This window comes from Plantactinospora sonchi, assembly GCF_036422035.1.
Taxonomy (GTDB): domain Bacteria; phylum Actinomycetota; class Actinomycetes; order Mycobacteriales; family Micromonosporaceae; genus Plantactinospora; species Plantactinospora sonchi.
Window position 1 is genome coordinate 172,583 of sequence record NZ_JAZGQK010000021.1, and the last position, 115,343, is coordinate 287,925.

The window sequence follows — 115,343 nt, forward strand, 5'->3', positions numbered from 1 at the left end:
CAGAATCGACACCGATCCGTGCCGCGCGAGGTGTGGTCGCGGTGCGCATCCGTGCCATCCGGCCTGTTTTCTGGCGTGTCGGGGTCATCGGGCCGCAGTATTTTCCGTGCCGGCCGCGCCAATATTCGCAACGGTGGGCGGCGTATCCGAAAGGTTCGAGGAGGACAGCAGATGGCGCCGAAGGATCGGGCGATGTTCATCGCCGCGTACAGCAGGCTGGTCGCCGAGGTCTGGGCCGACCCGGCGACCGAGCGGCAGCTCGCCGAGGACCCCCGGGGCCTGCTCGCCCAGCATGGCCTGCAGGTGCCGGAGGAGGTCGAGATCAGCGTCGTACGGGAGACGGCGGACGCGGAACCCAACATCGACGTCCAGGTACGGGCCTGGGAGGCGGCCGTGGACAGTGGTGTCTTCACCCTGTTCATCCCCCGCATCGAGCCGATCGCGCCGGGGGAACTCGACGAGGACGAACTGGACCGGGTGGTCGGCGGAATTGACGCGAGTTGCGCCTGCTGTTGCCCGTGCTGCAGCACGACGTGACGATTTCACCGATCAATGACAGCAAGAACACCCGTCGGCTCGGAACGATGTAAACCGCACCCAGCTCCTTGAAACAGCGAATCCGTCGCTTGTACGTTTTCGACAGCAGCCGGGACTGCAGTCGTCAATTCCCCCGGAAAGGAAGCGCCGTGAGTGCCGAACAGGAAGAGTTCCTGAGCAAGTACACCACCATCATGGGCAAGGTGTGGCAGGACGAGGCCGAGGAGCGCAAGCTGCTCGCCAACCCGAAGAAGTACGCGATCGAGGCCGGTCTGCCGGTGTCACCGGACGCCGAGGTCGTGCTCGACCGCAGCCAGGCCGACGGGCTGTTCGCCTCGGCGCAGCTGGTCGACGACTGGAACAGCACCCCCGGTCGGCACGTCCTGCACGTGCCGGCGGCTCCGCTCGTCGACGTCAGCGAGCTGGACGAGAAGGAGCTGGAGACCGTCGCGGGCGGCGGCGCCGCCGCCGAGGCACCGGTCGTGATCATCGCCTGCTACGTCAGCACCTGATCGACCACCGCGTCACCGGACGGCTCGACACCGTGCGGCCCGGACGGCTCACCACCGCCCGGGTCGCACGGTTTCCGCCACCGGTGACCGTCGGCGTGCCGGTCGGTGTCGGGTGTGGGGAGGAGTCGAGATGCCGTACGAGGGTCCGGCGGTGGCGGTGGCGTCAGCCGGTACGGGGCCAGTGACCAGTCCGTTCCGCAGCGCGAGCCCGGAACGGACCCGGGAGCGGGTCCGGCCGATGCTGTCCCGGTTCGGTATCACCCGGGTCGCGGACGTGACCGGTCTGGACGAGATCGGACTGCCGACCTGTGTGGCGTACCGGCCCTGCGGGCGGACGCTGTCGGTGAGCCTGGGCACCGGACTCGACCCGGTGCAGGCGTGGGTCAGCGCCGCGATGGAGAGCATCGAGACCTGGCACGCCGAGAACGACCGGCTGCCGATCGTCGCCCGGGGTGCCGCCCGCGACCTCGGCGTCGGGTACGACGTACGCGCGTTGAAGCTGGCCCAGCGCTCCCCGCTGACCGACGCGACGGTGCTGGACTGGGTCGTCGGCCGGGGCCTGCTGACCGGTGCCAGATGTCTGGCGCCGGTCGACCTGATCCGGCTCGACTTCACCGGCGTCATGCCCTGGCACGACGTGCTCTTCCATCCCAGCAGCAACGGGCTCGCCACCGGCAACACCGCCGCCGAGGCGACCCTGCACGCCCTGCTGGAGATCATCGAACGGGACTCGATCACCCCGTACTGCACCACCCCGCTGGCCGACCGCCGGTACGTCGACCCGGGCACCGCCCGGCACCCGGTCGCCGAGGCGGTGCTCGCCGCGCTGCGCGGTGCCGGCTGCTGGGTGGAGCTGGTCGAGGCGACCGGTCGGCTGGGCGTACCCACCTACGCCTGCTCGATCTGGTCACCGGACCTGCCGATCGTCTGTGGTGGTTTCGGCTGCCACCTCGACGCCGGGCTCGCCGCGGCCCGGGCGATGGCCGAGGCCGCCCAGTCCCGGCTCGCCGTCGTCTCCGGAGCCCGGGACGACATCGACGCGGCACACTACGTCACCGCGGACCCGCTGGCCAACCCGAACGTGCACCAGCGGACCCTCGGCCCGGTCACCGGCTCCGTGGCGGTCGACGGGCACGACGTCGAGGCCACGGTACGACACTGCGCGCGGCGGATCATGGACGTCACCGGGATGGAGCCGTTCGTGGTGGACATGACCCGGGCCGACGTCGGCATCCCGGCCAGCAAGGTGATCGCGCCGGGGCTCGACTTCTACACCCTGCACGAGATGTCCCGACGGCCGGGAGAGCACTGATGCCCCACGACTACGTCTTCGTCGGTCCGACCCTGCCCACGGCCGAGGTCACCGCGCTGCTGCCCGGCGCCACGCCGCTGCCGCCGATCCGGCACGGCGACCTGCTCCGGCTCGCCCCCCGCCCGGGCGACCGGGTACTGATCATCGACGGGTTGTTCCTGCTCACCGCCCCGATCCGACACAAGGAACTGCTCGACGCGTTGGACCGTGGAGTCGTCGTGGCCGGCAGCAGCAGCATGGGCGCCCTGCGCGCCGCCGAGCTGTGGCCGTACGGGATGCGTGGGGTCGGCCGGATCTTCGAGTTCTACCGGGACGGGGTGGTCACCGACGACGACGAGGTGACCATCGTGCACGGGCCGGCCGAGGAGGGCCACCGTCCGCTCAGTGAGCCGCTGGTCAACCTGCGGGTCTCGCTCGCCGCCGCGGTCGCCGCCGGGGTGCTCGACCGGGCCGGGGCCGACGCCCTGCTCGAATGTGCCCGGCAGGTGCCGTTCCGGGCCCGGGGTCCCCGGATGTTGCGGCGTCGGGCGTACGCGGCGGGGCTGCGGGACAGCCACGACCGGTACGCGGCCTGGGCCGCGACGCACCCGATCGACGCCAAGGCCGACGACGCCCGGGAGCTGCTGCGGCTGGCGGCGGCCGGCGACCGGCGACTGCGCCCACGGGACGACGCCGACGCCGTGATCGAGTCGGTCGGCACGGTCTTCTTCGAGGCGTGGCGGACCCGGCACCACGGCGGGACGGCGGGGGAGCGCTGGGTGAACGACGCCAAGGTGATCAACGCCCTGATGATCCTGCATCCGGAGTTCCCGGCCCTGCACCGCCGACACGTGTTGCGACTGCTGGTCGGCGCCGACCCGGGGACCCCGCCGTCGGAGGTCGAACGCCGGGCCCTCGACCTGGCCCGGCAGCGGGGGCTGACCGACGAGGGGGTCACCGGCTCGGGCTGGCTGACCGCCGACGAGCGGAAGCTGCCCGCGGCCGAGGCGACGCTGCGGGTGCTGGTGCGCGCCTTCGGCACGGTCAACAACAAGGTCCTGCCGTACCGGTGCCTGCCGCCGGAGCTCGCCCGGCCGGAGGTGCTGGAGTTGACCCGCCGGATGGTCGGCTCGGCACTGCGGCTCACCGACCGGCTGCCGCATCCCGACCCGCACCGGCCGCTGCTGCGGCTGCGCTACCGGCCGACGGTGGTCGACGAACTGCTCTGCCGGTTGTGGGGTTGCCGCCCGGAGGCGCTGGAGGCAGCCGGCTGGGACCGGGGCTTCGGCGACCTGGCGTGGCTGCGCGGCAACGCCGAGCCGCTGGTCTCCTGGCTGAAGGTGGCCACCGCCCGACCCGAACCCTGGTACCCGCCGACCCGCCCCGTCGAATCCAGCCTGGCCAAGGCCGGGTGACCGCCCGGTCCGGTGGAACCCAACTGGTCTTGTTCCGGTGACCGCCCGGTCCGGCGGAATCCAGCCTCGTCCTGGTGTGGTGACCGTCCGGGTCGGTCCGGGAATCGTTGAACTGTCCGGGTTCTCCGGGCACCCGTGATACACCTCGGGGAGGCGACCGGGGGCGGGTGGAGCGTCGGTGACTGGATCTCCTTCGTCCGGGATGCGCGGGCGGACGGTGTGGCGGCACGAGGTGTCCGCTCCGCTGCGCCGGTTCCTGCGTACCGAGTCGGGCAGCGCCGGCATCCTCGTGGCGACCATCGTCGCGGCCCTGGCCTGGGCGAACGTCGACAGCCACTCGTACGAGACGCTGTGGGGGACCGAACTGTCGATCCGGCTCGGCCACCTCGGCGTCACGCAGGATCTGCGTGACTGGGTCAACGAAGGACTGATGACGTTCTTCTTCCTCGTCGTCGGGCTGGAGGCCCGCCGCGAGTTCGACCTCGGCGACCTGCGGGACCGGCGACGGTTCGCGCTGCCGCTCGCCGCCGGCCTGGCGGGCATGCTGATCCCGGTGCTGATCTACCTGCTGTTCAACCAGGGCGGCGTCGGGGCGCACGGCTGGGGAGTGGCGATGTCCACCGACACCGCGCTCGCCCTCGGCCTGCTCTCCCTGCTCGGCCGCGGCGTCCCCCAGCAGGTACGGATCTTCCTGCTCACCGTCTTCGTGGTGGACGATCTGGTCGCGCTGGTCGTGATCGGGGTCGTGTACAGCGAGAACGTCAAGGTCACCCCGCTGGTGGTCGCGGTGGTGATGTTCGCCGTGCTGCTCGGGCTGCGGCTGCTCGGCGTCCGGCGCGGACTCGTCTACCTGCCGTTCGGCATCGCCCTCTGGGCGGCACTGCTGGCCGGCGGGGTGGAACCGGTGGTCGCCGGCCTCGCCATCGGGCTGACCGCCACCGCCTACACCCCCAACCGGAGCGCGCTGGAACGGGCCACCGAACGGTTCCGGCTGTTCCGCGAACAACCGACCCCCGAGCTGGCCCGCTCGGCCGCCTGGGGGCTGGCCCGGTCACTGTCACCCAACGACCGGCTCCAGCGGATGTACCACCCGTGGGCGAGCTACGTGATCGTTCCGGTCTTCGGCCTGGCCAACGCCGGCATCACGCTGGACGGTCGGTTCCTCGCCCGCGCCTTCACCTCGCCGATCACCCTCGGCATCCTCCTCGGGTACGTGCTCGGCAAGCCGATCGCCGTCGTCGGGATCTCCTGGCTGCTGAGCCGTTTCACCCGGGGCCGGATCCGCCCGGCCGTGGGCTGGGCGGCGGTGCTCGGCAGCGGCACCATCGCCGGTCTCGGATTCACGGTCTCGCTGCTGATCGCCACCCTCGCCTTCGACGGTCCACAGCTGGCCGAGGCGAAGGTCGGGGTGTTGAGCACCGTGCTCGTCGCGTCCCTGCTCACCTGGGCGGTGTTCCGGATCACCGCCGCGCAGCCGACGCCCCGGCGGGCCCGCGCCCTGCTCGGCGACGTCGACCAGCTCATCGACCTGATGCCGCCGGTCGACCCGGACCGGGACCACGTCCGGGGACCGGACAGCGCCTCGGTCACCCTCGTCGAGTACGGCGACTTCCAGTGCCCGTACTGCGGGCAGGCCGAGCCGGTGGTCCGGGAGCTGCTCACCGACTCCGACCTGCGCTACGTCTGGCGTCACCTGCCGCTCTCCGACGTCCACCCGCAGGCCCGACTCGCGGCGGCGGCGGCCGAGGCGGCGGCGGCCCAGGACGCGTTCTGGCCGATGCACGCCCTGCTGCTGACCCGCCAGAACGCCCTGACCAGCGACGACCTGATCAGGTACGCCGACGAACTCGGCCTCGACCGGGACCGGTTCTCCCACGACCTGCTCACCGACGCCCACGACGACCGGATCTCCGACGACATCGACTCGGCCGACCTGAGCGGCGTCTCCGGTACGCCGACGTTCTTCATCAACGGCCGCCGTCACTACGGCGCGTACGACATCGGGACCCTGACCAGGGCGATCAAGACGGCCCGGGCCCGGGCCCGGATCCAGGCCGCCCGGAGCCGGAACGCCGGATAGCAGGACCGGCGGGGCGTTTTGCCGGGTCTGACCGGAGCGATTGCCCGGGTCCGACCGGCGGGCGGAGCGTCGCCGGGTCCGCCGACTGTGACGACCGGCGGGACCGACATATGCTCGTCACATGGGGGCGATCAGGATGGTTGGCGACATGTCGCCAGCTCCATGCTCCCGTCACCTCTGCTGGTCCTACGACGATCCGGCGGCGTTCGACGCGCGGGCCCGGGACTTCCTGGCCGAGGGGCTCGCCGCCGGGGAGCGGGTCTGGTATGTCGGCCCGGAGGAGCCGGACCGGCTCGTCGAGCGACTGCGCGACGTCGCCGGCCTCCCGGACGCGCTGCGCCGGGGAGCCGCCCGGCTCGTCTCGACGACCACCGCCTACGCCGACCGGGTGGTCGACCCGCCGGCGCAGGTCGCCGCCTACGCGGCCGCCACCGACGAGGCCCTGGCGAGCGGCTACACCGGCTTCCGGGTCGTCGCCGAGGCGACCGCGCTGGTACGGACCCCGACGCAACTCGCGGCCTTCACCCGGTACGAGCACCTCATCGACCGCTACATGCGGATCCGACCGATGTCGGCGATCTGCGCCTACCACCGTCCGGAACTCGGCGATCGGGCGATCGCCGAGCTGGCCTGCCTGCATCCGGAGACCAACGCCGAGGACGTCCTCTTCCGGCTGCACGCCTGTGCGCCGGGCGACGGCGTCGCCGCGATCTCCGGTGAACTGGACAAACTGCACCAGGAGTTGTTCATGACCGCGCTGGAGCGCGCCGACCTGACGCCGGTCGATGGTGAGCTGGTGGTGCAGGCCGCTGCCCTGCGGTTCGTCGACCACCGCTGTCTCCTGCACCTGCGGGAGTACGGCCGCAGTCGCGGCGCCGAGGTGGTGCTGCGTACCGGCCGGAACTCCGCCGGCCGCCTCATCGACCTGCTCGGCCTCACCGGGATCCGGGTGGAGGCCGCCCGATGAGAACCGGCGCCGCCATGGGCCACGACGGCTACTACCACGAGGCCGTCCCGTACGCCTCGGACGAGGAACTGCTCGCCGTCGCGGTGCCGTTCCTGCTCGGCGGGGTCGAGGCGGGCGAGCCGACCGTGGTGGCGTTCGGTGAGCGGAACGCGGCGCTGCTCCGGACGGCGCTCCCCGCCGACTCGGGGGTGTCGTTCCTCGCCGGCGGGGACGTGTACGCCCGACCGGCCGGGGCGATCAGGTCGTACCGGGAACTGCTCGCCTCGTACGTCGCCGGGGGCGCCGGCCAGATCCGGATCATCGGCGAGCTGTCCCCGGTGGTGTTCGGCCCGACCTGGGACTGGTGGGCCCGCTACGAGTCGGCGATCAACCACGCGTACGACGACTTCCCGCTCTGGAGCATGTGCGCCTACGACACCCGGATCACCCCTGCCCCGGTGCTCGAGGACGTGCTGCGTACGCATCCCCGGGTCGCCACGGCGGACGGCCGGCACCTGCCGAGCGTCAGCTACGTCGAGCCGAAGGCGTACCTCACCGAGCGGCGGTCCGTGCCGCCGGATCCGCTGCAGCGGACGACACCGCTGGTCGAGCTGACCGACCCGACCCCCGCCCTGGCCCGTCGTGCCGTCTACGACGCCGACCGGGGCCAGTTGCCGGCCGACGAGGTCGAGGACCTGGTCGTCGCGGTCAGCGAGACGGTGACGAACGCGTTCCGGCACGGCGAACCGCCGGCCCGGCTGCGGATCTGGAGCGGGGACGACCGGATCGTGGTGGAGGTCAGTGACACCGGTGACGGACCGACGGACCCGTTCGTCGGTCTGCTGCCGTCCCGCAACGGTGGCGCGGGTGGGCTCGGCCTCTGGATCACCTACCAGTCCTGCAACCACGTGGCGCTGAGCCGGGAGCGGGGCGCCTTCACCCTGCGGCTGACCGCCGGCAACCCGTACGCGACCGGGCCGGCACCGGGCTGAGCCGTCCCGGTCGGCGGCCGCGCACCGGCAACCGCCGCCGTGACGGTTGTGATCATTCGTCGGGTTGGCGACAGCTGTCCACCCGCACCGGGGAGGCCGCGTCGGGCTGCCTAGGCTTGGCGTCGTGCTGATCCTGTTGCCGCCCTCGGAGGGAAAGACCGCGCCGGCCACCGGCGGCCGGGTCGAACTGGCCGGGCTGGTCCGGCCGGACCTGACCCCCGCCCGGGAACGGGTCCTGAACGCGTTGGTCGACCTCTGCTCGGTCGGCGACCGCGAGCGGACCCGGGAAATACTCGGGCTCAGCCCGGGGCAGGACGCGGAACTGGACCGCAACGCCGTACTGCGGACCGCCCCCGCCCAGCCGGCGGGGCGGATCTACACGGGGGTGCTCTACGACGCCCTCGACCTGACCGGTTTCAGCCAGTCGGCCCGCACCCGGGCCCGGCGCAGTCTGCTGATCTTCTCCGGGCTGTGGGGTGTTCTCCGGGTGTCGGACCGGATTCCGGCGTACCGGCTGTCGGGCGGGGTCACCCTGCCAGGGGTCGGCGGGCTGGCGACGTACTGGCGGAGGGTCCTCGACCCGGTGCTGCCCGAGCTGGCCGGCGGCGGCCCGGTTCTGGACCTGCGGTCCAGCGGGTACGCGGCGATGTGGCGGCCCACCGGCCCGGTCGCCGAGCGGACGGTGACCGTACGGGTGCTGCACGAGCAGCTCGTGGGTGGGGTGGCCCGGCGTTCCGTGGTCAGCCACTTCAACAAGGCGACCAAGGGGCGACTGGTCCGCGACCTGCTCGCCGCCGGTCCGGTGCCACGCACGCCGACAAAACTGGTCGAGGCGCTGCGGGACCTGAAGTACACCGTCGAGGAGCAGCCTGTCGGGGCCGGAAGGCCGCGCCAGCTCGACGTGGTGGTCAGCGAGCTGTAGCCCGGACCGGCACCGTCGCCGGGGGTGTCGTCGCCCCGGGCCTGGCCGGGCCTGGGCTAACCTGGCCGGCATGCCGCACGATCCCGAGGACCACCCCGTGGTGCCCGGCCCGGGCGGGGTCGGCACGCCTGCCCGCCGCCCGCCGCTGCGGACGATGCTCGCGGAGGCGCACAGTGGCATGCTGCTCTTCGCGGTCACGCCGCCCCGGCGCAGCGCCTCCGCCGAGCAGATCGAGGAGGTGGCCCGGGTCACCGTCGGCCGACTGGCGCCGTTGGACCTGGACGGGCTGGTCCTCTACGACATCGACGACGAGAGCGACCGGAACCCGGCCGACCGCCCGTTCCCGTACCTGCCGACCATCGACCCGGCCGTCTTCCACGCCGACCATCTCCGCGACTGGCGGCGTCCGGTGGTCGTCTACCGCTGTGTCGGCAAGTATCCGGAAGCTGAGCTGGGAGAGTGGCTCGGCGCGGCGGACGTCGACCGGGTCGCCGGCGTCTTCGTCGGCGCCTCGTCCGGGCAGAAGACCGTGCACACCCGCCTGCGCCGGGCACACGAACTGCGTCGGCGACTCCGGCCGGACCTGCCGCTCGGCGCGGTCGCCATCACCGAGCGGTACACCCGGAACGGGGACGAGCACCTGCGGATGCTGGCCAAGCAGGAGGCCGGCTGCGGGTACTTCATCACCCAGGTGGTCTACGACGTCTCCGCGACCAAGAGCCTGCTCTCCGACTACCTCTACGCCTGCCGGGAACGCGGCCTGACGCCCCGCCCGGTGATCCTCACCCTCTCGGTCTGCGGATCGCTGAAGACCCTGGCCTTCCTCCAGTGGCTCGGCGTCGAGGTGCCCCGGTGGTTGGAGAACGCGCTGCGGCACGCCGACGATCCGCTCACCGAGTCCTACGAGCAGTGTCTGGCCAACGCCGCCGAACTGATCACCTTCTGCCGGCGGCTGGGCCTGCCGTTCGGCTTCAACGTGGAGAGCGTGTCGATCCGCAAGGTCGAGATCGACGCGTCGGTCGAATTGGCCGCCCAGGTGCGCCGGATGCTCGACGCCGCCAGGTAGGGGTTGGCTGTCCAGGGTCTGTTGATCCCTGGATCGACGTCGCATACCCGGCTGTCGGTGGCGCTGTTCGGCGACGAGCGCCGGCACACCGGGCTGGCCCGTAGCCTGCACTACCGCTGGTTCACCGACCCGGCGACCCGGCTGCGTCACCCGGCGGAGGACCGGGCGGCGCACAGCCGCCTGATCGCGGCGAACCTGCACGCCGTGTACACCCGGGACGGCGCGGGCTCGCGGGTCGGGGAGATCGTCACCGCGTTGTTGGCGGCCAGCCCGGAGTTCGCCGAGCTGTGGCGTGAGCATCTGGTCCCGGGCCCGTACTGCGCGCCGAAGCGGATCCGGCATCCGGAGGTCGGGCTCCTCGAACTGCACTGCCAGACCCTGGTCGACCCCGACCAGTCGCAGCTGCTGCTGGTCTTCACCGCCGCCCCGGGCAGCGAGAGCCATGAGCGGCTCCGGTTGCTCTCGGTCGTCGGCGACCTGGGCCTCGGTGTGTGACGGGTCGGCGGACGCCGACCGGAGTGACGGGGGGGCGTCCCGCCGATGGCGGAACGCCCCCTTCCAAGCGGTCGGATGTGGGGGATCAGTCGACCCAGGGGACCTGCGGCGACCGGTAGAAGTTCACCTCCTGGGCCGTCCAGCGCGGAGCCTGCTGGGCCAGCCGCTGCCGGAACGACTCCCAGTCGTGGGTCTGCGGCGTCGACCAGCCGAGTTCGGCGATGGCCGGCAGCCGGGGGAAGGCCATGAACTCGATGTCGTCGATGCTGCGCAGGGTCTCCGACCAGAGCGGCGCCTCGACGCCGAGGATCGACTCCTCGCCGACGCCCGGGAGCCGGGTGGCCGGGTCCCAGTCGTACGCGTCCCGGACCTCGATGAGGCCGGCCCAGCTCAGCCCGAGCGGCGTGGAGCGGTCGTACTTCATGTCCAGGTAGGTGCGGTTGGCCGGGGACATCAGCACCTTGTTGCCCCGGGCCGCGGCGGCGGCCACCGAGGCGTCGGTGGCGCCGGTGCCCCAGTACTGCGGGACGACCGAGGTGGGCGGCGACACCTTGGCGATCTCGTGCCAGCCGAAGGCCCGCTTGCCGTACCGGGCGACCATCGGGATGACCCGGTCCATGAAGGTCCGGTACTGCTCGTCGGTGGTGGCGTGTGCCTCGTCGCCGCCGATGTGCAGGTACGGGCCGGGGGTCATCGCGGCGAGTTCCCGGATCACGTCCTCGACGAACGTGTACGTGAGTTCGTCCTCCACGCAGAGCGAGCTGTAGCCGACCGCGATGTCGGTACGCGGCGGCACCGCCACCCCGTCGCAGTTGAGTTCCGCGTACGTCGACTGCGCGGCGTTGGTGTGCCCGGGCATGTCGATCTCGGGCACGATCGTCACGTACCGGGCGGCGGCGTACGCGTTGAGCGCCCGGTACTCGGCCTTGGTCAGGTAGCCGGGGCCGACCCCGTCCACACCGGTGCCGGGACCGCCGCCGACCGTGGTCAGCCGGGGCCAGCTGTCGATCTGGATCCGCCAGCCCTGGTCGTCACTGAGGTGCAGGTGCAGGTGGTTGACCTTGTACTGGCTGATCAGGTCGATGTAGGTGCGGATCTCCGTCGGGGTGTGGAAGTGCCGGGCGAGGTCCAGCATCGCGCCCCGGTAGCCGAACCTCGGCTGGTCGACGATCCGGCCACCCGGCACCGTCCAGGTCCGCCGACTCCGCTCGGACGACTCGACCGCGGCGGGCAGCAACTGCCGCAGCGTCTGGGCGCCGTTGAAGAGTCCCTCGCCGGAGGTGGCCCGGATGGTGACCCCGGACCGGGTGACGTCGAGCTGGTAGCCGCCCCGGCCGACCCGGGCGTCGGCTCCACCGAGCAGCAGGGTGATCCCGAACGGTCGGGAGGAGGCCGCCGGCACCACCGGCAGCGGGTAGCCGGTGGCCGGGCGCAGCACTCCGGCGAGGTGCTCGCCGACCCGGCGCGCCTCGGCCGAACCGAACTGGGTACGGATCAGGGTGGCCGGGCCGAGCCGGAAGTTCGCCCGGGTGTCGGCGGTGGTCTGCATCGGTGCGGGGATGACACTGTCGAGTTGGCGGACGTCTCCGGGCGCGGTGGGCCCACCGGTCGCGGTGGGTGGTCCGGCGGTCGCGGGACCGGCCAGCGCCGGTCCGGCCAACAGGGCCAGGAACAGGGCGGACGCCCTGCGTAGGACGGTCGAGGGGGAACGCATCAGCACCTCCGGCGGGCAGGCGGTGGCGCCAGATCGCCGCTCGACCTGCCCGGGCGCCGCCGCGTCGGCTCAGGCTACATGCGGGTCGGTCGATTCGTAAGCCTTGTTAATTATTTTTGGGCCACGGGCCGGTGGCCGGCGGCACCACCCGGTCCGGAGTGGGCCTCGGCACACCCGCCGCCGGACCACCTGGTGAGCTGCCGGGCACTGCGGTTAGCTGGGCACATGCTGCCGTGGAACGTGGAACTCGCGGGCCGGCTCGACCGTGCCGTCATCAGCTCCGACCTGCTGCGGGACAACCCGCTGGGCGACCCGTACGAGAGACCGGTCTGGGTCTACCTCCCCCCGGGGTACGACGACGACACCGACACCCGCTACCCCACCGTGTACGTCATCCAGGGCCTCACCGGTCACCTCGGCATGTGGGCCAACCGGTCCCCGTTCCAGCAGCCGTTCATCGAGACCGCCGACGCCGTCTTCGCCTCCGGCCGGGCACCCGGCTGCGTGGTCGTCTACGTGGACGCCTGGACCGCGTACGGCGGCTCGCAGTTCGTCGACTCGCCGGGCACCGGCGCGTACCACTCGTACCTCTGCGACGAGGTGGTGCCCTGGGTGGACGCCCGGTACCGGACCATCAACCACCGCGACTCGCGGGCGATCAGCGGCAAGTCGTCCGGCGGCTTCGGCGCCATGATCACGCCGATGCTCCGCCCCGACCTGTTCGGCGCCCTCGCCACCCACGCCGGCGACACCCTCTACGAGTACTGCTACCTGTCGGAGTTCCCCAAGGCGGCCCGCGCGCTGCGCGACCACGACCACGACATCCTCCGCTGGTGGGAGGACTTCCGGTCGCGTACCCCGTTCAGCCGGCCCGGCGACCAGTCGCTGCTGGTCGCGCTGGTCTCCAGCGCGTGCTTCTCCGCCGACCCGGACGGCACCCCGCGACTGCCCTTCGACCCGCGTACCGGGGTGCTCCGGCCGGAGATCTGGCAACGCTGGCTGGACTGGGACCCGGTCCGGATGGTCGACCGGTACGCCGACGCGGTCCGCTCGCTGCGGGCGGTCTGGATCGACGCCGGCACCCGGGACGAGTGGTACCTCGACCTGGGCGCCGAGGCGTTCCGTGCCGAACTCGGCCGGGTCGGCGTGCCGGACGAGCGGATCCACCTCGAACTCTTCGACGGCGGACACGGCGGCATCGACCACCGCTATCCGCTGGCGCTGGCCTGGCTCGCCCAGCGTCTCGCCAGGTAGCCCCGGCGCCCGCACCGGCCGACCGCGCTGGCGGTGGGCCGGTGCGGCGGGGGCTCAACGGCCGAAGGTGGTCAGGAAACGGTCCCGGAAGTCGTTCATCCGCCACACCGGGGCCTGCGCGCCCGGCCGCAGACCGTCCTGCCACTTCCAACCGGAGATCCGGTCCAGTACCGCGCGGTCCCGGGCGACGATCGAGATCGGCACGTCCCGGCTCGCCCCCTCCCCGGTCACCACCGGAGCCGGCTGGTGGTCGCCGAGGAAGATCAGCACCAGGTCGTCGTCGCCGTACGTCTCCACGTAGGAGATGAGGGTGCTGACCGAGTACTCGATGGAGAGCCGGTACTGGGTGCGGACCCGGGCCGGGTCCCGGTACACCTCGTCCTTCGACGGTCCCGCCTTCGCCATCGGCCGGAACACCGAACCGTCGCCGAGTTCGTTCCAGCCGAGCAGGCGGGGCAGCGGGGTCCAGGGCGAGTGGCTCGAGATCAACGGGATCTCCGCCATCACCGGGGCGTGCTCCGGATCCGACCGTTCCCGCTGCTGGAACGCGGCCAGGGTGTACTGGTCGGGCATCGGCGCGAAACTGAACCTCGGGCCCCGGTAGCCGAGGTCCTTGGCACCGTAGAGCCGGTCGTTGTCGAAGAAGTCCGCCTCTGGCCAGGGATCGGTGAGTCCCGGCATCACGGTGACGGTCCGCCAGCCGGCGCGCCGGAACGCGCCGTTGAGGGTCAGCCGGTCGGTGGCGAGCAGGCTCTGGTACCGCTGCTGGTTGTCGGCCCACGCCCCGGAGAGCAGGGTGGCGTGGGCGAGCCAACTGCCGCCACCGGCGGTCGGCGAGGTGAGGAAGGCGCTCCGGGTGCCGTACCCGGCTGCGGCCAGCCGCCGGGTGCCGTCGTCCAGCACCGCGCCGACCTGGGCGAACTCTGGCTCCTCGACCGCGTCGCGCCCGTAGCTCTCGACAAAGGCGATGATGACGTCCTTGCCCCGCAGCGCGGTCAGCAGTTCACTGCCCGGGGTGTCCTGGAACGCGTCGACGGCGGTCTCGGCGGCGAACTTCTCCCGGTCCAGGATGCCTTCGTGGACCTGCAGCACCCGGTGGTACGCGAGCCCGCCCGCGCTCTTCGAGGCGACCGGCAGGTCCGGCACGACCTGCGCGCCGAGCACCGCACAGACCACCCAGGCGGCACCGACCGCCAGGCCGGCCCGGCTCGTCAGCCTGCGGTGCCGGACGACCGTCCGGGCCAGCCGCAGCATCGCGAGCGTCATCAGCACCGGTAGCCCGACGGCGAGCAGCACCGCTCCGGCCACCGCGCCGATCGCCCCGGCCCGACCGACCGCGTCGGTGAGGAAGTTCACCCCGTCGTCGAGCAGCATCCAGTCGATCAGCGGGTCGAACTGACGGTCGAACGCCGTGTAGAAGCCCATGTCCAGGAACTTCAGGATGGTCAACAGGCCCAGGCCGGCGCCGGTCAGCACCGCCGCGACCCGCCGGGCCCGTCCCGGCAGGACGAGGAACAGGGCGAGCGCGAGGACGGCCTCGACCGGGATCCGGGCGAACTGTCCGGGGGTGAACCGGCTGGGCTGGTTCGGTACGACCAGGGCGAGGAAGACCAGCAGGCCGGCCAGGGCGGTGAGCGTCCAGGTCGCGACCCGCCGGGCACTCCGACGCCACCCGGCCGCCGGCGCCGGCGGATCGTCGGCCGGTGCCGGGTCGCCGCTCGTCGTGCGGTCCGGCGTCGTGTCCTCGGCGGTGACCGGGTCGGCCGGCCCGGCGGTCGGCGCCGGCTGGGTGGACAGTGCGTCCTTCGGGGAGGTCGCCGGGGCGGGCGGGGGCGTGCCGTCCGTCGAGGCGGGTGGCGTCGGGTTCGTCACCGGGTCGGCCGGCGTCGGGGCCTTCACCGGGCGAATCCGGCGGCCGGGGTGCGGGGCTGCTCCACTCGGGCCCGGGGCGCCTGGCTCGGCGTACCGCCGTCGCGGTGCCGCCAACGCCAGCGGACGTCCCGACCGAACGACTCGACGAGCAGGACGACGGCGGCTGCCAGCACCGCGACCGTCAGCGGCCGGGGGAGCACGTCGGCGGTCCCGACGACCAGGACGACGCCCTGGGTCGCCGCCACGACCTTCCGCCAGTGCCGGGGCGGCAACGCTCCACGCAGCCAGGGCAGCACCCACATCGCCGCGACGAAGACGTACCGCATGCCGCCGATGGCGAGCACCCAGCCACCGACGGTCGGCGCGACGTAGACGCTGAGCACCATCAGCAGGACCGCGTCGACCTCCATGTCGAACCGGGCGCCGAGCGGGCTGGCGGTGCCGGTACGTCGGGCCACCTGACCGTCGACCCCGTCCAGGGCCAGCGCCACCGCGGCGAGCACGACCAGCAGGGTGACCGGTGTCGGCCGGTGGAACGAGTCGACCGTCAGGGCCGCCACGCCGCCGACGAGTGTGCTCCGGGCCGACGTCACCCAGTCGGCCGGCCCGAGTCGGGCCGCACCCGAGAGGTGCAGGCCCCGGACGAGGGCGGCGCAGACGGCCACCCCGTACGCCGCGCCGACCAGCCAGCCCACGACGCTCAGGCCGACGGTCCCGGCGAGGCCCGCCAGCACCAGGATCTGGCCGATGAGCCCGGCCAGCGGGCCACTTTGAACCTTTGCCACCGTTCCTCCGTGTCTATCGTTGCGCCCCTGATCATGGGTACGGAAAATCCGGCCGAACAGTTCGACAGGATTTCGGATGGGTCGAGGTGAGTTCGGATGATGGGTACCGGAACCGAGTTGACGTGGATCGGATGAGGAGGAACCGGTGAGCCGGCACGCCCGCGCCTTCTGGCTCAACGCGCCCGGCGAGGGCGAGATTCGGTCGACGACCCTGCCCGAACCCGGCCCGGACGAGGTCCTCGTCCGCAGCCGCTGGTCCGGGATCAGCCGGGGCACCGAGACCCTGGTCTTCGCCGGTCGGGTGCCGGAGAGCCAGTACGCGGTGATGCGCGCCCCGTTCCAGGAGGGCGACTTTCCCGCCCCGGTGAAGTACGGCTACCTCAGCGTCGGGGTGGTCGAGGCGGGTCCGGCGGAGCTGCGCGGGCGTACCGTCTTCTGTCTCCACCCGCACCAGACCGTGTACGTCGTCCCGGCCGCCGCCGTGGTGCCGGTGCCGGACGGGGTGCCGCCGGCCCGGGCGGTGCTGGCCGGCACGGTGGAGACCGCGGTGAACGCGCTCTGGGACGCCCCGCCGCTGGTCGGCGACCGGATCACCGTGCTCGGCGCCGGCATGGTCGGCGCCTGCGTCGCGGCCCTGCTCGCCCGCTTTCCCGGGGTCCGGGTCGAACTGGTCGACACCGATCCCGGGCGGGCCGCGATCGCCGCCGCCCTCGGTGTCGACTTCGCCGCACCGGCCGACGCCGCCACCGGCCGTGATCTCGTGGTGCACGCCAGCGCCAGCGCCGCCGGGCTGCAACGCTCGCTGGAGCTGCTCGCCCCCGAGGGCACCGTCCTCGAACTGAGCTGGTACGGCGACCGCGAGGTCAACCTGTCGCTGGGCGGCGTGTTCCACTCCGGTCGGTTGACCATCCGGGGCAGCCAGGTCGGCACCGTCGCGCCGGCCCGTCGGCCCAGTCGCGGCTACGCCGACCGACTGGCCCTCGCCCTGGAACTGCTCCGGGATCCCGCGTTCGACACGCTGCTCACCGGGCGCTCCCGGTTCGAGGACCTGCCGGACGTCCTGCACCGACTCAGCACGGGCGACCTGCCCGCGCTCTGCCACCTCATCGAGTACGACGGAGAGTGATTCGTGTTCAGCGTGACCGTCCGGGACCACATCATGGTCGCCCACAGCTTCCGGGGTGACGTCTTCGGACCCGCCCAGCGTCTGCACGGGGCGACCTTTGTCGTCGACGCGACGTTCCGCCGGGCCGAGCTCGACGCCGACGGCATCGTGGTCGACATCGGACGGGCCGCGACCGAGCTGAAGGACGTACTCGGGGAGCTGAACTACCGCAACCTCGACGACGAGCCGGCGTTCGCCGGAACCAACACCACCACGGAGATCCTGGCCCGGACGATCGCCGACCGGCTCGCCGACCGGGTGCACGCCGGGCAGCTCGGCGCCGGCGCCGACGGACTGGCCGGGATCACCGTCACCCTGCACGAGTCGCACATCGCCTGGGCCAGCTACGAGCGGCCGCTGTGAACACCCCGGCCCGGCCGGGTCCGCGTACCTCGTGGACCCGGCCGGACACCGGCCCCGACCCGGGGTCAGGCGACGGCCAGCCGGGTGCCAGCCCTGATTCGGGCCCGGCCGGCAGTCAGCCGGATGACGGTCCTCGCCCGAGTCCGGGCGGAGCCCGGCCGGCCGGGCGCGCCGGGACCGTCCACGTCGTGCTGCCGAACGACATCGACGACCCGGCCACGCCCAGTGGGGGCAACGTCTACGACCGCCGGCTCTGTCAGGGCCTGACCGCGGCCGGCTGGTCGGTCCGGGAACATCCGGTGACCGGCGGCTGGCCCCGGCCCGACGCCGCCGAACGGGCCGGCCTCGCCGCGCTGCTCGACACCCTGCCGGACGATGCGGTGGTGCTGCTCGACGGGCTGGTCGCCTCCACCGTGCCGGAGGTGCTGGTCCCACGGGCGCGGCGGCTGCGTCTGGTGGTCCTGCTGCACATGCCGCTGGACGCGGAGGAGGCGGCGCTGGGCCGGGCGGAGCGGACCACCCTGGCGAGCGCCGCCGCCGTCGTCACGACCAGCGAGTGGACCCGCCGGCACCTGCTCGACCGGTACGCGCTCTCCGCCGACCGGGTGTACGCGGCGGCGCCCGGGGTGGACCCGGCACCGCTGACCGTCGGCACACAGACCGGCAGGGAACTGCTCTGCGTCGCGGCGGTCACCCCGCAGAAGGGGCACGACGTACTGGTCACGGCCCTGGCGGCGGTCGCCGGGCTGGACTGGCACTGCCGTTGTGTCGGCTCGACGGCACGGGACCCGGACTTCGTCGCGCGGCTGCGCCGGCAGATCGACGGCCACCACCTCGCCGACCGGGTACACCTGACCGGACCGCTCACCGGTGCGGAACTCGCGGCCGCGTATGACGGCACCGACCTGCTGGTACTCGCGTCCCGTGGCGAGACGTACGGCATGGTGGTCACCGAGGCGCTGGCGCGCGGGATCCCGGTGCTGGCCACGGCGGCGAACGGACTGCCCGAGGCGGTGGGACGGGCCCCGGACGGCGGCCGGCCGGGCCTGCTGGTGGCACCGGACGACCCGGACGCGCTGGCCGGCGCGCTGCGCCGCTGGCTCGGTGACGACGACCTGCGCCGGGATCTGCGGCGCGCCGCCGAGCGGCGCCGGGACACCCTCACCGACTGGACCGTCACCGCCGCCCGGGTCGCCGACGTGCTGACCCGGGTACGTCCGGTGTGAACGGTCGCCGGACCGACCCCCTGCCCGCACCGGCCGGTTCTCCCGGCCCCGCCTTCCCCCCGGCTCCCCGGCCGGCGACGACACCCGCAGCGAGGAGAGAGATGAGCACCGAAACCCTGGGATTCGCCGCCTGGCTGGCACTGCGCGAGCCCGCCGACGCGGCGGCCCGGTCGACGGACCTCGTCGAGCAGGTCCGTCGACACCTCGCCGAGACCAGCCCGATCGTCGTCCACGACCTCGGCACCGGTACGGGCTCGATGGGGCGGTGGCTGGCCCCCCGACTGCCCGGCCCCCAGCACTGGGTCATGTACGACCGCGACCCCGACCTGCTGGCCCGGGCCCGGGCCGGGATGGCCGGCAGGGCCGCCGACGGCGGTCCGGTCAGTGTCCAGACCAGAGAGTGTGACATCACCCGGCTCACCGCCGACGACCTCGGCGACGCCACGCTGATCACCGCGTCGGCGCTGCTCGACATGCTGACCGCCGACGAACTCGACCGGATGGTGGGGGCCTGCGCGGACGCGGGCTGTCCGACCCTGTTCACCATCTCGGTGCTCGGCCGGGTGGAGTTCACCCCGGCCGACCCGCTGGACGTCGAGATCGCCGAGGCGTTCAACGCCCACCAGCGCCGGACCGTCGACGGCCGGAGTCTGCTCGGCCCGGACGCCGTCGACGCCTGCGTGGAGGCGTTCCGCCGACGTGGCGTGCCGACCGTCGTCCGGTCCAGCCCGTGGCGGCTCGGGCCGGACCAGGCCGCGCTGATCTCCGAGTGGTTCACCGGTTGGCTGGACGCGGCCGTCGCGCAGCGGCCCGAGTTGGCCGAGCGGGTCGGCGCGTACGCGGACCGGCGGCGGGCCGAGGCGGCGGCCGGCGATCTTGAGGTGGTCCTCCACCACCGGGACATCCTCGCCGGAGGCGAATGAACCTTTGGCGACCCGGGCGCGTATAGCAGGTCGATGTTCACCACGGAGAGCGCGCTCGCACTGCGTCCCGGCACCGTGTCCCCGGTGCCGGCGCCGCCCGACCGCCGGCCCGCGCCGGCCGCGCCGGGAACGTCCGACCGTCGGCCCGGCCCCGCCGCGCCGGCACCACCCGACCGCCGGCCCGGGCGGGTACCGCGACCGGCCGGCCGTCGGCCCGGCCGCCAACCCGCCCCGGCACCGGCCCGCTCGCCGGCCGGGAGTCCGGTCGCCCGGCCGGGCCAGGCCGCCCGGACCGGACGCGGTGCCGGCTGGGCCTGGCTACGACTGCTCGCTGGCGTGGGGATCCTCGGCTTCCTGTTCTGGCGACTCGGCGCCGGTCCGTTCCTTGATGGACTGCGCCTCATCGACGCCGGCGCACTCGCGGCCGCGCTCGGCATCGGCGTACTGACCACGGTCTGCTGCGCCTGGCGGTGGAGCCTGGTCGCCGGTGGACTCGGCGTACGGCTGCCGCTGGGCAGTGCCGTCGCGCACTGCTACCGCGCGGTTTTCCTGAATGCCACTCTTCCCGGTGGGGTACTGGGAGACGTGGACCGCGCGGTGCGACATGGACGGGACGCCGGCGACATCGCGCGCGGCATCCGGGCGGTGGTCTGGGAACGGATCGCCGGCCAGGTGGTGCTGGTCGTGATCGCGTTGGGGCTGCTGTTCGCGTTCCCGTCGCCGGTGCGGGCGTACCTGCCGGTCGCGACCGTGGTGGTGGCGACTGTCGGGATCGGAGTGTTCGTACTGCTCCGCACGCTGCCCCGGGACGGCGCGGCGCGGTGGACCCGTCCGCTGCGTACCGCCGTGGCCGACGTCCGCGACGGGGTGCTCGCCCGTCGTACCTGGCTGGGGGTCCTGCTGGCCTCCACTGTGGTGGTGCTGGGCCACCTGGCGACCTTCCTGGTCGCGGCCCGTACCGCGGGTGCCACCGCCCCGCTGTCCCAACTGGTGCCGCTGACCCTGCTGGCCCTGCTGGCCATGGCGGTACCGGCGAACGTCGGCGGCTTCGGGCCACGGGAGGGGGTGGCGGCCTGGGCGTTCGGCGCCGCCGGCCTGACCGCCGCCCAGGGGGTCGCCACGGCGATGGTGTACGGGGTACTGGTGCTGGTGGCCAGTCTCCCCGGTGCCGTCGTCCTGCTGGTCCGACGACGCCGACGCGGTCCGGCGTCGTCCTAACAAAGGAGAACAATGCACGCACCACTGCCTACCGCCACCGTTCGTACGCAGGTCACGGTCCCGCTCCGCTTCCCCGACGGGTACTCCACGACCGCCCGGGTCTTCTCCTTCGACGGGCTGGTGGACGCCCGGGAGCATCTCGCGTTCGGGCTCGGTGACTGGGCGGCGGCGCGGGACCGGAACGATGTCGACGCGGTGACGCCGCTGGTCCGCCCGCACAGCGAGTGCCTCACCGGCGACGTTTTCGGCAGCCAGCGGTGCGACTGTGGACCACAGCTGCGGGAGGCGGTGCAACGGATCGCCGAGGCCGGCGGCTTCCTGCTCTACCTCCGGCAGGAGGGCCGCGGCATCGGTCTCTACCCGAAGCTCGACGCGTACGCGTTGCAGGACGCCGGCCTGGACACCTACCAGGCGAACGTGGCGCTCGGGCACGGTGAGGACGAACGCGACTACACGGCGGCCGCGCAGATGCTGAACGCCCTGGGGGTGTCACGGCTCGCCCTGCTCAGCAACAACCCGGAGAAGGCCGAACAGCTCGGCCGGCTGGGTGTGACGGTGACCGAGTCCGTGCCGACCGGCCTGTACATGTCCCCGGCCAACGCCAACTACCTGGCGGCGAAGGCGAGCCGGGCGGCCCGTACCGTCGACCGACCGTTCGTCTCCTGAACCGGTCTGTGCCATGAGCGAGCGAAGAACCCAGCCGAGCGAGCGACCGTACGTGCTGCTCAGTTGCGCGACCTCGATCGACGGCTACCTCGACGACGCCACCGACCAGCGGCTGCTGCTCTCCAACGACGAGGACTTCGACCGGGTCGACGGGGTCCGGGCCAGTTGCGACGCGATCCTGGTCGGCGCGAACACGGTCCGGCTGGACAACCCACGACTGTTGGTGCGTTCCCGCCAGCGCCGGGAGCGGCGGCTCGCCAGCGGCCTGCCGGCCTCGCCGACGAAGGTCACCGTGTTGGGCTGCGGGGCGCTCGACCCGGACGCCCGCTTCTTCACCACCGGCGACGTCGACAAGATCGTCTACTGTCCGAGCACCGCCGTGGAGAAGGCGCGGGAACGCCTGGGTGACCTGGCCACGGTGGTGGACGGCGGCGAGCCGGTGAAGCCCGGGTGGCTGTTGGCCGACCTCGCCACCCGGGGAGTGGGCCGACTGTTGGTGGAGGGTGGGGCGACGATGCACACCCAGTTCCTCACCGCCGGCCTCGCCGACGAACTGCACCTGGTGATCGCCCCGTTTTTTGTCGGCGACTGCCGCGCGCCACGGTTCGTCAGCGACGGCCGGTTCCCGTGGCATCCCGGCCGGCGGGCCAGCCTGGTGGAGACCCGGCAGATCGACGACGTCGTCCTGCTGCGCTACGCGCTCTCCGACCGCTTCGAGATGTAAGGAGGGGGCCCTTCCTATCGCTTTCTGTATAGGAAGGGCCCCTTCTTAACACCGTTGGCGGGGTCGGTCGCCATCGCGCGGGGTGGCCGGTGGCGGGGTCGGTCGTTATTCCGCGAGGTATCCGGTGGCGGGGTCGATCTGGGCGAGGAAGTCGCGGATCGCCTCTTCCATCGCCGGCCGGCTCAGCGGGGGCTCGGCGGGGCCGCTGACCCCGAAGCCGTACCGGTGCGGTCCGGTCAGCCAGTCGAAGTCGTACGTGCCGGGCTCGTCGGCCCGCCTCCGCACCCGGAAGTCCTGCCCGTCGACGGTGATCGTGACCGGGTCGCCCTGGTAGCGGGTCCGCAGACGCTCGGGTACGACGCCCGGCTCCGGGTCGGTCGACATGCCTACTCCAGGGGCGATCGGCGGGACGGCGTCGACGGGTACGCGTCGACGACCGCGAAGTAGTGGTCGAGGAAGGCGTCCGGTCGTACGTCGACCGCGACCTCGTGCGGGCTCCGGACGGCGCCGTCCGCGCCCGGTCGCCACGTGGTGACACCCGACGCGGGACCGGGGTCCCGGACGACCGTCACCGCACCGGCGGCGTACGTGCACAGCGACGGTTCGAAGATGGTGGCGGCGGCCAGCGGGTCGTGGAAGGTGACGTCCGGCCGCTCGGCGATCCAGGACGCGGCCATGTCGGCCACCGGCTTGAGCAGCGGATTGCCGCACCGGGCCAGGAAGGCGTCGGCGTTCATCCGTACCCGGGTGGTGACGTCGAGACCGATGGACCGGTGCACCGGGACGGGGGTGGCGTACACCCGCGCGGCGGCGTCGGGGTCGCAGTGGATGTTCCACTCCGGGCCGGGCACGGTGCTGAAGGCGCCACCCATCATGACCAGACCGCGCAGCAGCGACGGAATCTCCGGGTCGACCGCGAACAGCAGCGCCACGTTTGTCAGTGGCCCGATGGCCAGCAGTGTCACCTCGCCGGGATGTGCCCGGATCGTCCGGCGCAGGAACTCCACCGCCGCCCCGGCCGGGAAGGAGGTCTCGTGGTCCCAGCGGGCGAGCGTGGCGGCCTGTGGAGGCGGTCCCTGGACCGGCGGACCGACCAGCGGATCGGCGGCGCCGGGCAGGACCGGTACGTCGCGTCCGGCCGCCCGGCAGAGCACGCTGGCCAGCGCGGCCCGGACCGCCGGCTCGGCACTGACCGTGGTGATGCCGAGCAGGTCGCAGCGCGGCTGCGCCAGCAGGTAGGCGAGGCAGACCGCGTCGTCGATGTCGTTGCCGATGTCGGTGTCCAGCAGGACGAGGCTCTGGTTCTGCACGGCTTCTCCACCGTCGGGTCGCGTCGGAACGGTCGGGTGCGGTCCGGGCGTCGCGCCGGTCAGGGCCGCTTGGGCGTCACCTGAGCGTCGGTCACGGCCGGGCGGGCGTCATCGGGGCGTCGAGCCGGTCACGGTCGGGTTCCGGGCACCGAGGAAGAAGATGCCGGGGAAACCCCGGGTCTCGAAGCCGTCGCTGGGATTGCGGCGCAGGCTCGACCCGTCGATCTTCATCGTACCGGTCCGGTCGTTGCTGACGAAGAAGATCGCACCGCCGCCCTCGTTGGCACGGTTGTCCTCGATGACGCTGCCGGCGATCGTCACGGTGAACCGGTTGCCGTCGGTGTAGATCGCGCCACCGCTGCCGCCGCCCGGGGTGCCGCCCCGGGCCGGGTTGGCGCCCCGGCCGACCGCCCGGTTGTGACTCAGCACGCTGTTGAGCACCACCCAGGAGACACCGATGCTGCTCAACGCACCGCCGTTGGCGCACGTGCCGCCCTGCCCGGAGGCGCCGCCGAAGGTGCTGTTGACGACGTACACCGGTAGGCCCTTGAACTGGCTCAGCACCCGGATCGCGGCGCCGCCGAGGTCGGGGCCGGTCTGGTCGCAGCGGTTGCGGACGAACCGCGAGTTGACCACCTTGAACCGCCCGCCCCGGACGAAGATCGCGCCGCCGCCACCGCCCTCGACCCGGTCCCCGGTGGAGTTGCCGTCGGCGAAGACCAGGTTCTGCACGGTGAGCTGCGGGTGGTCCTGGTCCTGGCAGTGCGACGTGGTCCAGCCCTGTGCCTGGTCACAGGTGTTCATGTAGAGGATCCGACGCATGCCGCCGCCGCTGAGCGTGACCTTGCCGCCGCCGTCGAGCACGATCCGGGGACCGGTCGAGTTCCGGATCTTCGCGGTGGCCTTCATCGTGATGGTCACCGGGGCCGGACCGCAGGAGAAGGTGATCACCCCACCCCTGGCGACCGCCGCGACGACCGCCTCCGAGGTGCAGCTGCGCGGCGTACCGTTCCCGATCACCCGGTCCGGCTTCCTGGTGTCCGCCGCGCGGGCCTCGGCCGGCACCTGGGCCCGACCCCTCGGGTTGCCGGGCCGGGGCAGCGTGGGAACCGACCGGCTCGGCGACGGGCTCGCGGTGGGGGAGGGCGGTGCCGCCGCCGACGCGGTCGGCGTCGGAGCGGCGGTCACGGCGGGGTCCCAGGCCGGTCCCGCCGTCCGGTCCTGCGCCGACGAACCACAACCCACCAGTACGGCGGTGGTCAGCAGCCCGGTGAGGGCCCTCGCGGCCACGATCCTGATGCGCACCGGCAGATGGTACGGCCGGGCGGTGGCCCGGTCGTCGCGCCGGTCACCTGGTCCGGTGTGCGGTGCCGGCCTGTCCTGACCGGAGCATCCCCGCCGGCCCGGGTGGGGTTGCCTCCGTGGCTCGTGCGGCTGGCTGCCGGGCGGGCTGACGGTCTGTTTCGTGACGACTGGAGCCAACTTTCGCTAGTTCATTCAGAACTTTCGCTGGATCGATGGAAAGTGTTAGTGTCAGCAATCGATCTTGTTTGTTCCGAGGTCGTAGCAACCGGTCCATGGGTGCACACTGGACGGTGCCTCCCTGGCCGGGATCCGCGCTCACCAGGAGGAACCGTGACCGCACCGAACCGACGGCGCCCGCGCCGTCGAGCCGCGCTCGCGGCTGGGGGTGCCGCTCTGGCGACACTGCTCGCCGGAGTCGCCGTCGCCCCCGCCACGGCCGCGCCCGCTGCCGCCGACGTCCCGCCACAGGAACCTGGTGTCACCCTGCGCTCGTACGACATGGGCGCCCCGCTGTCGACGCTGTGCACCCTCAAACCCGCACAGACGCCGAACGTCGACAAGCTCATGCCGCAGATCAACTGGGCCAGTACGGACGAGTTCGGCCTCTCCGACCGGTTCATCAGCCACGTCACCGCCAACCTCACCGTGCCGGTGGACGGGACGTACACGTTCCGGCTCACCAGTGACGACGGATCCCGGCTGACCATCGGCGACCAGCGGGTCGTCGACCACGACGGCCTGCACGGCGAAACCTCCCTGGAAGGCTCGGTGGTGCTGACCGCCGGGCTGCACCCGCTCTTCGTCGAGTTCTTCGACAACGGCGGCGGCCAGCTGCTGCGGCTCGAGTGGCGGACACCCGACGCCGACGACTTCGCGCTCGTACCGACGTCGGCGCTGAGCACCGACGCCGGCGTCGTCCGCGTCACGGCGCCCGGCTGGAAGTACTGCGAGGGTGCCGCAGACTCGGCCGGCGACGGCCTGCCACTGGACCGGGTGCACCCGGGCTACACCCTCACCGACCTTCGCCGCGACGGGTTCGAGCCGCAGGTCACCGGTATGGCCTTCCAGCCCGACGGCGACCTGGTGCTGTCCACCTGGGGCGGCACCGACAACGCCACCGGCGAGATCTACGTGGTCGAGGGCGCCACCGGCCGGACCGGCCCGGAACGGGTGACCTACCGGAGGTTCGCCGACGGGCTGCGGGAGCCCCAGGGCGTGGCGGTGGTCGACGGCACCGTGTACGTCAGCCAGAAACACGAGCTGACGGCCCTGCGCGACACCGACCGGGACGGCGTCGCCGACACCCGCCGGACAGTCGCGACCTGGCCGTGGGGCGGCAACTTCCACGAGTTCGCGTTCGGGCTGCTCTACCGGGACGGGTACTTCCACCTCAACCTCTCCGTCGCGATCAACTACGGTGGCGCCACCACGGTGCCCCAGCCGGCGCCGAACCGGGGCACCTCGATCAAGGTGAACGCCCGGACCGGGAAGATCACGTACGTGGCGGGTGGGCTGCGTACCCCCAACGGGATCGGGTGGGGTCCGAAGGGCGAGGTCTTGGTCACCGACAACCAGGGCGGCTGGCTCCCCGCCTCCAAACTGGTCGAGATCAGGCCGGGCGCGTTCTACAACCACTACACGACCCCGGCGGGCCCGTTCGACGACAACCCGGTGGGCCGACCCGTCGCCTGGCTTCCGCAGAACGAGATCGCGAACTCCCCGTCCACCCCGGTGCTGCTGAGGAAGGGCCCGTACCAGGGGCAGCTCGTCGTCGGCGACGTGACGTACGGCGGCCTCCAGCGGGTGTTCCTCGACAAGGTCGAGGGCCAGTACCAGGGCGCGGTGTTCCGGCACACCCAGGGCCTGGAGGCCGGGGTCAACGAGGTGACCCTCGGCCCGGACGGCGCGATCTACACCGGGGGCCTGGGCGCCGGCGGCAACTGGGGCCAGGAGGGCAAACTCACCCACGGCCTGCAGAAGCTGACGCCGAACGGCACCTCGGTCTTCGAGGTCAAGCGGATGCGCGCCTCCCGTGTCGGGTTCGAGCTGGAGTACACCGAACCGCTGTCGGCCGACACCGCGCGGGAGCTCGTGGACGCGTACCAGGTGACGCAGTGGCGCTACGGTGCGACCAGCCAGTACGGCGGGCCCAAGCTCGACCTGGAGACGCTCGCCGTGAGCCGGGCCGAACTGTCCCGCGACCGCCGGACCGTCAAGCTCACCATCCCCGGGTTGCGGGAGAACCGGGTGGTGCACCTGCGGTCACCTCGCCCGTTCACCGCCGCCGACGGGGAGGAGCTGTGGAACACTGAGGCCTGGTACACGCTCAATCAGATCCCGGGTCGGGTGATGCAGCCGCAGACGTTCTACGAGGCCGAGGAGGGCCGGACGGTCGGTGTCGGCATGGCGACCGACCACGCCGCCTACTCCGGCTCCGGGTTCGCCGCCGGGTTCGCCGAGGACGGCTCGTCGACCAGGATCGCCGTCGAGGTCCGCAGGAGCGGGACGTACGACCTGGCGATGCGGTACAGCAACGGTCCGAACCCCTACGCCGGCGAGAAGCAGCTGAGCCTCCACGTCAACGGCGAACGGGTCGGGCAGACGGTCTTTCCCTCCACGGTGACCTGGAAGGAGTGGGCCACCGTCACCACGTCGGTGCGGCTGGCCAAGGGCCGTAACCTGATCGAGTACCGCAAGGAGGCCGCGGACTCCGGGCACGTCAACCTCGACGTGCTCGCCGTACGGCCGCACGGCGAACGCATCACCCTCTTCGACGGCGGCGGGCTGTCCGAGTGGCAGCACACCGACGGACGCGCACCCGAGTGGACCGTCGCCGACGGTGCCATGACGGTACGCAACGGGGACCTGCGTACCGTGCAGGCGTTCGGTGACTTCCGGCTGCACGTCGAGTTCAACCTGCCGCTGTACCCGCCGGACGTGACCGGTCAGGCGCGCGCCAACAGTGGCGTGTACCTCCAGGACCGCTACGAGATCCAGGTGCTGGACTCGTACGGCATCGATCCGCCGCAGACCAACGATGCCGCCGCCATCTACACCCAGAAGGCCCCGGACGTGAACGCGGCCCGGCCGCCGCAGACCTGGCAGACGTACGACATCGTCTACCGGCAGGCCCGGTACGACGCGGCCGGCAACAAGGTCGAGAACCCGCGGGTGACCGTGGTGTGGAACGGCGTCACCGTGCACGACGACGTCGAGATCCTCGGCCCCACCGGCGGCAGCCGACCGGAGGGCCCGGCCTCGGGTGCCATCCGGCTGCAGGACCACGGCAACCCGGTGCAGTACCGCAACATCTGGATCGAGCCGCTCGACAGGTAGCCCGCCGACGGCCCCGACACGGGCGGCCGGGACCGGTTCGCCGGCCTCGCCGCCCGTGTCGTCACAGGTCCGGTTCGGATCGGGCGAGGGACGGACCAACGGCGGCCCACTCTCAGGGGCCGCTGTCCGGGTAGACCTCCACGTCGTAGAGCAACTGCACGTGGCGTCGACCGTTCGTGACGCCCACGAACACCGGGTCACCCGCTGGGGTGCGACCCTGCCGCCACACCTCCTCGCGGGCGGCTTCGCGGGACTCGCCGTGGATCCTGCCTGCCCGGTGCAGTTGCAGGACGCGTCGGGCGGTGACCCGGTCGATGTCGACGTGGACTCGTATCAGGGGCATCCGGCTCCTCCGCCTGTCCGGCGTGCTGGTGCGGTCCGCGACAGTTAGCTTACCATCGTTAAGTTAGCTGAACGCCGTGCTAGATTTCCCGGGTGGTCGTCGCAGAGCCGGACCGTTCGAAGAGCGCCGCGGACGAGCGGGCGGGGCCCGGCAGTACGACGTCGGTGTGGCTCCGGCCTGACCGAGCGCGGGCCCGACGGACTCCACAGTTGACTCTCGACCGCATCGTCGACGCGGCGGTGGGCCTGCTCGACGAACACGGCACCGAGGGGCTGACGATGCGCCGCCTCGCACAGGTACTCGATGTCACCGCGACCGCGGTGTACTGGCACGTCAAGACGAAGGACGACCTCCTCGACCTCGCGCTGGACGAGGTGTTCGGCGCCGTACCCGTACCGGAACCGGGCGAGGACTGGCGCGAGGACCTCCGGGCCCTCGTCCGGGCGTGGCGGGCGGCCATGCTGCGGCACCCGTGGGCGCCGGAACTGATCGGACGCCCGATGCTCGGACCCAACGTCCTGGCACGCACCGAGTTCCTGCAGTCGGCGCTCGTCCGGGGCGGCTACTCGGGGCTCCCGCTCGCGGTGGTGACCCGTACCCTGGCCAACTACGTGATCGGCGCCGCGCTGACCGAAGCCACCTGGCGCCGCAGCGCGAATCCCCGGTTGCGGGCCGCGGCCCGCGACCATGTCGCCGCGAGCGCCGACGCCTATCCGACCCTCAACGCCTCCGGTCACCTGGATGCGGACCGTTGGAGCGACGACCTCCTGTTCGAGGAGGGCCTGAACAGCATCCTCGCGGCTCGGAGACCCCGCGACGACGCACGGAGAGAGGGTGGCGAGGCGCGCTGAGGCGCGGCTCAGGATGGCTGGCGCGCGCCGTGAGCCTGGATGAGTCCCTCGACCCCGCGGAGGAAGGTCTCGCAGATCAGGGCCCGGTCGACAAGGCAGCCGGCCGCCATGGCGCCGTCGCGGAGCATGACGAAGTGCTGCGCGGCGGGCTCGGCCCCGGTTCGCCGGATGCTCGCCATCAAGGTGTTGATCGTGTCGAGGAACCACTGCCGGTGCGCGAGCACGGCCTGGTGCACGGGGTGGTCGGGATCGGGGTACTCGGCCACGGCGTTCAGGAAGGCGCAGCCGCGGAAGCCGGTGGACCGGATGCCCTGGGCGATCGACTCCGCGACGGCCCGTAGGGCGTCGGGTGCCGGTAGGCCGGCGGTGACCGCCTTGTCCACCTGGCCGCGGATGGCCTGGTCGGCCGCCCGCAGGTAAGCGAGGACAAGATCCTCCTTGCCGGGGAAGTGCCGGTAGAAAGTGGCCCGGGTCACCTGCGCCTCGGTGATGATCCGATCGACGCCGACCGAGTGGATCCCCTCCCGGTAGAAGATCCCGGTCGCGGTGTTGAGGAGCCGTTGCCGCGCCTCGGACGGCCGGATCTCCGTCTCGCTACGTGCCATGGGCCCAGTGTAGGGATAGAACGTTCGGTCTTGCGACTTCTCCCTGCCGTCGGGGTGCCGGCCGCTCCTCGCGGCTCGATCCGCCGCGCTCGGGGCCTACCCGATCATGGCTGGGAGGTAGAACGTTCTGTCTTGACGAATGGGCGGGGAGTCGGCATGCTTGGCGAGACAGAACGTTCGTTCTACCCATGGTGTTCCCGGCCGTGTTCGCCGGTCGCGGTCCCCCTGGTAACCACCGAAAGGATCACCATGACCACCGTTGCCGCACCCGGCATCACGACGACGGCGTCCACCCTGCGGCGGCTGTACTTCGTGCGCTTCGCGTTCGCCATCCTCTGGGCCCTGGTGATGTTCACGACCGCCGAGCACCTCGGTCCGCTCGCCATGACGCTGCTCGTGCTCTACCCGCTGTTCGACGTGGCCGCCGCCGTCACCGACGCCCGTGCGTCGCGCGCCACCGGATCCCCCGTCCTGCTGTACCTGAACGTCGTGGTCAGCCTGATCGCCGCGGTCGGCCTGGCCTTCGCCGGCGTCTCCGGCATACCGGCGGTCCTGCGGGTGTGGGGTGCCTGGGCGGTCCTGGCCGGGCTGATCCAGCTGATCGTGGGTGTCACCCGCCGCAGGATGGGCGGCCAGTGGCCGATGATCATCAGTGGTGGTCTCTCCGTGCTCGCCGGTGGGTCGTTCATCGCGACCGCGTCCGCGGACAACCCCACGCTGACCAACGCGATCGGCTACGCCATCCCCGGCGCCATCTTCTTCCTCATCTCGGCCATCCGTCTCGGTCGGGCGGCGAAGGAGAACTGACCTGGGGGCGCCGCCCTCACCCAGGCGGTCACCACGACTCGTCCAGGGCAGCGTGCCGTCCGTGCACGCTGCCCTCCGTACGGGGACATTTGTCCAAGACCTGGTGACGGCGGGCGCTGCATCATCGCCTGCATGACCGCGTACGACGTCGCGCACCCACACGGCCTGCACGTGGCCCACGACGGCCCACGGCAGGCACCGCCCCTGCTGCTCGTCCACGGATCCGGGTTCTCGGGCAGTTCCTGGAGCCCGATGGTCCCGGCACTCGCCAGCCACCGTCACGTCATCCGGGTCGACCTCCCAGGCTGTGGCAAGTCCCCGCCCGCGCCGTCGTACGCGGTGTCCGCGCAGGCGGGGCGGGTGGCGGCGGTCCTCGACGACCTCGGCCTCCGGCAGGTCCCCGTGGCCGGACACTCCAGCGGCGGCTACGTCGCGACCGCGCTGGCCGAAGAACGTCCCGAGCTGGTGGGATCACTCGCGTTGATCAGTACCGGGCCGAGTGGCGAAGCGCTGCTCCCGCAGCCGGCCCTCCTCCGGGTCCTGCTGGCCCCGCCCTTCGGACCACTGCTCTGGGCGAGGCGTACGGACGCCATGATCCGCAGGGGGATAAGCCTGACCTGCGTTCGGCCGGTGGAGATCCCGGACGACCTGGTCGCCGACGTACGCCGCATCACGTACCGGGCGATGCGGGGAGTGCTGCGGGCCAACACCGGGTACCTCGCCGAGCGGAGTGTGCCGGAGCGCCTCGCCGCCCTCGACGTTCCGGTACTGGTGATCTTCGGCGCCGCCGACCCGCGCTGGGATCCGGCGTCGGCACGCCGGTACGACGCGGTGCCGCACGCCCGGGTCGAGATGCTGCCCGGCGTCGGACACATCCCCATGCTGGAGGCGGCCGGGGCGACCAGCGAACTCCTGCTGGGCTTCCTGGCACCGGCTGCGGACACCCCGCCGGTCAGCCGACACGCCTAAACTCGTCACGTGGTGTCGACCGGGGCATCGCCCGACTGGGCGTCGGTGGAGATCGCGGTCCCGCGCTCGGCGGTCCCGCTGCCGGGGATCAGCATGGCCGGGTTCCACCAGCGCGTCCCCGCGCTCGTGGAGATCGCCATGGTCGCGCACCCGGCCGTCACCCTGCTCGTCGACCTGAGCGGAGGCGAATCCCTCGCCTACCGGGCCGGTGGCCGGCGCGAGCGCGGCAGCGTTGTCATCGGACTCGCCCCCGGCGACCTTTGGACGAGCGGCTCCGGGGTCGGCGAGTGCCTCCAGATCCGGCTGGAACCGGTCGCGGCGGCGGCGGTGTTCGGCGCGTCGACCGAACTCGGCGGGACGGTGGTAGCCCTGGACAACCTCTGGGGCCGGGACGCGGGGCAGGTCGAGGAGAGGCTGCGCGCCGCCGCGTCATGGGACGAGCGCTTCAGGCTCGCGGTGGAGTTCCTCGGCCGGCGGCTGGACCTGAACGCCCGCCGCCCCGTCGACCCGGAGGTGGTCCAGGTCTGGCGACGGACGCTCGCCAGCCGGGGCCGGGTACGCGTCGAGGGTCTGGCGGACGAGGTCGGCTGGAGCCGTAAGCGGCTGTGGTCCCGGTTCCGGTCCCAGCTCGGCATCACCCCCAAACACGCCGCCCGACTGGTGCGGTTCGACCACGCCGCGCACCTGCTCGTCGCGGGGCACGCCGCCGCCAGCGTCGCCGCCGAGAGCGGGTACGTCGACCAGTCCCACCTGCACCGCGACGTCAGGGCGTACGCCGGGAGCACGCCCTCGGCCCTGGCCGTGGCGCCGTGGCTCGCGATCGACGACGTCGCCTGGCCCGCGTCGTCACCGGTCCGGTCTCCGTAGGTCGTCGGCCGCCCACCTGGCGAGAGGACTCGGTGGTGGTGGAGGCATTCGAGGCCGCCCCTGCTCACCTCCCGGGCAGGTCGGTCAGCCAGCGCTCCAGATCTGCCGGGTGCCGGAACAGCAGCACCGGCGGCCCGGACGGGTCGGCCTGCCACGCCCGCATCCGCCGCCGCATCCGACCGAACCCGGTCAGGTGCCACACCAGGATCGACTCCGCTGACAGCACGCTGTGCCACGACTCACGGTTGCCGTTGCAGATCTCCTCGCCGCTGACCACCCGACGGACGGTGCGGCGCAGCAGCCAGCCGAAGGAGAGCCACCGCGGATAGTCCAGGCCGACGACCAGGTCGGCGCGGGCCAGCGGCACATCCCGCCACCCGTGGTACGCGCCGTCCAGGATCCAGTGGTCCCGCCGACAGATCTGCGCGATCCGGTTGCGCTGCTCGGCGACCGGCACCTCGACCCAGCCGGGCTCCCAGAGCAGGTCGTCGACCGGATACCAGGGCAGGCCGAGGCGGGTGGCCAGCCGCGCCGCCAGGGTGGATTTGCCGGAGCCGTGGACTCCGTAGATCAGGACGCGGGACGGAACCGTCATCGCGGAAAGCGTACGTACGGTACGGGCCCCTGTCGCCGGTGGTCGGGCGCCGGACCGCCGGGCGGGCGCCCCGCGCGCCCCCGTCGCCGGGTGGATCGCGTGGGTTGCCACGCTCGTCACAGCCGGCAACCGCTCACCCGCCGCTTCTCCTCTGCTTAGATCGTTACGACGATCAGAGAAGGAGCGGTACGCCGTGACGCCAGAGCTTCAGGAGCAGGAAGAACGCCTCCAGTTCGACCGCTTCGACCATGACGACGCCTGGGAACTGGGCAGTCTCCTGGTCGGGCTGGCCAGGAGGCGCGGGTTGGCGGTCACCGTCGACATCCGCCTCGGCGACCACCAACTCTTCCACTGCGCGCTCGCCGGCACCACGGCCGACAACGACGACTGGATCGAACGCAAGATCCGTGTCGTCCGCCGGTTCGGACACAGCTCCTACCTCGTCGGCCAGCGTCCCCGTGACCGTGGCACCACCTTCGAGGAGGAGAATCCGCACCTCGAACCGGCCCGGTACGCCGCGCACGGCGGCTGCTTCCCGATCATCCTCAGGGGCACCGGCCCGGTCGGCACCGTCACCGTCTCGGGCCTGCCCCAGGTCGACGACCACCGCCTCGTCGTCGAGGCCCTCGGCCTGTTCCTGGAGTCCAGGGACCCCGGGAAGCGGGCTGGCGGATAAGCCCCGCTCGGCGACTGTGACGGGGAGGATGACGGGCGACCGGGGAACCCTCGCGGCGCGGCGGACCTAGCGGGCCGTGGCGCGGTAGAACACGTAGCCGCCGAACCAGGCCCTCCCACGACCGTTCTCCGCGACGCCGGTCAGGCCGGCATCGGTCAGCGCGGCCAGCACCTGGTCGGGGCGGCTGTCCGAGACACCCGGACTGTGGTGGCCCCGACCCGCTTTCCGTCCGGACGGCGTGCTGTCGACGTCAACCACGTGCAGCTCGCCGCCGGGACGCAGCACCCGGCCGACCTCACGCAGGGCGCGTGTCCGCTCCTCCTCGGCGAGGTGGTGCAGCATGAACGCGGACAGGACCCGGTCGAAGCTGTCGTCGGGCACCGGCAGTTCACCGGCGAACGCGCGCTCGTACCGGATCGGTTGTCTGATCCGGGCCGCCTTGCGGCGGGCGCGGCGCAACGCGGCCGGGTCCGGGTCGATGCCGAGTGCGTCGACGTCCAGGTGGCGACGTCCGAGCGACCGCAGCAGGTTGCCGGTGCCACAGCCGATCTCCAGAAGTTGCTGGCCACCGCGAAGATCCGCGCGGTCCAGAAGCTGTTCGTGAATGCGTCCGACGCCCGCGAGCCGGGTGAACGGATCGTAGAGGGGCAGCAGCCAGTGTCTGCCCATGGCAGGCAGGTAGTGCTGCTCGCTACTGGGATTGGCCTGTCCGGTCATGTCACGCTCCGGTATCCGATGAAGTTCGGTCGTACTCTCAGCCTCATGCGGCACGTCGAGACGGACAATGGCGGAACTGTGGGCAGGATGCGACGAAGTTCGGTTCCGGCACCTCGCTCCGTCGGGGTGACCGGGCAGGGTGTGCCGGTCATCGGCTTCGGCCACGTACCCGGGATCGCCCCGGTCGCGGTGGCCCGTGTCCCCGCGGGCGTGCCGGGCGTCGGCCCGGCCGGCGGTGACGCGCACGCGCACGACTTCCTGGTGCTCTTCTACGCGCACCTGGCCGACGGGACGGTGCTGATCGACGGCCGGACGTGGACGGTGGCCGACGGGGACCTGTTCGTCATCGCACCCGGGCAGGTCGTCTCCTTCGACGACCCACACGAGGAGGTGGCCGCCGACGGCTGGGTGGTGTGGTTCCCGACCGACGTGGTCCGACCCGGGATGGCCGGGGCCTACTCGTCATGGCGGACACACCCGTTGCTCCTCCCGTTCGCGCGCGGCACCGACCGGGCGCAGCGGCTGCGCATCCCGCAGGCCGACCGGGCGGGCTGGTTCGAACGCTTCGCCGCGCTCGACGCCGAGCTACGGGCCCGGCGCGACGGCCACCAGGAAGCCGCCCTCGCCCACCTGACCCTGCTACTGGTGGCTGCGGCCCGGCTGTCGACCAACGTCGCCGACCAGTTGCGGTCCTCGGACGAGCCGCTCCTCGCGGCCGTCTTCGACACCATCGAGCAGCGCTACCACGAGCCCATCTCGCTCGCCGACGTCGCCGCCGAACTCGCGCTCACCGCCGGTCACCTCACCACCGTGGTACGTCGCAAGACCGGCCGGACCGTGCAGCAGTGGATCGCGCAGCGCCGCATGCAGCAGGCCCGACTGCTGCTTGCCGAAACCGATCTGACCGTCGCGGCGGTCAGCCGCCGGGTCGGCTACCCCGACGTCAGTTACTTCATCAAACGTTTCCGCGCCGAACACCGGGTGACCCCGACGCAGTGGCGTGACGCCGCCCAGCGGGGGAGCCGCGGTCCTCGTCGCGGTGCGCTCAGCCGTCGGTAACTGGCTGGCTGGTGGACGGTGGTGTTTGCGCCGTGGCCAGTATCCGGAAGCACGGGCGAAGCAGCTCGATGATCTGGTCAGGCGAGGCGTCGGCGAGTCGGCCGAGTCGAAGCAGGTAGCGCTCAATGATCACGCCGTGGACGATTGCGCTGAGCAGGCTGGCGCGCAGTTCGGCGTCGGCGGTGGGGATTGCTGCGGTGATCTGGCTGAGCTGGGGCTCGGCTGCGGCCCGGTACCGGTCGGCGGCGTCGGTGTTGGTGAGCATGGAGCGCAGGACGGCCAGCGAGGCCACCGGCTCGCCGTCCAGGCGCTTGGCCAACGAGGCGAGCAACGCCTCGGTCACCTGTTCGGTGGTGCCGCCGGGCAGCTCGTCGGCGGGTAGCGTCGCGGCCCGCGAGAAGAGTTCGTCCTTTGTGCCGAAGTAGTGCATGACCAGGCCGGCGTCGACGCCAGCCACCTTGGCCACAGCACGGATGGTGGTGCGGTCGTAGCCGAGTTCGGCGAACATCTGGCGGGCTGCGGCGAGGATGTTCTCCTCGGTCTGGCGGCGTTGCTGCGCCCGGGTCGGTCTGGCGCTCGGATCGGTCACCTGCTCATTCTACGGCTGTTGACAGAGGTGATCCTTGGTTCTACGGTCGTTCAATCAACGTGTGTTCAGTGAAGTGGGGAGCGATGGCCGTCACCGTCACGTCACGCGAGATCGTCAGGCAGATGCTTCGAGCGGGCCGCGAAACGGATATCGAGACGTTTGTGGGTCTGATGGCACCCGACGGCTACCTCGAGTGGCCGTACCGGCCGCCGGGCGTGCCCGCGCGGTTGCGGGGCCGCGCGGAGATTCGCAGGCATCTGACCGAGGTGGCCAACGGGTTCGTCAGATTCGACGAGTACTGCGACGTGGTGATGCACGAGACCACCGATCCGGAGGTGGTCATTGTGGAGTACGAAGCGCACGGAACCGTTGTCCCGACTGGCGCGCCGATCCAGCAGACGGTCATTGCCGTATTCCGGGTCCGGGACGGTCAGGTCCTGTCCTACCGCGACTACATCAACCCGATCCCTCTGGTAGAGGCGCTCGCCAGCATCACCGGCACGTAACAACACGGACGGACACCAGTGGATGCCGCCGCACGGCCGGCACATGTCGGGCCCTGTGTCCACCTTGGCGCCCGGTCACGCGGCATGAGCGGCTGGCGGAAACGGGTTGCCGGCAGGTAAGGCCGATGTCATCCTCCGCCGTGATGACGACACAAGACGAACTTCTGCTCCTGCACGACCAGCAGGTACGGGGGACCATCGCCGCGCGGCTTCCCAAGACCTGGAAACCGTCGTGGGACGGACCCGTCCTGCAGGTCGTCACCCCCGCGCGCGGGTTCGCCTTCGCCCAGGACCTCGATGGTCTCAGCGTCGAAGAACTTGACGCGCTCATCGGTCGGGTACGGGATCGTAGCGCGGCGTGCGGCCAAGCCGTCGAGTGGAAGACGTACGGCCACGACCGGCAGGATCTCACCGAGCGGCTGCGGCTGGCCGGGTTCGCCCCGGAGGCCGAAGAGACGGTCGTCGTCGGTCTGGCGACCAACCTGACCGCCGCAGGCGAAGTCCCCGACGGGATCACTGTCCGCCCGACGACGGATTCGGCCGACCTACGCCGGATCGCGGCCATGGAGTCCGAGGTGTGGGGCGTCGACTGGTCCTGGCTGGCCGATGACCTACGCGACCGGATCTCCTCGGCCCCGGAGAACATCGTCGTACTCGTCGCGGAGGCTGCGGGCGAAGTCGTGTCGGCCGCCTGGCTGGTCATCCTTCCCGGCACGGACTTCGCCGCGCTGTGGGGCGGATCGACGCTCGCACAGTGGCGGCGAAAGGGCATCTACCGTGCGCTGGTCGCCCGCCGCGCGCAGCTCGCCACCGAGCGGGGCGTCACGTACCTCCTGGTCGACGCGTCGAAGGACAGTAGCCCCGTTCTGCAACGCCTCGGTCTACAGGTGGTCACGACCACCACCCCATGGGTATGGAGTCCGACCACCCCTCTGCCCTCCGCGTAACGCACTATCGAGCCCAGGTTTGCCGGGTTCAGGACGCTCGCCATACTGCCCCGAACCGCGCCGTGGCCACTGGCGGGTGGAATCGGCTCAGCGTTTCTCCACCCCGGCCGGTGCCGGCGCGGTGACCTCGGCCCGTGCCGTAGCCGTCGAAGGTGAACTTCACGTCGAACGCAGGAACGAGCCCGGATTCAGTTTCCCTGGCTGCCCGTGGCGCCCCACCGGGGCCAGGGTGTGATCGATTGCCTGCGCGATCAATCTGCCTGCTTGCTCGACGTGCTGTCCGGCCTGCCGCATCTGGGCAATCACTTCACCGAGCATCAGCGACCCTTTGGTAGGGCCCCGGCAACGGAGTGCGCAGGTATTGGCGACCGTAGCCCATATGCCAGGTTTCTTGCTGCCCGCGTAACGGCGTACGCCTCCGCAAGGTCCGGAGGCGTACGCCGCGCGGTGTGAGGTCGGTCAGTGGGGGAGGAAGCCGGTCTTGACGGCGACGACGAAGGTGGTCCAGTCGTCCGGTGCGAAGGTCAGGACGGGCCCGGTCGGGTCCTTGCTGTCGCGGAGCCCGACGATGCCGGGCAGGTTGTCGGCGACTTCGACGCAGTCACCGCCGTTGTCACCGCTGCGGGTGCTCTTGTGCCAGCGTGCGCCGGTCAGGTCAGTCATGTCGGGCCTCACTGATGAGTGCGGTGAGCATGTCCTTCGATTGTGTCTCACCGAGCGCGAGCGTGGTCAGTCCGCTCCACGCGTGTTCGTAGGCGGCCAGTTCCTCCGGCCGGTCGAGGTAGATCGCCCCGGTCAGCGCCTCGCTGTAGACGACCGACGGCTCGGGGACGACGCGCACCTTGCTGCCGGGCGGAAAGTCGAGGATCACGAACGATCCCGCGATCGAGCCGGGGTGTGGGCCGGCGGCCAGCGGCAGCACCCGCAGCGACACGTTCGGCAGTTGGGCCACCTCCAGCAGGTGGCGGAGTTGATCGATCATCACGTCCGGTCCGCCGACGGGCCGGCGCAGCGCCGCCTCGGAGAGCACCGTCTCCAGCCCGGGCGGCTTCGGCAGTCGCCGGGTCAGCAGAGACTGCCGCTGCAACCGGACCTCGACTGCCCGCTCCCGCTCGTCGTCACCGAGCTTTCCGCCGAGGCGATACAGCGCGTGTGCGTACTCCTTGGTCTGGAACAGGCCCGGGATCAGCGTTTCGTCGTAGCGGCGAAGATGTGAGGCGGCGGCTTCCAGCCCGAGGTACATCTCGAACCAGCTCGGGATGGAGTCGCCGTACGCATGCCACCAGCCCTTTGACTTGGTCTCGGTGGCGAGGCCGCACAGCACCTCGACCATCCTCGGTGTGACGCCGTACAGCTCGCACATCGCCCGCACGTCGAGCAGTCGAACCGCGCTGAGTCCATTCTCGATCCGCCAGATCTTCTGGCGGCTGTATTCGAGCGCCTCGGCGGCGGCGTCCATGGTGACGCCCGCCTCGGTGCGGTACTGCCGCAGCAGCCGGCCGAGCTGGCGTCGGGGCACCGTCGAGCCGATCTCCTCTGCCATCTGATCTCCCCAGTTCCGTCGGACAACACTTCGGGGCAGGCCCGCGCAACACTTCGCGGTTGCGGCGAAGAAAGTCGGCACCGGCCCCTGACTTTCTTCGCCGGAACGTTGCGCGCCCCCATCGGACTGCTCCAGGATGACGTCCAATGGTCGTGGATGTCGATACATTTGCCTAGCTGTTGTTTGATGGTGATCGGAGCGGCCCTGCCGTCGCACCGCCGAGGTGCGGGTGCGCTGACAGGTGCCTTGGGGTGGTCCGCCCGTTCGCGGCGGGCGGGTGGGCCGCCCCGTCCAACCCGAACTGAAGAGAGGCAGGCCCGTCGTGCGTGTGGTGTTACCTCGGATCCGTCGGCCCAAGCCGTTTGAGCGGAAGCGGCATGACGGCGGCTACTACCGGTCGGCGGCGTACCTGCCGTTGCGGCCGTGGCAGGTGCGGGACCGGCGGTTCCGGTTCGCCCGGGTCGGGCAGCGCGGCTTCGACCAGGCCGAGGTCCGCGCGTTTCTCGCCCAGGTCGCCGACGACCTGGCCGCCGCGTACGACGCGGTGGCCCACAGCCGGCAGGAGACGGCGCGGATCAAGGACGCGTTGCGGCGTTGGCAGTCCGAGCAGGCCGGCACGGTGGGTGAGCGGGGGCGACCCTGATGCGGTACGTCATCCAGCTCCCCGTCACCGCCGCCAACCTGCACACCGCGATCCGGCTGGCCCGGGTGGTGGCCCGGACGCTGCGTTTCCTGCCGCGCATCGACCCCCGGGCCACCACCGTCGTCGAGGACGGTGATCCCGGCGTACGACATCGGGTCTTCTGCGATCTGACGCTGCCGGGCGGTCGGGGTTGCCTGCTGCGGGCCGGCCACGACGGCGGGTGTTCCCGCCGCCTCCGACGTTCCCGCGTCACCCCTGTCGACCTGTGAAACCGGAGGAGTAGTCCGTGCGCCTGGTGATGACACTGGTAGCGGTCGGGGTGCTCGGCTTCGCCGCCGGTCTGTTCCTGTTCAGGGTCAAGTCGAGGTGGTGCCCGCAGTGCGGCGCCCGACTCGGATGCCCCGACTGCCGTGGTCGTGTCCCGCACCCGTACCTGCGCAACAGCCGCCCCGGTGGCTGGCAGTGAACCCACCGCCGGCGTACCCGATGCTCCTGCCCGCCGTCGTCGTCACCGGCAAGGCACGGCGGCGGGCAGGGCCCCAGATGGCGGCGAGGTGCCGGTCACGGTAGGGGTCGTCGGCATGGACGAGCGGCCGGGCGCGAAACCGTACCCGATCATCGTCCGCGCCACCGCACTGCGTCAGCCGCGGTTCGTACGCCCTGGTTCGCCCCTGGTCGGGTTTGAGAAGATCGGCGCGAGGACTCTCGGAGCGGGCCGTGCGTTAGCGTCGGGAGGCTCGCGATCAGTTTCCCGGAGGGAGAGTCTGTGACGCTGGAACAGGGGTCGATCTTCGCTGGGTACTCCGTGGAGCGGCTCATCGGGGCAGGTGGCACCGGCGAGGTGTACGCCGCGCGGCACCCCCGACTGTCGCGTAGAGACGCCCTCAAGGTCCTGCCCGTGGGTGGCGAGAACGATTCGGGATACCGGGCGCGGTTCGAGCAGACCGTTGACGCGGTCGCCAGATTGCGGCATCCGAACATCGTGGCGGTTCACGATCGGGGCGAATTCGACGGGCGACTGTGGATAGCGATGGATCTCATCGACGGCCGATCGGTGGCGGAGATCATCCGCACTACCCCCACAGGGCTTCCGCCGGCGCAGGTCAGCCACATCGCGGTGGTGATGGCCAGCGCACTGGACTACGCCAACAGCTGCGGTGTGCTTCATCGCGACGTCCGACCCGCCAACATCCTGGTTACCTCCCAGGGACACGTAGCACTGACCAATTTCGGCATCTCGGGGTTGGCACTCGACGAGACGGTCCCGTCCGGCTCCGGGGTGACAGTGGATACGGTGAGTTACTCATCACCCGAACAGCTTCAGGGCGGCCACGTCGACGGACGGTCCGACCAGTATTCCCTGGCATGCACCGTGTTTCGCCTGCTCACCGGTCATGATCCGTACGAGAACGCCAATCCGGTCGCCGTCATCGCGGGACATCTGGGACAGCCGGTGCCGTCCGTGCGACGGTTTCACCCACAGTTGCCTCCGACGGTCGACGCGGTCCTCGCGCGTGCCATGGCCAAGGATCCGGGTCACCGCTACCCGTCCTGCACCGAATTCGCCAACTCGCTCGCGGCGAGCCTCGCCAGCGCTCCGGGCTTGGTCGCGTACCAACAACCAGCCGGCCCGTCGCCGGTCACCCCCCAGCCCATGCCTGCCGACCGGGGCCAGCCGGGTGGCCCGATCCAGTCGGTTCGGCCCGGGCGGCCGACACGTGGCCGGTGGGCGATAGTCGGCGCGGCGCTGGCGGCCTGCCTCGTCCTGGTCACGGCGGTGGTGCTCGTCGTCAGGCTGAGCGGTTCGAGGGACGCCATGGCATGGGACGACACCCTGTACCCGCAGGAGATCCCGTCGATATTCCGCATGCAGTTGCGCGACGAACTCCTTGCGCTGACGTCCCGTCCGCCGAAGCTGTCGTGGACGGCCGAGGTCCGGGGCGGCCAAGCCAACATCGTCGGCGGTGACTCCAGCGTTGTCGTGCTTCAGTCTGGTACGTCCCTGCTGGGCCTCGACATGCGCACCGGCGCGGCGCGCTGGCCCTCCGTCGACCTGCACGACACCGTGGCGTCGTGCGCCGTCCGGGAGAACCGGATCGGATGTGTCGCACCGGCCCGCAACGGGTCGGACTCCACGGTCTTCATCCTGGACACCGGTCGTGGCGAAATCATCGAGACGGTGAAGGTCCCCAATCGGGATCTGCGCTCGATGGTCGTCGCCGGCGATCGGTTCATCGCCCTGACGGACATCCCCGACGACGGGGGGTTCGCCGCCGGCTACACCACCGAGGGCGACCAGCTGTGGACACGCGAGGGACACGACGAGATGTACGTGTCGGCCGGTCGGGGGCTGCTGGTCGACACCGCTCACGACGCCGACGAGGTCGTGTTCGTCAACACCGCGGACGGCCGTGAGGTGCTCAGGTCCACCCGGGTGGTAGATGAACGCGATCTGGCCTGGAACATCTTCCGTGACGGCATCGCAATCCAGAATCAGGACTGGACCGGTACCGACATCTACGATCTGAACGGGCAGAAAAAGTCGTCCGTGGCCGGGTGGGAACCGGCGGCTTACCAGAACCGTTACGCTGCCGCCTCGCCGATTCCGCTGCTCGTCCGACTTGGCGGTAGCGCCCCGCACTATCCGGACAGGAGTACGGTCGCTGCGGCGAATCCGGAGACGGGACATCTGCTGTGGCGGATATCCGGGCCGGAGCTGTCGACGGCGATGGCGACAGTGGCCGACAAACTCGTCATGCAGGTGGCCGCCCCGGGCGCCTCCGGTGACTCCACGGCCTCTGCGGAGCCGACAGGTCAGGAGTTCGTCCGCGTGTACGACTGCATCACCGGCGAACCCCTGTCGTCGCCGATCGACATGACGAGGAGCACCGCCGTGGAACCGTACTGGATCGAGTCGGACGGTGACCAACTCGTCTACACCTACGTCGAGAACCGTCCGGAAACGCCGTACGTCGTGGTCGGATACGACATCACATCAGGCCAGCGGGAGTGGGAGCTGCCACTGAAGAACGGTCCTGAATACACCGGCGGTGCTATCGTCGCCGCCACCGGTCCGGAGGCGGTCAGTCTTTTCAGGTGAGGCCCGGGGCCTCACCGACGAACGCGCCCAGGCCATCCCGATCTTCGAGGAGCGGCTGCCGCTGCGTGAGGTGATCCGCCGCCGCGTCTTTCAGGAGGTCGCGGAGCAGGCGCGTCTAACACTTCGGCGAGGCCTCCGCGACGCTGGACGACACGTCCGGGACGGTCAGTGTCACGGTCACCTGCTGGCGCAGCACTCGCCGTCGTCCTCAGCAAGGCACTCATGCTGGCCAGGGACATCCAGATCACCGACCCTACGATCATCCAACAACTGCGGTGTTGACCCGGTCGTCGTGATCGTCGTTGCGGGGAGGCTGCCCGCAACGGTATTCCGCTGCCAGCCGGTGAGACCGGGTATCAGGAGGCGACCGGTGCGAGCGCGCCCCAGCCGTCCGGCACCGGCAGCCCGGCCGCCCGTCGGGCCAGCACGGCGGCACCGACCTGGGCGGCGGTCGCGCCGAACGCCGACGGCAGCAGTTCGGGCGCGTCCCGCCAGGCGAGCGCCGCGGCCAGCGCCTTGCGTACCGGGCCGAAGAGCTGCTCACCGGCCTGGGCGAGCCCGCCACCGAGGACGATCCTGGCCGGGTCGAGGGTCAGGGTGAGGGTGGCCAGCGCGAGTCCCAGCGCCTCGGTCGCGTCGTCCCAGACCGACCGGGCCAGCGGGTCGGTCTCGTACGCCTCGGCGATCGCCCGACTGTCCAGCCCCGGAGCACCGCCGAGGCGTACGTAGCGGCGGGCCAGGCCACCGGCGGAGGCGTACACCTCCAGGCAGCCGCGTTGCCCGCAGCTGCACGGCTCGCCGCCCGGGTGGACCGGCATGTGCCCGACCTCCCCGGCCGACCAGGTGGTTCCCGGCACCGGCAGGCCGTGCACCACGACGGTGGCGGCGATCCCGGTGCCGAGCGGCAGCAGCAGGAAGTTGTCCAGCCCACGGCCGGCGCCGGCGACCGCCTCGGCGATTCCGGCCGCCCGCGCGTCGTGCCCGACCGCGACCGGCAGCCCGAGGTCGTCGCCGATCAGCGCGCGCAGCGGCACGTCGCGGAACCGGATGTTGGAGGCGTACCGGACCACGCCGGCGGCCTCGTCGATGATGCCCGGGGTCACCACCCCGATCCCGGCCGGAGTGGCGCCGAGCGTGAGCGCGTCGTCGCGGAGCCGTCGGCACAGCACGCGGACCGCCTCCACCGGATCGGCGCCGTCCGCCACCCGCGACGGCACCACCACCGTGTGCCGGAGCCGGCCCGTTCCGTCGACGATCGATCCCTTCATCGTGGTACCGCCGACGTCGACGGCGAGCACGGAACCGTCCGCCTCGGGGCCGGTCACCGGAGTCACCGGGTCACCACGGCCAGGTCGGCGGTGAAGTCGCGGTCCAGCGGGAAGACCGGCCGGAGCACCCGCTCGTACGGCAGCCGGACGAGATCCTGGTCGACGCCGCCCGGGGTGAGCGCCAGCCGCCAGTCACCGGACGCCTCGAACAACTCGGGTTCCAGGTAGCCGATCTTGACCACCACGACGTCGACCTGGTCGACCGCGACCCCCAGCCGGGCGTACGACGACAGCAGCCGGTACTGCATCCGGCGCGAGGTGACGAAGACACTGAGTCCGCCGACCCGGACGCTGACGCACCGTCCACCGTCGGGGTCCTCGGCGACCGCCTCCAGGGTGCCCTTCAGCTCCAGCGGTCCCGGGTCGCGTGGGTCGATCCGGCCGCCGACCCGTACCTCGACCGGGGAACCGATCGGCTGGTCGGCGACGTGGGCCACCGCCTCCGGGTCGACGAGTGAGGCGTACACCGCCCGGATGGCGCCGTCGGAGATCTCCGGGCGGGCCAGCATCCGGTCGAGTGCGAAGGTGACGTCGTCGGCGCCGCCGGCTCCCGGATTGTCTCCGGAGTCGCTGATGAAGAACGGCCGCCGGGTCGGTTCGGAGATGGCGCCGAGTGCGGTGTCCAGGCACTCGTCCATCGAGCCGGTGGGGGCGACGAAGGTGAACTCGTCGCGGGCCGCCCAGAAGCGTTCGCCGAGTTCCCGGGCGGCCTCGGCGGTCGCGGTCGGGTCGGTGCCGGTGGCGACCACGGCGCCCCGGCAGCGCGGCTGGTCGGCCCAGGCGAAGCCGACCCAGATCGCCGCGTCGATGACCCCGTCGCGGGCCTCGACGTCGGGGATCCGGCCGTAGAGGCTCCGGGCCGGCTCGTCCCGGGTGCTGGTCATCTCGCCCGGCAGCAGGATCGGTACGTGCACCAGCGCCTTGTGCGGCCGTTCCTCCCGACGCAGCGCCTCGACCAGGTTAAGGGCCGCCCGCTCCCGGGTCTCCCAGACGTCGACGTGCGGCGCGGTGCGGTAGCAGGTGAGCAGGTCGCAGTTGTCGAAGAGGACGTGCGAGACGTTGCCGTGCAGGTCCATCGCGGCGGAGATGAACGGCTCCGGGCCGATCTGCGCCCGGATCGCGGTGACCAGGTCGCCCTCGGCGTCGTCCCGGCCGACGACGCTCATCGCGCCGTGGATGTCCAGCAGCATCCCGTCCACCGGGCCCGCCTCGGCCAGCTTCTCCACGATCTCGGTGGCCCAGGCGTCGTACGTCGACGGCTCGACCGCGCCGCCGGGCAGCGCCCGGGCGTGCACGAGCGGGATCCACTCGACATCGGCGGCCCAGGCGGCGACGGGGGAGAGCCAGGCGTACCGGGCGAGCAGCGCGTCGCCCCGGGTGACCTCGAAGTCGTGGGCGGTGCTCAGATGCGGCGAGAACGTGCTGGACTCGATGTGGATGCCGCCGATGGCGACGCGGAGGGGACGGGGCACGGGTGATGGCTCCTCAGGAGGGTCGTACGTCGGCCGTGGTGCGTAGCAGGTGTCCGAGGCCGACCAGGGCCGCGTCGGGGCCGGCGACGCTGGCCTCGATCATCAGGGACTGGGTCATGGACGGTAGGCAGCGTTCGTAGAGCATGCCGCGCGCGGCGGCCACGTAGACGTCCAGACTGGACAGTGCGCCGCCGATCACGACGGCGTCGGGGTTGAGGAAGTTGACCAGCCCGGAGAGGGCCACCCCGAGCAGTCCGCCGGCGTGGCGGACCATGGTCACCACGGTCGGGTCGGCGTTGCCGACCGCCGTCATGATGTCCCGGGTGGTGGTCGCCGGTGAGCCCTGTTCGGCCAGTTGGCGGGCCAGGGCGGCGCCACTGGCGACGGTCTCCAGGCATCCCCGGCTGCCGCAGGAGCAGTGCCGTTCGCCGCTGTCGGCCACCCGTACGTGGGTGACGTCGCCGCTGAGTCCGCGCCCGCCGCGGTGGATCTGACCGCCGCTGACCAGGCAGGCACCGATGCCGGTGCCGGCCTTGACGTAGATCATGTCGCCGGTCTCCCGACCCCGGATGACGTGTTCGCCGATCGCTGCGGCCTTGGCGTCGTTGTCGACGACCACCGGCACCGCGAAGCGTTCCCGCAGGTGGGTGCGGGGGTCGACGCCGCTCCAGCCGGGCATCCGGGCGGGGCCGATCAGTCGGCCGCCGGGGAACTCGACCGGGCCGGGCAGGGCCACCCCGACGCCGAGCAGTGCCTGGCCGGGCGTCGCCTCGCCGGACAGTCGGGTGACCGTGGCCGCGACGACGTCGAAGACCGCGGCGGGCCCGGCGGCGATGTCGATGGCCACCTCGGCGGTGGCCCGCAGGGCCCCGTCCGGTCCGCAGAGGCCGACCCGGGCGTGCTGGCCACCCAGTTCGGCGACGGCGTGGATGCCGGCGCTCTCGCGTAGTCGCAGGATCCGGGGACGTCGGCCACCGGTCGACCGACCGACCCCCTCCTCCAGGATGGCGCCCTCCTCGAGCAGGCGGCGCACCACGCTGGTGACGGTCGAGGGGGCGACCTGCAACGCCTCGACGAGGTCGGCGCGGGAGGTGGCCTCCCCGTTGGCCAGCAGGCTGAGGGTCTGGTCGCGCAGGGTGGCGGAGATCGATGGTTCCGACATACCTCTCCTCCTTCGGGCCGGTCGTCCGGCGTCGCCGCCTCAGCTTGGCGGGTGCAACTGCCGGAGACGGACGCCGGGGTCACCGGGAAGAGTATCGGACGTTGCTTCGCCGACTTTGATCCTAACCTGGCCGAAGTGCTCGAAGAAAGAGAGTTCTTTTCGTTGACTCGCAACTTTCACCCGGCTAGATTCTCGACATCGAACGCTCGAGGAGCATCACCAGGTGGCTGGGACGCGAGTCAACGCCGCTGGCGCCCGGAGACGCGGGGCACGTGTAGATCAATCGAGGAGATCCATGAGGAGCAGATTTTCCGGGCGCGCACTCCGCAGCGCGGTGGCCGTGGTCGGTGCGGTCACCATCGGGGTCGGCCTGGCCGCCTGCGGTGGCGGCAGTGGTTCGTCGAAAGAAGGCGGCAGTCAGGGCAAGGACACCGCGACCGTCGCCCTCCGTACCCCCAACTGGATCCTGCCGATCTCGGCGCCGGGTTTCACCCAGGGGGAGAACGCCATCTTCGGCCAGGCTCTCTACCGGTCGCTCTACCAGTACCGACTGGACGGCACGGCGCAGTACAACATCGACCCGAACCGGTCGATGGCCGAGGTCCCGGTGGTCAGTGACGGCGGCAAGACGCTGACCATCACGCTCAAGGACAACACCTGGTCCGACGGCAAGCCGGTGACCACCAAGGACATCCAGTTCTGGTACGACCTGGTCAGCGCCAACAAGGACAAGTGGGCGTCCTACCGGGCCGGCGGCTTCCCGGACAACATCGCCAACTGGACGATCAAGGACGACAAGACCTTCTCGATCACGACGAAGCAGGCCTACAACACGGCGTGGTTCGTCGACAACCAGCTCAACAAGATCACCCCGCTGCCCCAGCACACCTGGGACAAGGACTCGGCGGGCGCGACCGTGGGCAACCTGGCCAGCACCCCGGAGGGTGCCCGGAAGGTCTTCGACTTCCTCACCGCCGCCTCCAAGGACCCGAAGACGTACGCCACCAACGAGCTGTGGAAGGTCAACAGCGGCCCGTGGAAGCTGGAGAAGTACGTGCCGAACGGCGAGGTCACCCTCGCCGCCCAGCCGAACTACTCGGGCACCGACAAGCCGAAGCTCAGCAAGATCGTGCTGCGGCCGTTCACCAGCGACGACGCCGAGTTCAACGTGCTCCGCTCCGGTGAGATCGACTACGGGTACGTCCCCGCGGCGAACCTCTCCCAGGAGGACTACCTCAGGTCCAAGGGCTACACGATCTCGCCCTGGTACGGCTGGTCCATCACCTACCTGCAGCTCAACTACAACAACCCGAAGACCGGGGTGCTGTTCAAGCAGCCGTACCTGCGGCAGGCGATGCAGATGCTCGTCGACCAGAAGACGATCAGCAAGGTGATCTGGTCCGACACCGCCGCTCCGACCTGCGGTCCGGTGCCGGCCAAGCCGGGCACCACCGGCACCGACGCCGCCGGCTGTGTCTACCCGTTCGACCCGGCCCAGGCCAAGACGCTGCTGGAGAGCCACGGCTGGAAGGTCACCCCGGACGGCGAGACCACCTGCGCCACCCCGGGCAGCGGACCGAACCAGTGCGGTGACGGGATCGCCGCCGGCACCCCGCTGAAGTTCACGGTGACCAGCCAGACCGGTTTCGCCGCCACCACCAAGATGTTCGCCGAGATCAAGTCGCAGTTCGCCAAGCTCGGCCTCCAGCTCGACATCAAGGAGGTGCCGGACTCGGTGGCGGTCACCCCCGCCTGCAAGCCGACCGAGGCCGCCTGTTCCTGGGACATGTCCTTCTTCGGTTCCCAGGGCAGCTGGTACTACCCGGCGTTCGCCAGCGGCGAGCGGCTCTTCGCCTCCGACGCTCCGGTGAACCTGGGTAACTACAGCAACCCGCAGGCCGACCAGCTCATCGAGGCCACCCAGTTCTCCGGCGACGAGAGTGCGCTGAAGGCGTACAACGACTTCCTCGCCAAGGACCTGCCGGTGCTCTGGATGCCGAACCCGGTCTTCCAGGTCTCCGCGTACCGCGCCGGGCTCCAGGGTGTCGAGCCGCAGGACCCGATGAACCTCATGTTCTTCCAGGACTGGTCCTGGAAGAACTGACCCACTGATTCGTTCCGGTCCCGGTGGCGCGCCCGTCGCGCCGCCGGGACCCCGATCGGGGAGGAGCCGCCCAGGTGGTCCGGTACCTCATCACGCGCTTGGGCCAGGCCCTCGTCGTCATCGTGCTCGTCACGGTGATCGCCTTCCTCATCCTGCACCTGCTGCCCGGCGGTGCGGCCCGGGCCACGCTCGGCAAGGAGGCGACGCTGGACCAGTTGGCGGCGTTCAACCACGAGATGGGCTACGACAAGCCCTGGATCCAGCAGTACGGGATGTACCTGCAGCGCCTGCTGCAGGGCGATCTCGGCTACTCGTACCAGCTCAACCAGTCGGTCACCGAGGCGATCACCCAGCGGCTGCCCAAGACGATGGTGCTGTCGCTGCTGTCGACCCTGCTCGCGGTGGTGGTCGCCATCCCGCTCGGGGTCATCCAGGCGGTACGCCGCAACCGCTGGGCCGACTACACCATCACCTCGCTGTCGCTGCTGGCGTACGCCACGCCCATCTTCTTCATGGGCCTCATGATGATCATCCTCTTCTCGCAGGTCTGGCCGATCCTGCCGCCGGAGGCGCCACAGGGGTACACCGTGGCGGAGGTGCTCGCCGACCCGGCCGGGCTGGTCCTGCCGACGGTCACCCTCGCCATCGTCACCATCGCGGTCTACTCGCGGTACGTCCGCTCCTCGATGGTCGACAACCTGAACGAGAACTACGTCCGTACCGCGCGCAGCAAGGGCCTCTCGGAGCGTCGGGTGGTGCTGCGGCACACCCTGCGCAACGGGCTCTTCCCGGTCATCACGCTGCTCGGGATGTACCTGCCCGCACTGTTCAGCGGTGCCCTGGTCGTCGAGTCACTGTTCAACTTCCCCGGCATGGGGCAGCTGTTCTGGCAGGCGGCCCTGAAACGTGACTTCCCGATCCTGCTCGGGGTCACGCTGATCATCTCGATCGCGACGGTGGTCGGCGCACTCCTCGCCGACCTGCTCTACGCCGCCGTCGATCCCCGGGTCCGACTCCGCGGGAGCACGTCATGACCACACTGTCCGAGGCGGCCCGCCCGGTTTCCGGTCCGCAGCAGCCGAACGAGGCGGCGGAGCCGCCGGTACGCGGCCTGTGGCGGCAGGGCCTCGTCGTCTTCTGCGAGAACCGGCTCGCCCTGGTCGGCCTGGGGCTGTTCATCCTGCTGGCCGGGGTCTGCTTCCTCGGTCCGCTCTTCTACCACACCGACCAGGTGCACACCGACCTGATGGCGGTGCACCTGGCCCCCGGTGAGCAGGGGCACCCGCTCGGCACCGACGGGGTCGGCTACGACCAGCTGGGCCGGCTGATGCTCGGCGGGCAGACCTCGATCGTGGTCGGCCTCGCCGCCGGTCTGCTCGCCACCGCGCTCGGCACGCTCTGGGGCGCGGTCGCCGGCTTCGTCGGCGGTTGGGCCGACTCGGCGATGATGCGGGTGGTCGACGCGATGATGTCGATCCCCTCGCTCTTCCTCTTCATGCTGCTGGCCGCCATCGTCACGCCGAGCGTGCCGATGCTCATCCTGATCATCGGCGCCTTCGCCTGGCTGGGGCCGGCCCGGCTGGTCCGCGGCGAGGCGCTGACCCTGCGTTCGCGCGAGTACGTCCAGGCGATGCGGGGCATGGGCGGCACCGGTGGCCGGGCGGTACGCCGGCACATCGTCCCGAACGCGATCGGCACGGTGATCGTCAACGCGACCTTCCAGGTCGCCGACGCCATCCTCTACGTCGCGTACCTGTCCTTCCTCGGTCTCGGCGTACCCCCGCCGGCGGCGAACTGGGGCGGGATGCTCTCCGACGGGCTCGCGGACACCTACAGCGGCCACTGGTGGCTGCTGTACCCGCCCGGAATCGCCATCATCCTCATCGTGCTCGCCTTCAACTTCATCGGCGACGGGCTGAGGGACGCCTTCGAGGTCCGCCTCCGGCGACGCTAGGCAGGAGCAGGGAAATGAGCGCACCGAACGATTCGACTCCGCCGGAGGTGGCCCGGGACCGGGCCGGCGGACAGCCCCTGCTGGAGCTGCGTGACCTCCACACCGACATCGCCCTGCGGCGGGGCACCGTGCACGCCCTGGACGGCGTCGGCCTGACCGTGCTGCCCGGGGAGACCCTCGGCATCGTGGGCGAGTCGGGCAGCGGCAAGACGATGACCGCGTTGTCCATCATGGGCCTGCTGCCGCCGGGCGGTGAGGTGACCGGCGGGCAGATCCTCTTCGAGGGCCGTGACCTGCGGTCCCTCCCGCGTGACCAGGTACGCCGGATCCGCGGCGTCCGGATGGGCATGGTCTTCCAGGACCCGCTCACCTCGCTCAACCCGACCATGCGGATCGGGGCACAGGTGGCCGAGCCGCTGCGGGTCCACGAGGGGGTCGGCAGGGCGGCGGCCCGGGAGCGGGCGATCGAGATCCTGCGCCGGGTCGGGATGCCGCGCCCGGACCGGATCGTCGACAACTACCCGCACGAACTCTCCGGCGGGATGCGGCAGCGGGTCGCCATCGCGATGGCCCTGGTCTGCTCCCCGCGACTGCTGATCGCCGACGAGCCCACCACCGCGCTCGACGTGACCACGCAGCGGCAGATCCTCGAACTCATCGACGACCTGCGCGAGGAGTTCGGCATGGCGGTCGTCCTGGTCACCCACGACCTCGGGGTGATCGCCGGTCGGGCCGACCGGGTGGCGGTGATGTACGCCGGCCGGGTGGTGGAGACCGCGGCGACCGGTGAGCTGTTCCGGTCACCCCGGCACCGCTACACCGAGGCGCTGATGGAGGCGCTGCCCGAGTCCGCGATCCGGGACGAGGGGGAGCACGCCCGGCTCTACAGCATTCCCGGGCTGCCACCGGACCTCTCCCGGCCGCTGACCGGCTGCCGCTTCGCCCCCCGCTGCCGGTACGTCACCGACGAGTGCCGGAGCACCGAGGTCACCCTGACCGGCACCGGTCACCAGCACGCCTGCCTGCATCCGGTCGCCGTGGCCGACCCGGTGCTCCGGACGGCGGCCGAGCCGGTCACCGGATCGACCGCGACGCCGGCGGAAGCCGTACCGGTCGCGCCGTCGACCACGGCTCCGGTGGCGGCCGCACCGGTCGCCTCGGACGCGGACGCCGGGCCGGCTCCGATCCTGTCGGTCCGCGACCTGGTGAAGAACTACCCGGCCGGCGGCGGAGGGCTGCTGCGCCGGGCCACCGGCGAGGTGAGCGCGGTGGCCGGGGTCTCGTTCGAGGTCCGCCCAGGGGAGACCTTCGGACTGGTCGGCGAGTCCGGCTGCGGCAAGTCCACGGTGGGCCGGCTGGTTGTCGGGCTGGAACGGCCGAGTGCCGGGCAGATCGTGCTGGACGGCACCGACCTCAGCACCCTCGCCGGCCGGGATCGCCGCCGGATGCACCGGCAGGTCCAGTTGATGTTCCAGGACAGCTACGCGGCGATGAACCCCCGGATGCGGGTCGATGCGATCCTCGCCGAGCCGCTGGAGATCCAGCAGGTGGGCGACGGCGCCGCCCGGCGGGCCAGGATCACGTCCCTGCTCGACCAGGTGGGGCTCTCCCGCCGGGTGCTGGAACGGTATCCGCACGAGTTCTCCGGCGGCCAGTTGCAACGGATCGGACTGGCCCGGTCGCTGGCGCTGCAACCCCGACTGATCGTCGGCGACGAGCCGGTGAGCGCGCTGGACGTGTCGATCCAGGCCCAGGTGCTCAACCTGATGCAGGACCTGCAGTCCGAGCTCGGACTGGCGTACGTCTTCATCAGCCACGACCTCTCCGTCGTCGACTACATGGCGGACCGGATCGGGGTCATGTACCTCGGCAAGCTCGTCGAGGTCGGGCCGGCCCGGGAGGTGGTCCGGGCCGCCCGGCACCCGTACACGCAGGCGCTGATCGACGCGGTGCCGTCGGTGAGCCCGGAACCGCAGGCGCGCCGGGAGGGTCTCACCATCCGGGGCGAGTTGCCCAGTGCGCTCAACCCGCCGACCGGGTGCCGGTTCCGGACCCGTTGCCCACTCGCCGCCGAGATCTGTGAAACGGAACCGCCGCTGGCCGGCGACGTACACCAGGTGGCCTGTCACTTCCCGCTGCGGCCGGAGTCGGCGGCGGCGACCGCGGGGGCCGGGGCCGCCCGGTGAGCCGGGACCTGCCGATCGTGGAGATCTGCGTCGGCGACGTACCGGCCGCACTGACCGCCGAGGCGGCCGGCGCGGACCGGGTGGAACTCTGCGCGGACCTCGGCCAGGGCGGTACGACGCCGAGCCTCGGCGCGGTGGCGGTGGCACTGCGGACGTTGCGCCGGGTCGGTGTCCGGGTCATGGTCCGGCCCCGGGGCGGGGACTTCCGGGTGAGCGAGGTCGAGGAGCGGGTGATGCTCGCCGACATCGCGGCGATCCGCCAACTGCCGAACCCGCACGGGCTCGCGGTCGGGGTGGTGGTCGGGGCGGTCACCGCCGAGGGGGACCTCGACCTTCCCGTGCTGGGCCGTCTGGTCGAGGCGGCGGGCCCGCTGCCGGTGACCGTGCACAAGGCCTTCGACGAGGTCGGCGACCAGCACGCCGCGCTGGAGGCCGTCATCGCGATCGGGGCCGACGCGGTACTCACCTCGGGGGCGGCGCCGAGCGCGCTGGCGGGCGCGCAGCGGCTCGCGGCGCTGCGCCAGCAGGCCGGTGACCGGCTGCGGGTCATCGTCGGAGGTGGGGTCCGGGCACACAACGTCCGGGAGGTGCTCGCGCTGACCGGGGCCCGCGAGGTGCACCTGCGGGCACCCGTGCAGCGGAACGGCCGGGAGGCCACCGACGGCGACGAGGTCCGTCGGGTCGTCGCCGCCGTCCGGGCCGACTGACACCTCTTCATGCATCGACTACCCTGAATTACTTGCGTAGTCAACAAACTTGGGTCATGATCGATGTGGCTTTTGTCGACTCGAAGGGGGTTCTGCCATGCGTCGAACACGAGCGAGGATCGGTGTCGGCCTGATCGCGTCCACTGTGCTGGCAGTCGGGCTCGGGATCGCCGCCACGCCCGCCTCGGCCGTGTCCACCGAGGAAACCGGCCTGACCTTCTACGACTCGACCTTCACCACCCCGGTGCTGCAACTCGACACCCCGACCGGCGAGTGCCTGGCCCTGCCCGCGGCGGCCGGTGCTCTGGTCGGATGGAGCGGTGTCAGCGACGTCGTCACCTACCGGAGCGCGGACTGCACCGGCTACGGCGTCAGCAGCGGCACGCTCGCAACCTTCACGCCCGGGCGCTACCAGAGCTTCCGCGCCTTCTGACCGACGGCGGGCCGGGCACGGGTGGACACGTCCGCCCGCCCCGGCCCCTACACTTCCGGGCGGCGGACCGTAGCGCAGCGGTCGTCGCGTCCGGTCTCCAAAACCGGAAGGACGCCGGTTCGAATCCGGCCGGTCCGCCACCCGAAACCGCGTACCCATGACGATCTCCGGCGCTCTACACTGCCTCCCGGCGGGCCGTAGCGCAGAGGTAGTCGTGCCTCCTTATCAGGGAGGAGGACGCCGGTTCGAATCCGGTCGGCCCGCCCCACGTACGACGAGAGGGCGACATGGGGCGGCGGGGCGATTGGAAACGGCGGGCCCGGGAACTGGCCCACTTCGCTCCTGCGTCGATGGTTGCCGCCGCCACCGCACGCCGCCAGCAGGGCGACTGGCGCGGTGCCTGCGCCGCCGCCGGGTTCGACGTGCACATCGACCTCCACGACCTCGCCAACCGGTACGGCACCGAGGAGGCCGCCCGGGTCGAGGCGGACCTGACCGGGTTCGCACCGGACCTGCTGCGCCAGTTCCTGCCCCGCACCCCCACCTCGATGTTGGCGCCGCAGGTACGTGTCGTGCTGTCCCGCCGGACGGAGCCACTGTGGACGCCGCCGCCCGCGGGGCAGCGGGACGGGCGGCAGCGGGTGCCGAGCCGACGACCGGCCCCGGTGCTGGTCGCGACACTGCCGGAGAGTGCCTCGGCCCCGCAGCGGGTCGAGTTGCGGGTCGCCGAGGTCGAAAGGCTGCCCGACCGGTGGCACGACCTCCCCGACTGGTGCTGGCACGCGGACGCGGTCGAGCAGCGGCGTTGGGCGTACGGGGCGTCGCCGACCCGGCTCGCCTGGCACCGGCCGGACGGCACCCCGTACCGGACGGGTGAACCCGGCAGGACCCAGTGGCCGGACGACCGGGCCTCCGAGGTGGAGACGATCCACCGACTGCTCGCCGAGAACCGGGTGCTGGACGCCTATGCGGCGGCCGGCCTCACCGTCGACCTCGACGAGGAGCAGGCCTGGTATCGATGGAACCAGTGGGCGGACTATGAGCTGGTGCGGCTCGGACCGACCCTGCCGCTGCTCGCCGCCGAGGCCCGGCGGCTCGCCGGACGCTACGCGTGTGCCATGCTGCCCGACGGCGACCGCAACAGCAGCCTCGTCGTCGACGACGGACCGCCCACCGTCCGCCGGACCAGGCGCGGCCAACGGCTGTGGGGCCCGGACCCGTTCGTCCTGCGGGCGCCGATCGAGGCCGGGCTGCTGAACCGGGGACTGCTCCGGAGGGACGACCTGCACCCGCTGGTGCACGAGGCGTTGTTCCCGGACCGGGTCCAGGACTGGCGGGTTCCGCCGCCGGCGCCCGTACCGGCGATCCGGATCCGATGCGGGCCGGACTGGCACGCCCTCTCCGTGACCGACGGACGCCTGGTCGCCCAGCGCCACACCGAGCAGGAACTCCGCCGCGAGTTGGTGCTCGGCGGGCTCGGCGGTCCGATCAGCGGCTGTGCCGCGGCGGTACGCGCCTGGCGTACCGGGCAGGGGCCGGTGCCGAAGCAGATCCGGCTGATCCGGCGGGACTTCTTCGCGCTGGCCCGACACGGTGACACCGACGCCCTGCTCGCCCTGCTCGCCGACGGATTCGACCCGGCACTGCGCGACGGCGACGGCGGCACACTGCTGCACTGGCTGCACCGGCTCGACCACGCCGAGATGCTTCCGCTGCTGCTCGCCGCCGGGTTGTCCGTCGACGAACGGGACCGCAACGGCGACACTCCGCTGCACCGCGCCGCCCGGGCCGCCGCGACCGAGGTGATGGCGGCGCTGGTCGAGGCCGGCGCCGACGCCGGACTGCCGGACGCGCTGGGCCGGACCCCGGCGGTCGTGCTCGGTCAGGCCCGGGGCCGGGCGAATCGGTGACCTCCGTCGGCGCACCGTGTCGGTGGGCTTGGGTATGCTGCCGCGCGGCGAGGCCGTAGCGCAGAGGTCGACGCGCCTTGACAGCAAGCTGGAGGACGCCGGTTCGAATCCGGCCGGTCTCGCCACCTTTTTCCGCCGGAGAACGTCCATCGGGGAGGCACGGTGTCCGTCGAGCGTGCCGAGGTGGCCGCCTGTGTGGACGTACTCGCGCGGCTGGACGCCCCCGACCTCGACGAGACGGTCCGCGCGGAACTCGAGCGGGCGGTGGTGACCGCGTACCGCGGGGTCAAGAAGCGGGCGAAGGCCCGTCGGTCCGCGCGGACCCGGGAGAGTGACCGGGCGCTGCTCGCCGGCGCCACCCGCTTCCACACCGAGATCCCGACCACCGGGCCGGTGCCGGGCCTCGAACCGACCGGGTCGACGGGCCCGACCGCCTCGACCGACGGTCCTGCGGCCGTGCCGGGACCCGCCGCCTCCGGTGCGCCGACCGACGGTGGCTCCCTGATCCGGGCCCGGCACTGCTACGTCTGCAAGGTGCCGTTCCGCGAGGTCGACGTCGACTACCACATGATGTGTCCCGCCTGCGCCGAGCAGAACCGGGTCCGTCGGTTCGCCCGCTGCGACCTGTCCGGCCGGACCGCCGTGGTCACCGGCGGGCGGGTGAAGATCGGCTTCCACACCGTGTTGAAACTGCTGCGCGACGGCGCCGACGTGATCGTCACGACCCGGTTCCCCCGGGACGCGGCCCGGCGGTACGCCGCGGTGCCGGACTTCGAGGACTGGGCCGACCGGCTCTACGTGCACGGCCTCGACCTGCTCGACCTGCCGGCGACGCTCGACTTCGTCGGACTCGTCGGGCGGCGCTTCGCCGGGCTGGACATCCTGGTCAACAACGCCGCCCAGACGCTCTACCGGCCGGCGGCGTACCACCGCGACGCCCGGGAGGCCGAGGCGACGGCGCTGGTCGGGCCGGCGGCCCGGGTCGCGATCGGCGGCGGCCCGGGCGGCCCGGCGGCACCGGGCCTGCCGACCTCGCTGGACGCGTTCTTCCCGCCCGGGCAGCTCGACGAGACCGGCCAGCAGCTCGACCTGCGCGAGGTCAACTCGTGGGTGCTGCGGGACGCGGACGTCAGCCCGCACGAGTGGTTGCAGGTGCACGTGGTCAACGCGTTCGCGCCGTTCCTGCTCACCTCGCGACTGCGTCCGCTGCTGGCGGCGAGTGCCCACCCGCGGCGGTACGTGGTCCAGGTCTCCGCGATGGAGGGCAGCTACTCCCGGGCCGGCAAGACCGTGCGCCACCCGCACACCAACATGGCGAAGGCGGCGCTCAACATGCTGGTCCGCACGGTCGCCGCCGACTACGCGACCGACGGGATCCGGATGAACAGCGTGGACACCGGCTGGGTGACCGACGAGCGTCCGCACCCGAGCAAGACCCACCAGCGCGACCACGGCTTCCGGCCCCCGCTCGACGTCATCGACGGTGCCGCCCGGGTCTACGACCCGATCGTGCGCGGTGAGCACGGCGAGCCGCTGAGCGGACTCTTCCTCAAGGACTACCGGAGTGTGCCCTGGTGACCGATCCGACCCCGGTACGCTGCCCGATCATCGCCGACCCGGACACCGGGCTCGCCGACCCGACCGAGTTCGACCCGCTGCTGGACCGCCTCGCGGCACCGGGCGCGGTGTCGGACAACGAGGTCTTCCCCCGGGGCACCCTTCAGGCCGACGGTCGGCTCGACCTGTGCAAGCAGGGCATCGGGCCGGTGCAGACCGCCCGGATCGTCTCCGTCGCGGTCGACTCGCCGTTGGTCCGACACCTGCTGCTCGGCACCAACGGGCTCGGTGCCGAGGGCGCCCGGGCGGTGGCCGCGGCGCTGCGCCCCGGTCACCGGGTGCAGACGCTCTATCTCGGCTGCAACCGGATCGACCCGACCGGGGTCGAGGCGCTCGCCGACCGGATCGAGGGTGACAACACCGTCCGGGCTCTCTGGCTCAAACGCAACCCGATCGGCGACGAGGGCGTGACGAGACTCGCCGCCGCACTCGTCCGGAACACCACCGTCCGGACCCTCGACCTGGTCAACGTCGGGATGAGTGGACACGGGCTGGCCGTGCTCGCCGAGGCACTCGTCCGGCGGAGGCCCCCACTGCAACGGCTCTTCCTCGGCGGCAACGGCTTCGGACCGGAGGCGGCGGCGACCCTCGGCGTCCTGATCCGGCAGGCCGGTGTCCGTGAGCTGTACCTGGCCGCCAACCACCTGGGTGACGACGGCGTCGCGGCGCTCGCCCGGCTCGCCGACGGGGTCGAGCTGACCCTCGGGCTGGGCGGCAACGGTGTCACGCCGACCGGGGTGGCGGTGCTGGCCCGGCACCTCGGCGCGTGGCGGTCGCTGGATCTCGCCCGGCCACCGTCCGAGCGGGCGCTCGGCGCGGACGGCAACGTGGTGGGGGACGAGGGCGCGGCGGAACTCGCCGTCGCGCTGCCGACCGCCCGGCTGCGCCGGCTGGACGTACGCCGTACCGGGATCGGGGGGCGGGGCGCCCGACAACTCGTCGACGCCGTCGACGGCCACCCGACCCTGGAATACCTCGGCATCAACGGCGGGGTGCCCCGCCGGATGCGCCGCCGGGCCACGGCACTGCTCGCCGACCGGCCGGTCACCGCACCCCACCCGGACATCCAGGCGATCGCGAGCGTCTACCGGTGACCAATCCACCACCGGTCATCCCCGAACTCCAGGTCTGGCGGCGGGTCCGGCAGTACGCCGTACCGGCGGCGATGATCGAGGCGTGTACGGCCGCCCGGTCGGCCGGGGACTGGCGGGCCGGCTGTGCGGCGGGCCGGATCGACGTCGAACTCGACCTGGCGGAGGTGGCCCGGGAGCACGGCCGTACCGCCGCCGACCGGATCGAGGCGGACCTCACCGCGCTCGCCCCCGACCTGCTGCGCTGGCACCTGCCCCGGGCCCTCGGTGGCCGGACCAGCCTCGCCACCCACCAGCCGTGGCTGCTCTCCACCCTTGAGGAGCGGATCGAGGACACCGAACCGGTACTGGTGCTGCGGTCACCGAAGACGGTCGACGGCTCACAGCGGCTGCTGCTCACCGTCCGCCAGGCCGGCGAGCGGGACGGCGAGTGGTGCGACCTGCCGCCGGTCTACTGGAGCGCGGACCACGTCGCCGGCCTCGCCGCCGCGTACGGCGGGTCCCCGGCGCGGATGCCCGGCTTCGAGCCGGACGGCACGGTCCGCCCGTTCGCGCGGTACGCCACGGACCCGGACCCGGCCGACCCGGCGAGCCGGACGGAAACCTTCGAACGGCGGATCGTCGCCGGTGACGTCGTCGCGGCCTGGGCGGCGTTCGGTGTCGCACTGGACCCCACCGAACCGGAGAACCTGTACCGGTGGGAGAACGGGATCGAGTCCGTTGCGTCGGGTGTGCTGACCCCGGTCGGACTGGCCGCCGAAGTCGCCCGCCTGCACCGCCGCTACGGCATCGACCAGGCCCTGGTCGGCACCTGGTGGCGGTTCGCCGTAGCGGTGCGGCGCCGCGACGACGGCAGCCTCGGCGCCCGGTTCATCAGCACCGACGAGGAGCTTCGCCGGCTGCCCCGGGTCGCCAGCGTGGTACACCGTCGACCGGTCGACCTCGACCTCGTCCGGCACGGTCTGCTCCAACCCGCCGAGGTGCACCCGCTGGTGCGGCAGGCGTTCTTCCCCGCCGCGCCCGGCACGGCGGCGGTTCCCGACCGCGTGGACCTGCGCCGGGTCGCGTCGGTACGGTGCCGGGGCGAGTGGCACACCGTCCGGCACGGCGACGGCCGGCTCGACCGGGTCGCGCACCCGCCGGACGAGATCGCGCGGGAGCAGGCGCTGCGGGCCTTCGGCGGCCCGGTCACCGGCTGCTTCGCGACCCTCGAGGCGTGGCGTACCGGCACCGGTCGGCTGCCGCGCCCGCTCCGGGAACTCCGCCGTGAGGTGCTGCAACGCCTGCAGCACGGTGGTTCGGCGGCGCTGGCCACACTGCTCGACGCCGGGCTCGACCCGGCGTTCCGGGACGGCCGTGGTGGCACCCTGCTGCACCACGTGCGCTCGGTGCGGGACGTCGGGGTGGTCCGCCGGCTGCTCGACGCCGGGGTGCCGCTCGACGCGGTGGACAAGCGGGGACGGACGGCGCTGCACGTGACCGTCGGGGACGGCGGCACCCTGGAGATGATCCAGGCGCTGCTCGAGGCCGGCGCGGACCCGCGGGCGACCGACGCCGAGGGGACGACCGTCGTCGAGTTCGCCGAGTACAAGGCGCAGATATACGCCTACGACGAGGAGGACGAGGACGAGGTGCCGGAGGAGTACCACGTCCTGTTCCGGATCCGTGACCTGCTCAGGGATTGGAAGGACCGGTGACCGTGACCGAACGGGCGCCCACCGCGGCTGGCCCGCTCGCCGCCGCCGACGCGCTGGTCGCGGCCAGCCGGGCGTGGCGGACCGAGCCGGCCCGGGACCCGAAGGTGGAGGCGCTCGCGCTGGCTGTCGCGGCGAACCTGCCGGTGCTGCTCTGGGGTGAGCCGGGGATCGGCAAGTCCGCGACGCTGCAGCAGCTCGCCGAGGGCATGGGTACGCCGATGGAGACGGTCATCGCGAGCGTGCACGAGCCGAGTGACTTCGCCGGACTGCCGATCGTCGGTGACTCGCCGGCCACCGACGGGGTGCCGATGGCCCCGCCGGACTGGGCGGTACGCCTCGCCCGTACCGGTTCGGGGCTGGTCTTCTTCGACGAGCTGTCCTCCGCCCCGCCGGCGGTGCAGGCGGCACTGCTGCGGGTCGTGCTCGAACGTCGGGTCGGCAGCCTGCAACTGCCACCCGCGGTACGGATCGTCGCGGCGGCGAACCCACCGACCAGTGCCGCCGACGGTTGGCACCTCAGCCCGCCGCTGGCGAACCGTTTTGTCCACCTGTACTGGACGCACGACGCCCGGACCGTCGCCCGTGGCCTCGCCGGCACCTGGCCCGCGGTCCCGGTACCGAGCGTCGAGCCGCGACGTACCTCCAGCGCGGTGGCGAGGGCGCGCGGCGCCGTCGCCGGTTTCCTCACCGCGCGCCCCGGTCTCGCGCACCACCTGCCGGGCGACACCGAGGCGCGCGGCGGGGCCTGGCCGTCCCCGCGCACCTGGGAGATGGTGCTGCGGCTGCTCGCGTTCCACTTCAGCGCGGGCACCGGCGCGGACGCGCTCGGGCTCGCGGTGGTCGGTGCGGTCGGCGACGGCGCCGGCCTGGAGTTCGTCACCTACCTGGAGAATCTCGACCTCCCCGATCCGGAGCGGGTGCTCGCCAACCCGGAGGCGTTCGCGCTGCCCGAACGCGGCGACCGGCAACTCGCCTTCCTCACCGCGGTGATCTCCGCCGTGCGCTCCAACGTCGACCGGCGACGCTGGGAGGCCGGCTGGGTGGTGCTGGAGAAGGCCGTCGAGGCGGGGGTTCCGGACGTCGCCGCCCGGGCCGCGATGGACCTTGCCGCGCTGCGTGACCCGGCCTGGCCGGTGCCGGCGGCCATCGACGCGTTTGTCGAGGTGCTGCAGCTCTCCGGGCGTCTGTCCGGATGACCGGCGACGCGGCGGACGGCCGCGGCGGCCACCGGGTCGGCGTCCCGACCGGTTGCTCCGACCTGCCGGCGGCAGCCGGATGACCAGGCGGGCGCCCGACGGTTCCGGGGCGCTCGACCGGACCAAGCTGCTCGCGGCCCGGTTCCGGGCCGCCCAGGACCGGCCGTACCTGGCGACGGCGCTGTTCAGCGTCACCGTCGTGGAGTCCCGACAGGTGCCGACGATGGGCGTGGACCGGCGGTGGCGGTGCTACGTGTCGCCGGAGTTCGTCGACCGGCTGCCCGTTCCCCAACTGGCCGCGGTCTGGATCCACGAGGTGGCGCACCTGCTCCGCGACCACCACGGCCGGGCCGACCGACTCGCGCACGCGGACCGCGCGGACCACCACCGGGTCAACGTCGCGCAGGACTGCGAGATCAACGACGACCTGATCGCGGACCTGCTGCCCCTGCCGCCCGGCCGGATCGAACCGAAGACCTACCAGCTGCCGGACGGGCTGCTGTTCGAGCAGTACCTGCCCCGGCTGCCGGCGAGCGTGCACGGGCACCCGGGGTTCGGCGGCGAGCACGGCACCGGCGTCGAGTCGGACTGCGGCTCCGGGGCACACGGCGTCGACCGGCCGTGGGAGAACGGCGCGGCCGAGGGTGCGGTCAGTGACGTCGAGGCGGGCGCGATCCGCCGGGACACCGCCCGGGCGATCCGGACCCACGGGCGTACCCGGGGTACGGTGCCGGCCGGCTGGCAGCGGTGGGCCGTCGAGGTCCTCGAACCGACGGTCGACTGGCGTCGGGCGCTGACCGGCGCGGTACGCGAGGCGGCCGCCTGGGCGAGCGGGGCGGTGGACTACACGTACCACCGGCCGTCCCGGCGGTCGGCCGCGCTGCGCGGGGTGGTGCTGCCGAGCCTGCGTCAGCCGGTGCCCCGGGTCGCGATCGTGGTGGACACCTCCGGATCGATGGGACACGCCCAGTTGGCGGCGGCGCTCACCGAGGTCGCCGGGGTGCTCCGGGCGGTCGGGATCGGTGGCAACCGGGTCACCGTGCTCGCCTGCGACGCGGACGTGCACGTCGTCCGCCAGGTGCACACCGTCGGCGAGGTACGTCTCGCCGGCGGCGGTGGCACGGACCTGCGGGTCGGGGTCACCGAGGCGCTGAAGGGCAGGCCGCACATCGTGGTCGTGCTGACCGACGGACACACCCCCTGGCCGGCGGCCCCGCTGGAGTCGACCCGGCTGATCGCCGGGCTGATCGGGCATGCCCCGCCGGCCCCGCCGGCCTGGATCACCACCGTCCACATCGCCGACCCGGAGTCCTGACCCGGGCGGAGTGGCCGACACTGGAACGGGTCGGAATCCAATCGACCGGAAGCGAACCGATCGACCGGATTTTCCGTACCCAGGGGTGCGGGCATCCGCGCCGCAGCGACGAAAGGGTGATCGTGACGACCGGTCGAGGGATTCCGCCCCTGTTCCGCCGTACCTGGGGGATCATGCGATCCCTGGCCATCTACCACGGCCAGCCGAGCAAGCACCGCCGTGCCCGCCAGCTCTACCAGGAGTTCCTCGGGCCGGGCGAGGTCGGGTTCGACATCGGGGCGCACGTCGGCGGACGGGTACGCACCTGGCGGCGGCTCGGTGCCCGGGTGGTGGCGGTCGAGCCGCAGCCCGACTGCCTCCGGATCCTGCGGCTCCTCTTCGGCCGGGACCGGGGTGTGGTGATCGTCCCCGAGGCGATCGGGGCACGGTCCGGGCGGGCGTCACTCGCCCTGTCGACCACCCATCCGACCGTCTCGACCATGTCGCAGGACTGGATCGAGTCGGTCACCACGGACGAGAGCTTTTCCCGGGTGCGGTGGGACCGGTCGGTCGAGGTGGCGGTGACCACCCTCGACGATCTTGTCGCCGTGCACGGCACACCGGCCTTCTGCAAGATCGACGTTGAGGGTTTCGAACTGGACGTGCTGCGTGGGCTCAGCCGACCGCTGCCCGCGCTCTCCTTCGAGTACCTGCCACCGGCGCACGACGCCGCGCTCGCCGTGCTCGACCTGGTGGAACGACTCGGGGCCATGGCGGGCGGATACCGCTACAACTACTCGCCGGTCGAGACGATGCGGTACGCCAGCGACGAGTGGCTCGACGCGGCGGGCCTGATCCGCCTCCTCGACCGGTTCCGTCCGGCGGGCCGGTCCGGCGACGTCTACGCCCGGCTGAACACCGACGAGCACACGACGTCCGCCGGCTGGGCGGGCGATCCGGCGTCCCGGGCGGCCGAACCGCAGGGGCCGGCGGGCGATCCGGCGTCTCCGGCGGCCGAACCGCAGGGGCCGGCGGGCGGGGTGACACCGGAGGGCTGACATGCGGCCGGTGACTACCGGGGGGCCCACCGCCAGATCACCTCCGAACCGGTCAAGCTCGCCACCGGGTACGGCCGGGCCGGGCCCAGCGCCTCGGCCAGCGCCCTGCCGAGCTGCTCACACCGCTCGCCGAACGGGCGGTAGCCGTACCGGGGCACCAGCCAGACCGCGCCGCCACCGCGTCCGGCGGCGATCCGGCGGGCGAGTTCGACCGGATCCTGGGCCTCGATCCGCTGCCGGTAGTCGGTCCAGTCCAACCGGCCCGGCCAGTCCTGCTCGGGGAGGCTGAGCAGCCGGGGCCGGTGGTGCAGTCGGCGTACCACGTCGGGACCGAGCTGGTCGGGGCAGAAGATCACGGTGTCGGCGTCGGTGAGCTGCCGGTTCAGTACGCCGGCGACCGCCGCCGCGTCGGTTCGCGGCCGACCGACCAGGACCGCGTCCACCGCCAGCCAGGCGACGGTCAGCCCGGTCACCAGCACAATCCGCCACAGTTTCGGCAGCAGCGTCGCTCCGAGGCCGAGCAGCAGCAGCGCCAACGGCACCACCACCGCCGTGTAGCGGCTGACCACCGCCGACCGGGTGAGCCAGGCGACACCGACCGCGAGCAGCAGCGTGGCGGCACCGGCGGCGCCGATCCACCGGGCGCGCCGCCCGCCGGCCAACGCCCCCCGCACCATCAGTGGCCAGGTCACCAGTACCAGCGCCATCGCCGGTCGTACCTCGGTGGCGGACCAGTCGACCACCACGTGCAGCAGCACCTGCGGCCCGCTCCGACCGGACCACGGGGTCCCGGTGTGCCGACTCTGGTGCAGGAAGGTCGGCAGCCAGGGCAGGAACGGTACGACACCGGCGGCGAGTCCGGCCAGGCTCCATCCGGCCGCCCGGCAACGGCGGTGCAGCAGCCATCCCAGGACGCCGACGCCGACCACCGCGTACAGGAAGAGCGCCCAGTAGTGGGTGAGCAGCAGCAGTCCGGTGACCACGGCGAGGGCGAGTGCGGACACCGGGCCGGGGCGCCGGTGCACCGCCGCCAGCGCGAGGACCCCGAGCAGCACCAGCAGCACCACCAGGGCGTACGGACGGGCCTCGGTGGCGTAGCGGACCAGCCACGGATTGGCCGCCGCGAGCACGAGGGTGACCGGGCCCGCACCCCGGCGGCGGCCCAGGAGGTGGAACAGCGGCAGGGCGGCGGTGGCGAACAGGCCGGAAAGGGCGCGTACCGCCGTGTCCCCGGTGCCGACCAGCGCGATCCAGCCGTGCAGGATCAGGTAGTACAGCGGCGGCGCGCCGTCTCCGCGCAACGCGGTGAGGAGTTCGGCCGGCGGCAGTCGGCTGATCGCGACGCTCTGCGCCTCGTCCAGCCAGAGCGGGGAGGTGGACCAGAAGCGCGGCACCAGGCCGGCGGCGACCACCAGCAGCACGAGCAGCCTCGGCCCCGCCCGGCGCCATCGCCCGTCGCCGCCCGCCGGTTGGGCGTCCTTCCCGGAGGTGGACCGGTCCGATCGGTCGGTTCGCCGGGGGGCCGTCATCCCCGGGGCTGGCCCGCCGCCGCGTACGTCGGCGCGGCGCGACCGCCGCCGTCCCGGTCCGGCCCGCCCTCCTCCTGGTAGTCGTCCTCCACGTTGACCGCCCAGAGGTCGTACGTGGCACCGAGGATGTTCTCCACCGCCCGCATCGCGGTCAACATCGAGTGGTCCTGGTTGTTGTACTTGTGCATCCCGTTGCGCCCCACCGGGTAGAGGTTCGGCGCTACCTCTGTCAGCCAACGGCGGAGCACGTCGACGTGGCCGGCGTATCCGGCGTCGTAGACCGGGTACGCCTTTGGGACCCGCACGACGTACCCGGCCGTCACGGTGCCGTCGACCAGTCCCAGTTCGCGCAGTTCCCGGGCGGCCAGCGTGACCAGTTCGTCGTCCGGCATCCGCCACAGCTCGTCGCCCTCGCGGACGAAGTACTCCAGCCCGAGGCAGGTGTGCCCGTCCTTGACCAGGTACGGCGACCAGGAGCCGAAGTTCTGCACCCGGCCGACCCGTACTCCAGGGGTGTGCACGTAGATCCAGTTGTCCGGGAAGGCGTCGCGTACCGGCAGGACCAGGGCGACGGTGAGGAAGTCGCGGTACGTCAACGCCCGGGCGGCCGCCGCGACCTCCGGCGGCGGATCCATCACCAGGACCAGTTCGGTCAGCGGCATGGACGAGATCAGCCGGTCGCAGTCGACGCGTTCGAGGACACCTTCCCTGGCCACCGTCACCCCGTTGACCCGACCGTCGGCGTGGTGCACCTGGACCACCGGGCGGCGCAGCCGTACCTCGCCACCGCCGGCCTCGACCAGCTCCCGGGCCCGCTGCCACATCATGCCCGGGCCGAGCCGGGGGTACTCGAACTCGTTGATCAGGGTGGTGATCCGTTCCTGGTCACGGCCGGTCCGGCGCGGACGCAACGCGTCCCGGACCGCGGCGCCCAGCGACAGGTCGCGGATCCGCTGTGCCGCCCAGTCCGCCTGGATCAGGGTTCCGGGCACGCCCCAGACCTTCTCGGTGTACGTCTTGAAGAAGATCCCGTAGAGGCGGCGGCCGAACCGGGCCGTCACCCAGCCCTCGAAGTGGCTCTGGTCCCGAGGCGGCCGGATCCGGGCCCAGAGGTACGAACCGACGCAACGCGCCGCCTCGACCGGGCCGAGGTTGCGCAGTGCGTTCATCGGTTTGAGCGGGTAGTCGAAGAGCCGGCCCCGGTAGAGGATCCGGCTCATCCGGGGCCGGCACAGGAAGTCCTCCGGCGGCAGGATCTCGTGCCACAGCTCCCGCACCTCGTCGACCTTGGTGAAGAAGCGGTGTCCGCCCAGGTCGAACCGCCAGCCGTCGCGTTCCACCGTGCGGCTGATCCCACCCACCTCGCCGCTCGCCTCCAGCACCACCGGCCGGTGCCCGGCGCGGAGCAGCATCAGCGCGGCGGTCAGTCCGGCCGGCCCGGCGCCGATCACCAGGGTCTCCGGGGCGCCGCTGTGCGCCGTACCCCACGCGGGTGTCGGAGCCGTGCCGGAGGCCGGTCCGTCGGCCCTGCCGTTCCGCCCACTCGTCACGGCGGTGCCTTCCCCCGATCCGGCATGCCGAATCCTGCATTTCCGCAGGAGCGGGTCCGGGACGGTCGGCTACGGCGCGACGGGCTGGGGACGGGGCTGAGGGCTGCCGGTCGGACCGTGCACGTGCGGACGACCGCCTTCCCAGGTGACCTCGTCGAGCCAGAGCTGCCGCCCCGGCCTGGCCGTTCCCTCGGCGCCGGGTCGCCAGGCGTGGTACAGCAGCCAGGTTCGCCCGGCGTACTCGACCATCGCGGCGTGTCCGGGGCCGGCGGCGACGTCGTCGGCCCGCAGGATCGGGTTCTCCGGCGCCTTCGCGCAGGGGCCGGCCGGCGTCGCGCAGGTGGCGTACCCCTCGGCGTACGTGTTCCGGTCGTAGGCGTTGGCGGAGTAGAAGAGAAAGAGCCGACCGTCGTGCCGCCAGAGGAACGGCGCCTCGACCAGCGGCCCCTCCCAGGCGCTGGTCTGCCTCAGCAGCCGGTGTGGCTCGCCGACCAGCCGCAGTCCGTCCGCGGAGAGTCGTTGCGACCACAGCCAGGTGTCGGCGCCGATCGCGTTGCCGTCGTTCTTCCAGAGCAGCCAGAGGCTGCCGTCACTGTCCCGGTACGGGCTCGGGTCGATCGCACCGCCCTGCTCCGGGGTGCAGACCAGGGGAGTGGCTGAGTCGTCCCGGTACGGGCCGCCGGGGGAGTCGGCCACCGCCCGCCCCACACACTCGCGCCCGGAGTTGTGGTCGGCGGCGGTGTAGTAGAGCCGGTAGTGGCCGGGGTTGCTGGTGATGATCTCGGGTGCCCAGGTGCGACCGGGGTCGGCCCAGCGGGGCAGCGTCGGCAGGGCGTCGCCGGCCGGTGTCCAGGTGACCAGGTCGGTCGAGGTCAGGACCGGGACGTTCTGCCCCCCGCTGTTGGTGTGCACCAGATACCAGGTGCCGTCGACGAGGACCGCCTGCGGATCCGGGCTGTCACCCTGGTGCACCGGGTTGACGAACATGCCCGGGGCGGTCTCCGTCGGCGCGGGGGAGTACGGCGGCCGGCCGGTCCAACCCACCATCGCCGCGACACTGACGACGAGCGCCATGATCATCACGGTGACGCGGTATCGGCCCGGCAGGGCCGGCTCGTACAACACGAGAGGTTTGTCCGATCCAGGAGGGTTGGGGGGCTTCCTGTGGGACAACCCCGGCCAGCCGCCCGCTCTTCCCGGAACCGCTGACTGCCGGTCGCCGGCCGGGTCAGGGCGCCGGCGCGTCGGGCAGCTTGGCGCGTACCGCTTCGGCGGCCGGGTGGCCGAGCACGGTGAGGATCTCCAGCGCGGCCCGCCACGCCGCCCGGGCGCGGTCCGGCTCGCCGAGGTCCTGCCGTACGTCGCCGAGGTGGTCCAGCGCCTCCGCCTCGCCGAACCGGTGACCCAGCTCACGGCTCAGCTCGATGGCGCGCTCGAAGCAGGCGAGCGCCTGCGCGTGGTCGCCGAGGCGGTGCCGGATGTAACCGAGGCTGTCCCAGGTGCTCGTCTCGGCGATCCGGTGGCCGATCTCGGCCTGCAGCACCAGCGCCTTCTCGCAGTACCCCAGCGCCTCCTGGTAGTCGCCGAGCAGGGCGTGGTGCCAGCCCACGTTGTTCAACGCGTTCGCCTGCCCGCTCTGATGCCCGAGGCTGCGGTACAGCTCCAGGGAGAGCAGGTCGTGCCGGATCGCGTCCGGGATCCGGCCCTGCAGGTCGTAGATCATGCTCATGCTCAGGTGGGTGTGGGCCTGTCCGACCTGGTCGCCGAGCCGGCCGAGTAGCGCGAACGCCCGCCGCAGATGGGCCCGCGCGTCGTCGTACCGGCCGAGCTGGCTCAACCCCCGGGCCAGGTCGCGGTGTGAGACGGTCTGCCCGGCGAGATCCCCCCGCCGGTCGGCGGCGGCCAGCGCCACCTGCTGCAGGGCGAGCCGGTCGTGCCAGTGCCCCTGCCGGTCGAAAAACGAGACCAGCGTCCAGGTGAGCTGCCAGGCGTAGGCGTCGAAACCGGCCTCGGCGGCCCGGCTGACGGCGGCGACCAGGTTGTTGTGCTCGGCGGTGAACCAGGCCATCGCCTGCTCGTACGTGTCGACCGGGTGGACGAGCGCCCCCGGTTCCGCCGGTTCGAGGTCGATCGGGTCCCGGTGCGCGTCGAGCACCAACGCGGCCGGGTGCGCCGTGTGCAGGTAGTGCCCGAACATCCGACGCAGGGCCGCGGCCCGGTCGGCGGGCGTGTCCTCGGTGTCGGTCAGCTCGGCGGCGTACGCGCGCAGCAGGTCGTGGAAGGCGTACCGGCCGTACGCGTGCTCGTCGATCAGGTGGGCCCGGGCGATCTCGGCCAGCAGCGGGCGTACCCGGCCGACCGGCAGGTCGACCAGGCTCGCCGCCGCCGTGACCGAGACGTCCGGTCCGGGGTGCAGGCCGAGCAGCCGGAAGACCCGGGCCGCCGCCGGGCTCATCGTCCGGTACGACCAGGAGAGCGCGGCCCGTACGTCGAGGAGCTGATCGCCGCCGTCGAAGGCGTCCAGGCCGCCGGCCGTCTCGCGGAGTTCGGCGGCGAGGCCGGCGAGCGGAAAGCCCGGGTGTGCCGCCGCCCGGGCGGCGACGACAACAAGCGCCAGCGAGAGCCGGGCGCAGCCGGTGACGATCTCGTCGGCGGCCTCCGGTTCGGCCGCGATCCGGTCACTGCCGAGTCGGCGGGCCAGCAGCTCGCGGGACTCGGCGGCGGAGAGCAGGCCGAGGGTCAACACCCGGGCCCCGTCGACCGCGACCAGGCCGGGCAGCTGGTTGCGGCTGGTCACCAGTACGACGCAACCGTCGCCGCCGGGCAGCAGCGGCCGCACCTGTGCGGCGTCGACCGCGTTGTCGAGCACGATCAGCATCCGGCGGCCGGCGACGAGACTGCGGTAGAGCCCGATCTGGGCGTCGAGGTCGGTCGGCACCTCCGTCGCCGGTACGCCGAGCGCGTCGAGGATGGCCCGTACCGCCGTCGACGGCGATACCGGTGTGGCCGCCGGGGCGAAGCCCCGCAGGTTGAGCCAGATCTGTCCGTCCGGGAACCGCCACAGGTTGTCGTGCGCCCAGCGCAGCACCAGCCACGTCTTGCCGACACCACCGGTCCCGCAGACGATCCAGACCGGGGCGTCGGCCGGCTCGGCGAGAGCCGCCAGTTCCTCGGCCCGGCCGACGAACAGCGGCGGACTGGCCGGCAGTTGGCGCGGAACCGGCGCCCGCACCGCCGCCGGTTCGACGGCGGGTACGTCCAGCGCCGGGTCGGCGGTCAGGATCCGCCGGTGCAGCTCGCGTAGCGCCGTCCCGGGGTCGGCTCCCAACTCGTCGGCGAGGAGCTCGCGTAGCCGCTGGTATCGCGCGAGCGCGTCGGCCTGCCGGCCACACCGGTAGAGCGCGAGCATCAGCTGGCCGGCGAGGTGCTCGTCGAGCGGATGTTCGGCGGCGAGCCGCAGCAGCCTGGTGAGGATCTCGGTGTGCCGTCCGGCAGCCAGTGCGAGGTCGGCGTGCCGCCGTTCGGCGGTGAGCAGTTCCTGACCGAGTGCCTCCCGGGTGGTGTTCAGCCAGGGGGTGTCGAGCCCGGCGAAGGCCGGGCCGTGCCAGAGGCCGAGCGCCTCCTCCAGCAGCGCCAGCGCCTGTCCGTCGTCGGCGGTCCGGGCCTGGCCGACCAGGTGCCGGAACCGGTGCAGGTCGACCGCGCTCGGGCTGACCGTCACCAGGTAGCCGCCGGCCTGCCGGGATATGGTGACGGTACCGGCGCCGGCGAGTCGGCGTCGCAGTCGGGACAGGTAGCTGTAGAGCGCCTCCCGGGCCCGTTGCGGCTGACGGTCCCCCCAGACCCGGTCGAGCAGCCGGTCCACCGGAACGGTGCCGTTCGCCTCGACCAGCAACGCGGCCAGCACCGCCCGCTGCCGGGCGTGGCCGAGGTCGACCGGGTGGCCGTCGACGCGGGCCTCGACCTCGCCGAGCAGCCGGAACTCAACCATGCGGTCAGTCGCCTCCGGTATGGACGAGATCGACCTCGTGCCGCCATGACCAGCGGATTCAAGGATTCTACAAGGTCGATGTCCGTGCCGTCGGCGAGGCCACAGTGGACGTGCCACCGGTAGGCGGCGACGGTGCCGGCGGTTCCCGGCGGCAGGACGGCCCGGGCCCGCCCTGCCGCCGGGTCGGCGGGTCAGTCCCGCCGGAGCACCACCAGCTCCGCGTCGTGCTCGGCGCTCCACCGTACCGGCAGGCCGACCGAGGCCAGGTGACTGCCGGAGTAACGGACCGCGTCGTGCCGGTAGACCGAGGCCGGGTCGAGGCCGGCCAGCGGCAGCCGGACCGGGCGGGACGGCAGCAGACCCGCGCCGTCGAGTCGGCCGGTGTGCCAGGCGAGCACCACCACCGTGCTGTCGTCGGGCGCGGTGTACTGCACGGCGCAGCGCGGCTGGTCCGGGCCGCCGATCAGCCGCACGGTGCCGTGCATGACGATCTCCCGGATCTCCTTGTACCGGTTGATCCACCGGGCCGCCTCGGCGCGCTGCTCCGGTGTCCAGTGCCGGATGTCGGCGCCGATGCCGAGCACCCCGGCCATCGCGAGCACGAACCGGAACGCCAGCGAGCGGGGACGCGGGTCGAACAGGCCGGGGGAGTCGGTCACCCAGGAGCTGAGCAGGTGCGGCGCGTTGGCGTGCAGGAAGCCGTACTGGATGGCCAGCCGGTCCAGCGGGCCGGTGTTGTCGCTCGGCCAGAAGACGTCGGCCCGGGCGGCCATCGCCAGGTCGGTCCGCGCGCCGCCGCCGGCACAGGCCTCGATCAGCACGTGCGGATGGTCCCGGCGCAGCTGTTCGTAGATCCGGTGCAGGTTGGCGACGTGCGCACCGTCGAGGTCGATCCGCCCGCCGGCCGCCAGCCCGGCTCCCCGGTCCGGCCCGACCCGCCCCGGTTCGGTACGCGGCCGGTTGAAGTCCCACTTCAGGTACCCGATGTCGTGCCGACGCAGCAGACCATCCACGGTGGAGTGGACGAACTCGGCCACCTCGGGTCGGCCGAGGTCGAGCAGGTACTGGTTACGGATCGGGGTGAGCGGCCGCCCCTCCACCGCGTACACCCAGTCGGGGTGTTCGGCGTAGAGCGTCGAGCGCGGGTTGACGCACTCCGGCTCCACCCAGAGCCCGAAGTTCATGCCGAGCCCACGGACCTCCTTGACGAAGGCGTCGAAGCCGGCCGGGAACTTCGCCGGGTCCGGGGTCCAGTCGCCCAGGCCACCGGTGTCGTCGTCACGGCCGACGAACCAGCCGTCGTCGACCACGAAGGTCTCCACCCCGAGGTCCGCGGCGATCCGGGCGAGCGCGAGCTGGTTCTCCGCGTCCACCGCGAAGTACGTCGCCTCCCACGAGTTGTACAGCACCGGCCGGGGCGTGAGCCGCTCCCCGGCGAGCCGGCGCTGGTAGGTGTGCCAGACCCGGGCCAGCCCGTCCAGTCCGTCCGGGCTGTACGCACCGCTGACCGTCGGCAGGGTGACCCGGTCCCCGGCGGGCAGGTCGAGCGGCCCGTCGACCAGGTGCCGACCGGCGCGTACCCGGGTCAGGCCACCGGTGTCCCGTTCCGCGCTGATCTCCCAGGAGCCGGTCCAGGCCAGGGCGACGCCCCAGGTCGGGCCAGCCGGTTCGGTTTGGTCCCGGATCGCGAGCCAGGGCAGGTACAGGTGTCCGGGTACGCCCTGGGCGCTGCCGACGGTGAAGCCACCGTGACCGAGGTCGACGTGGTCGAGCTGGAACTCCTGGGCCCACTGCCCCCACTGGTAGCTGAGCCGGGCCCCGTGCGGGGTCGGTACGCAGAACCCGGCGGTACCGGCGCGGACGAGCCGCAGCGGTGCCGACCCGGTGTTGGTCAGCTCGACCCACCGGGACACCACGTCGGTGCCGGCCGGCACCTCGTAGTGCACCACGGCACGCAGCCCGGTGACCGGATCGGCGAAGGTGACCGCTAGCCGTCCCTCGGTACCGTCGGCGTCGACGTAGCCGAGGGCGATCCGACGGTCCCCGGTGTCCGTCTCCACCACCAGGTCGGCGCCGGTGAACGGGCGGACCGCGTCGGTGGCGTACTCGACCGGGGCGGCGTCGCCGGCGGTGAGGAACGGGACCGGGCCGGTGTACTCCACCGGTGAGGGACCGTCGCTGACCCCGTGCGGCCCCCAGGCCACCAGTTCGAGCCAGCGTCCGTGCTCCGGGACGGCCACGGTGTACTCGGTGTGTGCGCCGCGCAGCGTCCAGCGTCGCGGCTTGGCACCCTCGGTCACTTGACAGCTCCGATCGCGAGTCCGGACACGAAATGCCGCTGGAAGCGGAGGAAGACCAGCACCGTGGGCACGGCGGCGATCACCGTGCCGGCGGCGATGACGTTCCACGAGGAGACGAACTGTCCCTGCAACGCCAGCAGGGCGGGGGTGACCGGCATCTTGTCGTCGGTGCGGAGCACCGTGATCGCCCAGAGCAGGTCGTTGAAGATCCAGGTGAAGGAGAGCGCGCCGAGGGCGGCGAGCGCCGGTCGGGTCAGCGGCAGGATGACCCGGGCGAAGATCTGGCCCGGTCCGGCCCCGTCGATCACCGCCGCCTCCTGGATCTCGTTCGGCAGGTCGCGCATGAAGCCGTGCAGCACGAACGTGTAGAAGCCGAGACCGAAGCCGACCTGGACCGCGATCAGCGCCCAGAGGGTGTCGTAGAGGCCGGTCAGCTCGCTGAACTTGCTGACCGGGATGAGCAGGATCTGCGGCGGCAGCAGGTTGCCGGCGAGCATCAGCAGCAGGATCGTCCGGCGGAACGGGATCCGGTAGCGGCCCAGGGCGAAGGCGGCGACCGCGGCCAGCACCAGGCTGAGCAGTACCGACGGTACGGTGACCAGCATGCTGTTGGTCAGTGCCCGGAGTTCGCCGCCGTCGGTCCACGCCTGCCGGTAGGTGTCCAGGGTGAACGAGTGCGGCAGGCTGCCGACCCCGTTGGCCGCGATGTCGTCGAAGCTGCGGGTCGACATGACCACGACCCAGGCGATCGGGCCCAGCCAGAGCAGTGCCACCAGGCTCATGCCGACGTGGAAGGCGCCGGTCCGTAGGCGGGTCATGCGTCGTCCTCCCGGAACGCGCGGACGAGGTAGCCGAGGATGACGGCGAGCGCCAGTACGAAGATCACCACGGCGATGGCGGAGCCGTAGCCGAGCCGCAGGCTCTGGAAGGCGGTCGAGTACATGTAGGTGCTCAGCAGCTCGGACGAGTGGTACGGCCCGCCCCGGGTCAACGACCAGACGATGTCGAACGAGCGCAGCGAGTCGATCACGATGACCGACAGCACCACCGCGTTGACGCCGCGCAGCTGGGGTACGGTGACCCGCCACAGCCGCTGCCAGTTGTTGGCGCCGTCCATCCGGGCCGCCTCGTGCAGGGCCGGGTCGATGGCCTTGAGCCCGGCGAGGTAGAGCACCATGACGTAGCCGATCTGCCGCCACAGGGCGGGCAGGATGACCGCGTAGAGCGCGGTCTGCGGGTCGGCGAGCCAGGGCCGGATCAGCTGTTCCAGCCCGACCGCGCGCAGCAGCTGGTCGGCGAGCCCGTCCGGCTGGTAGAAGACCCGCCAGACCAGCGCGGTCACGACCAGGGAGAAGACCACCGGGGTGAAGAGCGCGGCGCGGTAGAAGGTGATACCGCGCCGCTCCTTCTGCAGCAGCAGTGCCATGCCGAAGCCGCCGACGACCGAGAGGCCGCCGAAGAGCACCAGCCAGATCACGGTGTTGAGCAGCGCGCCCCGGAAGACACTGTCCCCGGCCAGCTCGGTGTAGTTGTCGAGGCCGATGAACTGCGGCGGCTCCAGGCCGTCCCACCGGGTCAGCGAGAACCAGAAGCCCTGCAGGGCGGGCCAGAAGACCCAGATGCTCTCGACCGCGAACGGGACGAGGACAAACGCCACCAGCAGCGGCGACAGGCGTTTCGCCGATCGCCGCCGCGGGCGGGTCCCCGCCGGTTGCCGCTGTTGCGTGCTCTCGGCTGGTGCGAGTGTCGTCATCAGCCCTTGAAGACCTTCTCGGCGCCGGCCTGCCACTCACGCAGGATCGCGTCGATGTCGTCCGGCTTGTCCATGAACTTGGTCAGCGCGGTGTCGGCGGTCGGCTGGAGGGCGTCGCTGGAGTCGCGGTTGAAGAACTGGGTCAGTTCCTTGGCGCTCTCCAGCATCGCCTTGCCCTTGGCGACCAGTGGGGAGTCGGCGGCCTTCGCCCCGGGGTTGGCCGGCAGGATGATGCCCGAGCTGCTCGCGATGTACAGCTCCTGGGCCTCGACCGACGCCAGGTAGCGCAGCAGGTCCTTGGTGCCGGTCGGGTTCCCGGTCCGGGCGCTGGCGAAGAAGCCGTCGGTGGGCGCCTCCTCGGCGACCGGCACCGCCGGGTCGATGATCGGGAACTGGAAGAAGTCGAGGTCGCCGAGGGCGTCCTTCGGGGCGGCGTCGGCGAAGAAGGTGCCGATCAGGAACATCCCGGTCTTGCCGCCGAGCAGCGCGGTGGTCGCCTCCTGGAACGGGTATGCCTTGCCCTTCGGGTCGAAGTACGGCAGGACCTCACGCCAGCGGGTGAAGACCGCCTTGACCTTCGGGTCGTCGAAACGCTGCTTGCCGGCGAGCAGTTCCCGGTGGAACGGGGCCCCGTTGATCCGGATGTTGAGGTAGTCGAACCAGGCCGAGGCGACCCACGGGGTGTCGCCGAGGCCGATGCCGATCGGCGGGATCCCCTTGCTCTCCAGGGTCTTGCAGAGCGCGATGAAGTCGGCCCAGGTCTTCGGCTCCTGCACGCCCCACTTGGCGAAGTTGGACTTGCGGTAGAAGAAGCCCCACCAGTAGTTGTTCATCGGCACGAAGACCTTGCGGCCGGACGCGTCGGTGGAGAGGGTGCGCAGCGCCTCGGGGTAGTCCGCCATGCCCTGCCACACGTCGGAGACGTCCAGCAGCAGACCCTTGCTGGCGTAGTCGTTGGCCACCGAGCCCGCGTACCAGGTGTAGAGGTCGGGCGGGTTGGCCGAGGTCAGGTAGGTCGGCAGCTGGGTCCGGAAGGTCTCGGCCGCGATGGTGTTCAGCGTCGCGGCGCCCTTGCCCTGCTTGGTGAAGTTCTCGACGATCTTCTCCATCGCGACTTTCGCCTGCGGGGAGGAGAGGTTCGACTGCAGGGTGATCGTGCCCGAGTTCTTGCCGCCGCCGGTGCTGGCGGAACTGGCGCAACCGACCAGGCTGCCCGCGCCGAGCACGCCGAGGCCGGCGAGACCCATGTTCCCGAGGAACCGGCGACGACCGGGGTCGAAGTCGCTCACGGAGTGTGTCCCTTCATGATCGACCCTGCGCTGCGCTGCGCTGCGCGGGTCGCGGTGTGTCGGTGTGTGTCAAACGGTGTGATCCAGAAGGTTGCACTCGGGGACTCGGCCTGTCAAGATTTCTTCCTAATTAATGTTTTGATCTTCCCGAGTCTGTTGATTTTTCGAGTCCGGTGGGCGGGTGAGCCAGCGTATGCGGCGACTGGAGGGCAAGGTTGCCCTGGTCACAGGGGCATTCGGAGGCATCGGTGCGGCCACCGCCCGACGCCTCGCCGCCGAGGGCGCGGCCGTCGGCCTGGTCGACGTACGGGATCCGTCCGCGGTCGTCGCCCAGATCGAGTCGGCCGGCGGGCGGGCGTACCCGCTGATCGCCGACGTCGCCGACGAGGCCGGTTGGGACGCCGCGGTGACCGCGCTCCGTGACCGCTTCGGACCGGTGGACATCCTGGTCAGCAACGCCTACCTCAGCGAGGTGAGGCCGGCGCACGAGACCAGCCGCCAGTCCTGGGACCGGCAGCTCGCGGTGAGCCTCACCGGCAGCTTCCTCGGCCTGCGGGCCTGCCTGGACGACCTGCGCGCCACCCACGGCGCGGTGGTCCTGGTCTCCTCGGTGCACGCGCTGGTGGGCCTGCCCGGGCACCCCGCCTACGCGGCGGCCAAGGGCGGCCTGGTCGCGCTCGGCCGGCAACTCGCCGTCGAGTACGGACCCGACGTGCGGGTGAACACCGTCCTGCCCGGCCCGATCCTCACCGCCGCCTGGGACCGGGTGTCCGATGCGGACCGTCGGCGGAGCGTGGCGGAGACTGTGGCCGGCAGGTTCGGCACCCCGGACGAGGTGGCCGCGGCGATCGCCTTCCTCGCCTCGCCGGACGCCGGGTACGTCACCGGCACCACCCTGGTGGTGGACGGCGGCTGGACCGCGGTGAAGGCCTCGGCCTGAAGATCGGTATCGGACGAGCGAGAAGGCGCGGAGAGCATTGGCACAGTACGCACGCCGTGGTGTTCACGGCCAGACCGTCGAGGTCATCGCCCGGCGCATCCTCGCCGGTGAGATCGCCGAGGGGGACACCCTGAACCTCACCGCCCTGCAGGGCGAGCTCGACGTCAGCCTCACCGCGCTGCGGGAGGCGCTCAAGGTGCTCAGCGCCAAGGGCATCGTCGACGCCCGGCAGAAGCGCGGCACGTTCGTACGCCCCCGTGCGGACTGGAACCTGCTCGACGGCGACATCATCCGCTGGCAGTTCGCCGAGGGCGCCGGCCAGCACCTCCTTGACCAGCTGCACGAGGTGCGTACCATCGTCGAGCCCGCCGCCGCGCGACTCGCCGCCGTCCGGGCGACCGAGACCGACCTCGCCGCCCTCGACACGGCGCTGGACGAGATGGCCGCGGCCACGGATCCGGTCGCCGCCGTCGGCGCCGACCTGACCTTCCACCGCGCACTGCTCGCCGCCACCCACAACGAGCTGCTGGAGCGGATGGAGGTGGTGATGGAGACCGGGCTGGCCGAACGGGACCGGCTGGTGCACGGCGTGGCCCAGGACGACGACCCGGTGCCCAGCCACCGGGCGGTGGTGGAGGCGATCCGCCGCGGCGACGACGCCGCCGCCGAACAGGCCATGCGCGACCTGCTCGACAAGGCCGTCCGGGACGTCCAGAAGGTACGGCGGCACGGCCGAGGCGACAGCGAGTGAGCATCGTAGGGCCGCCTGCGGCCCGAGGAGCGGAGCGAGCGCGGAGCCGGGCCGGTGACGCGGCCGAGGCGTTGGAACAGAGAGGCAACCGGTGAAGATCGACCGAATCGAGACCTTCCTCATCGCGCCCCGGTGGCTCTTCTGCCGGGTCGAGACCGACGAAGGGCTGGTCGGCTGGGGTGAGCCGGTCGTGGAGGGCCGGGCCGAGCCGGTACGCAGCGCCGTCGAGGTGCTTTCCGAGTACCTGCTCGGCGAGGATCCGCTGCGGATCGAGCAGCACTGGCAGGTGCTCACCAAGGGCGGGTTCTACCGGGGTGGGCCGGTGCTCTCCAGCGCCGTCGCCGGTCTCGACCAGGCACTGTGGGACATCGCCGGACAGGCGTACGGCGCACCGGTGCACGCGCTGCTCGGTGGTCCGGTCCGGGACCGGGTCCGGATCTACTCCTGGGTCGGCGGTGACGAGCCGGCGGAGCTGGCCGACGCGGCGGCGGCGCAGGTGGCGGCCGGGATGACCGCCATCAAGATGAACGCCTCCGGTCGACTCGGCGCCATTCCCACCTCGTCCGAGGTGGCCGCGGTGGTGGAGCGGCTCACCGCGGTGCGGGCGGTGCTCGGTGACGACCGGGACGTCGCACTCGATTTCCACGGTCGGGCGAGCGTCGCGGCGGCCCGGCGCATCCTGCCGGAACTGGCCCCGCTGCGACCGCTGTTCGTCGAGGAGCCGGTGGTGCCGGAACAGAACCACCGGCTGGCCGACATCGTCACCGCCTCGGCGGTGCCGATCGCCACCGGCGAGCGGCTCTTCGGCCGGCACGAGTTCCTCGCCCCGCTGCAGGCCGGCGTGGCGGTGCTCCAGCCCGACCTCTCCCACGCCGGCGGCATCTCCGAGGTACGCCGGATCGGTGCCCTGGCCGAGACGTACGGCGCGGTGCTGGCACCGCACTGTCCGCTCGGGCCGATCTCGCTGGCGGCCAGCCTCCAGGTCGCCTTCGCCACGCCGAACTTCCTGATCCAGGAGCAGAGCATCGGCATCCACTACAACCAGGGTTCCGAACTGCTCGACTACCTCGTCGACCCGGAACCGTTCCGGTTCGTCGACGGCCACCTGCGTCGCCCGGAGGCGCCGGGGCTCGGCATCACCGTCGACGAGAAGGCGGTACGGGACGCCGACCGTACCGGCCACGCCTGGCGCAACCCGGTCTGGCGGCACGACGACGGCTCCTTCGCCGAATGGTGAGCCATGCCGGCGGTGGACCTGTCCCGGTGGAGCTGGTCGACGTACCGCTGCGGGTCGCCGTCGACAGTGCCCGGGGCGGACGGTGGACCAGTCTGGCCGGTGGCGGGCGGGAGTGGCTCTGGCGCGGTACCGCCGTCGGCCGGGACCGGGTCGTTCCCGGTGACGCGTTTGTCGACGCGGGCGGCCTGGAGGAGTGCGTGCCAACCGTACGCGGCACTCCGGACCACGGCGACGCCTGGTCGCGGCAGTGGCGGCAGATCGCTCCGGACGCCGCCACTGTCGAATGCGCCGACTTCACCCTGACCCGGCGGATCACCGGTCGGGCCGGCACGGTGGTCGCCGAGTACCGGCTGACGGCCCAACCCGGATACCGGTTCGTCTGGGCCGCGCATGCCCTGCTGGAGCTGTCGCCGGCAGCTCGGCTGGTCGCCCCGGCCGGCACACCCACCCGGCTCTTTCCGGAGGCCGCCGAGCTGCTGCCCGATGGTGGGTGGCCGGCGGGCGCCCGGTGGCACACCGCGCCCTGGCCGACGCCGGCCGGGCTGCCGCTGGACCGGCTCGGTCCGGACGACGGCACCGCACTCGGCGCCATCCTGGTCGGCTGCCCGGACGTCCGGGTGGTCGACGGGGCGGACGTGTTGCGGTGGCGCCTCGACTGTTCCGACCAGCCCCGTTCGGTCGCGCTCTGGCGCAACCTGCGTGGCTGGCCGCAGCCGACGCCGTACCGCAGCATCGGGGTCGAACCGATGCTCGGCGCGGTCTTCGACCTCGCCGAGGCCGGGACCGGTTCCGGAACCGACGCCGACGGTGCCGATCCGGTGGGCGGGGACGTGGCGGTGGTCCCGGCCAGCGGCGAGGTCGTCTGGCAGCTCACCGTCTCCGCGTACCGTTCCGGTCGGACGCTCTGACGTCCGGCCGCCGGGTAGCGACCGGCAAGGACGCGTGTCCGATGATCGACCGCCGGCGGCGCCGCCGCGTACCGTTCCGGTCGGACACCTGACGCTCGACCGCCGCGTACCGACCCGCAGGGACGCGTGCCCCGACCCGCAAGGAGGAGACCATGCGGCTCACCGAGCCGACCCCGTGGAGCACCGACCGGTTCGAGCTGGGTGAGGGGGCCCGCTGGCTGGACGGCCGGCTCGTCCTGGTCGACCTGCTCGACGGCCGCCTGCTGGAGACCACCGGTGACGCGCCCGCGCCACTGCGTGAACTGCGCCGGCTGGAGACCCCGCTGGGCGCGGTGGCGCCGGTCGCCGGATCGCCCGGTGACTGGCTCGCCGCCGCCGGCACCGGCCTGGCCCTGCTCTCCGGGTCGGTCGGCCACCGGCAGGTGGCCGACCTGGAGGCGGACAACCCCAGGCCGGCCCGGATGAACGACGCGGTCGCCGACCCGCACGGCCGGTTCTGGGCCGGCAGCATGGCGTACGACACGACGCCCGGCGCGGGGACGCTGTACCGGCTCACCGCCGACTCGGGGCCGGTACCGGTGGTGACCGGTCTGACCATCGCCAACGGTCCCGCCTTCGACGCCTACGGCACCACCATGTACCTGGCCGACACCGCCCGGGGTGAGGTGGACCGGTTCGTCGTCGACCCGGCGACCGGTGAACTCTCCGGTCGGGAGCCGTTCCTGCGGCTGACGACCGCCGACGGCGCGCCGGACGGGATGACGGTCGACGCCGAGGGACACCTCTGGGTGGCCCTCTGGGGCGGGTACGCGGTGCGCCGCTACCGGCCCGACGGCCGGCTCGACCGCGAACTGCGGCTGCCGGTGGCCCAACCCACCAGCGTCTGCCTCGGCGGCCCCGACCTGCGTCGGCTCTTCGTGACCAGTGCCTGGCACGGGCTGAACCCGCCCGGACCGCTGGACGGCGCGCTGCTCGCGGTCGACGTCGACGTCGCCGGTCTGCCCGCCCGGTCGGTCAGCCCCGACCTCGTCGCCGCACCCGGGGTCCACCAGCGACAGCCGGGCTGACCGTCGGGTCAGGTCCCGGCCGTGCCGGCCGGGCCGGCGGACCCCCCGATGGTGGGGGCCGGGCGGCCACGGTTGTCGATCATCGCTGTCTCCTGTGTGGAACAATGGCCGCGGCCGTGCCCGGCGCTGTGCCGGGCCGTCGGACAGTTTGGAGCAGCAGTGCCGGTAACCGCGAACCTCGCCGCGTTCGTCGACAAGGACTACCAGGACAAGAGCCTGGAGGAGCTCGTCGACGCCCCGGTCGCCGCACTCGCCGGGGTCAGCGAGCGCGCCGCCACCCACCTGAAGGAGGCGCTGGGCATCAAGACGATCGGCGACCTGGGGCGGAGCCAGTACTTCCTGACCGCCAGCGCGCTGGTCCAGCTGGCCGGCAAGGACCGCTGACCCGGCGACTGCTTCGCCAGCACGGCACCAGATTTCGCGGCGGTCAGGCCGGTTCGCGCCGGCCGGGGCCGCTACCCGTGCTGTCCGGTGAGGTCCCACTCCCGCCGCAGGTCGCCGAAGACGCGGTGGAAGCCGGGGAAGGTCTTCCGGACGCAGTCCGGGTCGTCCAGGACAAGACCGTCGGCGCGCAGGCCGGCGACGCTGAACGCCATCGCGATCCGGTGGTCGGCGTGGCAGTCGATCAGCGCCGGTCGCGGCGTACCGGGACGGATCTCGATCCAGTCGGCGCCGGTCGCCACCTCGATGCCCATCGCCCGGAGGTTGGTCGCGCACGCCTCGAGGCGGTCGCACTCCTTCACCCGGGTGTTGGCCACGTCCTCGATCCGGACCGGCCCGTCCGCGTACGGTGCGATCGCCGCCAGGGTGGGCATCGTGTCGGAGATGTCGCGCATGTTGACGGTGAGGCCGCTGAGGCGTCCGGTGCCGGTGACGGTGGTCCGGTTCTCCTCGACGACCACCTCGGCACCCATCGCCCGCAGCGCCTCGACGAACCGTACGTCGCCCTGCATCGCGTTCTTGCCCAGCCCCGGTACGGTGACCGTCCGGCCGGTGAGCGCGGCGGCGGCGAAGAAGTAGCTCGCTGTCGAGGCGTCCGGCTCGACGTCGTAGACCCGGGCGACGTAGCGCTGGGGCGCCACCGTGAAGGTGTTCCCGACGGTCTGCACCGAGACCCCGAAGTCACCCATCATCGTCACGGTCATCTCCACGTACGGTCGGGAGACCAGGTCGGTGACCTCGATGGTGAGCCCGTCGGTCATCAACGGCGCGGCCATCAGCAGCGCGGTGAGGAACTGCGACGACACCGACGCGTCCAGCCGCAGTCGTCCGCCGCGCAGTCCGTTCGCGGCGATCCCGATCGGCAGGTGTCCCTCGGCGTCCGCGAAGCTGAGGGCGGCCCCGAGGTCACGCAGCGCGGTGGCGAGCGGGCCGACCGGGCGGCGACGCATCTGCGCCGAGGCGTCGAACCGGTAGTGGCCGTGGCCGACCGCGGCCAGTGCGGGCAGGAAACGGGCGGCGGTGCCGGCGTCGCGGCAGTAGACGTCCGCGTCCGGAGCCGGCGGGCCGGCGGGGCGGCCGTCGACGAGCCAGTCGTCGCCGGCCTCGGTGACCTGGTATCCCAGCGTCCGCAGGCCGTCCCGGAACGCCTGGGTGTCGTCGGAGTCCAGCGCCGCGCGCAGCCGTGACGTGCCGTCGGCCGCGGCGGCGAGGAACAGGGCCCGCGCGGTGACGGACTTGGAGCCGGGCACCTGGACTGTCGTCACGATCTCCACCTTCGGTCACGCCCCGACCACCGGGGACGGAACCCGATTCTACTGATCCGTGGCGCCGGTCCCTCGGCCTCGCACCCGCCGGGCGGATGCTGCCGGTCTGGTCGGATATCTGGCACGGAGAGCGATTGCGCTGCCGGTCCGACCGCGGGCGGGAGCGGTGACCGGGGCGTGGATCCCCGGCCACCGCTCCCGTGGCGGGGCTAGATGAAACGCCAGAGATGGTCGGCGGTGCCGTTGTCGTCCCAGATGACGATCTGGGCGCCTCTCGCGGTGGAGGCGCCGGTGACGCCGAGGACCCGGCCGCCGTTGGCGCACTGGATCCGGAAGTGACCGCCGCTGCCGTGGCGCAGCCGCCACCGGTGGTCGGCGGTGCCGTTGTCGGCCCACTGCACCACCCGGGCACCGTTGGCGGTGCCGCCGCCCTCCACCCCGAGCACCTTGCCGCTGTGCGTGTTCCGGAGCCGCAGGTACCCGCCGGTGTCGACGACGGCCGTCCAGAGGTGGTCGGCGGTGCCGTTGTCGTCCCACTGGACGACGAGTCCGCCGTCCGCGGTCGACATGTCCTGTACGCCGAGGACGAGCCCGCTGGCGAGGTTCTGGATCCGGCGCGTGCCGTTGGGGACGAAACGCCACTGGTTGTCGGCGCTGCCGTTGTCCGCGTCCTGCACCACCTGGGCACCGGGCGCGGTCGAGCCGCCCGAGACGGCGAGCAGGTGTCCGGTGTGCACGTTGCGGAGTTTGTGCGTACCGTCGCCGACGTCGACCACGGTCCACCGGTGGTCGGCGGTGCCGGTGTCACCCCACTGCAGGATGCGGGCGCCGACGGTGGTGGACATGTTCTCCACGCCGAGCACCTTGCCGCTGTTGACGTTCCGCAGTCGGGTCGCGGTGCCGTCGGCGATGATGTCCCAGCCGTGGTCGGGCGTGCCGGTGTCGTTCCACTGCACCGCCAGCCCACCGTCGGCGGTCGACATGTTCTGTACGCCGAGGACGAGTCCGCTGGCCGCGTTGACCAGCCGGTATCCCGCGCTGCCCGGGCTGCCACCTCCTCCGGTGCGCCAGTAGACGGTGTAGTTGTGCCCGTGCGCGTCGTAGAACGGCCCGAGGCGTACGGTCGACCCGTTGGCGGTCGCGGTGAACGCGAGCGCGCTGGTGCTGGTCCGGGTGATCGACGCGGTGTCCAGCGTGGGCAGGGCGGTCAGCGTGGTGTCACCGTAGTTGCCGGAGAGCACCACCGGTCCGTAGGTGACGGCGGCGACGGCGGCGTTGTCGTTGGCGGCTCGCGGGATGAGGCGCATCGGCAGCCGGACCGTGACGGTGTCGCCGGAGGCCCAGGTGCGGGTGAGGGCGGCGTACGTCCCCGGTGTGGTGGCGATGTTCTCTACCGTGCCGTTGACGCTGACCGTCGCCCCGGTCGTCCAGGCCGGGATGCGGATCCGCATCGTCCACGACCCGGCGGCGTTGCCGGTGACGGTGAGGGTCGTGGTGTCACTGACCGGGTACGACGTCGTCTGGGTGACCGTGATGCCGCGTTGTGTCCAGGTGAGCACCGACGGCATGAACAGGTTCACGGTCAGTGTGCTGCCGTTGTGGAAGTACACGGAGTCCATCAGTTTGGTGTTCACCTCGATGCCGGTGCCCTGACAGCACCAGAACGACTGGTAGTCGGTGCTCCAGGTGCCGCCACCCCACGCCGGTCCCACCCCGCGTCGGCCGCCCGGGTTCAGCGGGGTGAAGTAGGTGACGTGTCCCCGCGCGTCGGCTGGGTTCTGCTGGCCGATGAGGTGGTTCAGCAACGCCAGTTCGTAGTAGTCGAAGTACGTCGTCTGGTTCGGGTTCAGCAGCCACAGTTCCCGGGTCAGTTTGAGCATGTTGTAGGTGTTGCAGGCCTCGCAGGTGTCCCGCGCCAGGTGACTGGCGATGGCGTGCGGGGCCCGGAAGTGTTCCGCCTGGCTGTTGCCGCCGATCGCGTAGGTGTGCGCGTTGACGGTGATGTTCCACGCGTTGCTGGCGATGTCCCGGTAGCGGGTGGTCCCGGTGGCCTTGTACTCCCGGGCGGCCCCGATCCACTTGGGCACCTGCGTGTTCGCGTGCAGGCCGTTGAGCTGGTCCTGGTTGGCCGCCAGCGGGTTGAAGACGGCGGCGTGGTCGAACCGCTGCGCGGCGGTCAGCCAGCGGGCGTCGCCGGTCTGCTGGTAGAGGTCGGCCAGCACCGCGTTCATGCCGCCGAACTCGGTGCCCAGCATGGCCTGCATCTGCGCGGAGCTGAGTCTGCCGGTGCGTTGGTCGACCCAGCCGGCGAGCGCCAGGAGCACGTCGCGGGCCTGGTTGTTGCCGATGTACCGCCACACGTCGAGCAGACCCGCCAGGGTCTTGTGGATGCAGTAGTACGGCACGTTGCCGTTGCTGAGCGTGCGCGCCTCGAGGGCGCTGAACTCGGACTCGGGGAAGCCGGAGAGATATCCGGCGCTGAACCCGGCGGCGCCGTTGTTGGCCTGGCAGCGGGCGAGTTCGGCCACCATATGGTTGGCCTTGTCCCGGCAGGTCGTGTCGCCGAGTACCGCCCACGCCTGGGCCCACGCGGTCAGGAAGTGACCCTGCATGTGGGTGCGGAACGGGAAGTTCGGGGCGTCCCAGCCACCGGTCGGCGCAGCGCCGTTGGTGGAGAGGCGGTGGTTGGCCCGGAAGTTGTAGAGCAGCCGCTCGACGTCGACGAAGCGCAGGTAGTTCAGCGTCCGGTTCTGGTTGTCCAGCCATCGGCTGGTGGTGAGGCGTACCTGGCCGAGGTCGAACGGGTACGCGGAGACTCCGATGTCGGGTCGGGCGGGGGCGAGGGCGGCCGCCGCCGGCGTACCGACCACCGCCGGGCCGACGGCCGAGACGACGGTGGCGGCACCGGCGACCTGGAGCAGGCGACGGCGGTTCATGGCGGGGTTCGGCATGGCGGTCTCCGGTGACGTTCGGGACGGGGTGGCGGTGTGTCCCCGGGCGGCGGCGAGCGGAACCGCCGCCGGGGTGGGGGCGGGATGATGCGGGCCGGGGGTCGCCGGTCCGCCACGTCGGAACCCGGTGCCGGGCGTGGACCCGGCCCGGCGGCCGTGTCCGCATTGGAGCCGACGTGCCGCCTGGATGATGGGTGAGCATCTATGTGAGCGCTAACATACGCGGTCGGCAACGTGCCCGCAACCCGGAATTCCGGCGACCGGGAAGATGCGGCATCGCGCCGAGCGGCTCATCCGTGCCGGCGTCGCGGAGCCGCCGCCGCCCGCGCCATTCGCCCGGTGCTCGGGCACGCCGCGCCCTATCGTGATGTGCCACGGCGCCCCGGTTCGTCGAGCCGAATGGCGAATTCGCGTGTTCCCGGTGTCCCGGTGGTGCTCGTCGCCCGGACCGCGGAAAAACCGGCGATCACGCCTTGACTCGACGGCCGGCGTCAACCACAGTCAACCACCACACCACGGGCGGAGCCCCCGGCCCGACGGGGACACCGGAGATCGGCACGCGACCAATCGTGTCACCGCCCGCCGGGCCGACGCGTGGTCGCGACGCGGTCCGGCACACCGTCCGGGTACCTGTGACAGCGATGTGGAGATGCGAGCTACCCGTACCGCCGAGACGAGCCTGGTCCTCGCCGCGCAGGCCGGCGACCAGCAGGCGCTCGACGAGCTCATCACGGCGTACCTGCCGATGGTGTACACCATCGTGCGCAGGGCGTTGAGCGGTGACCCGGACGTCGACGACGTCGTACAGGAGACGATGCTGCGCGCCCTGCGCGAACTGCGGATGCTGCGGACGCCGGACAGTTTCCGTCCTTGGCTGGTGGCGATCGCGTTGCGCCAGGTCAGCACCCACCTCCATCGGCGTCAGACGACCGCCGTGCGCGCGGTGGCCCTGGACGAGGTGACCGAGGTGCCGGATGTCGGCGCCGACGTCGAGGGCCTGACGGCGTTGCGCCTGGACCTGTCCGACCAGCGCCGTCAGGTGGTACGGGCCAGTCGCTGGCTCGACCCGGACGACCGGGCGCTGCTGTCGCTCTGGTGGCTCGAGACCGTCGGCCGGCTGACCAGGGCGGAGGTGGCGGCGGCGCTCGGGGTCAGCGTGGCGCACGCGGGGGTACGCGTCCAGCGGATGCGGGCCCAGCTCGAGCTGAGCCGGTCGCTGGTGGCCGCGTTGGACGCCCGGCCCGGCTGCGACGGGTTGGCCGGCGTACTGGCCGACTGGGACGAGCTGCCGAGTCCGCTGTGGCGTAAACGCATCACGCGACACACCCGGTCCTGTCCGGTCTGCGTCCGTGCCGGTCGGGACCGGATCCCGCCGGAGCGGCTGCTCGTGGGTCTCGCCCTGCTTCCCGTCCCGTTGGCGCTGGCGGCGGCACTGGCCGGCAAGAGCGCGCTCACCGCGACGAGCGTCGGCGCGGCATCGGTGGCGGCGGTCTCGGGCGCGGCCGGTGGCGCCGGCGCCGTCGGCGCGGGTGTGAAGGCAGGGCTGATCGGCCAGCTCGGCCAGGCGATCGGGGCGCACCCGGTGGTCGCGGCGGTCGCCGCCGGCACACTTGTCGCCGGTGCCACCGTCACCACGGCCACCTGGTCCGCGCCGGAGCCGCCGAGGCCCGTGGTGGTCATCGCGGCGCCCACGTCGGCGCCGGCGACCAGTGAGGTGGCGACGCCCGTCGCACCGCCGGTACCGGGGGCCGGACCGGCCGCGCCGAACCCGGGACGGCCGAGTCCGACGGTCGTCAGGCCGTCGGGTACCGGGGCGCCCTCGCTCCGGTCGGGGTCCGTGTCGCTGGAGTCCGCCAACCAGGTGGGGCTGCTCGTCACGACGACCGAGGACGTCGGCGTCCTGCTCCCGGTGGGCGCGGACAGCGCGCCGGCCGCGCGGCAGCGGGCCACCTTCGAGGTGGTGCCGGGCCTGGCACAGTCGGATTGCGTCTCCTTCCGGGCCGAGGACGGCCGGTATCTGCGCCACTCGTCCTGGCGGCTGCGGTTGGGCGCGGACGAGGGCACCCGGCTGTTCCGTGGCGACGCGACGTTCTGCGTGCGCGCGGGTGCTGTACCGGGGTCCGTCTCGCTGGAGTCGGCCAACTATCCCGGCTGGTTCCTGCGCCACCGAAACCTGGAGCTGTGGGTGGACCAGGCGGTGCCCGGCGCCCAGTTCCCCGCCGACGCGTCCTTCCTGCCCCGCCCTCCGCTGGTCGGATAGTCGCGGCGCCGTCACCGGCCGGGCGGTCCGCCCCGCCCGGGGCACCGGCGTCGTCCGGGGTTGGCGTGGCAGCCGGACCTGACCGGACCGCTGGCGGCGGCTCGACCGTACGACGCTCCGGTGCGACCGGGACCGTTGCGCGTCGCCGTACATAACAGAAAAGCGCTGTGAGGTTTCCGTCTGTTCGGGCCCCGGTCGTGGCCCGGAGAAAGTGTTATCGGCCGGGGATTCCGGGAGTCGGGTCCGGAACGAGCGTCAGGGGGCCGGCCAGGTGCGATTCCATTTCAGCCATCGATACGCACCCCTTGAAGGTTCGGAAACAGTCTGGCAATATCCCGTACATCCATCTGGGCGTTTGTCTCGCTGTCTCATTCAGCGAGGTCGGGAGACCGGTGGCGGAAATGTGAGCGCTAACAAGGCCGGCCGGGCCCTCGTGTCTGGACCAACCCGGCGGCCCGAAGCGCCGCCGCCGGTCCCGGGCTCCCGGTACGCCGTACCGCGCCCCGGGTGGCCCCGACGAGAAGGAGGGACACCATGAACGACACGGGCCCGGCGCCCCTGGCGGTGCCACCCCGAGCGGCCCGCCCCGGCGTGGAGCGCCCCCGGCGGCGCCGCTGGCGGTCCACACTCATCGTCACCCTGGTGACCGCTCTCGTCGGCACTGCCGCGGCGGCGGTCAACCCCGAGCCGGCTTCGGCCGCGACGGTGGACACCAGCGCCTGGTACGTGCTGGTGAACCGGAACAGCGGCAAGGCCCTGGACGTGTACAACCTGGCCACGAACGACGGGGCACGGATCACCCAGTGGGCCCGGAACAACGGCAACCAGCAGCAGTGGCAGTTCGTCGACTCGGGCGGTGGCTACTACCGGTTGAAGTCGCGGCACTCGGGCAAGGTGCTGGACGTCTACAACTGGTCGACCGCCGACGGTGCGGCGATCGTGCAGTGGAGTGACACCAACGGGGCGAACCAGCAGTTCCGGTTGGCGGACTCGGCCGACGGCCACGTACGGTTGATCAACCGCAACAGCGGCAAGGCGGTCGAGGTGCAGAACGCCTCGACGGCGGACGGGGCGAACGTGGTGCAGTACTCGGACTGGGGTGGGAACAACCAGCAGTGGCAGCTGGTCCGGGTCGGCGGTGACACCCCGCCCACCAACCCGCCCGGCGGAACGTTCACGAACCCGGTGATCTGGCAGGACTTCGCCGACGTCGACATCATCCGGGTCGGCGAGGCCTACTACCTGTCCGCGTCGACCATGCACTACTCGCCGGGCGCGCCGGTGCTGCGCTCGTACGACCTGGTGAACTGGGAGTTCGCCGGGCATTCGGTACCCCGGTTGGACTTCGGGTCGAAGTACGACCTGTCCGGCGGTCACGCCTACGTGGACGGCATCTGGGCGTCCACGCTGAACTACCGGCAGAGCAACCGGACCTTCTACTGGGCCGGCTGCATCGACTTCGCCCAGACCCACATCTACACCGCGTCCGCCGTCGACGGCACCTGGAGCCGGCACGCCACCATCCCGAACTGCTACTACGACGCCGGCATGCTGATCGACGACAACGACACCATGTACGTCGCGTACGGCAACGGCACGATCAGCGTCGCCCAGCTCTCCGCCGACGGGCGGACCCAGGTCCGCAACCAGCAGGTGTTCCAGACCCCGTCGAACATCGGGACCCTGGAGGGGGCCCGCTTCTACAAGCGCAACGGCAGCTACTACATCTGGCTGACCCGCCCGGCCAACGGCCAGTACGTCCTCAAGGCGAACAACCCGTTCGGCCCGTACGAGATCCGGCAGGTCCTGCTCGACCTGCCGGGACCGATCGCCGGTGGTGGGGTTCCGCACCAGGGCGGCCTGGTGCAGACCCCGAACGGCCAGTGGTACTACATGGCGTTCACCGACGCGTACCCCGGCGGCCGGATGCCGACCCTGGCGCCGATCACCTGGACCGGCGACGGCTGGCCGGTGCTGCAGACGGTCAACGGGGTCTGGGGCAGCAGCTATCCCAACCCGCTGCCGCTGCGTCCGGTCAAGCCGCTGACCGGCGTCGACACCTTCGCCGGCACCACCCTTGGCCCGCAGTGGGAGTGGAACCACAACCCGGACAACAGCAGGTGGTCGGTGAACAACGGGTTGAACCTGCAGACCGCGACGGTCACCAACGACCTCTACCGCGCCCGGAACACCCTCACCCACCGCATCCAGGGGCCGACCTCGACCGCCACCGTGGAGCTCGACTACTCGACCATGCGCGACGGTGACCGCACCGGACTGGCGATGCTGCGCCAGTCCTCCGCCTGGATCGGCGTCCGGCGCGACAACGGCGCCACCCGGGTGGTGATGACCAACAACCTGACCATGGACAGCAACTGGAACACCACCGGCACCGGTACCGAGATCGCCAGCGCGGCGGTTTCCGGCGGCCGGATCTGGTTGCGGGCCAACGCGGACATCAGACCGGGTTCCGGCCGGCAGGCCCGGTTCTCGTACAGCACGGACGGCGTCAACTTCGTCTCGCTGGGCAACGCTCTGACCCTCAACAACGCCTGGCAGTTCTTCATGGGGTACCGGTTCGCCGTCTTCAACCACGCCACCCAGGCGCTCGGCGGCGCGGTGACCGTACGCCGGTTCGAGCTGTCCACACCATGACCGACCCCGGCCCACCCGCCGGCCCGACCCCGGGCCGGCGGATGGGCCGGCTCGACCCCGGTCCTCGACCGGGGCGACGGATGGCCGACGCGGAGACGCCGCGCGCCCGGCCCAGGTGTGGGGCCGGGCGACGCGACGGCGGCCCTCCGGGCCGGCGCTCAGTCGAGGGTCACGGTGCCGGCGACGGCGTCCACCGTGATCAGCTGTCCGGTGGAGATCCTCGTGGTCGCGTCGGGGACGCAGATGACGGCGGGGATGCCGTACTCGCGGGCCACGGTGGGGCCGTGCGCCATGATCGCGCCGGTCTCGGTGACCAGCCCGGCGGCGGTGAGGAACAGCGGCGTCCAGCCGGGGTCGGTGGTCGCGGCGACCAGGATCTCGCCGGGTTCGAGGTGAGCGGTGGCCGGGTCGTGGACGACCCGGGCCCGCCCGGTCGCCCGGCCCGCGGCCGCCGCCACGCCCCGGAGGGCACCGTCCGGTGCGGGCGGTGCCGGCAGCACGGTCTCGATGTCCGTGCCGTCGGACAGCAGCGCCACCGGTACGCTCCGACGGCGCAGTTCCCGCCGGTACACGGCCCGCCGCGCGGTGACGGTGTCCCGCTGGTCGACGTTCTCGTGCACGGCGGCGGACACCTCCCCGATGTCCAGGAACATCACGTCGTCCGGCTGGTCCAGCAGACCGGCGGCGGTCAGGTCGGCGCCGACACACAGCAGTTGCCGGCGCATCTCCCGGAGCCGGTACAGGCCGGCGAACTTGCCGGCCTCCCGGAGACCGGCCAGTGACCGTGCCCGGCGCAGCAGGAATCCGGCGACCCGTCCCCGTACCGGCCGGTGGCGGCGGGCCCGGACGACAAGTTCGTGAAGGGTCGTCTCGGCCCGCTCGGCGGCGCGGGCGAACCGCCGGTCGGGTGCCTGCTCCGGGTCGGTGACCCGGAGGCAGTTGGCGAGCATGGCAAACACCGGGGTCGGGTCCTCGTCCCAGCGCGGCACGCCGACGTCCACCTCGGCGACGCCGCGATGGCCGTAGCTGTCCAGGAACTCGGCCAGTCCGATCTCCGGGAGCGTGCCGCGCGCGTACCGCGCGGCCAACTCGTCCGGCGGGGTGTCCCGCAGCAGCCGGCGGTGTTCACCGGCCTGGTCGGCGATCCGCCAGAGCGCCAGGTCCATCTCGATGGTGACGTTGTGCGGCATCCCGGCCAACACGGTGTGGATCTCGTCGGTGGTGGCGAGTCCCTTCAGCAGCTGGGCCGGCAGGGCGGCGGCGAGCATGCCGGTCACGATCGGCCAGACGATGTCGTCGGACCGGTCCCCGGTCTCCTGCGCCTGGACGAAGCGGAGCCGGTCGGCGGCGGTGCGGAGATCGGCCGGCGCCGCCGAGGCGAGCCTGAGCCGCTCGACGGCGTCGAACAGCCGTTGCCGGGCGGCATCGGGGCGGGCCAGGGTGCGGATGATGCCCGCCACCGCGCGCCCGGCCGTCCGCAGCGACGGCACCGCCGCCCCGGCTCCGGGTTGCCGACGGCCGGGTCCGGGAGCGAACCGCGGATCGGCCAGGACGTGCTGCATCACCGCCTGGGCCCGCGGACCGAAGTCCACCGCCAGCATCTTGACCAGCCGCTTCCGGGCGTACCTGTGGCGGGCCAGGTCCGTCAGGTCGCCGTAGAGTCGCCCGCCGATGTCGACGATGTCGGCGCGGACACCGAGCGAGGCGAGCATCGCGGCGATCGTCGACCTCAGCGTGGACATCCCCATCGGGGTGACCGGCCGCAGCATCCCCTGGACGTGGCCGAACTCCAGGTAGACGCGGGGGGTGGGTTTCCCGGTCTCCGGCGGGAGCGGGAAGAGGGTGGTGATCGGCCGGGACTGCAGCAGCCAGGTCGTGCCCTGCCGGTCGATCGCCCACTCGACGTCCTGCGGTGTGCCGAAGTGGTCCTGCAGCCGTTCGCCCACGGCGCGCAGCTCGGCCAGTCGCTCCGGCGTCAGGCAACCCCCGGGTTCCGGTGTCGACCCGTCGAGCAGGTAGTGGTCGACGGCGTCGGCACCGTCCACCACGGTGGTGCCGAGACCGGGGGCGGCGTCGACCATCATCTCGGTGCGGCGGCCGGTCAGCGGGTTCGCGGTGAACAGCACCCCGGCCACCTCGGGGTTGATCATCCGTTGTACGACGACAGCCATCCGTACGGCCTGGTGTGGGATGTCGTGGGCGTCGCGGTAGGCGATCGCGCGGGCAGCGTGCAGCGAGTCCCAGCAGGTGGCGATCGCGGCGAGCAGCTCCGGGCCACCGGTGACGTCGAGGACGGTCTCCTGCTGCCCGGCGAAGCTCGCGTCGGGCAGGTCCTCCGCGGTCGCACTGGACCGGACGGCCACCGGCCCACCGCCGAGCCGCCGGTACGCGTCGAGGATCTCCGCCTCCGGAAGCACGCCGAGCCGGTACGCCTCGGTGGTGACGCAGAACCCCGGCGGCACCCGTTCGCCGCGCCGGATCAGCTCGCCGAGCCCGGCCGCCTTGCCCCCCACGAGGTCGACGAGCCCGGCGGTGGTTCCGGTCAACTCGATCACCAGCATCCTCGACCCCCTGTTTGCAATACGACTGCAATGCATCCACCGTACCGGCTTTGCAATACGACTGCAACGTCAAGGCTGTGGCCCTGGTTTCCTGTCGGTCGGGCGTCGATCCGGCCGGAAGGCATCGGCGTCAGCCGATTGACAAAGTTGTGTTTCCAAACTTAGTCTCACGGCGCGCGGACGGCGCCCCGGCCCCGCGCGGCCTGACGTCTGAAGGAGCATCATGGCCGGCTTGCGAGGCACGACGCGGAGAATCCGGTGGCGGCTCGGTCTGGTGGCCGCGACCTCCGTGACGCTGGTGGCCGGCGCGGGACTGGCCGTGGCGACCGGCGCCCAGGCGGCGGCCGGCTGCCGCGTGGCGTACGCGACCGCCAGCCAGTGGCCCGGCGGCTTCACCGCGAACATCAGCGTGACCAACCTCGGCGACCCGGTCAGCGGCTGGAGCCTGGTCTGGACCTATCCGTCCGGGCAGCGGGTCAACCAGGCGTGGAACGCGACCGTCACGTCGTCCGGCAGCCAGGTGACCGCGACCGACGTCGGCTACAACGCCTCGATCGCCACGAACGCGACCGTCGCCTTCGGACTGAACGGCTCCTGGACCGGCACGAACGCGGCACCCACGTCGTTCGCGCTCAACGGTGTCACCTGCACGGGCAGCGTCGGCGGTACCACCCCGCCGGCGACCACCCGACCCCCGACCAGCCCACCACCCACCACCCGGCCGCCGACCTCGCCGCCGCCGGCGGGTGACCCGATGGCCGCGGTGGCCGCGATGCAGCCGGGCTGGAACCTGGGCAACTCCTTCGACGCCGTCGGCGCCGACGAAACCGCCTGGGGCAACCCCCGGGTCACCGAGGCGCTGCTCGACAACATCCGGGCGCAGGGCTTCAACAGCATCCGGATCCCGGTCACCTGGAGCAACCACCACGGCGCGGCACCGAACTACCTGATCGACGCGGCCTGGCTCAACCGGGTCCGTGAGGTGGTCAACTGGGCGCTGGCCGACGGCTTCTACGTGATGATCAACATCCACCACGACTCGTGGCAGTGGATCAACACGATGCCGAGCGACCGGACGAACGTGCTCAACCGCTACAGCGCGCTGTGGACGCAGATCGCCACCGCGTTCCGGGACGCCCCGCCCCGGCTGACCTTCGAGAGCGTCAACGAGCCGCAGTTCACCAACAGCTCCGGCGACGCCCAGAACGCGACCCTGCTGCACGAACTCAACACGCGGTTCCACCAGATCGTCCGCCAGTCCGGCGGCAACAACGCCACCCGGCTGCTCGTCCTGCCCACCCTGCACACCTCGGCCGAGCAGGCCCGGGTCGACGAACTGGTGACCACCTTCAACACCCTGAACGACCGCAACCTCATCGCAACCGTGCACTTCTACGGCTACTGGCCGTTCAGCGTGAACGTCGCCGGCGGCACCCGGTTCGACGCGACCGTGCAACAGGACCTGACCGACCAGTTCGACCGGGTGTACAACGCCTTCGTCGCCCGGAACATCCCGGTGATCATCGGCGAGTACGGCCTGCTCGGCTTCGACCGGCACACCGGCACCATCCAACAGGGGGAGAAGCTCAAGTTCTTCGAGTTCCTCGGCCACTACGCGCGCAACCGGCGGATCACCACCATGCTGTGGGACAACGGCCAGCACTTCGGGCGTACGTCGTTCCAGTGGAGCGACCCCGAACTCTTCGCCCAGCTCAGATCGAGCTGGACCACCCGCTCCGGCACCGCGTCGAGCGACCAGGTGTACGTGCCGCGTACCGGCACGATCGCCAGTCGGACCCTGACGCTGAACCTGAACGGCACCACCTTCCAGGGGCTGCGGCAGGGCAGCACCGACCTGGCCAACGGGCGTGACTACACGGTCTCCGGCAACCAGCTCACGCTCACCGCCGCCGCGCTCACCCGGCTGGTCGGCACCCGGGCGTACGGCGTCAACGCGACCCTGCACGCCCGCTTCTCCCAGGGCGTGCCGTGGCGGATCAACATCATCACGTACGACCCGCCGACGCTCGCCAACACGACCGGTACGACGAGCGCGTTCGCGGTACCGACGCAGTTCCGGGGTGACCAGCTCGCCACCATGGAGGCGAAGTACGCCGACGGCAGCAACGCCGGCCCGCACAACTGGACCTCGTTCAAGGAGTTCGACGTCACGTTCGCGCCGGACTACGGCGCGAACACCATCACCCTGAAGCCCGAGTTCTTCGCCGAGGTCAACGACGGCGCCCGGGTGACCCTCACGTTCCACTTCTGGAGCGGGACGACGGTCACCTACCACGTCACCAGGTCGGGTGCCGAGGTGACCGGCACGACCAGCTGACCTGGCGGAGGCCGCCCGGCCCGGTGCGACAGCTTCGGCGTCGGGCGGCCCTGCCAGGCGGCCCGGTTCGGTTCGGCGTCGGGCGGCTGTGCCGGGCGGTCCGGTACCCCTGGCGCCGGTGGTTTGTCGTCGGGCGCTACTCCTCCCGGTGGCCCGGCGCGGCAACGCCGGCGAGCAGGGCCTCCGCGACGGTCGTCCGGGCGTAGAGCACATACCGGCCGCGACGGTACGCCTCGACCAGGCCGGCCGCGCGCAGCGCGGTGAGATGCTGCGACACACCACCGGCGGACAGCCCGGTCTCCCGGGCGAGATCGGTGGTGGAGGCGGGCGCATCGAGGGCGGCCAGCAGCATCGTCCGCGTCCGGCCGAGCACGGCGGCGAGTGCCGTCGGCGGGTCGAGCCGGTCGCGGCCCCACAACCGGGCCACCCCGCGGGGCGGGTAGCGCAGGGTGGGCTGCCAGGGTGGGTCGAGCCGGGCGAACACCCGGGGCCACACGAACACCGACGGCACCAGCAGCAGACCCCGGCCGGCCAGCTCGACCGCGCGGGTGAAGTGGTTGTTCACCACGTACAGGGCGTCGTCGTGCCACCGGACCCGGGCGTTGAGGTCGGCGAAGAGATGGCGGGTACCGCCGTCGGTCAGCCGGTGTGCCCGGTACAGCACGTCGTCCTCGAGCAGCCGGAGCATTCGGGGCCAGTGTGGCGCGAGCGCCAGCTCCCAGTAGCCACGCACGACGTCGACGAGTCGGCGCAGGCCGGCGGGCGGGTCCGCGTACAGCGGCTCCAGCGAGCGGGGCCGGGGGTGGGGCATTTCGTCGAGAATGCTCCGCACCCGGTCCGGCTCCAGGCCCGACAGTGACCTCAGCTCCAGTTCCAGGTCCGGTGACGGGACCGCCGGGGGCGGGCTGATCAGGCCGGGAATGCTGCGGGTCGGCACCGGGACGAGGTCGGACAGCATCCGCCAGTCGAGAGCGGCCTCGGTGAGCCGCTGACGGACCTGGGCACTCCAGGTCGCGTGCATCGGGTGCGCGTCCGGGTCCTTGACCACGCGTACGCTGGCCACGACCTCCCACAGCGGCGAGAATCCGAACCGGATGTTCGCCAGGTCTCGTGCGTTGAAGACCAGCCGGAGCATGCGGCGCCCTCCTGCGGATTCAGCCCATCCTAAATCGTCGTCGGACCCGAATCCGGCTCGGCATGGTCGACGTCGTGACCATCCCACCCCGCATCGACGTGCGGTACCGGCGCCCGCCGGCCACCGCGACCCCGCCCGGCCCGCTGTTGCGGGACGCGGGGTTCCGCAGACTCTTCTCCGCCGCCGCGGCCAGCACCGTCGGCACCCAGGTCAGCTTCGTCGCCGTACCGCTGGTCGCGGTGATCGCCCTCGACGCGACGCCCGGCCAGGTCGGCGTGCTCGGGGTGCTGAAGACCATCGCCTTCCTCCTGGTCGGCCTGCCCGCCGGAGTGTGGCTGGACCGGATGCGTCGGCGCGGGGTGATGATCGCCGCGGACCTCGCCCGGGCGGTGCTGCTCGCGTCCATCCCGCTCGCCTGGTGGCTGGACCTGCTGACCCTCACCCAGTTGTACGTCGTGGTGCTGCTCACCGGTGTGCTCACGGTGTTCTTCGACGTGGCGGCGCTGAGCTACCTGCCCACCCTGGTGGGCCGCGACCGGCTGGTCGACGCCAACTCCAAGCTGGTTGGTCTGGAAGCCGCGGCCGGGGTCGCCGGTCCCAGCCTCGCCGGTGTCCTGGTGCAGGTGACCGCCGCGCCGGTGGCGCTCGCCGTCGACGCCGCCACCTTCCTGTGGTCGGCGGTGCTCCTGCGCGGGATCCGTCGTCCGGAACCGCCACCGGTGCCCGCCGACGGCCGTCCGCTGTGGCGCGGCGTCGGCGAGGGCGTCCGCTTCGTGCTCGGCCACCCGCTGTTGCGACCCATCGCCGTCACCGGGGCGGCCACGAACCTGTTCAGCCAGGTCGCCGTCGTCGCGCTGCCGCTGTTGGTGCACCATGAACTGGGCCTCCCGGCCGGCATGCTGGGCCTGTTCTTCACCTCGGGGGGAGTCGGGGTCTTTCTCGGCGCACTGACCGCCAGGCGGTTCGGTGAACGCTTCGGCGTCGGACCGCTCCTCCTGGTGTCGGGACTGTTGAGCACCCCGGCCGGTTTTCTCGTACCACTGGTGGACCGGGGTGGCTGGCTGTGGGTCGCCATGCTGGGCTGGCTGACGCTGACGTACCGGATCGGACTCGACAACGTGCTGCTGGTGAGCATCCGGCAGCGGGTCACCCCGGATCCGATGTTGAACCGGATGAACGCCACGATGCGCTTCCTGTTCACCGGGGTGCTGGCCGTCGGCGCCGCGGTGGCCGGCGTGGTCGGCGAGGTCGCGGGCGTACGTGTCGCGCTGTGGGTGGCGGCGGTCGGCGTCGCGTTCACCTGGCTGCCGGTTGTCCTCTCCCCGGTGCGCGCCGTTCGTGGTCCGTCCGGCTGACCGCTCCGTCGGTTCTGCGCGCCGGGCCGGTGGTGCGGCGGAACGCCCCGCCCACCCCTGCCCGGTACGGGTCAGGGACGGGCGGGGCCGGGAGAGCGGGTTCAGCCGAAGTTGAACACGAGCGGGAAGACGAGGACGACCGTCCAGGCCCAGACGGCGTAGACCAGGATGTACCGGGTCTGCCATTGTTCGAGGCGGCCGAAGGGCATCCGGCCGCGCACGAAGCCGAGGAACAGCCAGGCCGACCACGCCAGGTTGGTGAGCAGGATGATGTTCTCGCCCAGGGCCGCCGTCTTGTTCGGGCTGAAGCCCCACTCGGTGATCCGACCGGTGATCGCCACCAGCACCAGCACGTCGATGATCAGGGCACTGACCACGAGGGCGAGTTGCAGCCGGTCGAACAGGCCGGGCCGGGCGCCGGGGTCGCGGGCGGAGAGGGCGTACAGCAGCAGGCCCAGCACGACGACGAGCAGCAGGTCGAACAGGATGAGCGCGTCCCGCTCGACGTTGATCCCGTTGGTGGTCCAGACCATGGCGACCAGGAAGGCGAGCAGCGCGGCCACGAACAGCGGGGTGAAGACCCGGGTCAGTACCGGAGCCATGTTCTCGATGACGCTCTGCTTGGCCTCCACCAGCCAGGCCGCCACGACCACCGCCGCCGCCGCGCCGCAGGGCAGCAGCCACGACTGGATGAATCCCTCGGCGTCCAGGCCGATGGCGTTGAAGGTGCCCACCGTGAAGGCGGTGAGTACGCCACCGCCCAGGCCGATGAGGGCGAAGTAGATCAGCCACTCGCCGGTGAACCGGATGAAGTCCATCCGGCGCCGGTCCGATCGCCAGTCACCGCCGACGTAGGCGACGCCGACGACCAGCCAGAGCGCGAGCGGCAGGTGGATCGTGCTGAGCACGACGCTCTGCGAGTCGTCGGACAGCGGGTACGCGTTCGCGGCGACCGCGCCGAGCACGAAGAGCGCGGCGAGCACGCCGATGACCCGGGGGCCGACCCGTCGCTGCCAGGCGAAGTACGCGGCCAGCGCCGGCAGCGCGAAGAGGCTGAGGTTCCGCGCGTAGAAGGTGCCCTCGTCGTCGAAGCCGATGCCGAACAGGCCCGGCACCTTGACCGAGAGGGCCGCGACCGCCGCGCAGAGCACCATGACGGGCAGCTCCCGACGGGTGCGGGCGGCGGTCGACGCGTCCGGCTCCCCGGGCAGGACGAGCTGCTTCCACAGCCGCTCGGAGTGTTCGCGGGCGAACTCGCGGGACAACTCGTCGAAGCTGCCCATCCGTTTGACGCCGATGAGGAAGGCCTCGTCGCCGTGCAGACCCGCCTCGGTCAGCTCGGTGATCTGGCTGCGGAGGTGGTCCTCCAACTCCTCACCGTCGGTGTGGCGCAGCTCCCGGCGGCGGCGCATGTAGCTCCGCCACTCGGCGATCTGGCCCTCCAGGTCGTGATCGCTGGCCGCGGTCATCGTCCCAGCTCCCAGGCGGGTGCCGGGAGCGGGGTGATGGCGGCCTGGGTGCTGTTCCAGACCCCGCGCAGGGCATCGACGACGGTGGCCCACTGGCGGCGCTGCTCGGCGAGCTCGGCCCGGCCCTGGTCGGTGATCCGGTAGTACTTGCGGCGGCGTCCCCCGGGCGGGGTCTCCCAGAACGACTCGACGTGGCCGAGTCGTTCCAGGCGGTGCAGCAGCGGATAGAGCAGACCGTCGGTCCACTCCAGCTGCCCACCCGACAGGTCGTTGACCTGCTTGAGGATCGCGTAACCGTAACTCTCGCCCTCGGCGAGGATGCCCAGCACGAGTGGCGTTGCCGAGGCCGCGACGAGGTCCTTGGTGATGTGCATGTTCTGCCCCTAACCCTAGAGCTGCAATGCATAGTAGTTCTAGGTATCGGGATCGCGCAATCCGGTCGTCGACAGCCGGGGGAGGGGGCGGACCAGGGCGTACGCCGGCGCCACGGCTCAGCGGGGTGGTCGGCGTACGCCCTGCGGTGCGAGCGGGCCAGGCTCAGCTCGTACGGTCAGTGGTATATCGAACACATATGGTGAAGATGTCCGCGTTCGCCTGTACGTAGCTCGCCGACGGCGTGAACGTGCCACCTCCGCCGCTGCCGACCATCGTCGCCAGCTCCTCCAGCGGTCCGATGATCGCCGCCAGGGCGTCGGTGGCCGCCTCCTCGGGCAGGTGGGGTAGGACCGTCTTCATCTCCGTGATCGCCTGCTCCAGTGCGGCGGCGTCCATGGTCGAGACGTCGTACTGGTCGTCGCGGAGCGCTCGTACCAGTCGAGCGGCGGCCATCGCCGACCGGACCGCCCGTGTACAGGCTTCCCTGTCCGACAACTCCAGGGCCGGCGTCGTCGCCGACGGTGTCGGCTGTGGCGGCGCTCCGGCCTCCGGTGTCGGGCCACCGCAGGCGGTGACGACGAGGAGGGCGGAGGTGACGGCACTGACGCTCACGAGTCGGTTTCGGATCATCCGAGCAGTGTGGACGGTGGGGGCAAAGTGCCCAGGGGTACGTTGTCGCGGACCCGATCGCGGTACCGCGCGGTCGACCTGCCGGTCACCTGATCGGGGACCCCCACTTAAAGCTCTACTGTGGTTATTGCCAAGACTTTGCAATATGTGCCAGCATGATCGGCGAACGACGTCCGGCCCGGCCGGTCGCGGATCCAGGCCGGCCGGCCAGGCTGTTCTCCGAGGCACCCGGTCGCGACCACACCCGGCGTACGTCGCGTTCCTGCCTGTCCACCTCGCCTGGGAGTCCCCCGTGATCCGGAAGCGTCCGCGCCTACGGCGGTTCGTGGCGGTAACCACCAGTCTCGGGCTGCTCGCACTCGCCGCCTGCTCGACCACGCCGACATCGGACCCGTCCCGCGCCAGCGACACGTTCGTGCTGGCCACCGCCGGTGAACCGGACACCCTGAACCCGGTGCTCAACTACGGAGTGGACGGCGCGTCGCTGATCTTCGACGGGCTGGTGGCCAGGGACGCGGACAACCGTCTGGTGCCCGGGCTCGCGGCAGAACTGCCGACGGTGTCGCCGGACGGCCGGACGGTGACCGCGAAACTGCGCGACAGCGTACTGTTCCACGACGGAACCCCGCTCACCTCGGCGGACGTGGTCTTCACCTACCAGGCGGTGCTGGATCCGAAGGTCGACTCGACACTGCGCTCCGATCTGGACATGGTCGAATCCGTCTCGGCATCCGACCCGACGACCGTGGTGTTCCGTCTCCGGTACGCGTACGCGCCGTTCGTCCAGCGCCTGACGCTGGGCGTCGTACCGGCGAAGGCACTCGCCGGCCAGGACGTCAACAAGGCGGGGTTCAACCGCAGGCCGGTCGGCACCGGCCCGTACCGGGTCGAGTCCTGGACCCAGGGCGACCGGCTCGTCCTGACGGCCAACGACGCCTACTTCGGGGGCCGACCGGCCAACCGTCGACTCGTCGTGGCCTTCGTCGCCGACGACAACATCCGCGCCCAGCGGATGCGGGCCGGGGAGTTCGACGCGGCGGAACTGGCGCCGAAGCTCGCGGCGGGGTTCGACGGCGACGCCGCCTACCGGGTGGAACGGGTGCCGACGGCCGACTACCGGGGCGTGATGCTGCCCATGGGCAACCCGGTCACCGGCGACCTCGCCGTGCGCCGGGCACTGAACATGGCCGTCGACCGGTCCGCGATGGTGGCCGGAGTGCTCAACGGCGCGGGTGAGCCGGCGTTCGGCCCGATCCCGCCGACGTCCGACTTCGCCGAGCCGGCGATCGTCGGCCGGCCGACCGCCGACCCGGCCGCCGCGGCCGCGATGCTCGACACCGCCGGCTGGACACCGGGTGCGGACGGGATCCGGGTCAGGGACGGTCGGCCGGCCCGGTTCGCCCTGATGTACCCGGCCAGCGACAGCCTCCGCAAGGAACTCGCCCTGGCGATGACCGCCGACGCGAAGAAGATCGGCATCGAGATCACCCCACAGGGCCTGACCTGGGACGCGATCGACCAGCGCCTCGACGCCGACGCGCTGCTCATGGGCTTCGGCACCCCGTACGACCCGGACTTCGTCTCGTACAAACTGTTCGGGTCGCGGTTCGCCGGGCAGGGCTACTTCAACCCCGGCCACTACCGGTCGACAGTGGTCGACCAGGCACTGCAGGAGGGCCGGGACCAGGCCGACCCGCAGCGGCGCAGGGCCGCGTACTCGACGTTCCAGAAGCAGCTCGCCGCCGACGTACCCTGGATCTTCCTCACCTACCTCAAGCACACCTACGTGGTGAGGTCCTCCGTCGACGGCGTCACGCCGAGGGTCGAGGCGCACGAGCACGACGTGGCCAACAGCCTCTGGTGGAACGTCAACACGTGGACCCGGCGGTGACCGACCGGGCGGTGGAGCCGGCCGGGCCGTCGGAGCCGGCTCCCGCCACGACGTCGCGCCGACGCGGCCGGCTCGGGGGAGCCGGCGCCGTGGTCCGGCGCCGTCTCCTGGTCGCGGTGCCGGTCCTGGTGGCCACCAGCATCGGGATGTTCGCCCTCGGCGCTGCCTCGCCGATCGACCCGGCCAAGCAGTACGCGGGTGCGGCGGCGTTCACCAGCACCGAGGAGAACTTGGCACAGATCCGGGCCAACTGGGGTGTCGACGACCCGCTGCCGGTGCGGTACCTGCGGTGGATCGGCAACCTGCTGCGCGGGGACCTGGGCTGGTCGACCAGTCGGCACGAACCGGTGACCTCGGTGATCGCCGCACGCGCCGGCTGGACGCTGCTGCTCGTCGGCGCCGCACTGCTCCTGGTCCTCGTCGCCAGCCTGCTGCTCGGCGCGCTGGCGGCGTACCGGCGCGGCGGGCTGTTCGACCGGACCCTGCGGGCGGCGGCGTACGCCGTCCAGTCGATGCCGGTGTTCTGGCTCGGGCTGGCCGCGATCGCCCTGTTCGCGCTGACCCTGGGGTGGCTGCCGGCCGGTGGGCTGACCGACGTCACCGCGACCGGCACCTCGTGGTCGGACGTGGCACATCACCTGGTCCTGCCGGTTGTCGTGCTGGCCGTGTCGCAGGCGCCGTGGTTCCTGCTGTTCGTCCGGGACGCGGTCGCCGACAGCATGCGCGAGGACCACGTGCTCGCCGCGCGGGCCCGCGGCCTGCCGGGCCGCACCGTGCTGTTCGGGCACGCGCTGCGGACCGCCCTGCTGCCGTTCCTCACCCTGATCGGCACCCACCTGCCCGAACTCGTCGGCGGGGCGGTGCTGGTGGAGACGGTCTTCTCCCTGCCCGGACTCGGCGGGGTCACCGTGCAGGCGGCGCTCGGCGGCGACTTCCCGCTGTTGGCCGCGATCACCCTGCTCACCACGGCCGTGGTGCTGGCCGCCAACCTCGCCGCCGACCTCGGGTACGCGGCCGCCGACCCCCGGGTGCGTCTCGATGGCTGACGCCCCGACACTCCACCGTGCCCCGTGGCGGCCCACTCTCCGGCTGCGACCGGGGCGTACCGGTGCGGTCCTCGCCGGGGCCGTGCTGGCGGTCGCGCTGGCGGCGTGCCTGCTGGCGCCGGTGCTGTGGCCGCTGGACCAGAGTGCGGTCGCGCTCGACCGGACCCGGCTCGCCCCGTCCTGGGCACATCCCGCCGGCACCGACGACCTCGGCCGGGACGTCGCGCACCGGGCCCTCTACGGGCTGCGGGTCTCGCTGCTCGTCGGCGCGATCGCGGCGCTGGTGGCCACCGTCATCGGCGGTGTGGTCGGCGGGATCGCCGGCACCGTCGGCGGGCGGGTCGACCGGCTGCTGATGCGGATCGTGGACACCATCGCCGCCCTGCCGCACCTGCTGCTCGGGATCTTCATCGTCGCCATGCTCCGACCCAGCCTCGGCGCGGTCATCGCCTCGGTCGGCCTCACCCACTGGCTCTCCACCGCCCGGATCGTCCGGTCGGAACTGCTGAGCCTGCGAACCCGGCCGTTCGTCGACGCCGCCATCTCCGGCGGGGCGGGCCGGCTGCGGGTGCTGACCCGGCACCTGCTGCCGCACGTACTGCCCCGGCTGGCGCTGGCCACCACGCTGATGATCCCGCACGCGGTCTGGCACGAGACCGCGCTGTCGTTCCTCGGCCTCGGGCTGCCGCCGCACCTCGCCTCACTCGGCAACATGATCAACGATGGGCAGGGCTCCCTGCTCACCGGCGCGTGGTGGGGCAGCCTCGCCCCGGGCGCCGTCATCGTCGTGGTCACCCTCGCCATCGCCGTACTCGCCGCCCGCTGGCGGGACCGGCTCGATCCCCGCGTACGGGCGGAGTTGCAGCTGTGACGACCAGCCAGACCGCCGCCGAGGTGGCCTCGGCCGCCCACACCGGCGGCCCGCTGCTCACGATCGACGGCCTCGGCGTGCGGTTCCGGACCCGGGAGGCGACCGTGCAGGCGGTCACCGACCTGGATCTCACCGTGCGTTCCGGGGAACTGCTGGCCGTGGTGGGGGAGTCCGGCTGCGGCAAGTCGGTGCTCGCCCACGCCCTGCTCGGCCTGCTGCCGGCGAACGCCGCCGTGACCGGCCACGCCGTGCTCCGCCAGCCCGACGGCGGCACCGTCGACCTGGTCGGCTGCGGTGAGCGGCGGCTCGCCGCCGAGATACGCGGCCGTCGTGTCGGTCTCGTCCCGCAGAGTCCGGCGACCGCGCTCACCCCGGTCCGCACCGGCCGACGACTGCTCGAGGAGACCCTGCGGGCACACGGACACACCCGCGCCACGACCCGGGGCGCGGCCGAGCGGCTCGCGACCGACGTCGGCCTCGACCCGGCCGACCTGGACCGCTACCCGCACGAACTGTCGGGCGGCATGGCCCAGCGCCTCGTCACCGCCCTCGCCCTCGCGCCGGACCCGCCGCTGCTGATCGCCGACGAGCCCACCACCGGCCTGGACCGTCCCCTGGTCGACCACACCCTCGACCTGCTCCGTCGCAGGTGTGACGGCGGCGGTGCGGTTGTCCTCATCACGCACGACCTGGCCGCCGCCGAGCGGGTCGCGGACACCGTCGTCGTGATGTACGCCAGTCGCACCGTCGAACGCCAACCCGCCCGACGCCTCTTCGCCGAGCCGGGGCATCCGTACAGCGCGGCCCTGCTCGACGCGCTTCCGGACCGGTCCTTCCGTCCCGTACCCGGGCACCCGCCGATGCTGACGGCGCTGCCGGACGGGTGCGCGTTCGTACCCCGCTGCGGGCGGGCCACCGAGATCTGCCGGGTCCAGCCGTCGACCACCGGGTACGGCGCCGGGGTACTCGCCTGCCACCACCCGCTGCCGAGCGGAGCCGGGTCATGACCGGGCACCTCGCCGCCGAGGAGGTGACCGTCGGTTACGGGCGGCAGGTGGTGCTCGACCGGGTCACGCTCACGATCGCGCGCGGGGAGACGGTCGGCCTGCGGGGGCCGTCGGGCAGCGGCAAGTCCACCCTCGTCCGGGTCCTCGCCCTGCTGCACCCGCTGAACCACGGTCACGTCAGCATCGACGGCGTTCCGGTCACCGGCACCCGATACGCGGTGCCGGCCGCCGTCCGTACCCGGATCGCGGTGCTGTTCCAGAGCCCGCGGGCCGCCGCCGACCCGCGGCTGAACCTCACCGACCTGATCGCCGAACCGCTGCGTGCCACCCGCGAGCCCGAGCGGCGGGTCTCCGCACGGGTGGCCGAACTGGCCGACCTCGTCGGACTCACCCCCGACCTGCTCAACCGCCGTCCGCACGCGGTCAGCGACGGGCAGTTGCAGCGCGCCTGCCTCGCCCGGTCCCTCGTCCACCGCCCCGACTACCTGCTCTGCGACGAGGCCACCGCGATGCTCGACGCCTCCACCCAGGCGCACGTCGCCGCCGTCATCACCGGGTACCAGCGGACCCAGCGGGCCGGCGTCCTGGTCATCAGCCACGATCCGGCGCTGCTGGGCCGGTGGGCGGACCGGGTCGTGGACCTGCCGACGGCCGGAGCGGTTCCGGCCGGCCGGACGGCGCGGTGAGGCCCGGGAGCCGTCGCTGAGGACCGGCTGGACGCGGTGCTGCGGGCTGCGGAACAGCCGAGCCTGCCGGTCCTCTCCGGTGGTGCGCAATGATGTGCTGACGTCGCGCGTCGCGGTTGTCCGGGCCGGAGGAGATCGGCGTCGATCGCCGGGCCACAATGTGGAGGGTAGATGGACTTCGAGCTGGATTCCACGACGCTGCGGATGCGGGAGCGGCTGCTCGCGTTCATGGACGAGCGGGTCCATCCGGCGGAACCGGTCTTCGAGGAGCAGCTTCGCGGGCGTACCGACGACTGGGACGCCCCGCCGGTGGTCGCGGAACTCGCCGCCGAGGCCCGCCGTCGCGGCCTGTGGAACCTCTTCCTGCCCGGCGAGCACGGCGCCGGCCTGACCAACCTGCAGTACGCGCCGCTGGCCGAGATCACCGGACGCAGCCCGCACCTGGCGCCGCCGGCGCTCAACTGCGCCGCCCCGGACACCGGCAACATCGAGCTACTTGCCCAGTTCGGCACGGCGGAGCAGCGCGACCGGTGGCTGCTGCCGCTGTTGGAGGGGCGGATCCGCTCGGCGTTCGCGATGACCGAGCCCGAGGTCGCCTCCTCGGACGCGACGAACATCGCCACCCGCATCGTCCGCGACGGCGACGACTACGTCGTCAACGGTCGGAAGTGGTTCAGTTCCGGGGCGATGAACCCGCGCTGCGAGATCCTGATCGTGATGGGCAGGACCGACCCGGACGCGCCGCGACACCGCCAGCAGAGCCAGATCCTGGTGCCCCGTGACACCCCCGGCGTGACGGTCCGCCGGAGCCTGCGGGTCTTCGGGTACGACGACAGCGACCACGGCGGACACGCCGAGATCGACTTTGTCGACGTACGGGTTCCGGCGACGAACCTGCTCGGCGAACCGGGGGACGGGTTCGCCATGTCCCAGGCGCGGCTCGGCCCGGGGCGGATCCACCACTGCATGCGGCTGATCGGGATGGCCGAGCGGGCGCTGGAGCTGATGTGTCGCCGGGTCACCGACCGGGTCGCGTTCGGCCGGCCGCTCGCCGAGCAGGGTGTCATCCAGGAGTGGATCGCCGAGTCGCGGGTGCGCATCGAACAGTGCCGGCTGCTGGTGCTCAAGACCGCCTGGCTGATGGACACCGGCGGCAACCGGCACGCGCACACCGAGATCCAGGCCATCAAGATCGCGGTACCGTCGGCGGTGGAGTGGATCCTGGACCGGGCGATCCAGGCGCACGGCGCGGCCGGGGTCAGCCAGGACACGCCGCTCGCCCGGATCTGGGCCGGCGCCCGGGCGCTGCGGCTGGCCGACGGCCCGGACGAGGTGCACCGCCGCTCGCTCGCCCGGCACGAACTGCGTCGTCACCGACCGACGTCGTCGTGAGCACTCATCTGGCCGAGCCGCGCATCACCCCGGAGATCACCCAGCGCTGCGCGACCAGGTAGACCAGCACCATCGGCGCCAGTGCCATCAGGTACGACGAGAAGGCCAGCGGGTAGTTGGTGCTGAACTGGCCCTGGAACACGTACTGGGCCAACGGCAGGGTCTGCGCGTCCGGGCTGGAGAGCACGACGAGCGGGAGCAGGAAGTCGTTCCAGGCCCACAGGCAGGTCAGGATGCCGACCGTGGCGTTGACCGGGGCGAGCAGCGGGAAGATGACCCGCCAGAACGTGGTCCAGACGCCGGCCCCGTCGGTCAGCGCGGCCTCCTCCAGCTCCCGGGGGATCGAGTTGAGGTAGCCGACGTAGATGAAGACGTTGAGCGCCAGGCCGTAGACCACGTACAGGAAGGTGAGGCCGAGCTGGTTGTCCATCCCGAGCAGGGCGGTCTGCTTGACCACCGGCAACATGATGATCGGGAACGGTACGAACAGCGCTGAGACCAGGTAGTAGAAGAGCAGTTTGAAGCGGCGCCGGTGCATGTTGCGGGAGATTGCGTACGCGACCATGGAGTTGGTCAGCAGGGTCAGCACCAGCGTGCCGACTGTGATCATGGCGCTGTTCAGGGCGGCGTTCGGAAAACCGGTCAGCTCCCAGGCGTCCGCGAAGTTCGCCCAGCGGGGATCGGTGGGCGGTGTGAGGCCGGCACCGCCCAGTTCCTCCGGAGTCTTGAGCGCGGTGACCACCGCGAAGTAGAGCGGGACGAGGATGGTCAGCGACAGGACGGCCATCAGCGCGGTGAGCCACCAGTTGACCCGGTTCTCCCGGCGCGGGCGGACCGCCCGGTCGGGCGGCGGTGCGACGGAGGTGTCGCGGCTGGCGAGGGTCTGGCCGGACATCAGGCCTCCATTTCCCGGCGCCGCAGGATCCGGAGCTGGAACAGTGAGAACGCGACGATCACGAGGAAGAAGAGCACCGCGTTGGCGGTCTGGTAGGCGAAGTCGCCGCCCTGGAAGCCACCCCGGTAGATCACCATGGAGATGCTCTCCGTGGAGGTGCCGGGGCCGCCGGCGGTCAGCGGGATGATGTGGTCGAAGACCTGGAGGAAGTTTTTGAACGACAGCACCATGTTGATGGTGAAGAACGCCGCGATCAGCGGAAAAGTGATGTGCCGGAACTGCCGCCACCGGCCGGCCCCGTCGATCGAGGCCGCCTCGTACAGTTCGGTCGGGATGGTCTGCAGACCGGCCAGGTAGAGGATGACCGCGAAGGCGGTCGCCTGCCACACCGCGAACACCACGATCGCGATCCAGGCCAGGTCCTCGTCCGCCAGGATGCTGGTGGAGAAGGTCTCGCTGCCCAACTTCTGGCCCAGGTACGGCAGGGTCGTGCTGAACAGGTAGTTGAAGATGTAGCCGAGCACCAGGATCGACATCACCTGCGGAAGGAAGAAGATCCCCCGCAGCGTGGTGCGGAACCTGATTCGGGCGTTCAGACCGACCGCGATCGCCAGCGCGACGACGTTGGTCAGCACCGTGCTGAGGACGGCGAACCGGAACGTGAACAGGTACGAGTCCCGGATCCGGGCGTCGCCGAAGATGTACCCGTAGTTCTCCAGGCCGACGAAGCGCCAGTCGCCGTACCCGGCGTAGTCGGTGAGGCTGTAGAAGACGCCCTGGAGTACCGGGATCGTGTGGAAGACGAAGAACAGGACGAACGCCGGGACGACCATCCAGTAGAAGGCGGGGTCGGTGCGGCCGGACCGGCGGCGGGCACGACCGGACCGGCGCGCTGCCGGCGGCTCGTCGACGTCGGACGGTGATCTGGTGGCAGTTGTCATGGCTCAGTTCCTCCGGCCGTCGTCACCGTCATCTCCCGGTCCTCCCGTCGCCGGTCAGTTCCGTCGGCGGGCGAGCTTCGCCCACTCCTCGTCGAGCGTGGACAGGAATGCCTGGTCGTCGCCGTCGATGAGGAACTGTTGCGCGATCTGTGCCAGCGGGATCACCGGCGGGATCTGGTGGTCGGGAAAGCCGACGATCCGGCCCTGGTCGAACAGGGGTGCCAGCTCCGCCAGCGTCGGATCGGCCGGGGTCTGGTCCCGCAGCGTCGGAATCGCGCTCTCGCCCTCCGCGTACGCGGCGATCACGTCGGGGCGCATGAGGTGTGCCACGAACGCCAACGACTCACGCTCGTGGCGCGGCTCGCGGGGCATCGTCACCGCGACGTCCACTCCGGACACCAGTCGCACGTCGCCGGCCGGCATCGGGAAGGCGCCGAGGTCGAACGCCGGCCGGAACTGGCGGATCGCCGGGATGGACCAGCTGCCCTGCACGTACATCGCGGCCCTGCCCTGGGCGAACGCCTGGTTGCCGTCGTCGTAGCCACGGGAGAGCCGGTCCGGCTGCGCGTAGGAGAAGAGCTCCCGGTACCGCTGGGCAACCTCGGACCAGCCCTCCCGGAACGACGTCCGGTCACCGCGCAGCCGGTCCCAGAAGTCGTCTGGCGACAGGTTGGCGGCGATCGGGTTGAGCGCCCCCAACGTGGTCCACGAGTCGCTCAGCGTGGCGTACACCGGAATGATCCCGGCGGCCTGGAACCGCTCCGCGGCCGCGATCAGCTCGGCCCAGGTCCTCGGTACGGCGACCCCCTGGGCGGCGAAGATCCCCTTGTTGTAGAGGATGCCGGAGGCGTTGCTGGCGAACGGCAGGGCGTTCACCTCTCCGGGGTTCGCGGTGCCTAGGTCGCCCAGCACCCGCAGGATCGCCGGGCTGACGGTCTCGACGGCGGGGACGCCGGAGAAGTCGTAGAAGACCCCGGCGCGGGCGAGTTCGGCGTACGAGGCGTTGCCGTTGAGCGTCAGCACGTCCGGTACGTCGTCACGGACCAGCCGGGTACGCAGTGCGGTCTCCGAGTCGGGTACGTGGTTCTGCACCACCCGGATCCCCGGATTCTCCCGTTCGAAGTCCGCGATGATCCGGTCGAAGGTCCGCACCGCCTCCGATTTGAACTGGAAGAACTCGATCTCGACGCGCCCGTCGTCCGGGCCGCCGACCAGACCGCATCCGGCGACCAGCGACGTCGCGACCAGGCCCGCGACCAGACGGGTGAAGCGGCGGGACATGCGCGGCACCTCCGGCGAGCACGGACGTGACGGTCGTCACGGTGATCGACCCCTACCCGTGCCGTCCGGCCGGCAAACCGGCACGCGGGCCGGTCCACCCTGGAGGTCGCCCGGACGCTCCCGGACGCTCCCGGGCGCCGAGGCGGCCGGCGCGAAACACCTCGGCGGTCTGCTCGCGAAGCCGGAGAGGCGACCGGAGGCCGTCGACCGCCGCCGGGTCCGGGCGACCCTGCGCCGCCGAGCTGATCCGTCCGGTGTCCGCCGTGGGTTACACGGATCGGTGGCGACGGGGTCGGCGCACTCGTGGGTGGCGCCGGTTGTCACGTAGCGTGGAACGGTCGGGGTGGCGAACACTCACCGTCCAAGAATGCTCACCCGCTGTCTAATATTCATAGTAATCTATGTCTGTGGCTGGTGAGGAAGTCGACGGATCATGCGGCGAGCCTCGTGGTCGGGCGGCGGCCGGGCACCGACCGGGTCGAACGGTCGAGTCGCTGGTCGGCCGGGACAGTGAGCTGAACCGGCTCGACCAGGTCATCGGGCGCGTCGGGGAGGGCGCCCAACTCGTGGAGGTCAGCGGAGACCCCGGCATCGGCAAGTCCCGTCTGCTCGCGGAACTGTCGCGCCGTTGTCAACGTCGGAGCGTTCCGGTGCTCACCGGCCGGGTTCCACCGGGCGGGTCGGTCTTCCCGTTCGGCGTCCTCATCGACGCACTCGACGACCGGCTCCGTGACGTACGGGCCGATGCCTGGGCCCACCTGCCGGCGCACGACGCCCGGGTGCTGGCCGACATCTTCCCGAGCTTCCCGTACCGCACCGGCGACAGACCCCCACCCCAACCGGCGGTGCCACGGTTCCGGCGCTTCCGCGCCATCCGGTCCATGCTGGAGGTGCTGGCGTCGACAGGTCCCCTGGTGGTGCTCCTCGACGACCTGCACCGGGCCGACTCGGACACCGTCGACGCGCTGTGTTACCTGGTCCAGTCCCCACCTCAGGCGGCGGCCCTGCTGGCGTTCGCCTACCGTACCCGCCAGGCGCCGCCGAGGCTGCGCGGCGCCGCCCGGACCGGCACCTCGCTGGTACGGCTACCACTCGGGCCGCTGTCGCCGACCGCCGTACGCACCCTGCTGGCCGCCTGCGTCTCGGACGCGGAGTGCGACGACCTGTACCGCCGCAGCGGCGGCAACCCCCGCTATCTGCGGGCGCTGCTCGACGTCGCCCGCCCGTCGCCCGGCGACACGACGTCGGTGGCGGGTTCGGCGTGTCCGGACGGCGGCACGACGCCAACACCCGTCGACCCCGTGGGGCCCGGCCGGACGTACTCGGCGGCCGAGACCGCGATCGCCGCCGAACTGGACGAACTCTCCACCCACGGCCGGCTCGCCGCGGCCGGGGCGGCGGTGGTCGGCGAGGTCTTCGACCTACCCGTGGTCGCCGACGTCGCCCAGCTGCCGGAGGAGACGGTACGCCGGACGATCGACGAGTTGGCCAACGCCGACATCGTCCGGCACGTGCCGGAGACGACCCGGTTCAGGTTCCGCCATCCGCTCGTACGCCAGGTGGTCTATCACGGCAGCCAGCCCGGTTGGCGGCTGGGCGCCCACGCCAGAGCCGCCGTCGCGCTGGCCGGTGGCCAGGACGACGAGGTCGCCCGGGCACCACATCTGGCGCTGGTGGCGACTCCTGACGACGTCTCCGCCCTGCGTACGCTCCGGCGGGCCGCGACCGCCGTCGAGCACGACTCGCCGGAGTCGGCCGCCCGCTGGCGTCAGGCGGCACTGCGGATCGCCTCGGTCGTCGGCAGCCCACCGGCCGACCGGCACGTCCTGCTGCTGCAGGGCGCCACCGCTTACGCCGCGGCGGGGTGGCCACGACAGGCCCGGGACATGCTGCTGGCCGCGCTGCGTCAGCCGGTCGTGATCCCGCCCGCCGACCGGGCCGACCTGCTCGTGCGCTGCGTACGGCTCTGTTGGTCACTGGGAGAACCCGGGCCGGCCCGCGAACTGCGCGCCGAACTGGCCGTCCCGCCGGACGCGGCACCGGCGCACCTGCTGATCGAGACGGCCCTGCTGGACCTCGCCGACGGGTCGGCGTCAACGGCTCGCGCCTGCGCCGCCACCGCCCTGCGTCTCACCGCGGACGACCCGCCGGGGTCGGTCGACCGGCTCCGCGCCTGGGCGGTGCTCGCCGCCGCCGACGGGCTGACCGGTGCCTTCGACGCGGTGGCGGCGACCCTGAGCGAGGCGGTGCCACGGCTGGACGCCATGACCGACGCGGAGTTGGCGGACCATCCCGACACGGCGTACTGGATCGGGTGGAGCGAACTCGTGCTGGAGCGGCACCACGACGCGCTGCGACACCTGGAGCGGGTCACCACCCGTTCGGCGGCGCCGCCATCGGCCCGTGGGCCCCGGGTGGCGTCCGACCCGCTGTTGGCCTGTGACGCGCTGCTGGCCCGTACCTGGATACTCGCCGTCACCGGCCGGCACACCTCGGCCGTCGGCACCGCCGCCGTCGCCGCCGACGTCGCCTACCGGTCCGGCAGCCCACACCTGCGTCAGCGGGCGGCGATCCTGCGTCGCTGGGTCGGCCTGGGCGCGGGCGGGCGCCGGCCCGGCCCGGGTGCCACACCGTCCGGCGCCGGCCGGTCGCCCGCGTTCACCGGGTCACCGGTGGTGGACCGGTGGTGTGTCGGAGTGGGCTGGTCGGACGGTGTGTCGGGCGGCCCGGACGACACGACCGGTGGGTGCGCGGACCTGCCGTGTGTGCCGGCGTCCGCACCCTCCGGGGGCTGGCCGGCGGTGGTGACCCGGATGATGCTCGCCGAGTCGCGACTCGCCGGAGGCGATCCCCGGGGGTGCCTGGACCTGCTGACGAACGGCTCCGCGCCGGCCACGCCGCGCGGCATCGACCCGGGCACCCGGATGGCGTACCACGAGCTGGTGGTCCGGGCCGCGTTGGCCGCCGGTGACGTCGCCGGAGTCGCCGAGCCGGCCACCGGTGACATCACCGAGGTCACCGACCTGGCCGCCGGTCTCGGCGCCGGCACCGGAACGACCCGGCGCGTCATCGCCGACGCCGGAAGCGGCCCGACCGGAACCGCCCGGCCGCGCGGGTTGGTCGGTCTCGCCCTCCTGGCCCGGGCGCAACTGCTCGTTACCGCTGACCCGGCGGCCGGGGCCGAGCTGGCCACCGCCGCCGGCACCGAACTGGCCGCCGCCGGCCTGGCCCCGGCGGCGGACCGGGCCCACGCCCTGGCCCGTCCCGCCGATCGGCACGGTGGCCGGCGCGGCGGCGTGTCCGAGGTGCGGCACCGAGGTGGGCTGGCCCTGTCGGCGCGCCTGACCCGCCGCGAGCGCCAGGTCGCCGAGCTGGTGCGGGAGGGCCTGACGAACCGGGAGATCGCCGCCGCGCTCGTGGTCACCGAGAAGACCGTGGAGATGCACCTGTCCCACGTGTTCGCCAAGCTCGGGGTCCGCAACCGGGTACGGCTGGCCCGGCGGCTGGACGCGACGACGCAGAGCGGAGCGCCGCCGTCCGGGCCACGGCCTGACCCGCCCTACCCGCCCGACGAGGAGTGAGCCGGTCGGGTCGGCGGGTCACCAACTGGCGGCCACCGCGGCCACCATGTCGTCGGTGTGCGTGATCGAGACGGCCAGGCCGGTGACCCCCACCCGGGCCGCCAGCCGGGCGGCCGCCCCGCCCAGGGTGACCTGCGGCGCACCGCCGGGTGCCCGGCCGACCGCGATCTCGCGTGGTGGGATCCCCCCGAACAGGCCCGTCCCGAGGACCTTGAACACGGCCTCCTTGGCCGCGAACCGACCGGCGAGGAACTCACGCCGCCGCCGGGGCGCCAGCGTCGCCGCGTACTCGATCTCGGCGTCGGCGAAGGCGTAGCGGGTGAACCAGGGCCGCTCGGACAGCCGGTCGAGCGCGCCGAGCGGCAACAGGTCGATGCCGAGCCGCATCAGACGGCACCTCCCGCCCCGACGCCCTCAAGGAAGCGCCCCTTGAGCAGCCCCTGGAAGACCGACAACAGGTGTACGTTGCCCGCGCCCTCCATGAACTCGAAGGCCCGTACGTCCCGGTAGACCTTCTCCAGCCAGGGGTCGTCGAGCAGCGACGCCGGTCCCAGCAGTTCGGCGGCGAGCAGGGTGGCGTCCTCGGCGACCCGGGCCGCACCGGCCTTCGCCGCGGCGATCCGGTGCGGATCGACCAGCCCGTGGTCGATGTCGGCGGCGGTACGGTGGTTGAGGCGGCGGATCGCGGCGACCCGGTCCTCGACCGTCGACAACCGGTCACCGCCGGCGCCGCCACGTAGACCCTGCCTGCGCAGGTGGTCACAGACCGCCTGGGCGCAACCCAGCGCCATGGCGGCGATTCCGGGACGTGCCCGGTAGAACACCTGCCGTGCGCCGTGCAGGCCACGCTGCGTGGGCC

98 protein-coding genes, 3 tRNA genes and 1 pseudogene (1 of these 102 cut by a window edge) are annotated in these 115,343 nt (G+C 71.9%); 65 read left to right on the top strand and 37 right to left on the bottom strand.

Features of this window, described 5'->3' with window-relative positions:
- The first annotated feature begins 171 nt into the window (after positions 1–171).
- From V1633_RS24090 to V1633_RS24135, 10 genes are all read left to right on the top strand, one after another.
- Positions 172–537, top strand: coding sequence for a hypothetical protein (locus V1633_RS24090; RefSeq protein ID WP_331216654.1), 366 nt, complete (start codon positions 172–174; stop codon positions 535–537).
- Between the two features lie 149 nt (positions 538–686).
- Complete coding sequence (locus V1633_RS24095) at positions 687–1,049, top strand: hypothetical protein (protein WP_331216655.1); 363 nt, start codon at positions 687–689, stop codon at positions 1,047–1,049.
- A 130-nt stretch (positions 1,050–1,179) separates the two neighbouring features.
- Positions 1,180–2,361, top strand: a complete 1,182-nt coding sequence (locus tag V1633_RS24100; RefSeq protein WP_331216656.1) for a YcaO-like family protein — start codon at positions 1,180–1,182, stop codon at positions 2,359–2,361.
- Positions 2,361–3,755 carry a TfuA-like protein gene (locus tag V1633_RS24105; protein ID WP_331216657.1) on the top strand — a complete coding sequence of 465 codons (1,395 nt, stop codon included), beginning with the start codon at positions 2,361–2,363 and terminating at the stop codon, positions 3,753–3,755. The genes V1633_RS24100 and V1633_RS24105 overlap by 1 nt, the downstream gene beginning before the upstream one ends.
- A gap of 178 nt (positions 3,756–3,933) precedes the next feature.
- The gene (gene nhaA / locus V1633_RS24110; protein ID WP_407952094.1) at positions 3,934–5,835 is read left to right on the top strand and encodes a Na+/H+ antiporter NhaA; all 1,902 of its coding nucleotides are present in this window, start codon (positions 3,934–3,936) and stop codon (positions 5,833–5,835) included.
- 148 nt (positions 5,836–5,983) lie between these two features.
- On the top strand, positions 5,984–6,802 hold the full coding sequence (locus V1633_RS24115) for an MEDS domain-containing protein (RefSeq protein ID WP_331216658.1): 819 nt from the start codon (positions 5,984–5,986) through the stop codon (positions 6,800–6,802).
- A complete protein-coding gene (locus V1633_RS24120) occupies positions 6,799–7,773 on the top strand; it encodes a sensor histidine kinase (protein ID WP_331216659.1) in 975 nt (324 codons plus the stop codon). The genes V1633_RS24115 and V1633_RS24120 overlap by 4 nt, the downstream gene beginning before the upstream one ends.
- Before the next feature lie 124 nt (positions 7,774–7,897).
- Positions 7,898–8,695 carry a peroxide stress protein YaaA gene (gene yaaA, locus V1633_RS24125; protein ID WP_331216660.1) on the top strand — a complete coding sequence of 266 codons (798 nt, stop codon included), beginning with the start codon at positions 7,898–7,900 and terminating at the stop codon, positions 8,693–8,695.
- 70 nt (positions 8,696–8,765) lie between these two features.
- A complete protein-coding gene (locus tag V1633_RS24130) occupies positions 8,766–9,761 on the top strand; it encodes a methylenetetrahydrofolate reductase (RefSeq protein WP_331216661.1) in 996 nt (331 codons plus the stop codon).
- 57 nt (positions 9,762–9,818) lie between these two features.
- Positions 9,819–10,256, top strand: coding sequence for an MmyB family transcriptional regulator (locus tag V1633_RS24135; protein ID WP_331216662.1), 438 nt, complete (start codon positions 9,819–9,821; stop codon positions 10,254–10,256).
- An 85-nt stretch (positions 10,257–10,341) separates the two neighbouring features.
- On the opposite strand, the gene V1633_RS24140 is transcribed toward V1633_RS24135, so the two are convergent.
- Complete coding sequence (locus V1633_RS24140; protein WP_331216663.1) at positions 10,342–11,970, bottom strand: beta-N-acetylhexosaminidase; 1,629 nt, start codon at positions 11,968–11,970, stop codon at positions 10,342–10,344.
- Between the two features lie 225 nt (positions 11,971–12,195).
- Between V1633_RS24140 and V1633_RS24145 the strand changes: the two genes are divergently transcribed.
- The gene (locus tag V1633_RS24145; RefSeq protein ID WP_331216664.1) at positions 12,196–13,224 is read left to right on the top strand and encodes an alpha/beta hydrolase; all 1,029 of its coding nucleotides are present in this window, start codon (positions 12,196–12,198) and stop codon (positions 13,222–13,224) included.
- A 54-nt stretch (positions 13,225–13,278) separates the two neighbouring features.
- On the opposite strand, the gene V1633_RS24150 is transcribed toward V1633_RS24145, so the two are convergent.
- Both V1633_RS24150 and V1633_RS24155 read right to left on the bottom strand, forming a co-directional pair.
- Positions 13,279–15,021 (bottom strand): LTA synthase family protein, encoded by a 1,743-nt coding sequence (locus tag V1633_RS24150; protein ID WP_407952101.1) that lies wholly within the window; start codon positions 15,019–15,021, stop codon positions 13,279–13,281.
- A 39-nt stretch (positions 15,022–15,060) separates the two neighbouring features.
- A pseudogene (locus V1633_RS24155) lies at positions 15,061–15,881 on the bottom strand (CDP-alcohol phosphatidyltransferase family protein); the annotation flags it as partial.
- A 145-nt stretch (positions 15,882–16,026) separates the two neighbouring features.
- Between V1633_RS24155 and V1633_RS24160 the strand changes: the two are divergent.
- The 7 genes from V1633_RS24160 (at position 16,027) to V1633_RS24190 (ending at position 22,166) form a co-directional block, all read left to right on the top strand.
- The gene (locus V1633_RS24160) at positions 16,027–17,007 is read left to right on the top strand and encodes a zinc-dependent alcohol dehydrogenase (protein ID WP_331216666.1); all 981 of its coding nucleotides are present in this window, start codon (positions 16,027–16,029) and stop codon (positions 17,005–17,007) included.
- A 3-nt stretch (positions 17,008–17,010) separates the two neighbouring features.
- Positions 17,011–17,409, top strand: a complete 399-nt coding sequence (locus V1633_RS24165) for a 6-pyruvoyl trahydropterin synthase family protein (RefSeq protein WP_331216667.1) — start codon at positions 17,011–17,013, stop codon at positions 17,407–17,409.
- A 188-nt stretch (positions 17,410–17,597) separates the two neighbouring features.
- Positions 17,598–18,635 (top strand): glycosyltransferase family 4 protein, encoded by a 1,038-nt coding sequence (locus tag V1633_RS24170; protein WP_331216668.1) that lies wholly within the window; start codon positions 17,598–17,600, stop codon positions 18,633–18,635.
- Positions 18,636–18,736: 101 nt separating this feature from the next.
- Positions 18,737–19,558, top strand: a complete 822-nt coding sequence (locus tag V1633_RS24175; RefSeq protein WP_331216669.1) for a class I SAM-dependent methyltransferase — start codon at positions 18,737–18,739, stop codon at positions 19,556–19,558.
- 33 nt (positions 19,559–19,591) lie between these two features.
- The gene (locus V1633_RS24180) at positions 19,592–20,776 is read left to right on the top strand and encodes a lysylphosphatidylglycerol synthase transmembrane domain-containing protein (RefSeq protein WP_407952095.1); all 1,185 of its coding nucleotides are present in this window, start codon (positions 19,592–19,594) and stop codon (positions 20,774–20,776) included.
- A gap of 12 nt (positions 20,777–20,788) precedes the next feature.
- Positions 20,789–21,442, top strand: coding sequence for a GTP cyclohydrolase II (locus V1633_RS24185; protein WP_331216670.1), 654 nt, complete (start codon positions 20,789–20,791; stop codon positions 21,440–21,442).
- A gap of 13 nt (positions 21,443–21,455) precedes the next feature.
- Positions 21,456–22,166, top strand: a complete 711-nt coding sequence (locus V1633_RS24190) for a RibD family protein (RefSeq protein ID WP_331216671.1) — start codon at positions 21,456–21,458, stop codon at positions 22,164–22,166.
- Positions 22,167–22,271: 105 nt separating this feature from the next.
- On the opposite strand, the gene V1633_RS24195 is transcribed toward V1633_RS24190, so the two are convergent.
- The 3 genes from V1633_RS24195 to V1633_RS24205 form a co-directional block, all read right to left on the bottom strand.
- Positions 22,272–22,550 (bottom strand): hypothetical protein, encoded by a 279-nt coding sequence (locus V1633_RS24195; RefSeq protein ID WP_331216672.1) that lies wholly within the window; start codon positions 22,548–22,550, stop codon positions 22,272–22,274.
- Positions 22,551–22,552: 2 nt separating this feature from the next.
- Entirely contained in the window at positions 22,553–23,476 is a 924-nt protein-coding gene (locus tag V1633_RS24200; RefSeq protein ID WP_331216673.1) for a nucleoside hydrolase, read from the bottom strand.
- A 108-nt stretch (positions 23,477–23,584) separates the two neighbouring features.
- Entirely contained in the window at positions 23,585–24,781 is a 1,197-nt protein-coding gene (locus V1633_RS24205; protein WP_331216674.1) for a hypothetical protein, read from the bottom strand.
- 330 nt (positions 24,782–25,111) lie between these two features.
- Here V1633_RS24205 and V1633_RS24210 point away from each other — a divergent pair, with 330 nt between their 5' ends.
- Entirely contained in the window at positions 25,112–28,117 is a 3,006-nt protein-coding gene (locus tag V1633_RS24210; RefSeq protein ID WP_331216675.1) for a family 16 glycoside hydrolase, read from the top strand.
- Positions 28,118–28,229: 112 nt separating this feature from the next.
- Here V1633_RS24210 and V1633_RS24215 read toward each other — a convergent pair whose 3' ends face one another.
- Positions 28,230–28,460, bottom strand: a complete 231-nt coding sequence (locus V1633_RS24215; RefSeq protein ID WP_331216676.1) for a hypothetical protein — start codon at positions 28,458–28,460, stop codon at positions 28,230–28,232.
- A gap of 209 nt (positions 28,461–28,669) precedes the next feature.
- On the opposite strand from V1633_RS24215, the gene V1633_RS24220 reads away from it, so the two are divergent.
- A complete protein-coding gene (locus V1633_RS24220; protein ID WP_331216677.1) occupies positions 28,670–29,311 on the top strand; it encodes a TetR/AcrR family transcriptional regulator C-terminal domain-containing protein in 642 nt (213 codons plus the stop codon).
- An 8-nt stretch (positions 29,312–29,319) separates the two neighbouring features.
- Here the strand turns inward: V1633_RS24220 and V1633_RS24225 are convergent, their stop codons facing one another.
- Positions 29,320–29,916: a TetR/AcrR family transcriptional regulator gene (locus tag V1633_RS24225; RefSeq protein ID WP_331216678.1), complete on the bottom strand. Its 597-nt coding sequence runs from the start codon at positions 29,914–29,916 to the stop codon at positions 29,320–29,322.
- Positions 29,917–30,165: 249 nt separating this feature from the next.
- On the opposite strand from V1633_RS24225, the gene V1633_RS24230 reads away from it, so the two are divergent.
- From V1633_RS24230 to V1633_RS24240, 3 genes are all read left to right on the top strand, one after another.
- Positions 30,166–30,723 carry a hypothetical protein gene (locus V1633_RS24230; protein WP_331216679.1) on the top strand — a complete coding sequence of 186 codons (558 nt, stop codon included), beginning with the start codon at positions 30,166–30,168 and terminating at the stop codon, positions 30,721–30,723.
- Between the two features lie 132 nt (positions 30,724–30,855).
- Complete coding sequence (locus V1633_RS24235; protein WP_331216680.1) at positions 30,856–31,692, top strand: alpha/beta fold hydrolase; 837 nt, start codon at positions 30,856–30,858, stop codon at positions 31,690–31,692.
- Positions 31,693–31,701: 9 nt separating this feature from the next.
- Positions 31,702–32,559 (top strand): AraC family transcriptional regulator, encoded by an 858-nt coding sequence (locus tag V1633_RS24240; protein WP_331216681.1) that lies wholly within the window; start codon positions 31,702–31,704, stop codon positions 32,557–32,559.
- A gap of 64 nt (positions 32,560–32,623) precedes the next feature.
- Here V1633_RS24240 and V1633_RS24245 read toward each other — a convergent pair whose 3' ends face one another.
- Positions 32,624–33,154, bottom strand: a complete 531-nt coding sequence (locus V1633_RS24245) for a P-loop NTPase family protein (RefSeq protein ID WP_331216682.1) — start codon at positions 33,152–33,154, stop codon at positions 32,624–32,626.
- Positions 33,155–33,347: 193 nt separating this feature from the next.
- Here V1633_RS24245 and V1633_RS24250 point away from each other — a divergent pair, with 193 nt between their 5' ends.
- Positions 33,348–33,830: a heme-degrading domain-containing protein gene (locus V1633_RS24250; RefSeq protein WP_331216683.1), complete on the top strand. Its 483-nt coding sequence runs from the start codon at positions 33,348–33,350 to the stop codon at positions 33,828–33,830.
- Positions 33,831–33,896: 66 nt separating this feature from the next.
- Here V1633_RS24250 and V1633_RS24255 read toward each other — a convergent pair whose 3' ends face one another.
- Positions 33,897–34,547: a class I SAM-dependent methyltransferase gene (locus V1633_RS24255; RefSeq protein ID WP_331216684.1), complete on the bottom strand. Its 651-nt coding sequence runs from the start codon at positions 34,545–34,547 to the stop codon at positions 33,897–33,899.
- A 141-nt stretch (positions 34,548–34,688) separates the two neighbouring features.
- Between V1633_RS24255 and V1633_RS24260 the strand changes: the two genes are divergently transcribed.
- Positions 34,689–35,606: an AraC family transcriptional regulator gene (locus V1633_RS24260; RefSeq protein ID WP_331216807.1), complete on the top strand. Its 918-nt coding sequence runs from the start codon at positions 34,689–34,691 to the stop codon at positions 35,604–35,606.
- Here V1633_RS24260 and V1633_RS24265 read toward each other — a convergent pair.
- Complete coding sequence (locus V1633_RS24265; RefSeq protein WP_331216685.1) at positions 35,593–36,195, bottom strand: TetR/AcrR family transcriptional regulator; 603 nt, start codon at positions 36,193–36,195, stop codon at positions 35,593–35,595. The two genes, V1633_RS24260 and V1633_RS24265, sit on opposite strands and share 14 nt — an antisense overlap.
- Before the next feature lie 83 nt (positions 36,196–36,278).
- Between V1633_RS24265 and V1633_RS24270 the strand changes: the two genes are divergently transcribed.
- Positions 36,279–36,701, top strand: coding sequence for a nuclear transport factor 2 family protein (locus tag V1633_RS24270; protein ID WP_331216686.1), 423 nt, complete (start codon positions 36,279–36,281; stop codon positions 36,699–36,701).
- A gap of 143 nt (positions 36,702–36,844) precedes the next feature.
- A complete protein-coding gene (locus tag V1633_RS24275) occupies positions 36,845–37,648 on the top strand; it encodes a GNAT family N-acetyltransferase (RefSeq protein WP_331216687.1) in 804 nt (267 codons plus the stop codon).
- 159 nt (positions 37,649–37,807) lie between these two features.
- On the opposite strand, the gene V1633_RS24280 is transcribed toward V1633_RS24275, so the two are convergent.
- The 3 genes from V1633_RS24280 to V1633_RS24290 form a co-directional block, all read right to left on the bottom strand.
- Positions 37,808–37,966 carry a hypothetical protein gene (locus V1633_RS24280; protein WP_331216688.1) on the bottom strand — a complete coding sequence of 53 codons (159 nt, stop codon included), beginning with the start codon at positions 37,964–37,966 and terminating at the stop codon, positions 37,808–37,810.
- Positions 37,967–38,107: 141 nt separating this feature from the next.
- Positions 38,108–38,311, bottom strand: a complete 204-nt coding sequence (locus V1633_RS24285) for a DUF397 domain-containing protein (protein ID WP_331216689.1) — start codon at positions 38,309–38,311, stop codon at positions 38,108–38,110.
- Positions 38,304–39,191 (bottom strand): helix-turn-helix domain-containing protein, encoded by an 888-nt coding sequence (locus tag V1633_RS24290; RefSeq protein WP_331216690.1) that lies wholly within the window; start codon positions 39,189–39,191, stop codon positions 38,304–38,306. Before V1633_RS24290 ends, V1633_RS24285 begins: the two co-directional genes overlap by 8 nt.
- Positions 39,192–39,513: 322 nt before the next feature.
- On the opposite strand from V1633_RS24290, the gene V1633_RS24295 reads away from it, so the two are divergent.
- The 5 genes from V1633_RS24295 (at position 39,514) to V1633_RS37165 (ending at position 43,216) form a co-directional block, all read left to right on the top strand.
- Entirely contained in the window at positions 39,514–39,834 is a 321-nt protein-coding gene (locus V1633_RS24295) for a DivIVA domain-containing protein (protein WP_407952096.1), read from the top strand.
- Positions 39,834–40,103 (top strand): hypothetical protein, encoded by a 270-nt coding sequence (locus tag V1633_RS24300; RefSeq protein WP_331216691.1) that lies wholly within the window; start codon positions 39,834–39,836, stop codon positions 40,101–40,103. The genes V1633_RS24295 and V1633_RS24300 overlap by 1 nt, the downstream gene beginning before the upstream one ends.
- Positions 40,104–40,120: 17 nt before the next feature.
- Positions 40,121–40,300 carry a hypothetical protein gene (locus V1633_RS24305; protein WP_331216692.1) on the top strand — a complete coding sequence of 60 codons (180 nt, stop codon included), beginning with the start codon at positions 40,121–40,123 and terminating at the stop codon, positions 40,298–40,300.
- A gap of 300 nt (positions 40,301–40,600) precedes the next feature.
- Positions 40,601–42,934 carry a protein kinase domain-containing protein gene (locus tag V1633_RS24310; protein ID WP_331216693.1) on the top strand — a complete coding sequence of 778 codons (2,334 nt, stop codon included), beginning with the start codon at positions 40,601–40,603 and terminating at the stop codon, positions 42,932–42,934.
- Between the two features lie 168 nt (positions 42,935–43,102).
- Positions 43,103–43,216 carry a DUF7737 domain-containing protein gene (locus V1633_RS37165; protein WP_456238643.1) on the top strand — a complete coding sequence of 38 codons (114 nt, stop codon included), beginning with the start codon at positions 43,103–43,105 and terminating at the stop codon, positions 43,214–43,216.
- Positions 43,217–43,290: 74 nt separating this feature from the next.
- On the opposite strand, the gene V1633_RS24315 is transcribed toward V1633_RS37165, so the two are convergent.
- From V1633_RS24315 to V1633_RS24325, 3 genes are read right to left on the bottom strand one after another with little or no spacing between them, the layout of a single operon-like run.
- Positions 43,291–44,268 (bottom strand): ROK family protein, encoded by a 978-nt coding sequence (locus V1633_RS24315; protein WP_331216694.1) that lies wholly within the window; start codon positions 44,266–44,268, stop codon positions 43,291–43,293.
- Complete coding sequence (locus tag V1633_RS24320) at positions 44,265–45,734, bottom strand: M81 family metallopeptidase (RefSeq protein WP_331216695.1); 1,470 nt, start codon at positions 45,732–45,734, stop codon at positions 44,265–44,267. Before V1633_RS24320 ends, V1633_RS24315 begins: the two co-directional genes overlap by 4 nt.
- Positions 45,735–45,747: 13 nt before the next feature.
- A complete protein-coding gene (locus tag V1633_RS24325) occupies positions 45,748–46,896 on the bottom strand; it encodes an ROK family transcriptional regulator (RefSeq protein WP_331216696.1) in 1,149 nt (382 codons plus the stop codon).
- A gap of 295 nt (positions 46,897–47,191) precedes the next feature.
- Here V1633_RS24325 and V1633_RS24330 point away from each other — a divergent pair, with 295 nt between their 5' ends.
- The 16 genes from V1633_RS24330 (at position 47,192) to V1633_RS24405 (ending at position 64,143) form a co-directional block, all read left to right on the top strand.
- Positions 47,192–49,000: a peptide ABC transporter substrate-binding protein gene (locus tag V1633_RS24330; protein WP_331216697.1), complete on the top strand. Its 1,809-nt coding sequence runs from the start codon at positions 47,192–47,194 to the stop codon at positions 48,998–49,000.
- Positions 49,001–49,074: 74 nt separating this feature from the next.
- Complete coding sequence (locus tag V1633_RS24335) at positions 49,075–50,034, top strand: ABC transporter permease (RefSeq protein ID WP_331216698.1); 960 nt, start codon at positions 49,075–49,077, stop codon at positions 50,032–50,034.
- Positions 50,031–50,954, top strand: coding sequence for an ABC transporter permease (locus tag V1633_RS24340; protein WP_331216699.1), 924 nt, complete (start codon positions 50,031–50,033; stop codon positions 50,952–50,954). Before V1633_RS24335 ends, V1633_RS24340 begins: the two co-directional genes overlap by 4 nt.
- 14 nt (positions 50,955–50,968) lie before the next feature.
- The gene (locus tag V1633_RS24345; protein WP_331216700.1) at positions 50,969–53,140 is read left to right on the top strand and encodes an ABC transporter ATP-binding protein; all 2,172 of its coding nucleotides are present in this window, start codon (positions 50,969–50,971) and stop codon (positions 53,138–53,140) included.
- Positions 53,141–53,148: 8 nt separating this feature from the next.
- Entirely contained in the window at positions 53,149–53,847 is a 699-nt protein-coding gene (locus V1633_RS24350; protein ID WP_331216809.1) for a copper homeostasis protein CutC, read from the top strand.
- A gap of 97 nt (positions 53,848–53,944) precedes the next feature.
- Entirely contained in the window at positions 53,945–54,280 is a 336-nt protein-coding gene (locus V1633_RS24355) for a hypothetical protein (RefSeq protein ID WP_331216701.1), read from the top strand.
- Between the two features lie 63 nt (positions 54,281–54,343).
- A tRNA-Trp gene (locus tag V1633_RS24360) sits at positions 54,344–54,418 on the top strand.
- A 52-nt stretch (positions 54,419–54,470) separates the two neighbouring features.
- Positions 54,471–54,548, top strand: a tRNA-Asp gene (locus tag V1633_RS24365).
- Positions 54,549–54,630: 82 nt separating this feature from the next.
- Positions 54,631–56,190 (top strand): ankyrin repeat domain-containing protein, encoded by a 1,560-nt coding sequence (locus tag V1633_RS24370; RefSeq protein WP_331216702.1) that lies wholly within the window; start codon positions 54,631–54,633, stop codon positions 56,188–56,190.
- A gap of 49 nt (positions 56,191–56,239) precedes the next feature.
- Positions 56,240–56,315: transfer RNA gene (locus V1633_RS24375), tRNA-OTHER, on the top strand.
- A gap of 37 nt (positions 56,316–56,352) precedes the next feature.
- Positions 56,353–57,768 (top strand): SDR family NAD(P)-dependent oxidoreductase, encoded by a 1,416-nt coding sequence (locus tag V1633_RS24380; RefSeq protein ID WP_331216703.1) that lies wholly within the window; start codon positions 56,353–56,355, stop codon positions 57,766–57,768.
- The gene (locus V1633_RS24385; RefSeq protein ID WP_331216704.1) at positions 57,765–58,901 is read left to right on the top strand and encodes a leucine-rich repeat domain-containing protein; all 1,137 of its coding nucleotides are present in this window, start codon (positions 57,765–57,767) and stop codon (positions 58,899–58,901) included. Before V1633_RS24380 ends, V1633_RS24385 begins: the two co-directional genes overlap by 4 nt.
- Positions 58,898–60,595: an ankyrin repeat domain-containing protein gene (locus V1633_RS24390; protein WP_331216705.1), complete on the top strand. Its 1,698-nt coding sequence runs from the start codon at positions 58,898–58,900 to the stop codon at positions 60,593–60,595. The genes V1633_RS24385 and V1633_RS24390 overlap by 4 nt, the downstream gene beginning before the upstream one ends.
- A 2-nt stretch (positions 60,596–60,597) precedes the next feature.
- Positions 60,598–61,791: an AAA family ATPase gene (locus V1633_RS24395; protein WP_407952097.1), complete on the top strand. Its 1,194-nt coding sequence runs from the start codon at positions 60,598–60,600 to the stop codon at positions 61,789–61,791.
- A 79-nt stretch (positions 61,792–61,870) separates the two neighbouring features.
- Complete coding sequence (locus V1633_RS24400) at positions 61,871–63,106, top strand: vWA domain-containing protein (RefSeq protein ID WP_331216706.1); 1,236 nt, start codon at positions 61,871–61,873, stop codon at positions 63,104–63,106.
- Positions 63,107–63,279: 173 nt separating this feature from the next.
- The gene (locus V1633_RS24405; RefSeq protein ID WP_331216707.1) at positions 63,280–64,143 is read left to right on the top strand and encodes an FkbM family methyltransferase; all 864 of its coding nucleotides are present in this window, start codon (positions 63,280–63,282) and stop codon (positions 64,141–64,143) included.
- A gap of 14 nt (positions 64,144–64,157) precedes the next feature.
- On the opposite strand, the gene V1633_RS24410 is transcribed toward V1633_RS24405, so the two are convergent.
- The 8 genes from V1633_RS24410 to V1633_RS24445 form a co-directional block, all read right to left on the bottom strand.
- On the bottom strand, positions 64,158–65,564 hold the full coding sequence (locus V1633_RS24410) for a glycosyltransferase family 39 protein (protein WP_331216708.1): 1,407 nt from the start codon (positions 65,562–65,564) through the stop codon (positions 64,158–64,160).
- A 104-nt stretch (positions 65,565–65,668) separates the two neighbouring features.
- A complete protein-coding gene (locus tag V1633_RS24415) occupies positions 65,669–67,222 on the bottom strand; it encodes an NAD(P)/FAD-dependent oxidoreductase (protein ID WP_331216709.1) in 1,554 nt (517 codons plus the stop codon).
- A gap of 69 nt (positions 67,223–67,291) precedes the next feature.
- On the bottom strand, positions 67,292–68,296 hold the full coding sequence (locus V1633_RS24420; protein WP_331216710.1) for a glycoside hydrolase family 43 protein: 1,005 nt from the start codon (positions 68,294–68,296) through the stop codon (positions 67,292–67,294).
- A 154-nt stretch (positions 68,297–68,450) separates the two neighbouring features.
- The gene (locus V1633_RS24425; protein ID WP_331216711.1) at positions 68,451–71,213 is read right to left on the bottom strand and encodes an AfsR/SARP family transcriptional regulator; all 2,763 of its coding nucleotides are present in this window, start codon (positions 71,211–71,213) and stop codon (positions 68,451–68,453) included.
- Between the two features lie 191 nt (positions 71,214–71,404).
- Complete coding sequence (locus V1633_RS24430) at positions 71,405–73,513, bottom strand: alpha-galactosidase (RefSeq protein WP_331216712.1); 2,109 nt, start codon at positions 73,511–73,513, stop codon at positions 71,405–71,407.
- Positions 73,510–74,331 (bottom strand): carbohydrate ABC transporter permease, encoded by an 822-nt coding sequence (locus V1633_RS24435; RefSeq protein ID WP_331216713.1) that lies wholly within the window; start codon positions 74,329–74,331, stop codon positions 73,510–73,512. The genes V1633_RS24430 and V1633_RS24435 overlap by 4 nt, the downstream gene beginning before the upstream one ends.
- Positions 74,328–75,266, bottom strand: coding sequence for a carbohydrate ABC transporter permease (locus V1633_RS24440; protein ID WP_331216714.1), 939 nt, complete (start codon positions 75,264–75,266; stop codon positions 74,328–74,330). Before V1633_RS24440 ends, V1633_RS24435 begins: the two co-directional genes overlap by 4 nt.
- Complete coding sequence (locus tag V1633_RS24445; protein ID WP_331216715.1) at positions 75,266–76,555, bottom strand: ABC transporter substrate-binding protein; 1,290 nt, start codon at positions 76,553–76,555, stop codon at positions 75,266–75,268. Before V1633_RS24445 ends, V1633_RS24440 begins: the two co-directional genes overlap by 1 nt.
- A gap of 181 nt (positions 76,556–76,736) precedes the next feature.
- Between V1633_RS24445 and V1633_RS24450 the strand changes: the two genes are divergently transcribed.
- From V1633_RS24450 to V1633_RS24475, 6 genes are all read left to right on the top strand, one after another.
- The gene (locus V1633_RS24450) at positions 76,737–77,495 is read left to right on the top strand and encodes an SDR family NAD(P)-dependent oxidoreductase (protein WP_331216716.1); all 759 of its coding nucleotides are present in this window, start codon (positions 76,737–76,739) and stop codon (positions 77,493–77,495) included.
- Positions 77,496–77,532: 37 nt separating this feature from the next.
- Positions 77,533–78,246, top strand: coding sequence for a FadR/GntR family transcriptional regulator (locus tag V1633_RS24455; RefSeq protein ID WP_331216717.1), 714 nt, complete (start codon positions 77,533–77,535; stop codon positions 78,244–78,246).
- 91 nt (positions 78,247–78,337) lie between these two features.
- Complete coding sequence (gene dgoD, locus V1633_RS24460; protein WP_331216718.1) at positions 78,338–79,483, top strand: galactonate dehydratase; 1,146 nt, start codon at positions 78,338–78,340, stop codon at positions 79,481–79,483.
- Positions 79,477–80,391, top strand: a complete 915-nt coding sequence (locus V1633_RS24465; protein ID WP_331216719.1) for a hypothetical protein — start codon at positions 79,477–79,479, stop codon at positions 80,389–80,391. The genes dgoD and V1633_RS24465 overlap by 7 nt, the downstream gene beginning before the upstream one ends.
- A 152-nt stretch (positions 80,392–80,543) precedes the next feature.
- Positions 80,544–81,458 carry an SMP-30/gluconolactonase/LRE family protein gene (locus tag V1633_RS24470; RefSeq protein ID WP_331216720.1) on the top strand — a complete coding sequence of 305 codons (915 nt, stop codon included), beginning with the start codon at positions 80,544–80,546 and terminating at the stop codon, positions 81,456–81,458.
- Positions 81,459–81,617: 159 nt separating this feature from the next.
- The gene (locus tag V1633_RS24475; protein WP_331216721.1) at positions 81,618–81,842 is read left to right on the top strand and encodes a hypothetical protein; all 225 of its coding nucleotides are present in this window, start codon (positions 81,618–81,620) and stop codon (positions 81,840–81,842) included.
- Between the two features lie 71 nt (positions 81,843–81,913).
- On the opposite strand, the gene aroA is transcribed toward V1633_RS24475, so the two are convergent.
- Together aroA and V1633_RS24485 are read right to left on the bottom strand one after the other, a co-directional pair.
- Complete coding sequence (gene aroA, locus V1633_RS24480; protein ID WP_331216722.1) at positions 81,914–83,164, bottom strand: 3-phosphoshikimate 1-carboxyvinyltransferase; 1,251 nt, start codon at positions 83,162–83,164, stop codon at positions 81,914–81,916.
- A 209-nt stretch (positions 83,165–83,373) separates the two neighbouring features.
- Positions 83,374–86,115 carry a beta-L-arabinofuranosidase domain-containing protein gene (locus V1633_RS24485; RefSeq protein ID WP_331216723.1) on the bottom strand — a complete coding sequence of 914 codons (2,742 nt, stop codon included), beginning with the start codon at positions 86,113–86,115 and terminating at the stop codon, positions 83,374–83,376.
- A 649-nt stretch (positions 86,116–86,764) separates the two neighbouring features.
- Here V1633_RS24485 and V1633_RS24490 point away from each other — a divergent pair.
- On the top strand, positions 86,765–88,375 hold the full coding sequence (locus V1633_RS24490) for a sigma-70 family RNA polymerase sigma factor (RefSeq protein ID WP_331216724.1): 1,611 nt from the start codon (positions 86,765–86,767) through the stop codon (positions 88,373–88,375).
- Between the two features lie 534 nt (positions 88,376–88,909).
- Positions 88,910–91,030, top strand: coding sequence for a family 43 glycosylhydrolase (locus tag V1633_RS24495; RefSeq protein ID WP_331216725.1), 2,121 nt, complete (start codon positions 88,910–88,912; stop codon positions 91,028–91,030).
- A gap of 158 nt (positions 91,031–91,188) precedes the next feature.
- Here V1633_RS24495 and V1633_RS24500 read toward each other — a convergent pair whose 3' ends face one another.
- Entirely contained in the window at positions 91,189–93,591 is a 2,403-nt protein-coding gene (locus V1633_RS24500) for a PEP/pyruvate-binding domain-containing protein (protein ID WP_331216726.1), read from the bottom strand.
- Between the two features lie 223 nt (positions 93,592–93,814).
- Between V1633_RS24500 and V1633_RS24505 the strand changes: the two genes are divergently transcribed.
- The gene (locus V1633_RS24505; RefSeq protein WP_331216727.1) at positions 93,815–95,929 is read left to right on the top strand and encodes a cellulase family glycosylhydrolase; all 2,115 of its coding nucleotides are present in this window, start codon (positions 93,815–93,817) and stop codon (positions 95,927–95,929) included.
- A gap of 136 nt (positions 95,930–96,065) precedes the next feature.
- Here the strand turns inward: V1633_RS24505 and V1633_RS24510 are convergent, their stop codons facing one another.
- Entirely contained in the window at positions 96,066–97,064 is a 999-nt protein-coding gene (locus V1633_RS24510; RefSeq protein WP_331216728.1) for an ArsR/SmtB family transcription factor, read from the bottom strand.
- Between the two features lie 74 nt (positions 97,065–97,138).
- On the opposite strand from V1633_RS24510, the gene V1633_RS24515 reads away from it, so the two are divergent.
- The gene (locus V1633_RS24515) at positions 97,139–98,419 is read left to right on the top strand and encodes an MFS transporter (RefSeq protein ID WP_331216729.1); all 1,281 of its coding nucleotides are present in this window, start codon (positions 97,139–97,141) and stop codon (positions 98,417–98,419) included.
- A gap of 101 nt (positions 98,420–98,520) precedes the next feature.
- On the opposite strand, the gene V1633_RS24520 is transcribed toward V1633_RS24515, so the two are convergent.
- From V1633_RS24520 to V1633_RS24530, 3 genes are all read right to left on the bottom strand, one after another.
- The gene (locus tag V1633_RS24520; protein ID WP_331216730.1) at positions 98,521–99,888 is read right to left on the bottom strand and encodes a permease prefix domain 1-containing protein; all 1,368 of its coding nucleotides are present in this window, start codon (positions 99,886–99,888) and stop codon (positions 98,521–98,523) included.
- Positions 99,885–100,262, bottom strand: a complete 378-nt coding sequence (locus tag V1633_RS24525; RefSeq protein WP_331216731.1) for a PadR family transcriptional regulator — start codon at positions 100,260–100,262, stop codon at positions 99,885–99,887. Before V1633_RS24525 ends, V1633_RS24520 begins: the two co-directional genes overlap by 4 nt.
- Positions 100,263–100,425: 163 nt before the next feature.
- Positions 100,426–100,893 (bottom strand): hypothetical protein, encoded by a 468-nt coding sequence (locus V1633_RS24530; protein WP_331216732.1) that lies wholly within the window; start codon positions 100,891–100,893, stop codon positions 100,426–100,428.
- Positions 100,894–101,185: 292 nt separating this feature from the next.
- Between V1633_RS24530 and V1633_RS24535 the strand changes: the two genes are divergently transcribed.
- The 6 genes from V1633_RS24535 to V1633_RS24560 all read left to right on the top strand — a co-directional run bounded on the left by V1633_RS24535 (position 101,186) and on the right by V1633_RS24560 (position 107,786).
- The gene (locus V1633_RS24535) at positions 101,186–102,784 is read left to right on the top strand and encodes an ABC transporter substrate-binding protein (protein WP_331216733.1); all 1,599 of its coding nucleotides are present in this window, start codon (positions 101,186–101,188) and stop codon (positions 102,782–102,784) included.
- Positions 102,754–103,830, top strand: a complete 1,077-nt coding sequence (locus V1633_RS24540) for an ABC transporter permease (RefSeq protein WP_331216734.1) — start codon at positions 102,754–102,756, stop codon at positions 103,828–103,830. The genes V1633_RS24535 and V1633_RS24540 overlap by 31 nt, the downstream gene beginning before the upstream one ends.
- Entirely contained in the window at positions 103,823–104,701 is an 879-nt protein-coding gene (locus tag V1633_RS24545; RefSeq protein WP_331216735.1) for an ABC transporter permease, read from the top strand. Before V1633_RS24540 ends, V1633_RS24545 begins: the two co-directional genes overlap by 8 nt.
- A complete protein-coding gene (locus V1633_RS24550; RefSeq protein WP_331216736.1) occupies positions 104,698–105,708 on the top strand; it encodes an ABC transporter ATP-binding protein in 1,011 nt (336 codons plus the stop codon). The genes V1633_RS24545 and V1633_RS24550 overlap by 4 nt, the downstream gene beginning before the upstream one ends.
- The gene (locus V1633_RS24555) at positions 105,705–106,394 is read left to right on the top strand and encodes an ABC transporter ATP-binding protein (RefSeq protein WP_331216737.1); all 690 of its coding nucleotides are present in this window, start codon (positions 105,705–105,707) and stop codon (positions 106,392–106,394) included. Before V1633_RS24550 ends, V1633_RS24555 begins: the two co-directional genes overlap by 4 nt.
- Positions 106,395–106,565: 171 nt before the next feature.
- The gene (locus V1633_RS24560) at positions 106,566–107,786 is read left to right on the top strand and encodes an acyl-CoA dehydrogenase family protein (RefSeq protein ID WP_331216738.1); all 1,221 of its coding nucleotides are present in this window, start codon (positions 106,566–106,568) and stop codon (positions 107,784–107,786) included.
- A 4-nt stretch (positions 107,787–107,790) separates the two neighbouring features.
- Here V1633_RS24560 and V1633_RS24565 read toward each other — a convergent pair whose 3' ends face one another.
- Genes V1633_RS24565 through V1633_RS24575 form a run of 3 tightly spaced genes read right to left on the bottom strand, consistent with a single transcriptional unit; the run spans position 107,791 to position 110,903 of the window.
- The gene (locus tag V1633_RS24565) at positions 107,791–108,681 is read right to left on the bottom strand and encodes a carbohydrate ABC transporter permease (RefSeq protein WP_331216739.1); all 891 of its coding nucleotides are present in this window, start codon (positions 108,679–108,681) and stop codon (positions 107,791–107,793) included.
- Entirely contained in the window at positions 108,681–109,622 is a 942-nt protein-coding gene (locus tag V1633_RS24570; protein ID WP_331216740.1) for a carbohydrate ABC transporter permease, read from the bottom strand. The genes V1633_RS24565 and V1633_RS24570 overlap by 1 nt, the downstream gene beginning before the upstream one ends.
- A 54-nt stretch (positions 109,623–109,676) precedes the next feature.
- The gene (locus V1633_RS24575) at positions 109,677–110,903 is read right to left on the bottom strand and encodes an extracellular solute-binding protein (RefSeq protein WP_331216741.1); all 1,227 of its coding nucleotides are present in this window, start codon (positions 110,901–110,903) and stop codon (positions 109,677–109,679) included.
- Between the two features lie 407 nt (positions 110,904–111,310).
- On the opposite strand from V1633_RS24575, the gene V1633_RS24580 reads away from it, so the two are divergent.
- On the top strand, positions 111,311–114,484 hold the full coding sequence (locus V1633_RS24580; protein WP_331216742.1) for a helix-turn-helix transcriptional regulator: 3,174 nt from the start codon (positions 111,311–111,313) through the stop codon (positions 114,482–114,484).
- 18 nt (positions 114,485–114,502) lie between these two features.
- On the opposite strand, the gene V1633_RS24585 is transcribed toward V1633_RS24580, so the two are convergent.
- Complete coding sequence (locus tag V1633_RS24585; protein ID WP_331216743.1) at positions 114,503–114,871, bottom strand: holo-ACP synthase; 369 nt, start codon at positions 114,869–114,871, stop codon at positions 114,503–114,505.
- On the bottom strand, positions 114,871–115,343 hold the 3' portion of the coding sequence (locus V1633_RS24590; RefSeq protein WP_331216744.1) for an acyl-CoA dehydrogenase family protein. 742 nt of this gene lie beyond the right edge of the window; the window shows 473 of its 1,215 coding nt (coding positions 743–1,215); its start codon lies off the right edge, out of view — the gene reads right to left on this strand; it ends in the stop codon at positions 114,871–114,873. The genes V1633_RS24585 and V1633_RS24590 overlap by 1 nt, the downstream gene beginning before the upstream one ends.

Bases quoted from the DNA above. Each gene is read 5' to 3' on its own strand.
- V1633_RS24420 (WP_331216710.1), bottom strand. From the start codon at position 68,296: ATGGCGCTCGTCGTCAGTGTCGCGGCGATGGTGGGTTGGACCGGCCGG.
- V1633_RS24280 (WP_331216688.1), bottom strand. From the start codon at position 37,966: ATGCTCGGTGAAGTGATTGCCCAGATGCGGCAGGCCGGACAGCACGTC.
- V1633_RS24370 (WP_331216702.1), top strand. From the start codon at position 54,631: ATGGTTGCCGCCGCCACCGCACGCCGCCAGCAGGGCGACTGGCGCGGT.
- V1633_RS24585 (WP_331216743.1), bottom strand. From the start codon at position 114,871: ATGCGGCTCGGCATCGACCTGTTGCCGCTCGGCGCGCTCGACCGGCTG.
- V1633_RS24505 (WP_331216727.1), top strand. From the start codon at position 93,815: ATGGCCGGCTTGCGAGGCACGACGCGGAGAATCCGGTGGCGGCTCGGT.
- V1633_RS24195 (WP_331216672.1), bottom strand. From the start codon at position 22,550: ATGTCGACCGACCCGGAGCCGGGCGTCGTACCCGAGCGTCTGCGGACC.
- V1633_RS24470 (WP_331216720.1), top strand. From the start codon at position 80,544: ATGCGGCTCACCGAGCCGACCCCGTGGAGCACCGACCGGTTCGAGCTG.
- V1633_RS24425 (WP_331216711.1), bottom strand. From the start codon at position 71,213: ATGGTTGAGTTCCGGCTGCTCGGCGAGGTCGAGGCCCGCGTCGACGGC.
- V1633_RS24465 (WP_331216719.1), top strand. From the start codon at position 79,477: ATGGTGAGCCATGCCGGCGGTGGACCTGTCCCGGTGGAGCTGGTCGAC.
- V1633_RS24105 (WP_331216657.1), top strand. From the start codon at position 2,361: ATGCCCCACGACTACGTCTTCGTCGGTCCGACCCTGCCCACGGCCGAG.
- V1633_RS24525 (WP_331216731.1), bottom strand. From the start codon at position 100,262: ATGCACATCACCAAGGACCTCGTCGCGGCCTCGGCAACGCCACTCGTG.
- V1633_RS24545 (WP_331216735.1), top strand. From the start codon at position 103,823: ATGGCTGACGCCCCGACACTCCACCGTGCCCCGTGGCGGCCCACTCTC.
- V1633_RS24300 (WP_331216691.1), top strand. From the start codon at position 39,834: ATGCGGTACGTCATCCAGCTCCCCGTCACCGCCGCCAACCTGCACACC.
- V1633_RS24145 (WP_331216664.1), top strand. From the start codon at position 12,196: ATGCTGCCGTGGAACGTGGAACTCGCGGGCCGGCTCGACCGTGCCGTC.
- V1633_RS24225 (WP_331216678.1), bottom strand. From the start codon at position 29,916: ATGGCACGTAGCGAGACGGAGATCCGGCCGTCCGAGGCGCGGCAACGG.
- V1633_RS24345 (WP_331216700.1), top strand. From the start codon at position 50,969: ATGAGCGCACCGAACGATTCGACTCCGCCGGAGGTGGCCCGGGACCGG.
- V1633_RS24485 (WP_331216723.1), bottom strand. From the start codon at position 86,115: ATGCCGAACCCCGCCATGAACCGCCGTCGCCTGCTCCAGGTCGCCGGT.
- V1633_RS24355 (WP_331216701.1), top strand. From the start codon at position 53,945: ATGCGTCGAACACGAGCGAGGATCGGTGTCGGCCTGATCGCGTCCACT.
- V1633_RS24270 (WP_331216686.1), top strand. From the start codon at position 36,279: ATGGCCGTCACCGTCACGTCACGCGAGATCGTCAGGCAGATGCTTCGA.
- V1633_RS24520 (WP_331216730.1), bottom strand. From the start codon at position 99,888: ATGACCGCGGCCAGCGATCACGACCTGGAGGGCCAGATCGCCGAGTGG.
- V1633_RS24490 (WP_331216724.1), top strand. From the start codon at position 86,765: ATGCGAGCTACCCGTACCGCCGAGACGAGCCTGGTCCTCGCCGCGCAG.
- V1633_RS24565 (WP_331216739.1), bottom strand. From the start codon at position 108,681: ATGTCCGGCCAGACCCTCGCCAGCCGCGACACCTCCGTCGCACCGCCG.
- V1633_RS24290 (WP_331216690.1), bottom strand. From the start codon at position 39,191: ATGGCAGAGGAGATCGGCTCGACGGTGCCCCGACGCCAGCTCGGCCGG.
- V1633_RS24330 (WP_331216697.1), top strand. From the start codon at position 47,192: ATGAGGAGCAGATTTTCCGGGCGCGCACTCCGCAGCGCGGTGGCCGTG.
- V1633_RS24325 (WP_331216696.1), bottom strand. From the start codon at position 46,896: ATGTCGGAACCATCGATCTCCGCCACCCTGCGCGACCAGACCCTCAGC.
- V1633_RS24275 (WP_331216687.1), top strand. From the start codon at position 36,845: ATGACGACACAAGACGAACTTCTGCTCCTGCACGACCAGCAGGTACGG.
- V1633_RS24215 (WP_331216676.1), bottom strand. From the start codon at position 28,460: ATGCCCCTGATACGAGTCCACGTCGACATCGACCGGGTCACCGCCCGA.
- V1633_RS24400 (WP_331216706.1), top strand. From the start codon at position 61,871: ATGACCAGGCGGGCGCCCGACGGTTCCGGGGCGCTCGACCGGACCAAG.
- V1633_RS24180 (WP_407952095.1), top strand. From the start codon at position 19,592: ATGTTCACCACGGAGAGCGCGCTCGCACTGCGTCCCGGCACCGTGTCC.
- V1633_RS24235 (WP_331216680.1), top strand. From the start codon at position 30,856: ATGACCGCGTACGACGTCGCGCACCCACACGGCCTGCACGTGGCCCAC.
- V1633_RS24255 (WP_331216684.1), bottom strand. From the start codon at position 34,547: ATGACCGGACAGGCCAATCCCAGTAGCGAGCAGCACTACCTGCCTGCC.
- V1633_RS24230 (WP_331216679.1), top strand. From the start codon at position 30,166: ATGACCACCGTTGCCGCACCCGGCATCACGACGACGGCGTCCACCCTG.
- V1633_RS24190 (WP_331216671.1), top strand. From the start codon at position 21,456: ATGAGCGAGCGAAGAACCCAGCCGAGCGAGCGACCGTACGTGCTGCTC.
- V1633_RS24510 (WP_331216728.1), bottom strand. From the start codon at position 97,064: ATGCTCCGGCTGGTCTTCAACGCACGAGACCTGGCGAACATCCGGTTC.
- V1633_RS24440 (WP_331216714.1), bottom strand. From the start codon at position 75,266: ATGACGACACTCGCACCAGCCGAGAGCACGCAACAGCGGCAACCGGCG.
- V1633_RS24185 (WP_331216670.1), top strand. From the start codon at position 20,789: ATGCACGCACCACTGCCTACCGCCACCGTTCGTACGCAGGTCACGGTC.
- V1633_RS24090 (WP_331216654.1), top strand. From the start codon at position 172: ATGGCGCCGAAGGATCGGGCGATGTTCATCGCCGCGTACAGCAGGCTG.
- V1633_RS24175 (WP_331216669.1), top strand. From the start codon at position 18,737: ATGAGCACCGAAACCCTGGGATTCGCCGCCTGGCTGGCACTGCGCGAG.
- V1633_RS24120 (WP_331216659.1), top strand. From the start codon at position 6,799: ATGAGAACCGGCGCCGCCATGGGCCACGACGGCTACTACCACGAGGCC.
- V1633_RS24495 (WP_331216725.1), top strand. From the start codon at position 88,910: ATGAACGACACGGGCCCGGCGCCCCTGGCGGTGCCACCCCGAGCGGCC.
- V1633_RS24285 (WP_331216689.1), bottom strand. From the start codon at position 38,311: ATGACTGACCTGACCGGCGCACGCTGGCACAAGAGCACCCGCAGCGGT.
- V1633_RS24340 (WP_331216699.1), top strand. From the start codon at position 50,031: ATGACCACACTGTCCGAGGCGGCCCGCCCGGTTTCCGGTCCGCAGCAG.
- V1633_RS24405 (WP_331216707.1), top strand. From the start codon at position 63,280: ATGCGATCCCTGGCCATCTACCACGGCCAGCCGAGCAAGCACCGCCGT.
- V1633_RS24575 (WP_331216741.1), bottom strand. From the start codon at position 110,903: ATGTCCCGCCGCTTCACCCGTCTGGTCGCGGGCCTGGTCGCGACGTCG.
- V1633_RS24500 (WP_331216726.1), bottom strand. From the start codon at position 93,591: ATGCTGGTGATCGAGTTGACCGGAACCACCGCCGGGCTCGTCGACCTC.
- V1633_RS24100 (WP_331216656.1), top strand. From the start codon at position 1,180: ATGCCGTACGAGGGTCCGGCGGTGGCGGTGGCGTCAGCCGGTACGGGG.
- V1633_RS24435 (WP_331216713.1), bottom strand. From the start codon at position 74,331: ATGACCCGCCTACGGACCGGCGCCTTCCACGTCGGCATGAGCCTGGTG.
- V1633_RS24245 (WP_331216682.1), bottom strand. From the start codon at position 33,154: ATGACGGTTCCGTCCCGCGTCCTGATCTACGGAGTCCACGGCTCCGGC.
- V1633_RS24555 (WP_331216737.1), top strand. From the start codon at position 105,705: ATGACCGGGCACCTCGCCGCCGAGGAGGTGACCGTCGGTTACGGGCGG.
- V1633_RS24115 (WP_331216658.1), top strand. From the start codon at position 5,984: ATGTCGCCAGCTCCATGCTCCCGTCACCTCTGCTGGTCCTACGACGAT.
- V1633_RS24130 (WP_331216661.1), top strand. From the start codon at position 8,766: ATGCCGCACGATCCCGAGGACCACCCCGTGGTGCCCGGCCCGGGCGGG.
- V1633_RS24530 (WP_331216732.1), bottom strand. From the start codon at position 100,893: ATGATCCGAAACCGACTCGTGAGCGTCAGTGCCGTCACCTCCGCCCTC.
- V1633_RS24570 (WP_331216740.1), bottom strand. From the start codon at position 109,622: ATGACAACTGCCACCAGATCACCGTCCGACGTCGACGAGCCGCCGGCA.
- V1633_RS24560 (WP_331216738.1), top strand. From the start codon at position 106,566: ATGGACTTCGAGCTGGATTCCACGACGCTGCGGATGCGGGAGCGGCTG.
- V1633_RS24140 (WP_331216663.1), bottom strand. From the start codon at position 11,970: ATGCGTTCCCCCTCGACCGTCCTACGCAGGGCGTCCGCCCTGTTCCTG.